Annotated in this window: 92 protein-coding genes and 1 pseudogene; 40 read left to right on the plus strand and 53 right to left on the minus strand. The window is 41.1% G+C overall.

The window, feature by feature from the left end; translation table 11 throughout:
• Both V7K62_RS13070 and V7K62_RS13075 read left to right on the plus strand, forming a co-directional pair.
• Positions 1-279 (plus strand): tetratricopeptide repeat protein (locus V7K62_RS13070; protein WP_334864519.1); only part of this gene is annotated, 279 nt, incomplete at its 5' end.
• Positions 280-677: 398 nt separating this feature from the next.
• Positions 678-2,441, plus strand: a complete 1,764-nt coding sequence (locus V7K62_RS13075) for a tetratricopeptide repeat protein (protein ID WP_334864521.1) — start codon at positions 678-680, stop codon at positions 2,439-2,441.
• A 74-nt stretch (positions 2,442-2,515) separates the two neighbouring features.
• Here V7K62_RS13075 and V7K62_RS13080 read toward each other — a convergent pair whose 3' ends face one another.
• The gene (locus tag V7K62_RS13080; protein WP_334864523.1) at positions 2,516-3,013 is read right to left on the minus strand and encodes a pentapeptide repeat-containing protein; all 498 of its coding nucleotides are present in this window, start codon (positions 3,011-3,013) and stop codon (positions 2,516-2,518) included.
• 221 nt (positions 3,014-3,234) lie between these two features.
• Between V7K62_RS13080 and gcvT the strand changes: the two genes are divergently transcribed.
• From gcvT to gcvP, 3 genes are all read left to right on the plus strand, one after another.
• Entirely contained in the window at positions 3,235-4,371 is a 1,137-nt protein-coding gene (gene gcvT / locus V7K62_RS13085) for a glycine cleavage system aminomethyltransferase GcvT (RefSeq protein ID WP_334864525.1), read from the plus strand.
• Between the two features lie 293 nt (positions 4,372-4,664).
• Positions 4,665-5,054: a glycine cleavage system protein GcvH gene (gene gcvH, locus V7K62_RS13090; RefSeq protein WP_334864527.1), complete on the plus strand. Its 390-nt coding sequence runs from the start codon at positions 4,665-4,667 to the stop codon at positions 5,052-5,054.
• Between the two features lie 167 nt (positions 5,055-5,221).
• A complete protein-coding gene (gene gcvP / locus V7K62_RS13095) occupies positions 5,222-8,134 on the plus strand; it encodes an aminomethyl-transferring glycine dehydrogenase (RefSeq protein WP_334864529.1) in 2,913 nt (970 codons plus the stop codon).
• A 145-nt stretch (positions 8,135-8,279) separates the two neighbouring features.
• On the opposite strand, the gene V7K62_RS13100 is transcribed toward gcvP, so the two are convergent.
• The 4 genes from V7K62_RS13100 to V7K62_RS13115 form a co-directional block, all read right to left on the minus strand.
• Positions 8,280-9,866 (minus strand): alkaline phosphatase D family protein, encoded by a 1,587-nt coding sequence (locus V7K62_RS13100; RefSeq protein ID WP_334864531.1) that lies wholly within the window; start codon positions 9,864-9,866, stop codon positions 8,280-8,282.
• A gap of 227 nt (positions 9,867-10,093) precedes the next feature.
• Entirely contained in the window at positions 10,094-10,663 is a 570-nt protein-coding gene (locus tag V7K62_RS13105; protein ID WP_334864533.1) for a PEP-CTERM sorting domain-containing protein, read from the minus strand.
• 1,153 nt (positions 10,664-11,816) lie between these two features.
• A complete protein-coding gene (locus V7K62_RS13110) occupies positions 11,817-12,689 on the minus strand; it encodes an SDR family oxidoreductase (RefSeq protein ID WP_334864535.1) in 873 nt (290 codons plus the stop codon).
• 78 nt (positions 12,690-12,767) lie between these two features.
• Positions 12,768-13,511 (minus strand): tetratricopeptide repeat protein, encoded by a 744-nt coding sequence (locus V7K62_RS13115; RefSeq protein WP_334864537.1) that lies wholly within the window; start codon positions 13,509-13,511, stop codon positions 12,768-12,770.
• A gap of 656 nt (positions 13,512-14,167) precedes the next feature.
• Between V7K62_RS13115 and V7K62_RS13120 the strand changes: the two genes are divergently transcribed.
• Positions 14,168-15,925, plus strand: a complete 1,758-nt coding sequence (locus V7K62_RS13120; protein ID WP_334864539.1) for a trypsin-like serine protease — start codon at positions 14,168-14,170, stop codon at positions 15,923-15,925.
• A gap of 424 nt (positions 15,926-16,349) precedes the next feature.
• On the opposite strand, the gene crtO is transcribed toward V7K62_RS13120, so the two are convergent.
• Together crtO and V7K62_RS13130 are read right to left on the minus strand one after the other, a co-directional pair.
• Positions 16,350-18,044: a beta-carotene ketolase CrtO gene (gene crtO / locus V7K62_RS13125; protein ID WP_334864541.1), complete on the minus strand. Its 1,695-nt coding sequence runs from the start codon at positions 18,042-18,044 to the stop codon at positions 16,350-16,352.
• A gap of 102 nt (positions 18,045-18,146) precedes the next feature.
• On the minus strand, positions 18,147-18,908 hold the full coding sequence (locus tag V7K62_RS13130) for an LmeA family phospholipid-binding protein (RefSeq protein ID WP_334864543.1): 762 nt from the start codon (positions 18,906-18,908) through the stop codon (positions 18,147-18,149).
• A 468-nt stretch (positions 18,909-19,376) separates the two neighbouring features.
• On the opposite strand from V7K62_RS13130, the gene V7K62_RS13135 reads away from it, so the two are divergent.
• Both V7K62_RS13135 and V7K62_RS13140 read left to right on the plus strand, forming a co-directional pair.
• Positions 19,377-21,590 carry a phosphoketolase gene (locus V7K62_RS13135; RefSeq protein ID WP_334864545.1) on the plus strand — a complete coding sequence of 738 codons (2,214 nt, stop codon included), beginning with the start codon at positions 19,377-19,379 and terminating at the stop codon, positions 21,588-21,590.
• Positions 21,591-21,744: 154 nt separating this feature from the next.
• Complete coding sequence (locus V7K62_RS13140) at positions 21,745-23,064, plus strand: GIY-YIG nuclease family protein (RefSeq protein ID WP_334864547.1); 1,320 nt, start codon at positions 21,745-21,747, stop codon at positions 23,062-23,064.
• A 33-nt stretch (positions 23,065-23,097) separates the two neighbouring features.
• Here the strand turns inward: V7K62_RS13140 and V7K62_RS13145 are convergent, their stop codons facing one another.
• Positions 23,098-23,307 carry a DUF2281 domain-containing protein gene (locus V7K62_RS13145; protein ID WP_334864549.1) on the minus strand — a complete coding sequence of 70 codons (210 nt, stop codon included), beginning with the start codon at positions 23,305-23,307 and terminating at the stop codon, positions 23,098-23,100.
• 230 nt (positions 23,308-23,537) lie between these two features.
• On the opposite strand from V7K62_RS13145, the gene V7K62_RS13150 reads away from it, so the two are divergent.
• Positions 23,538-23,798 (plus strand): DUF2281 domain-containing protein, encoded by a 261-nt coding sequence (locus tag V7K62_RS13150; protein ID WP_334864551.1) that lies wholly within the window; start codon positions 23,538-23,540, stop codon positions 23,796-23,798.
• A complete protein-coding gene (locus V7K62_RS13155; protein WP_334864553.1) occupies positions 23,785-24,198 on the plus strand; it encodes a type II toxin-antitoxin system VapC family toxin in 414 nt (137 codons plus the stop codon). The genes V7K62_RS13150 and V7K62_RS13155 overlap by 14 nt, the downstream gene beginning before the upstream one ends.
• A 60-nt stretch (positions 24,199-24,258) precedes the next feature.
• Here V7K62_RS13155 and V7K62_RS13160 read toward each other — a convergent pair whose 3' ends face one another.
• Positions 24,259-24,456, minus strand: coding sequence for a DUF4926 domain-containing protein (locus V7K62_RS13160; RefSeq protein ID WP_334864555.1), 198 nt, complete (start codon positions 24,454-24,456; stop codon positions 24,259-24,261).
• A 92-nt stretch (positions 24,457-24,548) separates the two neighbouring features.
• On the opposite strand from V7K62_RS13160, the gene V7K62_RS13165 reads away from it, so the two are divergent.
• From V7K62_RS13165 to V7K62_RS13175, 3 genes are all read left to right on the plus strand, one after another.
• The gene (locus V7K62_RS13165) at positions 24,549-24,767 is read left to right on the plus strand and encodes a type II toxin-antitoxin system HicB family antitoxin (protein WP_334864557.1); all 219 of its coding nucleotides are present in this window, start codon (positions 24,549-24,551) and stop codon (positions 24,765-24,767) included.
• Between the two features lie 199 nt (positions 24,768-24,966).
• Entirely contained in the window at positions 24,967-25,560 is a 594-nt protein-coding gene (locus tag V7K62_RS13170) for a Uma2 family endonuclease (RefSeq protein ID WP_334864559.1), read from the plus strand.
• 24 nt (positions 25,561-25,584) lie between these two features.
• A complete protein-coding gene (locus V7K62_RS13175) occupies positions 25,585-25,902 on the plus strand; it encodes a hypothetical protein (RefSeq protein WP_334864561.1) in 318 nt (105 codons plus the stop codon).
• A 52-nt stretch (positions 25,903-25,954) separates the two neighbouring features.
• Here the strand turns inward: V7K62_RS13175 and aroH are convergent, their stop codons facing one another.
• From aroH to V7K62_RS13190, 3 genes are all read right to left on the minus strand, one after another.
• A complete protein-coding gene (gene aroH, locus V7K62_RS13180) occupies positions 25,955-26,368 on the minus strand; it encodes a chorismate mutase (protein ID WP_334864564.1) in 414 nt (137 codons plus the stop codon).
• Positions 26,369-26,499: 131 nt separating this feature from the next.
• The gene (gene sppA, locus V7K62_RS13185) at positions 26,500-27,321 is read right to left on the minus strand and encodes a signal peptide peptidase SppA (protein ID WP_334864566.1); all 822 of its coding nucleotides are present in this window, start codon (positions 27,319-27,321) and stop codon (positions 26,500-26,502) included.
• A 542-nt stretch (positions 27,322-27,863) separates the two neighbouring features.
• On the minus strand, positions 27,864-28,160 hold the full coding sequence (locus tag V7K62_RS13190; RefSeq protein WP_334864568.1) for a hypothetical protein: 297 nt from the start codon (positions 28,158-28,160) through the stop codon (positions 27,864-27,866).
• 497 nt (positions 28,161-28,657) lie between these two features.
• On the opposite strand from V7K62_RS13190, the gene V7K62_RS13195 reads away from it, so the two are divergent.
• The 4 genes from V7K62_RS13195 (at position 28,658) to plsY (ending at position 32,143) form a co-directional block, all read left to right on the plus strand.
• Positions 28,658-29,452: an MlaE family lipid ABC transporter permease subunit gene (locus V7K62_RS13195; RefSeq protein ID WP_334864570.1), complete on the plus strand. Its 795-nt coding sequence runs from the start codon at positions 28,658-28,660 to the stop codon at positions 29,450-29,452.
• A gap of 61 nt (positions 29,453-29,513) precedes the next feature.
• Positions 29,514-29,930 carry a DUF3119 family protein gene (locus V7K62_RS13200; RefSeq protein WP_334864572.1) on the plus strand — a complete coding sequence of 139 codons (417 nt, stop codon included), beginning with the start codon at positions 29,514-29,516 and terminating at the stop codon, positions 29,928-29,930.
• A gap of 136 nt (positions 29,931-30,066) precedes the next feature.
• Positions 30,067-31,341, plus strand: coding sequence for a DUF3086 domain-containing protein (locus V7K62_RS13205; RefSeq protein ID WP_334864574.1), 1,275 nt, complete (start codon positions 30,067-30,069; stop codon positions 31,339-31,341).
• A 121-nt stretch (positions 31,342-31,462) separates the two neighbouring features.
• Positions 31,463-32,143 carry a glycerol-3-phosphate 1-O-acyltransferase PlsY gene (gene plsY, locus V7K62_RS13210; RefSeq protein WP_334864575.1) on the plus strand — a complete coding sequence of 227 codons (681 nt, stop codon included), beginning with the start codon at positions 31,463-31,465 and terminating at the stop codon, positions 32,141-32,143.
• A 97-nt stretch (positions 32,144-32,240) separates the two neighbouring features.
• Here the strand turns inward: plsY and V7K62_RS13215 are convergent, their stop codons facing one another.
• The 12 genes from V7K62_RS13215 to V7K62_RS13270 form a co-directional block, all read right to left on the minus strand.
• Positions 32,241-32,498 carry a hypothetical protein gene (locus V7K62_RS13215; protein WP_334864577.1) on the minus strand — a complete coding sequence of 86 codons (258 nt, stop codon included), beginning with the start codon at positions 32,496-32,498 and terminating at the stop codon, positions 32,241-32,243.
• 78 nt (positions 32,499-32,576) lie between these two features.
• Positions 32,577-32,801: a hypothetical protein gene (locus tag V7K62_RS13220; protein ID WP_334864580.1), complete on the minus strand. Its 225-nt coding sequence runs from the start codon at positions 32,799-32,801 to the stop codon at positions 32,577-32,579.
• Positions 32,802-33,057: 256 nt separating this feature from the next.
• Entirely contained in the window at positions 33,058-33,630 is a 573-nt protein-coding gene (locus V7K62_RS13225; protein WP_334864582.1) for a hypothetical protein, read from the minus strand.
• Positions 33,631-33,667: 37 nt separating this feature from the next.
• Positions 33,668-35,260 (minus strand): hypothetical protein, encoded by a 1,593-nt coding sequence (locus V7K62_RS13230; protein ID WP_334864584.1) that lies wholly within the window; start codon positions 35,258-35,260, stop codon positions 33,668-33,670.
• Positions 35,257-35,961: a hypothetical protein gene (locus V7K62_RS13235; protein ID WP_334864586.1), complete on the minus strand. Its 705-nt coding sequence runs from the start codon at positions 35,959-35,961 to the stop codon at positions 35,257-35,259. Before V7K62_RS13235 ends, V7K62_RS13230 begins: the two co-directional genes overlap by 4 nt.
• 50 nt (positions 35,962-36,011) lie before the next feature.
• Positions 36,012-36,836, minus strand: a complete 825-nt coding sequence (locus V7K62_RS13240; RefSeq protein WP_334864588.1) for a hypothetical protein — start codon at positions 36,834-36,836, stop codon at positions 36,012-36,014.
• A 101-nt stretch (positions 36,837-36,937) separates the two neighbouring features.
• Positions 36,938-37,987 (minus strand): hypothetical protein, encoded by a 1,050-nt coding sequence (locus tag V7K62_RS13245; protein WP_334864590.1) that lies wholly within the window; start codon positions 37,985-37,987, stop codon positions 36,938-36,940.
• A gap of 379 nt (positions 37,988-38,366) precedes the next feature.
• Positions 38,367-39,227: a hypothetical protein gene (locus V7K62_RS13250; protein WP_334864592.1), complete on the minus strand. Its 861-nt coding sequence runs from the start codon at positions 39,225-39,227 to the stop codon at positions 38,367-38,369.
• 265 nt (positions 39,228-39,492) lie between these two features.
• The gene (locus tag V7K62_RS13255) at positions 39,493-42,240 is read right to left on the minus strand and encodes a hypothetical protein (protein ID WP_334864594.1); all 2,748 of its coding nucleotides are present in this window, start codon (positions 42,238-42,240) and stop codon (positions 39,493-39,495) included.
• Positions 42,194-42,565 carry a hypothetical protein gene (locus V7K62_RS13260; RefSeq protein WP_334864596.1) on the minus strand — a complete coding sequence of 124 codons (372 nt, stop codon included), beginning with the start codon at positions 42,563-42,565 and terminating at the stop codon, positions 42,194-42,196. The genes V7K62_RS13255 and V7K62_RS13260 overlap by 47 nt, the downstream gene beginning before the upstream one ends.
• Before the next feature lie 14 nt (positions 42,566-42,579).
• Positions 42,580-43,200, minus strand: coding sequence for a hypothetical protein (locus tag V7K62_RS13265; RefSeq protein ID WP_334864597.1), 621 nt, complete (start codon positions 43,198-43,200; stop codon positions 42,580-42,582).
• Between the two features lie 564 nt (positions 43,201-43,764).
• On the minus strand, positions 43,765-44,955 hold the full coding sequence (locus V7K62_RS13270) for a choice-of-anchor tandem repeat GloVer-containing protein (RefSeq protein ID WP_334864598.1): 1,191 nt from the start codon (positions 44,953-44,955) through the stop codon (positions 43,765-43,767).
• A 95-nt stretch (positions 44,956-45,050) separates the two neighbouring features.
• On the opposite strand from V7K62_RS13270, the gene V7K62_RS13275 reads away from it, so the two are divergent.
• The 4 genes from V7K62_RS13275 to V7K62_RS13290 all read left to right on the plus strand — a co-directional run bounded on the left by V7K62_RS13275 (position 45,051) and on the right by V7K62_RS13290 (position 49,971).
• Positions 45,051-45,185: a hypothetical protein gene (locus V7K62_RS13275; RefSeq protein ID WP_334864600.1), complete on the plus strand. Its 135-nt coding sequence runs from the start codon at positions 45,051-45,053 to the stop codon at positions 45,183-45,185.
• A 1,381-nt stretch (positions 45,186-46,566) separates the two neighbouring features.
• Positions 46,567-47,982 (plus strand): substrate-binding domain-containing protein, encoded by a 1,416-nt coding sequence (locus V7K62_RS13280; protein ID WP_334864602.1) that lies wholly within the window; start codon positions 46,567-46,569, stop codon positions 47,980-47,982.
• A gap of 1,124 nt (positions 47,983-49,106) precedes the next feature.
• Positions 49,107-49,535, plus strand: coding sequence for a hypothetical protein (locus V7K62_RS13285; RefSeq protein WP_334864604.1), 429 nt, complete (start codon positions 49,107-49,109; stop codon positions 49,533-49,535).
• Between the two features lie 202 nt (positions 49,536-49,737).
• Positions 49,738-49,971, plus strand: a complete 234-nt coding sequence (locus tag V7K62_RS13290) for a DUF3134 domain-containing protein (RefSeq protein WP_094350689.1) — start codon at positions 49,738-49,740, stop codon at positions 49,969-49,971.
• Between the two features lie 174 nt (positions 49,972-50,145).
• Here V7K62_RS13290 and mltA read toward each other — a convergent pair whose 3' ends face one another.
• Both mltA and V7K62_RS13300 read right to left on the minus strand, forming a co-directional pair.
• Positions 50,146-51,438, minus strand: a complete 1,293-nt coding sequence (mltA, locus tag V7K62_RS13295; protein ID WP_334864606.1) for a murein transglycosylase A — start codon at positions 51,436-51,438, stop codon at positions 50,146-50,148.
• 111 nt (positions 51,439-51,549) lie between these two features.
• On the minus strand, positions 51,550-52,896 hold the full coding sequence (locus V7K62_RS13300; RefSeq protein ID WP_334864608.1) for a proton extrusion protein PcxA: 1,347 nt from the start codon (positions 52,894-52,896) through the stop codon (positions 51,550-51,552).
• Between the two features lie 87 nt (positions 52,897-52,983).
• Here V7K62_RS13300 and V7K62_RS13305 point away from each other — a divergent pair, with 87 nt between their 5' ends.
• Both V7K62_RS13305 and V7K62_RS13310 read left to right on the plus strand, forming a co-directional pair.
• Positions 52,984-55,155, plus strand: a complete 2,172-nt coding sequence (locus V7K62_RS13305; RefSeq protein ID WP_334864610.1) for a recombinase family protein — start codon at positions 52,984-52,986, stop codon at positions 55,153-55,155.
• Between the two features lie 237 nt (positions 55,156-55,392).
• Positions 55,393-57,792 (plus strand): variant leucine-rich repeat-containing protein, encoded by a 2,400-nt coding sequence (locus V7K62_RS13310; RefSeq protein ID WP_334864612.1) that lies wholly within the window; start codon positions 55,393-55,395, stop codon positions 57,790-57,792.
• Positions 57,793-57,859: 67 nt separating this feature from the next.
• Here the strand turns inward: V7K62_RS13310 and V7K62_RS13315 are convergent, their stop codons facing one another.
• A complete protein-coding gene (locus V7K62_RS13315) occupies positions 57,860-58,372 on the minus strand; it encodes a YidH family protein (protein WP_334864614.1) in 513 nt (170 codons plus the stop codon).
• Between the two features lie 168 nt (positions 58,373-58,540).
• On the opposite strand from V7K62_RS13315, the gene msrA reads away from it, so the two are divergent.
• Complete coding sequence (gene msrA, locus V7K62_RS13320; RefSeq protein WP_334864616.1) at positions 58,541-59,209, plus strand: peptide-methionine (S)-S-oxide reductase MsrA; 669 nt, start codon at positions 58,541-58,543, stop codon at positions 59,207-59,209.
• Between the two features lie 760 nt (positions 59,210-59,969).
• Here msrA and pgmB read toward each other — a convergent pair.
• From pgmB to V7K62_RS13335, 3 genes are all read right to left on the minus strand, one after another.
• Complete coding sequence (pgmB, locus tag V7K62_RS13325; protein WP_334864618.1) at positions 59,970-62,990, minus strand: beta-phosphoglucomutase; 3,021 nt, start codon at positions 62,988-62,990, stop codon at positions 59,970-59,972.
• A 77-nt stretch (positions 62,991-63,067) separates the two neighbouring features.
• On the minus strand, positions 63,068-63,349 hold the full coding sequence (locus V7K62_RS13330; protein WP_334864620.1) for a hypothetical protein: 282 nt from the start codon (positions 63,347-63,349) through the stop codon (positions 63,068-63,070).
• Between the two features lie 29 nt (positions 63,350-63,378).
• On the minus strand, positions 63,379-65,790 hold the full coding sequence (locus V7K62_RS13335; RefSeq protein WP_334864623.1) for a sucrose synthase: 2,412 nt from the start codon (positions 65,788-65,790) through the stop codon (positions 63,379-63,381).
• 1,346 nt (positions 65,791-67,136) lie between these two features.
• Here V7K62_RS13335 and V7K62_RS13340 point away from each other — a divergent pair.
• Positions 67,137-67,388 carry a hypothetical protein gene (locus V7K62_RS13340; RefSeq protein ID WP_334864625.1) on the plus strand — a complete coding sequence of 84 codons (252 nt, stop codon included), beginning with the start codon at positions 67,137-67,139 and terminating at the stop codon, positions 67,386-67,388.
• 626 nt (positions 67,389-68,014) lie between these two features.
• On the opposite strand, the gene V7K62_RS13345 is transcribed toward V7K62_RS13340, so the two are convergent.
• A complete protein-coding gene (locus V7K62_RS13345) occupies positions 68,015-68,248 on the minus strand; it encodes a DUF4327 family protein (RefSeq protein ID WP_334864626.1) in 234 nt (77 codons plus the stop codon).
• 397 nt (positions 68,249-68,645) lie between these two features.
• Between V7K62_RS13345 and V7K62_RS13350 the strand changes: the two genes are divergently transcribed.
• Positions 68,646-69,878: a cysteine desulfurase-like protein gene (locus tag V7K62_RS13350; protein WP_334864627.1), complete on the plus strand. Its 1,233-nt coding sequence runs from the start codon at positions 68,646-68,648 to the stop codon at positions 69,876-69,878.
• Here V7K62_RS13350 and V7K62_RS13355 read toward each other — a convergent pair.
• Together V7K62_RS13355 and V7K62_RS13360 are read right to left on the minus strand one after the other, a co-directional pair.
• Positions 69,875-71,140: a molybdopterin molybdotransferase MoeA gene (locus tag V7K62_RS13355; RefSeq protein ID WP_334864696.1), complete on the minus strand. Its 1,266-nt coding sequence runs from the start codon at positions 71,138-71,140 to the stop codon at positions 69,875-69,877. The genes V7K62_RS13350 and V7K62_RS13355 overlap by 4 nt on opposite strands.
• Before the next feature lie 61 nt (positions 71,141-71,201).
• Positions 71,202-71,831 carry a hypothetical protein gene (locus V7K62_RS13360; RefSeq protein ID WP_334864629.1) on the minus strand — a complete coding sequence of 210 codons (630 nt, stop codon included), beginning with the start codon at positions 71,829-71,831 and terminating at the stop codon, positions 71,202-71,204.
• Between the two features lie 317 nt (positions 71,832-72,148).
• On the opposite strand from V7K62_RS13360, the gene V7K62_RS13365 reads away from it, so the two are divergent.
• The 7 genes from V7K62_RS13365 (at position 72,149) to V7K62_RS13395 (ending at position 77,223) form a co-directional block, all read left to right on the plus strand.
• Positions 72,149-72,706: an RDD family protein gene (locus tag V7K62_RS13365; protein WP_334864631.1), complete on the plus strand. Its 558-nt coding sequence runs from the start codon at positions 72,149-72,151 to the stop codon at positions 72,704-72,706.
• 43 nt (positions 72,707-72,749) lie between these two features.
• Positions 72,750-72,944, plus strand: a complete 195-nt coding sequence (gene rpmG, locus V7K62_RS13370; protein WP_094333178.1) for a 50S ribosomal protein L33 — start codon at positions 72,750-72,752, stop codon at positions 72,942-72,944.
• A 2-nt stretch (positions 72,945-72,946) separates the two neighbouring features.
• Entirely contained in the window at positions 72,947-73,162 is a 216-nt protein-coding gene (rpsR, locus tag V7K62_RS13375; RefSeq protein ID WP_012411240.1) for a 30S ribosomal protein S18, read from the plus strand.
• Positions 73,163-73,380: 218 nt separating this feature from the next.
• Positions 73,381-75,441, plus strand: coding sequence for a ribonuclease catalytic domain-containing protein (locus tag V7K62_RS13380; RefSeq protein ID WP_334864634.1), 2,061 nt, complete (start codon positions 73,381-73,383; stop codon positions 75,439-75,441).
• Positions 75,442-75,497: 56 nt separating this feature from the next.
• Positions 75,498-75,782, plus strand: a complete 285-nt coding sequence (locus V7K62_RS13385; RefSeq protein WP_334864636.1) for a type II toxin-antitoxin system ParD family antitoxin — start codon at positions 75,498-75,500, stop codon at positions 75,780-75,782.
• Positions 75,782-76,087, plus strand: coding sequence for a type II toxin-antitoxin system RelE/ParE family toxin (locus V7K62_RS13390; protein ID WP_334864638.1), 306 nt, complete (start codon positions 75,782-75,784; stop codon positions 76,085-76,087). The genes V7K62_RS13385 and V7K62_RS13390 overlap by 1 nt, the downstream gene beginning before the upstream one ends.
• 47 nt (positions 76,088-76,134) lie before the next feature.
• Positions 76,135-77,223 (plus strand): hypothetical protein, encoded by a 1,089-nt coding sequence (locus tag V7K62_RS13395; RefSeq protein ID WP_334864640.1) that lies wholly within the window; start codon positions 76,135-76,137, stop codon positions 77,221-77,223.
• Between the two features lie 236 nt (positions 77,224-77,459).
• Here V7K62_RS13395 and V7K62_RS13400 read toward each other — a convergent pair whose 3' ends face one another.
• The 5 genes from V7K62_RS13400 to V7K62_RS13420 all read right to left on the minus strand — a co-directional run bounded on the left by V7K62_RS13400 (position 77,460) and on the right by V7K62_RS13420 (position 83,584).
• A complete protein-coding gene (locus tag V7K62_RS13400) occupies positions 77,460-79,058 on the minus strand; it encodes a B12-binding domain-containing radical SAM protein (RefSeq protein ID WP_334864642.1) in 1,599 nt (532 codons plus the stop codon).
• 270 nt (positions 79,059-79,328) lie between these two features.
• Positions 79,329-79,847: a hypothetical protein gene (locus tag V7K62_RS13405; RefSeq protein ID WP_334864644.1), complete on the minus strand. Its 519-nt coding sequence runs from the start codon at positions 79,845-79,847 to the stop codon at positions 79,329-79,331.
• Positions 79,848-79,929: 82 nt separating this feature from the next.
• A complete protein-coding gene (locus V7K62_RS13410) occupies positions 79,930-80,880 on the minus strand; it encodes an NAD-dependent epimerase/dehydratase family protein (protein WP_334864646.1) in 951 nt (316 codons plus the stop codon).
• Positions 80,881-81,159: 279 nt separating this feature from the next.
• Positions 81,160-82,221 (minus strand): uroporphyrinogen decarboxylase, encoded by a 1,062-nt coding sequence (gene hemE / locus V7K62_RS13415; protein ID WP_334864648.1) that lies wholly within the window; start codon positions 82,219-82,221, stop codon positions 81,160-81,162.
• Positions 82,222-82,900: 679 nt separating this feature from the next.
• Positions 82,901-83,584, minus strand: coding sequence for an Npun_F0296 family exosortase-dependent surface protein (locus V7K62_RS13420; protein WP_334864650.1), 684 nt, complete (start codon positions 83,582-83,584; stop codon positions 82,901-82,903).
• A 652-nt stretch (positions 83,585-84,236) separates the two neighbouring features.
• Here V7K62_RS13420 and V7K62_RS13425 point away from each other — a divergent pair.
• Together V7K62_RS13425 and V7K62_RS13430 are read left to right on the plus strand one after the other, a co-directional pair.
• Positions 84,237-84,974, plus strand: a complete 738-nt coding sequence (locus V7K62_RS13425) for a hypothetical protein (RefSeq protein ID WP_334864652.1) — start codon at positions 84,237-84,239, stop codon at positions 84,972-84,974.
• 33 nt (positions 84,975-85,007) lie between these two features.
• Positions 85,008-85,631 carry a hypothetical protein gene (locus tag V7K62_RS13430; RefSeq protein ID WP_334864655.1) on the plus strand — a complete coding sequence of 208 codons (624 nt, stop codon included), beginning with the start codon at positions 85,008-85,010 and terminating at the stop codon, positions 85,629-85,631.
• Between the two features lie 38 nt (positions 85,632-85,669).
• Here V7K62_RS13430 and V7K62_RS13435 read toward each other — a convergent pair whose 3' ends face one another.
• From V7K62_RS13435 to V7K62_RS13455, 5 genes and pseudogenes are all read right to left on the minus strand, one after another.
• A complete protein-coding gene (locus V7K62_RS13435) occupies positions 85,670-86,989 on the minus strand; it encodes an ABC transporter substrate-binding protein (protein WP_334864657.1) in 1,320 nt (439 codons plus the stop codon).
• Between the two features lie 46 nt (positions 86,990-87,035).
• Positions 87,036-88,202 carry a glycosyltransferase gene (locus V7K62_RS13440; protein WP_334864660.1) on the minus strand — a complete coding sequence of 389 codons (1,167 nt, stop codon included), beginning with the start codon at positions 88,200-88,202 and terminating at the stop codon, positions 87,036-87,038.
• 283 nt (positions 88,203-88,485) lie between these two features.
• Positions 88,486-89,139 carry a glycosyltransferase family 2 protein gene (locus V7K62_RS13445; protein WP_334864662.1) on the minus strand — a complete coding sequence of 218 codons (654 nt, stop codon included), beginning with the start codon at positions 89,137-89,139 and terminating at the stop codon, positions 88,486-88,488.
• A gap of 112 nt (positions 89,140-89,251) precedes the next feature.
• Positions 89,252-90,181, minus strand: a complete 930-nt coding sequence (locus V7K62_RS13450; protein ID WP_334864664.1) for a class I SAM-dependent methyltransferase — start codon at positions 90,179-90,181, stop codon at positions 89,252-89,254.
• Positions 90,182-90,270: 89 nt separating this feature from the next.
• Positions 90,271-90,435, minus strand: a pseudogene (locus tag V7K62_RS13455) (LD-carboxypeptidase); the annotation flags it as partial.
• Positions 90,436-90,596: 161 nt separating this feature from the next.
• Between V7K62_RS13455 and V7K62_RS13460 the strand changes: the two are divergent.
• Positions 90,597-91,373 (plus strand): class I SAM-dependent methyltransferase, encoded by a 777-nt coding sequence (locus V7K62_RS13460; protein ID WP_334864666.1) that lies wholly within the window; start codon positions 90,597-90,599, stop codon positions 91,371-91,373.
• A gap of 102 nt (positions 91,374-91,475) precedes the next feature.
• On the opposite strand, the gene V7K62_RS13465 is transcribed toward V7K62_RS13460, so the two are convergent.
• Positions 91,476-92,378 (minus strand): S66 peptidase family protein, encoded by a 903-nt coding sequence (locus V7K62_RS13465; protein ID WP_334864668.1) that lies wholly within the window; start codon positions 92,376-92,378, stop codon positions 91,476-91,478.
• Positions 92,379-92,407: 29 nt separating this feature from the next.
• Positions 92,408-93,880, minus strand: a complete 1,473-nt coding sequence (dacB, locus tag V7K62_RS13470; protein ID WP_334864670.1) for a D-alanyl-D-alanine carboxypeptidase/D-alanyl-D-alanine endopeptidase — start codon at positions 93,878-93,880, stop codon at positions 92,408-92,410.
• Between the two features lie 234 nt (positions 93,881-94,114).
• On the opposite strand from dacB, the gene V7K62_RS13475 reads away from it, so the two are divergent.
• Positions 94,115-94,714, plus strand: coding sequence for a hypothetical protein (locus V7K62_RS13475; RefSeq protein ID WP_334864698.1), 600 nt, complete (start codon positions 94,115-94,117; stop codon positions 94,712-94,714).
• Between the two features lie 160 nt (positions 94,715-94,874).
• On the opposite strand, the gene V7K62_RS13480 is transcribed toward V7K62_RS13475, so the two are convergent.
• Positions 94,875-95,348, minus strand: coding sequence for a tellurite resistance TerB family protein (locus tag V7K62_RS13480; RefSeq protein WP_334864672.1), 474 nt, complete (start codon positions 95,346-95,348; stop codon positions 94,875-94,877).
• Between the two features lie 409 nt (positions 95,349-95,757).
• On the opposite strand from V7K62_RS13480, the gene V7K62_RS13485 reads away from it, so the two are divergent.
• Entirely contained in the window at positions 95,758-96,096 is a 339-nt protein-coding gene (locus tag V7K62_RS13485; RefSeq protein ID WP_334864674.1) for an endonuclease domain-containing protein, read from the plus strand.
• A gap of 318 nt (positions 96,097-96,414) precedes the next feature.
• Here the strand turns inward: V7K62_RS13485 and ilvB are convergent, their stop codons facing one another.
• The 7 genes from ilvB to V7K62_RS13520 all read right to left on the minus strand — a co-directional run bounded on the left by ilvB (position 96,415) and on the right by V7K62_RS13520 (position 103,826).
• Entirely contained in the window at positions 96,415-98,328 is a 1,914-nt protein-coding gene (gene ilvB, locus V7K62_RS13490; protein ID WP_334864676.1) for a biosynthetic-type acetolactate synthase large subunit, read from the minus strand.
• 132 nt (positions 98,329-98,460) lie between these two features.
• Positions 98,461-99,738 (minus strand): MFS transporter, encoded by a 1,278-nt coding sequence (locus V7K62_RS13495; protein WP_334864678.1) that lies wholly within the window; start codon positions 99,736-99,738, stop codon positions 98,461-98,463.
• Positions 99,739-99,856: 118 nt separating this feature from the next.
• Positions 99,857-100,429 carry a hypothetical protein gene (locus V7K62_RS13500; RefSeq protein WP_334864681.1) on the minus strand — a complete coding sequence of 191 codons (573 nt, stop codon included), beginning with the start codon at positions 100,427-100,429 and terminating at the stop codon, positions 99,857-99,859.
• Positions 100,430-100,822: 393 nt separating this feature from the next.
• A complete protein-coding gene (locus V7K62_RS13505) occupies positions 100,823-100,951 on the minus strand; it encodes a hypothetical protein (RefSeq protein ID WP_334864683.1) in 129 nt (42 codons plus the stop codon).
• Positions 100,952-100,978: 27 nt separating this feature from the next.
• The gene (locus V7K62_RS13510; protein ID WP_334864685.1) at positions 100,979-102,061 is read right to left on the minus strand and encodes a glycosyl transferase; all 1,083 of its coding nucleotides are present in this window, start codon (positions 102,059-102,061) and stop codon (positions 100,979-100,981) included.
• Between the two features lie 104 nt (positions 102,062-102,165).
• A complete protein-coding gene (locus tag V7K62_RS13515) occupies positions 102,166-102,483 on the minus strand; it encodes a hypothetical protein (protein WP_334864687.1) in 318 nt (105 codons plus the stop codon).
• A gap of 149 nt (positions 102,484-102,632) precedes the next feature.
• Positions 102,633-103,826, minus strand: a complete 1,194-nt coding sequence (locus V7K62_RS13520) for an aminotransferase class V-fold PLP-dependent enzyme (protein ID WP_334864689.1) — start codon at positions 103,824-103,826, stop codon at positions 102,633-102,635.
• 188 nt (positions 103,827-104,014) lie between these two features.
• Between V7K62_RS13520 and V7K62_RS13525 the strand changes: the two genes are divergently transcribed.
• Together V7K62_RS13525 and V7K62_RS13530 are read left to right on the plus strand one after the other, a co-directional pair.
• Positions 104,015-104,203, plus strand: a complete 189-nt coding sequence (locus V7K62_RS13525) for a hypothetical protein (RefSeq protein WP_334864691.1) — start codon at positions 104,015-104,017, stop codon at positions 104,201-104,203.
• Positions 104,204-104,453: 250 nt separating this feature from the next.
• The gene (locus V7K62_RS13530; RefSeq protein WP_334864693.1) at positions 104,454-105,914 is read left to right on the plus strand and encodes a TM0106 family RecB-like putative nuclease; all 1,461 of its coding nucleotides are present in this window, start codon (positions 104,454-104,456) and stop codon (positions 105,912-105,914) included.
• The last annotated feature ends 170 nt before the right edge of the window (positions 105,915-106,084 follow it).

A 106,084-nucleotide genomic window follows, 5' to 3' on the forward strand; every position in this document is an offset into this window, starting at 1 on the left:
GGACTCTACGAATCTACAGGACGCTACAGCGAAGCCGAACCTTTGTATCAGCAAGCTTTGGCACTGAGAAAACGTTTACTGGGAGACAACCATCCCGATGTTGCCAATAGCTTGAACAATCTTGCAGGACTCTATAAATCTACAAGACGCTACAGTGAAGCCGAACCCCTCTATCAGCAAGCTTTGGCAATTTGTGAGCAGACTTTAGGTGTAGGTCATCCCGATACAATAATGGTTCGGGGAAATTATGCAATCTTTTTAAGAGAAGCATATCGCTAACGATCGCACCTTTCAAACAAATCACACCAAATTGATGCTACACAACAGTTGTAGTTCAAATTTTAACAGCGATCGCACATCAATTCTAACTTCAAATAGCGATCGCTCCCTCTTAATTTCTTCCTCGGTGTCCTCTGCGCCTCTGCGGTTCGATTCTCATGCCCCCACATATCGAAAGTACAGTACAGAATAGAGCGTATGCGTAGCCCGTCGTAGACATCGCCTAGCCATTTTGAGTACGAAACTCGAAACTTGAACTTCACAGGCTCAAGTAGCAATACCTAAAGGCAAGCCACTGCTTTTAAATTATTTCTATCCAAATGGTATTTCTATCCCAAAGAGAGAAGATTTCCCAATGGAGACAAAGCTAGAATAAAAATAAATTTTATAACCTGTTTATGCAATGGGCTAATTTTCTAGCCAAAGAAGCTGCTACGAATGGCTTATCTCTAGAGCAAACGGCAGCCTTTGCAAAATATCTTAAGACAGAAAACTTAGGTAAAAATAAAGCTAAACTTGCCAGCGAATTAAACGTTGATATTGCTGCTTTCACAAAATGGCTGGGTGAGGTATATGACAAGTTTGCCCAGAATTATCCTGAGTTAACGACTTTTAACAATCGAGACAAACTAGAAAAGTTACAAGTTTACCTGAGCGCAAAATATAATAGCGAATTGGATGTCCTCAAACCATTGGCGGCGATGAAATTATTCAAATCGCTGGTGGTTCGGAAACGACTGCAACAAGAAGCTTGGATTGCGAGAAGAATTTGTAAATTTTTGGGATATTTACCTTTAGCGTTAGAGTTAGTGGGGCGATACCTGGATAAAATGCCAGATTTGTCTCTGGAAACACTGCTGAAGCGGCTAGAGAAGAAACGAGTGGAACATAAACCAGTAGTCAATGCTAACTCATTGATGCCTGATGAATACGGTATAGTTGAAGCTTTTGAATTGAGTTGGGAACAGTTGGATGAAAATGCCCAAAGCTTTGGCTGTTTGCTAAGTTTGTGTGCTTTAGCTGACATTCCCCTATCTGTTGAGACAATAGAAGATGATAAAAAACAACTCAACGAGAAAGCCATAGCCGATTTACTAGAATTGCATTTACTACAACAGAAAAGTAAAGGAATTTATCGTCTAAATCCACTGATTCGGCAACTTTTCCAAATGAAGTTGGATAAATCAAGTCAGGCGGATGAAGCAAAAACTAAATTTGCAGCGATGATGTTAGAGATAGCAAAGCTAATTCCGCAACAGCTTAACTCTGAAGATATTCTCAACCTGACTCCACATATCCCCCACATTACAGAAGTTGCAAGCCACCTATCCGAATATTTAGGCGATGAAAATATAATTACTCTGTTTACTAAATTAGCCTGGTTTTATCAAAATCAAGGACTTTATCAGCAAGCAGAACCTTGGTTGCAACGGTGTGTAGAACTAACTCAAAATCGTCTGGGTTTAGAACATTCTGATGTCGCCACTAGTCTGAACAATTTAGCATTACTCTACGAATCTACAGGACGCTACAGCGAAGCCGAACCCTTACTTGAGCAAGCTTTAGAACTGAGAAAACGCCTAGTGGGAGAAGAACATACCGATGTCGCCACTAGCCTGAGCTATTTAGCATTAATCTACGAATCTACAGGACGCTATAGCGAAGCCGAACCTTTGTATCAGCAAGCTTTAGAACTGTGGAAACGCCTAGTGGGAGAAGAACATCCATTAGTTGCCACGAGTCTGAACAATTTAGCAGCATTGTACTGTTATACAAAACGCTACAGCGAAGCCGAACCCTTATTTGAGAAAGCTTTAAAACTGAGAAAACGCCTTCTGGGAGAACAACATATCGATGTTGCCACTAGCCTAAACAATTTAGCACAACTCTACGAATCTACAGGACGCTACAACCAAGCCGAACCCTTGTATCAGCAAGCTTTAGAACTGAGTAAACGCTTGCTGGGAGACAACCATCCCGATGTCGCCATTAGCCTGAACAATCTAGCAGCACTCTACCGTTATACAAGACGCTACCGGAAAGCCAAACCCTTGTTTGAAAAAGCTTTGAGAATTTGTGAACGGACTTTAGGTATAAGTCATCCGACTACGATGACGGTTCGGGCAAATTATGCCAGCTTTTTAAGAGAAGCATATCACTAGCGATCGCTCTCTGCGTCCTCGAACAGTTTAAAATAATATCCCCCTCTTCATCAGCGAAGAAGAGGGGTGAGACTCTACTTACATCCTAAAGACTTGCGAGTATCCACACCAGTTTTAGAATTCACACCACTTGCTTTAACACAAAGCTTTTTCACTTGTATCCCATCTAAAATTGCATTGGTAAAATCAGTACCTGTGACATCCACGCCATCAAAAGTAGAACGTAGCATCATTGCATCGGTCAACACAGCATCACTTAAATTAGCATCCTTAAACCTTGTTAGATAGGCTATACCTTCACTAAAATCAGCACCATGCAGATTTACTCCCTCCAATACGCTACCGTTAAACACGCCACCACGTAAGTCAGCATTGCTAAAATTAGCATTCTCTAATTTGAGATTGGTAAACTCAGTACCAATTAAACTTTGACCAGAGTAATCCTTGCCCTTAAGTTCATCATTCCCCACAGAACGGGTAATACTGGAAGAACTAGCAGCTTGTGCCGATAGGGGAAACAAAAAAAGAACCATAGCTAAGACAAAGCTAGCTAACAGTTGCAAATATTTCATAATGTCTTCTTAATAAATCTCAACACTTGCACCATTAACTATTAAACCTTACAGAAGGGGATAAGGGAGTGAAGAAGGGAATAGGGTACAGGTGTTACAGGGTAGAGATTATTCCCTATCACCTGTCACCTGTCACCTCTTCCCTAATCTCTCGTAGGATGATAGATGTTGAGGTGCGATGCCTAACGGCAAGTTGCTCCGCATCTACGCAATAATTACCTGTGGCTAATCAAGAAGACAACGCCCAATCTCTGGCGCGAACCCCTTTATATGAATTGGGTGTAGAACTCAAAGCACGCCTTACCAGCTTTGGCGGCTGGGAAATGCCTGTGCAATTTAGTGGAATTAGCCGCGAACACGAGGCTGTAAGAAATACAGCCGGAATGTTCGATATTTCCCACATGGGCAAATTTATCCTCCAAGGTAAAAACCTAATTTCCCAACTCCAGCCACTAGTGCCTTCCGACTTGAGTCGTTTGCTAGCTGGTCAAGCACAATACACCGTCTTGTTAAATCCCCAAGCCGGAATTATTGACGACATCATTGTTTATTATCAAGGTGAAGACGCCGTTGGTATACAGAAGGCATTCATCATAGTCAATGCGGCAACATCCAGTAAAGATAAAGCATGGCTATTGCAACACCTTGACTTGGATAAGGTGCAATTCCAAGACCTTTCACCAGATAAAGTCTTAATTGCCGTGCAAGGGCCAAAAGCGACTAAATATCTCCAGCCATTAGTGCAAGAAGACTTACAACCAATCAAAGCCTTTGGACATTTAGAAGCAACCCTACTAGGTAAACCTGCCTTCCTAGCCCGCACGGGTTACACCGGAGAAGATGGCTTTGAGGTGATGGTAGACCCGGATGTGGGGGTAGAATTATGGCGAACTCTCCATAAAGCTGGTGTTGTCTCCTGTGGACTCGGTGCCAGAGATACCCTGCGGCTAGAAGCGGCGATGGCACTTTACGGACAAGATATCGATGATACCACCACACCCTTAGAAGCAGGTTTGGGGTGGCTAGTTCACTTAGATAATAAAGGCGATTTTATTGGTCGGGAAGTTTTAGCACAACAAAAAGCCACTGGAGTGCAACGCCGATTGGTAGGTTTGCAAACCCAAGGACGTAACATTGCCCGTCACGGCTATCAAGTGTTATCCGCAGGTAAAGTTGTGGGAGAAGTTACTAGTGGCACCCTGTCACCCACACTTGGTTATCCCGTTGCCTTAGCCTACGTTCCCACCCAGCTAGCAACTATCGGTCAGCAGCTAGAAGTCGAAATTCGTGGCAAAGCTTACCCAGCAGTGGTAGTTAAACGTCCCTTTTATCGGTCAAAAAATCGTGTTGCCAACTAACAAGCGCCAAGGTTTTTGCGGAATAATGTGTTGTGAGTTATTCAATCTATCTACACTAACAGGATGTTTGAAAAGTATTTGGCTGTGATTTTAGGCACTTTGATCCCCCCTAACCCCCCTTAAAAAGGGGGGAACCGGAATCAAAGTCCCCCTTTATAAGGGGGATTTAGGGGGATCTAAAATGTTTTGATACCGACAAGAGGACTTTTCAAACAACCTCTAAGGTTCATTACCAGATATGGCTTGGATGACTGTTAGGGAAATAATTTTTTTGATAAGGGAGAGGAAGTGATATGTCTTTTGAATATCCTCAAGATTTCAGATACCTGGATTCTCATGAATACGTGCGAATCGATGGTGAAATTGCCACCATTGGCATTACTGAGTTTGCCGTACATGAATTGGGTGATATCGTCTTTTTGGAACTGCCAGAAATTGGCGATGCTCTTACCAGGGGAGAAAACTTTGGCACAATTGAATCAGTGAAAGCCGTTGAAGAACTGAATTCACCAGTGACAGGCACTGTTATAGAACGCAATGAAGCCTTAATTAATTCTCCCGAAGAAGTGTCAGAAGACCCCTACGGAGAAGGATGGTTTTTGAAAGTGCGCGTCAATGACCCTGACGAAGTTGAGGATGCCTTGACAGCGGATGAGTATCGCGCCCAAGTAGAAGGGGAATAGGAAAGAGGCAGAGCGGAAAGACTTGCAGCAAATTCCCCTCTGCTCCCCTGTCGGTTTCCACCACACCTGAAGATAAGTCATGAAATTTAGATGAACTGAAAAGTTACACTTACTTCTCATGAGTATTTATTGCAAAATATGAAATAGTACTATCTGGAGAGTAATTTGTGGTATTAAACGCCCCTATTCTCAAGTCTAATGAGCAGCAAGCGCTGGACAAAAAAAGTCAAAAGTTAAGTAGTTTTGCGCCAAGACACATTGGCCCCAACTCCGATGACATCCAGCTGATGCTTAAGGTTTTGGGGTTTCCCAGCCTAGATGCCCTAATTGACCAAACAGTTCCACAGACAATTCGGCTGAAGCAACCGTTAAAGTTACCAGAACCAGAAAGTGAGTACGCCGCACTGGCATCGTTAAAAAAAGTTGCTGCCAAAAATCAGGTTTTCCGTTCATACATCGGTATGGGATATTATGACACTATTACCCCACCAGTGATTGGGCGTAACATCCTAGAAAACCCCGGTTGGTATACTGCCTATACTCCTTATCAGCCAGAAATTGCTCAAGGGCGACTAGAAGCGTTGCTGAATTTTCAAACCCTGATTATCGACCTCACAGGTTTAGAAATTGCCAATGCTTCGTTACTTGATGAAGCCACAGCCGCCGCTGAAGCGATGAGCCTAAGCTATGGTGTCTCCAAAAATCAGGCAAATGCCTATTTTGTCTCTAGTGATTGCCATCCCCAAAGCATTGATGTGTTGCAAACACGTGCTAAACCATTAGGGATTAAGATCATTGTTGGCGATCATCAAACATTTGATTTTGATCAAGCAATTTTTGGGGCTGTTCTGCAATACCCTGCAAGTGATGGCACCATTTACGACTACCGCGCTTTTATAGAAAAAGCCCATGCTAAGGGTGCATTGGTGACGGTAGCAGCAGATCCTTTAAGTTTAACTTTGCTAACCCCTCCTGGAGAATTTGGCGCTGATATTGCTGTCGGTAGCACGCAGCGGTTCGGTATTCCTTTGGGATTTGGGGGGCCTCACGCGGCATACTTTGCGACGAAGGAAGAGTATAAACGGCTGGTTCCAGGGCGAATTGTAGGAGTATCAAAAGATGCCCAGGGGAAACCTGCATTACGTCTCGCCTTGCAAACCCGCGAACAGCACATTCGCCGCGAAAAAGCTACTAGTAATATTTGTACCGCACAGGTGTTACTGGCAGTAATGGCGAGTATGTACGCGGTCTATCATGGGCCTGCTGGACTGAAGCAAATTGCCGAAAATATCCACTCTTTGACAGTGTTGCTGGCACAAGGACTGAAGCGTTTAGGTTACAGCATCAGTTCCAAAGATTTCTTTGATACGCTGCGAGTAGAACTGGGAAGACGCAATTTAGAAGATATTCTCGCAGCTAGCGAACAGCTTCAAATTAACCTGCGGGTTTTTGATGCAAATGCTGTTGGTATCTCGCTGGATGAGACAACTACACCAGAAGACTTAATCGACCTCTGGCAGATTTTCGCTGGTACAGATGATTTACCCTTCACTTTTGAAGAATTAACTTCTTCCTCATCCTCCCATCTCCCTCTCTCCCGTACAAGTACCTATCTCACTCACCCAGTTTTTAACCGCTATCACTCAGAAACTGAGTTATTGCGCTATCTGCACAAGCTAGAAAGCAAGGACTTGTCGCTAACTACATCGATGATTCCCTTGGGTTCTTGCACAATGAAGTTGAATGCGACTGCTGAAATGATTCCGGTTACTTGGGAGGAATTTGGCAAGATTCATCCATTTGCACCCGCATCCCAAACGCAAGGTTATCAAATCCTGTTTGAGCAACTTGAGGCATGGTTAGCTGAAATTACCGGGTTTGCCGGAATTTCTCTACAACCAAATGCTGGTTCTCAGGGCGAATACGCTGGACTTTTGGTGATTCGTCAGTATCACGAAAATCGTGGTGAAGGACACCGTAATGTTTGTTTGATTCCCACTTCCGCACACGGGACAAATCCTGCAAGTGCGGTGATGTGTGGGATGAAGGTGGTGGCTGTCGCCTGTGACTCACAAGGTAATATTGACGTTGATGACCTGAAGAGGAAGGCAGAAAAACACAGCAATGAATTAGCCGCCTTGATGGTGACATATCCCTCAACTCACGGTGTCTTTGAGGAACCAATTCAGGAAATCTGCGCTGTTGTCCATAGTCACGGTGGACAAGTTTACATGGATGGGGCAAATATGAACGCCCAAGTGGGAATTTGCCGTCCTGGAGATATTGGCGCGGATGTCTGCCATTTAAACTTGCACAAAACCTTCTGTATTCCGCATGGTGGTGGCGGCCCTGGTATGGGGCCCATTGGTGTTGCTGCTCATCTTGTACCGTTTTTGCCCGGACACCCTGTTGTCACTATCGATAAGTCAACTCAGCACTCAAATATTGGTGCTGTGGCGGCTGCGCCTTGGGGTAGTGCGAGTATTTTGGTGATTTCTTGGATGTACATCGCCATGATGGGTGCAGATGGTTTAACCCAAGCTACTAAGGTGGCGATTCTCAACGCTAACTATATCGCCAAGAAACTGGAATCGTACTATCCGGTTTTGTATCAAGGGAAAAATGGTCTAGTTGCCCATGAATGTATTTTAGATTTGCGATCGCTCAAAAAATCAGCTGCGATCGAAATCGATGATGTCGCCAAGCGTCTCATAGATTATGGTTTCCATGCGCCAACTGTCTCCTGGCCTGTAGGGGGTACAATCATGGTGGAACCTACAGAAAGTGAATCTAAGCAAGAGTTGGATCGTTTTTGTGATGCGTTGATTTCTATTCGCCAAGAAATTGCCAAAATAGAGATTGGCAAGGTGGATGCCCAAGATAATGTTTTGAAGAACGCACCCCACACTGCCGAAAGCCTCATCGCTGGAGAATGGCAGCATCCTTATTCTCGTGAACAAGCTGCCTATCCTGCACCTTGGACTCGTGAGTATAAATTCTGGCCTGCTGTCGGTCGCATTGATGCAGCCTTTGGCGATCGGAATTTTGTTTGTTCTTGTCTGCCAATCGATGCTTATTAAACTCAAGGGAAGAGTTAAGAGTTAAGAGTTTTAACTCCTAACTCCTCTTTATGAAAATGAAAACACAGATAGAAACAGATAAAAACTGATGATTTACCTGTTTCTGTCTGTGATTATCTAGTTGTGATACCTGGGAATTAGACGATTAGGCTTGTTGTATTTCTGGACGACCATCTTCAACCACAAATGAAGCCCGCTTACTAATCGTGCCAAATTGGGTTGTAACGTTTGATAAAACTAGATAATCTGACTTCCAGGTTGTGGGAGTCAGGGCACAGCGAACATATCCCCGTTGACCGTTGAAGAACTTAATGTGTGGGTTATCGGGTAAGTAAGCTTCAACTGCGGGGCTAGTGTCTGAACCATCTCCACCGGAGGTTATGGAGGTACAGACGAATTCACTCCCGACCGTAGCAGATTCTGGGTTATTAAAGTCAGCCTTTAAATTTATTGCCCAGTTGGAATGAATATCGCCTGATAAGACTACTGGATTAGATGGTTTGCGCTGTTCTAAGAAACGCATGAGGCGATCGCGGGAAGCCACATAACCATCCCACTTATCCATGCTGTAGGTTTCGCCTTCCCCTGCTTTTGTGTCTATCTGACCAACTACAACTTGTTGAGCTAAAACGTTCCACTTAGCCTGTGAGCTATTTAAACCATCATATAGCCAATCTTCCTGACGCTTGCCAGTAATGGTTCCATTAGGATCTTCTCCACAAGGACGTTGTTTAGTACCATCACCACAGGGCTGATCGGTGCGATACTGGCGGGTATCTAGGACATGGAAGGTGGCTAAGTTACCAAAGGAGAGCCGACGGTAAAGTTGCATATCGGGGCCAACTGGACGCGAGAAGGGGCGCAGTGGCATGTGTTCGTAATAAGCTTGATAAGCAACAGCTCGCCGTTGGAGGAAAATTGCCCGATCCTGATCTGGTTCAGTATCAATTTCTGAGATGTTATTGGCGTAGTTGTTTTCTACCTCATGGTCATCCCAGGTGACAATCCACGGAAACGCTTCATGAGCAGCTTGCAGATTGGTATCGGTTTTATAAAGGGCGTGACGGTTGCGGTAATCTTCTAAAGTCACAATTTCTGCACTGTTGTGCTGTCTGGGGCCATTATTTGAGATTCCCCCTTCATAGATGTAATCGCCAACATGCACTACTAAATCGAGGTCTTCCTGTGCTAGATATTTGTAGGCGGTATAGAATCCCTGCTGATAGTTTTGGCAAGAGACAAGGCCAAAGTTAAATTTACTTAAGTAGCTATTTGCTAAAGGCGCTGTACGAGTGCGACCAATGGGGCTAGCGTCTTGCCCGACCAGAAAGCGATACCAGTACCAAGTATCAGATTGCAGTCCTTCTACCACAACTCGAACTGAATGAGCTAGTTCTGGGGTTGCCAGTACCGTACCTCTAGAGACAATACGCCTCATATTACAATCAGTTGCAACTTCCCAGCGAATTGGCACATTCACAGGTGGCATTCCACCTCCGTTTAAGGGTTCAGGAGCGAGACGAGTCCAAACCACTACGCTGGTAGGATAGGGTTCACCCGACGCTACACCCAAAGTAAAAGGATAATTGGAAAATCTGCTGGTGGCAATCGCTCTTTGAGGAGAAAATTGGTTAGCGATCGCTAAACCAGACAATGCTCCTGCCCCAATAATTAAGTTGCGTCGTTTGATTCGACTGTGCAGGAACTTTTCAAAATTCCGGTAATCTACCATTCTCTACTCCTGGCTAACAGGTAAGTTAAAGTACAACAACAGCTAACACAAAGAAGGCAGGGTAATTGTAGGGAAATTCCGTAACTAATTTCCTTACCAAAATCAGATTTTAATTCCCAATTTTTTCTGCTGCTATCAATGTGTTAGATGTGTTTTTGCCACATAAAAGCTTACTAATAAGAGATTAATCCTTGGCAAAGAAAGCGTTAATATCAACTTAACCAAGGTTAGACTTTAACCTTTTTCATTGATGCTACCTTTTTCTTCATCATCGAGCCAAGGCTACAAGCAAAAAGAGCGCCAACTAAAGGTGTAGGTTCAGGTACTTGTCTATAAGAAACTGTACCTGATATAAGTTCAGCGTCTGGAGAAGTTTTAGAGAAAATTGTAAAATCCTCACCAATAATTTCATAACTGATAGAACTGGAAGGATTAGCTTTATCATTGAACTGATAATCTAAGGCAAAATATGTTTTTCCGGTTAAGGATGTGCTTGCAAAGATCAGAGGAAAATCTGGGTAGTTGGCATCATCTTGTTCAGTGTAAACGGTAGAGTCTCCATCAAATTTGAAAGAGAGTGACTTAATGGCAGCTTCGGGATTATAGTCATTGCTGAAGGTTGAGTCATCAAAGCTAAAAAAGCCATTTCCCTTAGTTACTGGGCTATCAACTGTGAAAGCGTAATTAAGAATTGCAGCCGATGCAGATTTGGCATCTACGGTAGCAAAACCTAAAGTAAGAGTAGCAGCAGCAACCAATAATTTTGTCACCAATTTCATCTCAGTTTTCCTCACCATAAATTTCTTTCAGCAATGCAACTACAAGCTATAAAAATGGCTTGTTTATAACTTACTTATTTTTCAAATTGATATTCATAACTGGTTAGAACAGTGATGAAATCAATGACTTCTTTCTTTTTCAAGAAAAAGAAAGAAGTCTCCAATTATTTTGAGACACCCTATTTTAGAATTATGAGTTTAAGCAGACTTTAATTAAAGGTAAAAATAAAAATTAAGTTTGCCAATGAAAAGTTAGCCGATAAGCACAGGGCAAACGCATCTAAATCAGGACTTACGCAAACAATAACCAAAACCCTAATTTTCAGATAGGGGCAATTCATGAATTGCCCCTACTACTACAAGGCGGAATTAAAAATTAAAAATGAATAGAGCGTAAGCGTTTCATTGATTTGGAATGGGTGCTTTATTTGCGCCGTGTTGTACTACAGTGTTGAGATCGGGGTTAAATTATCAATTACATTAGTAAATTCTCAATAAAGCTAGATTTTTCCGTTGCGTTAGAGGATGTTTGAAAAGTGTTTGACTGTGATTTTAATTGCGTTGTTACCCCCCTTAGTCCCCCCTTGTAAAGGGGGGAAACAAGAAAAATCCGGTTCCCTCCCCAATACATACGGGGAGGGTTAGGGAGGGGTAAAAATATTTGATACATCAATCACGACTTTTAAAACATCCTCTTAGAGGTTGTTTGAAAAGTGGTGACTGAGGTATCCAAAACTTTAGATCCTCCTAAATCCTCCGATAAATTGGAGGACTTTGAGAACGTTATTCCCTCCTTTTTAAGGGGGGCTAGAGACTGTTTTCAAACTCGAAGATCCCCCCTAACCCCCCTTAAAAAGGGGGGAAAAGAAACTCTAAAAGCCCCCCTTTTTAAGGGGGGTTGGGGGGATCTCCAAAGACTCAGGTGCTTCAAGAAAGGTTTGAAAACACGCCCTAGGGGGGATCTAGATACAAGCGTAGACTTTTCAAATATCCTCTTAGCGTACCGGAGGTAATCGCATCCTCAAATAGCCTGAGTTTTAATACTTAGGAACGTGGATTAAATAAAATGCAAAACCTCACCCTCAATCCCTCTCCTTTATAAGGAGAGGGATTGAGGGTGAGGTAAGCCAGGGACATAAATTGTATGTTATTTAATTCTTATTCCTTAGTCTTAACTGAATTGTATTGCCTCTAATTCTTCCCTTACAGATAAAGGCTGATACCCCAATGCAAAAGCTTTAGAACTATCTAAAGAAACATCTACTGGTCTAGGTGCTGCCATTTTCACATCTTGTTGTCGGCAAGATTTAAGACCGGTGGCGGGAAGTTGAAATACTTCCACTAATATCTGTCCAAAATCATAACGCGAAATCCGCTCTTTGCCACCTAAGTGAATGATGCCGTTAACTTTTTCTAATGCTAATAAAAGTCCTTTGGCGGCAGTTGTTCCACTTACTGGTGTGCGAAATTCGTCTATAAATAAACTTAGTTCTTTTTCTGCTTGTAAAGTTTGAATAAATGGCTGAATAAAGCTTTTAGCTGTGGGTGTTGCTGCACCAAACATCAACGGCATTCGACACACTGCGGTCATGGGATATCTTTCTAGCATATCTGCTTCTGCGATCGCTTTTTGCTCACCGTAAAGATTGACAGGACACACGGCATCTGTTTCTTGATAGGGAGCATTTAAGCCATCAAAAACTAAGTCGGTTGAAGTAAAAGCACAAGGAATAGAATTATCCGCGCAAAGTCCGGCAATATTACAGGATGCTATAACATTAATTGCGTGCGATTCTTTGGGGTTGGTTTGACAAAAATTTGGTTGGGAGTGTGCAGCAGTATGAATAACTGCTTCTGGGTTGACATCATTAAAGATACGTTTCAATTCCTGAAAATTTGTTAAGTTCGCTTTTAAAATTTTCATGCCAGGAATCTCTAAAGGATGGGATAAATAAGTGCCATAAATCTCCCATTCTTGTGTTGCAAGCTGGCAAAGATGCCATCCTAAAAAACCACTTGCCCCGGTGATTAACAATTTTTTCATGTCTAATCGTAAACCGCTCAAGAAAAAATACTTTCTACAGCAGGTTTATATTCTACACTGAGTGGTGGTGATAAAATACTATTGTATTAATTCCTGAAACTGCTTTTCACTACGCACTTTGCTAAAGTCTGGGTCAGTTTTTGCTAATTTCTTATATTTATCAGGAACAAGCTTGATTGCTTTGTCTAGGTTCTCAATTGCTAATTCCAGATTGCTTTGTAAAGCATAAGAGCAAGCTTTATTGTAATATGCTTGGTGCAAATCTTGCTTGATGGCGATCGCTCTATTATAAGATGCGATCGCATCTTGGTAGCGGTGCAGCTTTGTCAGAGCTATGCCTCGGTTAATTAAGGCTTCATATTTGTCTGGTTTGATGGCGATCGCTCTATTATAAGATGCGATCGCATCTTTGTAGCGCTGCAACGATGTTAGGGCTATGCCACGATTATACCAAGCTTCATATTTGTCGGGTTTGATCGCGATCGCTCGATCATAGGATGCAAGAGCGTCTTGGTAGCGTTGCAACGATGTTAAGGCTATGCCACGGTTAATCCAAGCTTCAGGATTCTCAACTTTGATGGCGATCGCTTTATCATAAGCTTTTATGGCATCTTCATAATGTTGTCCATCTAATAAATTATTACCTTGATGAAAGGAATCTTCTGCTTTTTGCGTAGCCTTCGCTTCTATGAAAAGTTGGGTTACATTGCTTTCTTGGACAACCTGTGTAGTATTTTCTGCCGATGAGTTTGCCCCACCACTACAGCCAAATGTGAAGAAAGCTATCAAGCCAGATGCAACGAAGCAGTGCCGAAAAACCATGCTGTACCTACAAGAATTATTAGATGATGTTAAAATTTGTTAGTTTTTTGAGTATTATCAAAATACACTAGTTTTTACCCATTAATTTACTTATATTTTCAGAAACAGCTTTGTTGACGACGCATAAATTATTATTCAAATCAAGCGTACATAACATTATCATATTAAATACACATAAAGCAATTGCTTAGAACCTCTTTTAGTCAAAAAATGATTATTTGTGTTGCTATATACGTTGTATAGGCGTAGCTCGTCCTAGACATCGCACTCGTGTAGTAATTCACCTTTATGAAAAGCCTCTTCAACCCGCCAATGCCGACGAGATAAATCAGCTACTATCATCGGGAGGTAATATCACAGGATCGAGAACAGAAGTAATATCAGAATACCTAGTTTTTCCAACCTTCATCTCGATTAATTACTTTTATTTCCCTTCTTAAAAAGAATAATTTAAGTTAACTTTACATTCTTGATAGACCACATAAATAATTGGTATTAAATATACAGCATTATTACAGCTTTACGATTCCTTAAAACTTTGGTGAAAAAAAACCATTAATATAAATTGCTAATGAATTTCCTAATGCCATGAGATAAGTTTTGGGCATTAATTTGTATATTGTGTATTCATCATTTTCTATTAAGGATCTAAAACTATGTCTGTTTTCTCTCCTGATGGTCGGACAAAAGTTAGCAACACGACAAGTTTTCCGTTTAGTGCTGTAGGAAAGATGAGAATACGTTGGAAAGGCCCAGATGGCGTTATTAATACTGCTGATGATATTATCGTTAACGCTTCTGGTGCGATGATTGATCCCTACCACTTTTTAACAGCAGGACACTGTGTGTATGAGACAAAATATGGGGGCTGGGCAGATAAAATTGAGGTGATGCTTGGTTCTAAAGGAAATATCATTGCTGGTACAAACCGGGCTGACTACGAGTACTATGGTGAAGCCAAATCTGTTTATACACGTTCTTTTGAAGGATGGACTCAAGGAGATCAAACTAAAAGCGAAACTTTTCAATACGATATAGGACTGGTTACTCTTGACCGCAATATTGGAAACTTCACTGGCTGGTTTAACTATGGATATGACGATAATCTCAGCAGTGGAACTTTAATGAATGTCACTGGATACCCTTCTGATAAGTTTGATTCCAACAGCGATGGAAGATCGGACAACTATGATATGTGGACTCAGAGTGGAAAAATCACAAGTACAACTGACTTGACTTTGCGTAGTACTGAGCTAGATATTATACCGGGAGATAGTGGAGGCCCTCTCTGGCTTTATAAGTCCAACACAAATGAACCAACTATTTATGGAGTAGTTTCAAATGAGACAAGCAGCAACAGAACTCCGCTTTACAACGAGTTCGCCCGAATTACAAGCACTCGATATAACGATATTAAAAACTGGATTAACGAAGATACTGCCACGCGCCAACCCACTGACAAAGCTGATTTAGTAGATTCTGACGTGTGGTTTAACACAACTCTGGGAAGTTTTAGTAACAATAATATCAAAAATGGGGAAAATTTCAGCATCACAGTCTATCCTCGCAACAATGGTACAGCCGCGACAGGCACTTTCTCGGTTTCTTTTTACGCTTCCACTGATGCCGATGTCACTAATAGTATTGGTTCTCATTACCTAATTGCTAATATAACTATTTCTTCGATTAACCCATTCAATTCGGGAACAGCGACTTGGAACGGTGCGTTTCCCAATATCCCGATTGGAAATTACTACGTTGTTTCATTTCTCGATCCAACTAATTCAATCCCAGAATTTGATGAGAGTATAACCAGCAACCAAAAGGTATTTAGAACTTTACTCACTGTTGCCAATAGTGCGCCCACTTCGATATCACCTCTGACTACTTCATCAAGCGTTAGCTACACTTTAGCAGCCAATGAAGAAAACCTCACCTTAACAGATACAGACAATATTAATGGGACTGATAACTTGCCTAAACCTGTTATTACTGGTAATCAGGAGCTAAATGGTGGAAATGGCAATGACATGCTTATAGGGGGAAGTGGTAACGATACTTTAGTTGGAGGTTTAGGTAATGATACCCTAACGGGAGGAACTGGATCTGATGTTTTTACTATTAATACCCCTTCTGAGCGTATGGATAACATTACAGATTTTTCGTCCTTAGATGACACGATCTATGTTTCTAAAATAGGGTTTGGAGGTGGACTTAGCGAGGGTATACTTCAAGCCACCCAATTTGTTATCGGTTCAGTAGCAAAAGATAGCTGCGATCGCTTTATCTACAACAATAATACAGGGGGTTTCTTCTTTGATGCTGATGGTACAGGCTTATCCGGTCAAATCCAAATTGCTCAACTAGCAATAGGTCTAGCTATGACTAATACCGATATTTTCGTGATTACCTAAATAATTTCGGACTTACAGCAGATTGCAACTTGCTTAGAGGATGTTTTAAAAGTATTTGGCTGTGATTTTAGGCACTTTGATCCCCCCTAACCCCCCTTTTTAAGGGGGGAACCGGAATCAAAGTCCCCCAATTTATCGGGGGATTTAGGGGGATCTAAAATGTTTTGATACCGACAAGAGGACTTTTAAAACATCCTCTTAGGTACAGATAATCGTAGGGGCACAACATGTTGTGCCCCTACCCGTGTACTTCATTTACCTGAAATATGCTGTTCCACATTAGCTTCAATTTGGTAGTAGCGTGGCAAAGCGAAAATAGTGCATTACAAACATCTCAAATATTGACATTTGAGAAACATAACCTAATTTTTCTATTGCACATATTTAGGCTTGCCACGCCACTACAAAACTGACTGTGCAACGCTTAATTAATGCCAAACACTGACTCAACAGTTGACTTAATCGAATCCCGCGCATCCTTCAAAGTTTGGCTAATGGGATGTTTTGCCTGCAAAAACACACGCGCACAATTGCGTCCCGGCATTCCCGAAATTGAACCACCTGGATGAGTCCCTGCACCAGTCAAAAATAGATTATCAATTGGCGTTTTGTAGTTGGCTATTTCTGGTAAGGGACGGAAAAATATCATCTGATCTAGGGTCATGTCAACATGGTAATAATTCCCTTTGTACGCACCTAATCTTTCTCCTAGTTCTGCTGGACTTTCTACACGACGGGCGATAGTTGCATTCTTGACATTGGGTGCATAGTCTGCCAACTTATCAATCACCCGATCTGCAACTTTGTTTTTCAATTCATCTGTCCAACCAGTACCTTTTAAACCAGTACCTTCTGCACCGGCAATTTGATAAGGGGCAAAAAACTCAATCCATAGAGTGTGCTTGCCTGGTGGTGCTAATGTGGGATCTAAATAACTAGGCATCACCAAATACATTGATGGGTCAGCATCAGGAATCTCTCCCAAAGTGCATTTACTATGAGCCTGTTCTACATGAGCCACAGAATCTGCAATCAAGATAGAACCGACGAGATATTCGTCTTTGTGGGCGTGGTGTGGAAAGCACAGTGGTTCATCTAAAGCCAAATCTATTTTGAGGATGGTTTCGTTGTTGTTAACGATGCGGCGTTCTAATCTTTCCCATAAATCTGGGTCGGCTGCATTAACATCGCTTTTATCAGTCATTTGTAAGAACAACCGCTTGGCATCAATATTAGAAATAACCCCATGTTTAGCGCGATATTCTTTACCACCACCAACCCGCACACCTACAGCTTTTCCATCATCAATTAAAACTTTTTCAACATGCTGATCTGTGAGAATAACGCCACCTTTACTTGTGACTAAATTCACCAAAGCTTGCACAAGTGCGCCAGTTCCGCCGCGAGGTCTGGCCATCCCCGGATTATGACGCATTGCCATCATAATTGCACCAATGGCAAGGGTTTTTTGTGATGGCGGCGCACCAAGTTCTGATGCTAGTCTGGCTAGTGGCGCTTTCAGAAATTCCTCATCAAACCACTCGTTAAGTAAATCTTCAGCGCTGGTTAACATCGTGCGAATGAAGTCCAGCGTTTTGTTAGGGGAACCAATAACTGAAACTAAATCTTTCAGTTTTGTGATGTCGTAGTTACCAAGAATGTCTATAATTGACTTTGGCGGTGCGTTAAACATAGGAATCATTGCACCTAGCGATCGCTGCCAAAAGTCTACAAATTCTGCGTATTTTTTGGCATCACGTTCATTGTAACGAGCGATTTCTGCACAAGTCTTTTCCACTGACTTATGTCCTAAGAAATACTTACCATCAGGATGAGGACAGAAAACAACTGGATCGCACTCTAAATAATGCAAGCCGTATTTTTCTAATTCTAATTCTTCAACAACTGGCCCTAAGTGAATAAATTCATGGTCAATAGCACACAAATTGAATTTAAATCCGGGGGCTTCTTGCGGTAAGCATTCTTCAGTTGTTGCTGCACCCCCTGGTACAGAACGCTTTTCTAGTAACAGAACGCTATAACCAGCTTTTAGCAAATAAGCGGCACAAACTAGTCCATTATGTCCAGCACCGATCAGGACAACATCATACTCTTGCATAGTTGGAATTTAGAAATAAGTATCTTTCTAAGATATTAGAAAAATTTTCTGACATTTACATCATCCCTCAGTAACAAAAATTATCTCTAACTACTGTCAATACTACTCAGGAGATAATAAACTTAAGGATGAGGGTATTTGGTTTATCTGAGCTTCTAACATAAGTATTAAAGTACCCTTTTGTACTTCTATATCTTTGATAGAAAATGCTATATCCTCCCATTTAAAAGATGGTGTATTCATCAGTTCTTTAGCTTTCTGGATGAATGCTGTAATTAATTCTATTGAAATCCCCTCTCCCTGAGTGCAGTTAAAACCCTCCAGCATCGCGGGTTGGGAATGAGTCCGTGGGCGACCGATCGCAGTGTAAGCTAAAGAGCGAGTATTTCCCATTTCCTTTAACAGTACCTTTCCCCTAAATTCTACTTTGCCATCACCAGGTAAAAATACCTGAATTTCTTCCGGCTCAAAACTCACAATTTCACCATCTACATTCAACTCCAAGTTTTGCATCTGGCTACGAACAAAGTCTGAGGTCAAGGCGCGGTTAATATCTACTTCTGTGAGTATAATTCGAGCAATGGTATTTACTGGCTGATTCAGTTCTATTTGACCAAAAAGAGCGCTGAAGGGATTGATGGCTATACTATCTATTTGCAGTTTTATTTCCTGTACGCGAATGTCTTCTTTAATGACTAATCCTTGACCTGCAACGGAAACTCCATCCGCCTGTCCCTGAAGTATTTTTAACAGATCGGTTTGTACATCTATTTCTATTTGTTCTACTTCATCTAGCTGATTGGATATTCTTTTTTCAGCTTCTTGGGATAGAAATTGTTCTTCCAGCCGATGCTCATCAGGCATGAATTAGTAATTCTCCTAAATGTCCTCTTACTAATTAATGTAAAGGCTAATTCTGAAGAGTAAATCTATATTGGGGTATATGTAATTTGTGATTTATAAATAGGACTGCGATCCTTAAGCAGCGATTGCAAAGCTTTTTAATTAGTTATCCATTAGGTTTAAAATCTATCTAAATATATATAGCGCTTCTCGTTTGGATGTAATATATTTTCACCTCACTCGTTTTAGGAGAGAGGCTTTGAATCTTGTTTATCTCTCCTCTTAGCAGCTACGGTGTACACACAAGTCCTAAAAACCTAGCTTGATGGCGCTTGACTCGTTCCCAGGCTCTACAGTTAAGTGACCATTTAAAGTACTTATTCTAACGTTCCAAAAAAGCAATAAACTGTTACAACCTCGAAGATGTAAAATTTTTGTTAAATTCAACGAGCATCTACAGTTTCACCTCATCGTCAAAAGGTACTCAGCATGACTGCAATCTCCCCAAAGGCATCTTCAGCACTTCCCAATTTTTCTGAAGGGATTCAATATTTTGGTGAACTGTTACCAGATTTTGAAACTTATGGTGCAACACCTGCTATAGAGTCGGGAAAAATCGCGATCGCATCTCCCACAGACAAAGCAGCTGTATATCAAACTTTACTGGCTGCCGATGCCCTGCGCTACCTGACTTTACAAGTTACCGCTAGTAAGGCTTCTGGGCATCCCGGCGGATTTGCCAGCCAAGCAGAAGCTTACGCATCTCTTGTCATGCTGGGATACAAGAACATTATTACTGAAGTCGGACACCACGCCCCCGGATTTTATAGTGCCATGTTCTTGGATCGATCGCTAGAGGATATGGGAATTTTTACAGTTCAACAATTGCGCGATCGCTTCCGAGAAAAGCACGGACTTTTAGGACATCTTTCTGGTTTCATTCCCGGTATTCTCGCACCTGCGGGGCCTTTGGGACAAGGGCAACACTTTGCAATGGCGGCTGCACTGTTACACAAAGATAAATTATTCCCCTTTACAGTTGGCGATGGAGGATTGGGTGAGCCTTATATTGTAAGTGCGATCGCGCATTTCCATACTGCTTATCCTGCTGTCACCAACTTTTTACCGATATTAGTGTGGAACGGTTACAGCCAAGAACATCACAGCATGGTTTCCCTGAAAACCAATGAACAGATGCAAGCATATTGGCAAGGTAATGGTTTTGATGAAGTGGTGTTAGTGGATGCCAAAGATTTCGACGATCAAAATCAGCCAGGGGATTACGTTGATAGTACCGCCTTTTCTTTTGAGAAACGCCTCGCATTTACGCAAGCAGTACTTTCGGGTGTAGATAAAGCCGCGCGATCGGCATTAGGCGGAAAACTTACCGTCTTCATTATTAAACAACTCAAAGGTGCAGGAGTTCACGCGCGGGGTGCAAAATCTCACAACTTGTATCCTAAAGATACGTTGGATGCGCCGCATATTATTAGTGCATTGCAAACCCGTGCTTTGTCTGCGGAAGCTTGGCAATTAGTTAGAACAAATGCCGAACGCGCCGGTGGAGGCCCAGCAGCGAAAACTGTAGTAACAGAATTTGAATTCCCATTAGCAGAACTAGGCGAATTACCTTTAGAAGAATATGCAGTTGGAGGTGAAGCCAAAGTTTCCACAACCGCAATGGGACGATTGGTAGGAATAGTTGGAAATAAAGATCGGAATTTTCTTGTCACCAACGCTGATGGTAACGAAGCATCAGGAATTGCCAACATCAACCAAGCATTAAAGATTATCCACCCCACAACCGACGACTTATATTATCAAGCACCAAATGGACAAGTTTATGAACCATTGAGTGAAGATGCTTGTGCCGGTTTAGCTGCGGGTTTAGCGTTAATGGGTGCGAGAACCTTGTGGTGTTCCTACGAATCTTTTGCCATCAACGGATTACCAATTTGGCAAACTGTAACCCAATCAATGGCAGAATTGCGCCGTCAAACTCCCTCGACTATTACTTTATTCACAGCAGGGGCATTAGAGCAAGGGCGTAACGGTTGGACTCACCAACGCCCAGAAATTGAAGCTTACTTTGCTTCGTTGATGCGAAATGGAAATGTTTTCCCATTATTTCCCCCCGATGCTAATAGTATTCAAGCTTGTTATGATTGGGCGTTGAAAACTAAGAATAAGGGAATTGTGATTACTGCAAGTAAAACGCCGTTGCCAATTCGCACCACTTTAGAACAAACTCGTCAAGGGTTGCGCGATGGTGCAGTGCTATTGCATGAAGTCGCTGGTGATAAACAAGTTGTATTTGCTGTAATTGGCGATTTAACATTAATGCCAGTATTTGAAGCTGCTGCTTTCTTAGAAACTGAAGGTATTGGCGTGAAGATAGTTACTGTTATCAATCCTCGGCAATTGTACCGTAGCCATGATACTGCATGGGAAACTTGTTCTGAAGCCGAAGGCGGTTTTTTGGATGATGCGAAATTTGCCGAATTATTTGATGGTGATGCGCTAATTGCTGTTACTGGTGGCGCTGCGGCGATGCTAGAACCAGTTTTGTTAAGGAGTCAGGCGAAGCGCGATACTTTCGCGTGGAAGCGTGGGGAGACTACAGCGAGTGCTGGCGAGTTGATGGCATTTAATGGATTGACTGCTGAAGCGTTAACGAAACGTGCGATCGCATTAGTGCATTAAGGCTAGAATTGTCTTTTATTTTATCGCAAATATACGTATACAAACGCTGAAAAATTGCGTTGTGATGCGTATATTTGCGGTTTTTATTAGAAAGATTTTAATGTTTATATAAAAAATAAGTTCAAATTATATATCTTCTATTTATAGTCATCCCATGTTATTAGAAAATATCAATTTATCTGGATTACCATCAGTTTATTTACTAGACAAACATCGTCTTCCTAATTGTGCAGCCATCTACTTTGTATCTGACAGTAAAGGTCAAATTATTTATATAGGTAGAACTATCAACTTAGTTGAGCGATGGAAAGCCCATCATAGATTTAATCAGCTAAAAAGATTTAATAGAAAAAATAGTCTCAATATTAGTTGGATTAGTTGTAACCGTGATGTAGAGACTCTCTCCAAGCTAGAAAATGAGTTCATTAATTTATACAAGCCACCACTTAATTGGTCTAAAGTAGTAGCACCAATTAGAAAAATCACTCCTGCTGAAACTGCACTACAGAAAAGTCTTGAACATCTAGCCAAGTTGAACACTATGATATTTGGGTTTGATCCAATATTAGATAAAGAACTGCCAACAATATACTTGGTTTATCCCGTCTATGGTATGAAAGGAGTATCTGGCAGTATTAGAACTGCATTAAAAAATTTTAATAAAAAGGCTAGTTTTCTGAAGTGGAAAGAATACCAAACTCAGCCTAAGCGCTCAGGTAAATTCGGGTATTGGACTACTGAATACAAAGATTTACGAATAGATATATCTCCCGCTCAAGGCTTAGTTGACTTTATGCATAATTCAATTCGTAGGACTATAGCTGGAGTAGAGTTTATGGCTTTTAGCCGCGAACAACTAGAAACAATATTAGAAAATGAGGACAATATATCAGGTTTAGGTGCTTTAGAGGATGATCCTATTCCTATAGAGCTTGTTGATAAGCATGAAGCTATAAAGGGAAAAAAGAAAGGCGTTATTGAATTTGAATCTTGGGAGGAATTAGAACCAATGTCTGAAGGTGAAGCTAGAGTAATGAATCGTAAATTTGTGTATGTGAATGATGTAGAAATAGAAGTATGTGTTAACGATAATGGAAAGTATTTTGTTAGACACAATCTTTACTTGTGGATAATGTACCAAAAGAAAAATTCTGATGTTCCAAATGATATTACAATAAAACGCTTCCAAGATGAAATAGATAGACTACCTACTATTAGATGGTCTGGCTATAGGTTTAGATATGAAACGATTAGATTTAGTGAAGATGATGCAGAAGTTGATAGTTTACTAGTTCCATTAGCTATGTTTGAAGACTTAATGAAAGAGAATTATGGCGTTCATAATACCAATCTTATAGAAGAAATCAAAAAGGGTGAGTACATATCAAAGCCAAATGATAGTGAAAGGATAAAATTATTCGCATGGCTTCAATCAAATTCTTTCTCTTCACTGCTTCAAACTAATAACAGCTAAACAAATACAGTCATTACAGGAATCATTTGGTTTTTATTCCATAGACAAATCACTTGCTACTTCCACACAAACAATGTATTCTTGAGCTAGAGTCAAAGCCGAAACCCCTGAATTTTTATCTTGAGAAGATAACTCTTGCTTTTGCATTTTCGCAAGTAAAAATTCGACAAAATCTAACACCTCTTGTTGCTTATCAGGAGGTAATATTCTTACCTTGTCTATAATAATTTCTTCAATGCTCATTTTCTCTAGCATCTTGTATCAACTAATATATTTTAAACTTTAAAGCATTATTTGCCTGTATACCTTTCGCCGTGACTTCAATTGTTAGGCACTCAAGAGGATAAATTTAGGAAGTATACATCCCATTGTTCACATTAATTTATCAGGCGCGATCGCGTCACCTCACTCAGGTTTAAAATTAGTCTATAATAGGGTAATGCCGAAAATTTTCCTCAATCTAGAAGTTAATTATGGTTATAAAATTTGAAGAAATGTATAGAGATATTGATACTTTACCAGAAGAAGCTCAAATCCTACTACTTGATTTTATTCAGTTACTCAAAAAGCGTTATCCTCAACCAGAATCAGAAAATCATAGTCAGGAAAAAAGTCTCTATGAAAAGTTTGATGAAATTGGATTAATTGGTTCTTGTTCTGTTGACGAAAATTTATCAACAACTTATAAAGAAGTTTTAGATAATACATTAACAACTAAATATGATCATCGTTGATCCAGGATTTTGGTTGGCTCTTATTGATAAAAAAGATACCTACCACCAAAGCGCAAAACAAGCTTTAAAAAAATATAATGAACCTTTAATTACAACATGGTGTGTTGTCACAGAAACCTGTTATCTTTTACTAATTCGCAAGGGAATTGACGCTGAAATTAATTTTATAAATAGTCTGCAACAAGAATTATTTACGATTTTTAATTTAGAACCTCACCATACTCCTCGAATTATTGAATTAATGAAAAAATATGCTGATCTGCCAATGGATTTGGCTGATGCTTCCCTAGTGATTTTAGCAGAACATTTAGGGCATGGATGCATTTTTTCAGTAGATAAACGTGACTTTAACACCTATCGTTGGAAGCAAAGTTATCCTTTTGAAAATCTCCTATTTTGAGCTAATTAGAAACAACGTAACCCACCATTATCTGAGATTGATCACGCGCGATCGCGCAATTTATCTTCTACCAATGGGACGTACTTGTATGCTGTGAAGTGAAACAATTGCTACAGTCTCACCATCCAATGTGACAAATTCAACCTCATATCCTTTACCACCCTGATGTACTAAAACGACTGTACCTATATCACCCTCTTCTAAACTATATTCTGGGATATCACTAGTCAGAATAACTCTATCAAGTTCTTGAATCATTCTTCTCTCCGTTTCAGTGGATATGAAATAACAAACTTAAGATTTGAAGGTTATATGTATTCTAGACCTCGACTATACAAGATTAATTTATTATGAAATTTCAAGTAATTTTTACCTTTGATTCAGAATATGAAGGCTATGTTGCTGAAGTTCCTGAACTTCCAGGCTGCGTGAGTCAAGGCAAAACACTAGATGAGCCAATTGAAAATATTAAGGATGCCATTACGGGATATCTCCATGTTCAAGCTAAACATGGCAAACCTTATATTGTTAAGGAATCGCAAGTGTTTATTGGGGAAGTTGTAGTATAAATGGGACGTTTATCAAATATCTCCGGTAAAGAAGCTGTCAAGATTTTTGAAAACGCATTTCTAATTTACAGTTGGAAAACTGGATTTCACCTTAAAAATATTATGTAAAATAGAAATGACTACACAAGAGAAAAATCAACGTATTCAAATAAATTTAGATTTATCATAGGACTTGATTTTACTCGACACTGATACCTATATGACTCCACAAACCCTAGACAAAATCACTACCCTCCAAGAACAGCGTTTTCTCTTACCTGGTCATTACACTTGGGAAGAATTTGAGAAACTTGAAGCCTTAACAGCAAATGCGCCAGGTTTGCGGATAACTTATCTTGATGGGTGTGTGGAATTCATGACTCTTGGTGAACAACACGAAGCTATTAAAAGTGTGATTGCTATATTTTTAGCGCTTTACTTCTTTGAAAAGGGTATAAATTTTATCCCTGTAGGTAGCGCTACTCGTCGCGCTAAAGAAAAGGGAGCTTCCTTTGAACCTGATGAATCTTATTATTTAGGGGAAAAGAAAGAAAATCCTGATTTAGCAATTGAAGTAAATATTACTAGTGGTAGTATAGATAAACTAGAAAAATATCAGCGTTTTAACATTACTGAAGTCTGGTTTTGGGAAAATAATCAGATATCTGTATATCACCTAACTAATGATAATTATGAGCAAATTGCTCAAAGCAAATTACTGCCAGACTTAGATATAAATTTGTTAGTGCGTTGTGTTTTAATGCCTTCAATAATTGAAGCAAGGACAGAGTTTATCAAAGGAATTCGGCAGTAATATTTTCATGCAAAAATTTGAAAAATGACTGCACAAGGAAAAAAGCAACGAATTCAAATAAATTTAGATTTATTGCCAGAACTTGATGAGACACTAAATAATCTGGCGCAACACATTAATGGAGATAATGCTGATCTCCTGTTAAAAGCGATCGCCCCATTACCTGAGAGTAAATATATTGCACTCATCGGATTAATCTATTACCCGCGATCGCGCAATTTATCTTATACCAATTTGATTCGACAAGTAGGAATTACAGTTGATCAATTCCTCGAACACAAATTAACTCAGAGAAAAGCACTGACATTACCTACATCGGCAATCATAAATGCTGACTGCTGAGAAAGTTCAAACCTAAGTTTCTCTACTTTTTCGGTGATCCGATCTAAGTATTTTACACTTTTGACTTAACTGCTTGCTGCGATGCTTGTAAAGTCTGAGGCAAACTCCAGTCGGGACGCAAGCTAGCGGCGTTGCCTAAATAAATATGATGAATTGAGGCGGAGGTTGGCAGATAGGCGTGGATTAAGAAGCGAATACAGCGCTGTAAGCTGCCTTCGACGTGCATTTGCTGCACATCCAACATAGCCACATTATCCCAACCAGGACGCGCTCTAGCGATCGCAGCTGGAAAAACTGCATCCAAATCGCGTGTCACTGAGAAAGTCACACTAATGATGTCTCTCGGCTGGAATTGATTCCGGTTGTCCAGTTCATCTAGTAATTCTGTCACCACTTCTCGGATTGTCTCAACAGTATTTTCTGAAGCGGTTGTTGCTCCGCGAATAGCCCGCATTTGCCAGTCCACGCCAAAATCCTCCTTAAAACACAAAGGTGAGGAGTTAGGAGTTGAGAATGAGAAGTTAAAATTTTTAATTCATAACTTCTCACTCATAACCGGAGCAACGGAAACGTCTCCGGCTCCGCTCCTAACTCATATTAGGGTCGATATAACCACAGAGGTAAACCACTAGTAGACATTTCAAATTCGAGCCAATCAATACCGGCCCCAATTCCTGATGAAAATTGACGACTCCCTGGTAGAAAGCGGCTCAATAAAGGTTTACGCTCTTCTAGGGTATAGCAGAGAGTTTTTTCTGGATCAAGTCCAACGAGTTCTGCTGTCCAGCGACGGGCATCTTCTTCTGTGCCCAGGCGGTCTACAACACCCAAGGCTAGGGCTTGCTGTCCAGTAAAAATCCGGCCATCGGCGAAACTTTTCACAGTTTCTACCGTTAAAGAACGGCCATCAGCTACCGTTTGGACAAACTGCTGATAACTTGTGTCAATCAACTCTTGCAGGATGTTTGTTTCTGGTTGAGTCAGTTGCCGGTCGAAAGCTAAAATGTCTTTGTAAGGGCCAGACTTAATTACCTGGAAGGAAACACCGATTTTTTCTAGCAAGCGTTCTAAGTTATTCCCACGCAGAATCACGCCAATACTACCCGTAATCGTACCTGGATTGGCTACAATGTGTTCGGCTCCCATACCGATGTAGACTCCTCCAGAAGCCGAAATATTGCCAAAGCTAGCGACGATTTTGATTTTTTCGCGCAAACGCTTCAGGGCACTGTAGATTTCTTGAGAATCTCCGACTGTACCGCCAGGACTATCGATACGTAGCAATAATGCCGGAAACTTTTTTTCTTCTACAGTTTTCAGGGCTTCTAGGACGCGTTTGCGAGTAGCACTGGCGATCGCACCAGTAATTTCAATCCGCGCAATTTGTTTTCTAAACTTGGGCTTAAACGGCCAAACCATGAGCTGTCAACATACCTCGTAATAAATTCAATATAAGATGCCCAACGGTCAGACGACCTGCTTTCCTCTGTTAAGAAACATGAGCAGGCATTATGCTCATCAGGATTTTAAGGAAATTTTTATATTTTTCAGTGAGTTTTATTTGATATTCTTGATGAGTGCTAATCAAATCCTTAAATATTGCACCTAACACAAAATGCCAAACTCTAGTTTAGCGTTAACGTGATGATTTAGAAAGACTATTTTAGTTATTTTGCGGAATTCAAAATTAAAAATCCCAAGGAATCTTAAATTTTTGAATATTTGAGGATTGTTTTACTACGAGCGCACACCTCTACTAGTTATCAGTAATTAATAACTAATGAATAATAAATAATAAATATTTAATCAATCACTTCGACACTCAAATTTAATTAATAAAAATTCATTCAGCAATACTAATCTCTATTTAAGTTAAGACCAGTAGTACTTTCATTTTTGAAAATATCACTTTTTCCTGTCTTCTACAGCCCATAATCCCTTGACGATGCTATTTCTACTATTTAGGAACCTATTCGTAAAATTTGATACTTGTAATAAACATACATATCAAACAGTGCGCCGACGAAACTACAGGTTAAGCTAATCACAAATAATCCGCGTAGGGGAGTTCCACTGCCAAATGTGGCGAGAAAATCCATAATCTGAGTAGCGATCGCCTCAGTTAACTCTTGTAAGCCAGGGAAATGACCCATCAGGGATAGAAGGAGCAATCCGCCGCCAACCAAAAACATGGGAGCGACAAAACTAAAAATGATTGTGAGTAGCAGGGAGCGGAGAAAGTTAGTAAAAATAGTCATTTCAGACAAACTCCGTGAGTAGAGATGACAAGAGCAAGATAGCGGTTTGTCATTTTCTACAATACGTGCGATCGCTCCAGAGCAGACAATCTGTCAAGAATCTTAAGTTTTAATTAAAATAAACGGCTAGTAGTTACAGCACGTGCTGGGGATATAAAAAACGATTTAAATCTACAAACCCCTTGCATAATCAAGGTTATAGCCAAGGTTAGCACCTATTTATTGCTTTGCAGCACGTTTAAGAACAGCTTCATTTTCTGAGAACATCTTTAATCTAAGTTAATGTTTAGCCTTATTAGGGAAGTGGGAAGTGGTGGGATGTAGCTTTAGCTTCCCGCAGGGTGGGAGATGAGAGAGACAAGCAAAATAACCAATGCCCAATGCCCCATTCCCCATTCCCCATTCCCCATTCCCCATTCCCCATTCCCCATTCCCCATTCCCCATTCCCCATGACTTCCGCTATTCTTAAGGCAGTTACCTAGTTAGCTACAGAACATTGAACCAGACTACATCCAAATCCAGTTTAGGGGAATGGAGTCAGCGGCTGCTGGCGGCGATATTTCTGGGTGGACAAGTACTAGTTCACCTATTGAGGGGCAAAATCCATCGGCGCAACACCTTAGAACAAATGGCAGCAGTTGGGCCAGATTCCTTATTTATTGCCCTATTGACAGCTATTTTCGTTGGTGCGGTGTTTACCATTCAGGTAGCGCGGGAATTTATCAATTTTGGCGCAGGAAACATTATCGGCGGAGTGCTTTCTCTAGCGTTGACACGAGAACTCGCTCCCGTGTTGACAGCAGTGGTTTTGGCGGGGCGAGTCGGTTCTGCCTTTGCAGCAGAAATCGGTACGATGCGAGTCTCAGAACAAATCGATGCCATGTTGATGTTAAAAACAGATCCAATCGATTACCTGGTTATCCCCCGCGTTCTTGCTTGCTGTTTAATGCTACCAATTTTAACCCTTCTGTCTTTGGTGACAGGGATGTTCGGAGGATTCATAATTGCGACAAATATCTACAATCTATCTGATACGGTATTTCTAGACTCAGCCCGTAACTTTCTTGGGATCTGGGATATTTTTAGCGCCATGATTAAAGCATGTTGTTTTGGCATTTTAATCGCTGTAATTGGTTGCAGTTGGGGGTTGACGACAACAGGAGGTGCAAAAGGTGTAGGACAGTCAACCACAACTGCTGTTGTGACTGCCTTGCTGATTATATTTGTGAGCAACTTCTTTCTTTCTTGGTTAATGTTTCAGGGAACTGGCAGTGCATTCATAGGCCTATAAAAATGATCAGTTAGGAGTGAGGAATTTTAACTCTTAACTCCTAACTCCTAAAATAGGAGAGATGCCTACTAACAAAGCAGGATTTAAGACTGTGACCAGTTCATTTGCTCCTAACTCCACATCAACTGTGGAACTCAAGCCTAGTTACAATATACCTATAGTGTTGGTGATTACCGCGATTCCACTACTGTTGGTACAACCGTGGGTAGGCTCCGTTTTCACACTATTTGGTTTGTTTTTCATGTTTCAGGCGTTAACGCTGCGTTTGCAATTTACCGCTACCGACTTAGATATTTACAGAGGCGAAAAATTGATTGGGCGCTTTCCCTACCAGGAATGGCAAAACTGGCAGATATTTTGGAATAGAGTCCCCATTCTGTTTTACTTTAAAGAAATTAAAAGTATTCACTTTTTGCCGATTTTATTTGACCCCAACACCTTGAAAACTTGCTTAGAACAACGTTGTCCGCGTATTTAGTGCTGAGTCGCATCTGTGCTGAGTCGTTTTAATATAGACTCAGAACTCAGCACTCATGCTCAGGACTTTTATGGCAGGTCAATTGTAATATTTCTGAAAGCTATTTATTCGCGTCATCGGAATTACACTATTGTTTATGAACCCAGAGGCATCTCAAACCCCAGAACCAATTGATGAGCGGTTGGCAGAAAAACCAGAAGAGAACAATGCAGTTGAATATCCAGTAAATCCATCAGTTGAGTCAGTAGTAGAAACAGAAGCCATTAGCTCATCAGAAGACTACACAACTTTTGAGCCACTTATTTCCAATGCAGAAGTGGTAGATTTTACAGTAGAGCTAACAGAAAATTCAAATGGCGAGTTTGTCGCCCAGTTAGAAGCGGAAAATCTCGCCTTGGGGTCTGAAATAGAATCAGAAAATCATTCATTATATGCAAAAGCAGAGCAGCGAATGGCAGAGTTGCAGAGTGCTGAAGCAGCTCTCAAGTCAGAAATAGCCAAGCTGCAAGCTTCTTACGAAAAGCTTCAGACACAGGTGAGTGAAACTCAAACCTCGCTGGGGCGACTCGTGCAAGAGTCGCTGGTGCAGTTAGAACAACGCAAACAAACCCTGCAAATTTCTGTAGAACAACTAGAACGCCGTCAAGAACGTATCCGCAACGAGATGCGAACCACTTTTGCGGGTGCATCCCAAGACTTGGCAATTCGGGTGCAGGGTTTTAAAGACTATCTCACGGGTAGTTTACAAGATTTGGCTGTTGCCGCTGAACAGTTGCAACTGACCCCAAGTGTGGTAGAACGAGAAAAACCAGCTGTAAAAGAGGCTAAACCAGTTGAATCCCAGCCTGGAATACCCCAATTTGCCCAACAGCAGTTTCAAGATACTACCAAGCAAATTCGCCGCCTAATTGACCAATACCGCAATAAACCAGATTATTACGGCCCACCGTGGCAACTGCGTCGCACTTTTGAACCAATCCACGCTGAACGAGTCTCGAACTGGTTTTTTACCCAAGGGGGACGGGGTGGTTTGCGGACAATGGGTAGCCGCTTGCAGAATATCCTAATTGCCTCAGCTGCAATTTCGATATTACACAAGCTGTATGGCGATCGCGTCCGTACTTTAGTCTTAGCTAATACACCAGAGCGATTAGGTGAATGGCGGCGCGGCTTGCAAGACTGTCTGGGAATCGGTCGCCCAGATTTCGGCCCCGACCGGGGTGTGGTATTATTTGAGGCATCTGATGCTCTCGCTCAAAAAGCAGACCGATTGACGAAAGCCAATCAACTGCCCTTAATTATCATTGACGATTCAGAAGAGCAAATCAGTTTGTCACTGCTGCAATTTCCCCTGTGGTTAGCCTTTGCTCCTGACCCCAAAACAGTGAGAAACTACGATGATGACTTTTAAATGAGTCATTAGTCATTGGTCAAGAGGTATTACTCTTGACTTTTTTAAATTTTGTTAGCGCAGCGTTAGCGAGTCCTCGTTCGCGCAGCGTCTCGTAGAGAGCGTCATTTTGAATTGTATTATGGCTATTTGGTTAACTCTGTGCGGGACAATTGTCGTCATAGCTTACCTGCTGGGTTCTTTTCCCACTGGCTACATTGCTGTGAAGCAGTTAAAGGGTATTGATATTCGGGCAGTTGGTTCCGGTTCCACTGGCGCAACTAATGTACTAAGAACCTTGGGGAAAGGGCCAGGAGCATTGGTTTTAGTACTTGATTCCTTAAAGGGAGTATTAGCGATCGCTCTAGTTTATTGGTTGTTCAATTTTGACTCAATTCAAAATTATATCCCTCCAACGGTAGATGTACAACTGTGGCAACCGTGTATAGTAACTTTAGCTGGGTTAGCTGCGATCCTGGGACATAGTAAATCAATTTTTTTGGGCTTTACCGGTGGTAAATCCGTTGCTATCAGCTTGGGGATTTTATTGGCAATGAGTTGGCAGGTAGGTTTAGCAACAGCCGGTGTGTTTGCTATCGTTGTGGCGATATCGCGGATTGTCTCTTTGAGTTCAATTGCAGGTGCGATCGCAGTTTCCATTTTCATGGTACTTTTGCATCAACCTTTACCCTATATTCTGTTTGGGATTGCCGGTGGATTGTATGTGATTTTGCGCCATCGCACTAATATCGAACGACTGTTTGCGGGAACGGAGCCAAAAATTGGTCAACCTGTAGCGACAGAACCCGAACAAACTGCATGATATGTAAGCGGAAGCCAAACTCAAAACTCTCCTTTCAGAAGCAAAGAGGGTTAGGAGAGATTGCTTCTTCCAGAATTACTGTATTGCTGTTTTAGGCTTACGAACGAACGTTGCCTTTAATTAAACGGTGGAAAAGGCGACAAGGCCACAAAAAAGCTCCACAAATACTGACTGAGGCGATAGCAGCCACAACTCGCCAACTCGAACTAGTCCCAGTGGCAGACTCTGAAGGATGAGCTTGTGTGTTTTTAGCTAGTTCTGGCATTGAATGAGATAGCTGACTGGCTGTACTCACCCCTTCAATCGCTGCTCCAATTAGATAAGCTACTAGGGCAATTACTAGCCAGTGATTCATAATATTGCACTGTTTGAACTCTGAGCGGATGCTTGGCAGTGAGCAATCATTTGATTTTTCGTACTAATGATTGCCGCCTTACCCTAAAGATAATCGACCTTCAGCCGTATCACGAATTAGGGGCAGTTTAGATTTTATGTAAGTATTGAGAGTGTTATCTACCTGAGAATCAAGCCCCTGTTTAGCTTTTAATTGCTGGAGAAGCAATTGTACTAAAGCAGCATCGTCAAACTGGAGCAGGGTGCTGACCTGGGTAGACTCGATTACAGCCCAAAGCTGTTGCATCATTTTGGCACTGACCATGAGTCTGTAACCTCTTAAGCTTTTCTTTATATTTACACGATTTTGGAATTTGTGGTTAGTTTTTATCTGAAGATTTATAAAGATATCGGCTGAAAACGTCTGAGTAAGGCAATACGGTTAAGCTATGGCGTTTTTCAATTGATTGAAATAAAACCCTCTCTACTCCCTTGAAAAGCCACAATGCAGAGATACGTAGGCATCAACGCTTTTTGTGGAAGTGAAACTTCTGTGGCGATCGGGTACTTTTGCTAGAAGTTTATTGTGAAACTCTCGCACAAGCGCCTTCCTGACCAGAAGGATCGGGAAAAATGGCTAAAGTGTGATATTCAGGGTTATCTATTTTATACATCACTCGAAAAGTATACAACTTGTTTTTACCTTGTGCTTCGGTAACAACTGTTAAAAGTGTATTGCTAGTGTTAGGAAGTCCAGGAATGTCCAGTTTTGAAATTCGTCTGAGTTGAATTACATTTGCTGCGGAGTTTTTACAATCTCCTGAACTAGTATTAGGTTCTTTACCAAACTGCATACATACTGGCCCATCAAAATCCATAGTTACTTGTGATGGATCATTTAACCAAACTTTTTTAATTACTTCTCCAGCCGGAATAAAGCTTAAGTTTGTTCCTTGTTGATACCAAACATCGATCGTAGGTATTAGTCCGCCTAAACCTTGTGCTTGGCAGGAAAATATGGAACGCAGAACGGCGTTATTAGCGCCAGCGCGACCTACCAACAACAACATAGCAACCGAGAAAATTAAGGAAGCTATAGGTAGGAAATAAGAATGTTTTGGGGTATTTCCTGACAAGTTAATATTTTTTTTCATAGTTGCAAATATCTAAAATTGGTATAAATCCTACCTCCTAAAATTGGGTTGGTTGATTAACATATATTTCAATATTTGTGCCTGCTGGCAAAAACCAAACATTAGTTTGTTGTGACATTTGGGCGATCGCCTGTTGATTACGTTGGGCAATTTGGGGTACTACAGAGTTCAAACCACCTTCCACAACCCCGGCTGCAAGGTTGCGTCTGTTCTTAGTCACAGTAGCAAATTGGCTGCTGCTGCTGGTAGTGCCGTCGGCGTTGGTAACTTGTGAAACAAGTGGTTGGTATTCAGTATCACTACGATTTACCAACTCTGCGGCTTTACTAAGACCTCCCAAAACGAATAATCCTGCATCCATCGATGCTATGGACGAACTTTGACTGGGAAATTTATTTGCAATTAAAGGTTTACCTTGGGTAGCGCGAAGAATAATCGCATTGTTCGGTAAGCTTCGTTCTGTAAGGTTGCCATTATTTTTCGAGATGACTTTAACTACGTTCATCTGCAAAAGACCTTGTTCGGAAAGCGAACCAACTTCAGCTAGAAATTCGGTGTTTGCAGGTAGAGCGATCGCACCATCGGTAGATTTTAAGGGTTCTTGCAATCGGATCACAAATACGTTTTTCCCTTCATCTGCCTCACCACCACCGCCTGACTTATTAGTAGTTTCTCCAAATATTGCTGTCGCCAATACAGCTTTGGCACTACTCCCAACTGCTACAGATTTCTGTCCCTGCGGTTGGGCTTGACTGACCACAGGAGTTTCCGGTTGTGGGGTTTGGTCAGGATCGGGGTTTGGTGTCTGTTGCTGCGGCTGCGTACTGTTTGCAGGTTCCAAAGTAGCTATATTACTAGTAGGTTGATTACTAGGATTGACTTGACCGTAGCTGCCTAACTTTGCTAACCTTGCCCACTCTTCAAATGGGCTTGGTGGAGATGGTGGAGTTATATTAACTATCGGTTGAGTATTTGGGTTCACAACTGGTGGCTGGGCTGATAGCGAAGGTTGATAAGCAGGTACTCTAATGATGCGCTCAACTGTCACTGTCCGAGGCACGTAAACTGTTGGTGCGGGTGTTGGGATCACTTTCTGTCTAACTGACGGTTGTTGTAAGGCTACTGTCGGCGTTGATTTGGCAATTCTAAGCTGTTGTTGGGCAGCTTTCACCATCTGTGCTTGTTCAGTCAGGGCTAATTTCGTTTTGAGAGTATCTACTTGGCCTTCCATCTGTTGAGATATGGATTCATTTGTGGGCTGCTCTTGCACTGGTGGAGAAACAATATTTTTTGGCTTTTGATTACTCGTACTCATCAACTTGGACAAAAATACACCACCTACCAAAACGAGCACTAAGGTAGCAGCCCCTACCAAGCCTAACTTTGCAAAGGGATTAGATGAGAGTGCTTGCTTAGTCTGAACTTCTTGTGGAAGAGATAGCGACTCTGGCGGCGTTCCAGAGTCTTCTGATCCTTGGGTATCGGTAGAAGCAGATTCTTCTTCAAAGCCGACCAACCTTGACATTCGCGATTCCCAATCTAAAGATTCTACTTCTGGTTGGCGATCGTCGGTGCTGAGAGTAAATCCATTTTGGGGAGGTGTTTGGGCAGGAATTGAGTATCGAGTCATGGTAGAGCTTGGTTTGGTTTTCCAGAACAATTATTATCTTTAATTTCACATATATTATAAATTTCTAGTCTGGCTTCACCAAGGCGGTAAGCTGCGAACTGCGACGGTAGTGCTGCATTTGGTAGTGAAGTTGCAGGTTCATTGATTGCTCTAACTAAAATTTGTCTATTAAAGGAAACTGATTTTCCCAACTTATCATAACTGTTAAAAATTAATTGATTGGCAAGCATCTCCACTTTCCACTTTCCATTACCTATTTCTGTAGGTTGAGAAACTTTTTGGATTACTAATACATTCTCCGCTCCTCTATTAACATTTTCAAATTGGCTATCTGGATTTAAAGTAGTAATTTTTGACTTAAGTTTTTCTTTAAAATCATCGGCTACCAGTTGGGAGGTAATTTCCCAGACTTGTGTTGGCGGCTGTTGCTGTGACCAGGTAAGCATTAAACTCATAGTTTCACCTACAAAGCGCCGAATAGCCTCTGGCTGTCGCTCTAAATTTGGTTGGGCGTCTACAGTTATAGTGCGACCATCAACAAGTTGCACTAAAGTTTGAGGTGTGAGTTGCCGACCTAACTGTTGTAACATAGACCCGTGAAATATTAATAGCAGCAAAGTGAATAGATGTAAACCAAACGTTCCTACTGCCAACAGGGGTAAGGGGCTATTTTTCTTATTTTCTGGTTTGAGTAATTGCATTAATCATTGATTATATAAATTTAACTATTTTTAGGTGAAGTAGAAATTGATTATCTGATAAAACTATCAGATGTTTGTCCAGTTCCGCATTGTTTTGATTTATCTTCGTTCAGGTTGTTGTAGTCATCTAGCAAACATAAGTTACGAATTTCATAAATTTCTAGTCTATCAGCGCGGACACTATAAATTGCTTTTTGCAAGTCGGTGCTATTGTCGGCTTGGGGATTAGCGAAATAATCTGCTGTACGTACAAGGAAATCTTTATTAAAAGGAGTTATAAGTTTTGCACCACCAACTCGGTTTTTTTGAATTAAGTCGGCTACCATACCCACTTGCCACTTACCTGGTGCAATTTGTCTTGGTGGATAAACTCTCTTAATTACTAGTTGTGATGTCATCGCTTGGTTAGGATTTTCAGAGAAAACTTCTGGCGGTGTCATTTCTGCAACTGTGCTTAAGAAACCTTTGCGAAAGTCTTCTGATAAGGCAAAACTAGCTACCCAACTGCTAGTACTAATTTTTTGGCTACCACCTTGAGGTGTGTTAATAAGTATTCCTAAATCTGATTTGGGGCTTGCAACTTCTTCAATAGTTTGTGGTGGTAAGGTTCCAGACCAGCTAAACATTGATATCATCGTCTTGCTGATAAATCGGCGAATTACTTCTGGTTCTCTTGCTAAATCATCAATATTAGCTACTGGTTTTCCATCGATTAATTGCACAAAGTTGGGAGGTTTTCTCAGACTGAGTTGGCGAATATTTAGCCCTTGTAATAAGAATAAAAATAAAACTAATATATGTAAACTGAAGGTTGCGATCGCAAAAAATGTCAAAACACTTCCCGTTCTTTGTCTTTTTTCTAGTAAACGCACCATTTCCTCACCTCCTCTGCAAAAAACTTCAGCTATTATATATGATGTTTTGCATATACTTACTAGTTACAACACTTGCAAAAATTTTATTCATTTTGAATTTTCTATATCCTCTCTTTCACTAAAGAAGCTGTATTGCTGATCGCGCTGAAGACTGCAAAACCGCCAGCAGCAGCCACAAGTAAAGATAAAATTGGTGCTAAAATTCCTAAGAAAATTATGAACCACATTAAATCTGGATCAACATTAGCATTTTGACCTGGGCCATTGACAATAACTGCGGCAGTCAGTACAGCAATAATATTGAATGAAATTTTGGCGATTCCAATAGATAGAAATCCAGTCAGCCATGCAAAAATGGGTTTGCCAGCTACAGGTAGTAAAGATCCACCTACAGCCAGTGGCCCTAAAGCTGCTATTAACAACATAGTCGCTTCTATCAAATTCTGGAAGGCATATTGTAAGGAAACTAAAAAGTTTTTGATACTTGTTTGGACTGTAGAACCTAACAAAGAATTAAAAGAGGTTTCTGATACAATGCCAGTGCCATATCTGATATTATCTACCTTTGTTTGTAGTCTAATTATCCAGCTTTTATTACCATAAGTATCTCTATATTTTTGCCAGAGAACATTGACTTTTTCCGCAGCTTTGACAAAGCATTCACTTTGTTGTTCGCCAGTAAGTGATTGGCAAGGACGTAGAAAAGAACCAGCTACTTCTTCAGCAACACTCATATTCAGTGCTTGCTGGTATATTTTATCTGCATCTGCTGATACCACTACTTGCTGATTCACAGTGTTTAAAAAATTCCGCACTCCCAGCGTCAGATTAGAAAGTATACTTCCATTGCCGGAATTACTTAAGAGTACTACCACAATAAAAGGCCAAATTAAAGCTGATATTGGACGCGTGTATTCGTAGGATATTAAGTCTTTGAGGAATTGTATCATAAAAAATAACAGGGTTCCTACAGCAAAAAAAATACCCAGATTTGTCAGCGCTCCATACAAGTTATTACTGGTGTTATTTTGTAATAAATCCAGCCATTGTTTGTCCCAACCTTCAGCAATACTTTGGGAAGTTGCGGCACCATTATCGATAGTCTGGGTAATGCCTACTTGGGCAAAAATTAGTTGAATAGCAAGTTGCATTTTGAGTTTATAGGTTGTTTTTTATATTTAGTAGAGTGTGTTAAGAGGATGTTTGAAAAGTCATGATTGATGTATCAAATATTTTTTACCCCACCCTAACCCTCCCCGATATATTGCTACGGTGTACACACAAGTCTGAAATAGCTGATTAACCAGCGTTTTACCCCACCCTAACCCTCCCCTTATAAAGGGGAGGGAACTAGATTTCCGGTCTCCCCCCTTTATAAGGGGGGATTAAGGGGGGTAATAATTCGATTAAAATCACAACATACCACTTTTCAAACATCCTCTAATAACGTAACGCAACCTACTCAACTTTTTTTTTAGATTTTTTGTTGGTTTCTCAGAAGTTTAAAGATTTGAAAAATTGTCTGGAAAATTAGAGTTTTTTTATCTTAAAATCCTGCTTATTAACTTTTCTGCCAAACAAATCTAGTTGAGAAGTCGCTCGTAAGAGTCGCGCCGCTTCTGTAGATGTTTCTACTCTCCGAGCGCGATTCCCTTCTTCTATCTGTTGAGAAATGTTTGCCAAATTTAAGTTAGAGTATTGCAAAGACTGATTAATTTGTATTGTCTGAGCAAATATTTCAGCTATAATTTTTACTTGTTCCTGTTGGATTTTAGTGGTTTCTTGGTTAGCCGTTAGCAAAGTTGATAAACCTGGAATACTACTCGCAGCAGCAGTTGCAGCAGCATTTGCAGCAGCATTTGCAGCAGTACTTGCAGCAGCACCAACACTAGTAGAATTAATGGATAAGTTGTTAACTTTATCAGTAAATCCTGCAATATCTCTCAGACTTTCTTCAGTATTTTCTAACTTCGTTTTTGTCCGAATTTGTCCATTTGTACCGAGAACACTTTCTGCTACTCCACGGGTAATTACACGATTGAGTTCATTACTAACTAAATTTCCCTGCACTGCTGAATTATTCTCAAAGCGGTTTGCTCTAGAGTCGGAATTAGAAGAGTAAAGAATCAAATTCTCACGAGCTTTTTGTCCCGCAGTAACAGGATTCGGTATATTCAATTCTCCCTTGGAATTAGTCAGAGCATTTTGACTTTGTACTTCTAAAGGCTTTAAGTTGTCGCTCAGATTATATTGCAGGTAGTTTTGCAAATCTGTGGAATATGATTGAAAATCAGTCCAAACCTGGCCTAATGCACCCGTCTGGATTTGTGCGATCGCTGGTAGTATTGCCAGGGATAGCAAGGTAAAAGTAAAAATGGTAGTTTTTCGCATACATCTGTGCCTGAAAAAGGTAGATTACATTATATAGTGAGGTAAAAATTTAGCTTTTGAACCGTGCTAATTTTGGATAATAGAATGGAATTAGTTTTTCGATTCCCCTCCCTGTTGCAATGCGCTGTAAATTTAAAATCCCTAAGCTGCAACCCAAAAGTGGCTACAGTCAATCTAAAAGACGCTCATAACTCGCTAACGCTACACTATCGTAAATCTCAAGTCAAAAGTTGTTTGACTCACTGTTAACTAATAAAGAACCGGATTAACTACTACGCAGAGTCGCTACTAACTGACGTGCAAACGCAGAAATTGCTTCATATTTATCACTGTGAAGTTGCATCATTTTACTCCGTGCAGTTTGCTCATAAGGGTTATTAGCAACTGCTGCCAATTGTTCATAACCTGGATAGTAACGGCAGAATGTATAACTACCGTTATCATCTAATAGCCATTGACTATAAACACCTTCTTTGCGGGGAAAAAAGCTTTCTGAAGCATTACGAGAAATAACTTGGCGGGGATATTTCAAGATGTCTGCAAAACTATCGACTGCAACTGGTTGAATGCGTCCAATCAATCGTGTTGTCAGGTTTTGCAAAATTTTAGATGCAGCTTTAGATTTGGCAATTGTGTCAGGATCTTGTCCTGATAAGATGACTCTAATACCAGCTTTAGCACCGTTAGCACAAATTCTACCAACTAAGTCAGAAATTTGCTCAAATTCAAATAGAATTGGTGCTTCGTCGATAAAGAATATGGAAGCTGGACTACTTAATGCGCGTCGGAGTGCGGCTGAATAGGCACTCAAGGATAGTACGGCTGCATCTTCGCTATCTGATAGGTTTCTGAGAGCAAAAACTAAAAGTTGTGCATCGGTAGGAAAGCTGGATGGTGCAGAAATGGCTTGTCCCACGCGGCTAGAAAGCCAAAACCGTAAGCGCAGCTGAATTTGACTCAGGGCATCTTCTACTCTGCCAGTTAAAGAACTTAGCTGCAAGTGTTCTGGTGAGCAGAAAAAGAGAAAATCTTTTAAAGTAGGGGTTTTCTGCCAAGCAAGAGTGCCAAATCCTCCCGCCATTGCCTGTTTATATCGCTCTTTGATGCCCTCATCTCTAAAGAAGGCTTCTAAAGCTAAGTTGAGCAGCGATCGCACGGTTTGCGATAAAATTTGACTTTCAGTGGATGATCCTAAAACCATTGTCATTAACGCTGATTCCAGGAAGGCGGTATAATCGTTAAAGCGATCGCGCTGTTGTTCTGCTTCTAGCGATCGTAAATCTGGCTGTTCAAATAAGTTATTCGATTGTTTGGAAATATCAAAATAGGCTCCATTCCCCTCCATAAACTCTGTGTAGTCAGTGAAAGTAGATGTCCCATCAGGTTTCGGGAAATCTAACGCTACAACCGGAATCCCATGCGCTAAAGCCTGAGTTAAAATCCCTGATACCAACACCGATTTACCAGCACGAGTTGTAGCAAACAAAGCTAAATTTTTGTGCTGATTAAATAAATCTAAATGTATGGGTGTTCCGCCTTCTTCAGCAATCAACTCAAAGCCTTGTTTGTCACCTTTTTTGGTTAAAACTAGAGGCATTAATCCTGGAACTTCGCTTGTTAAATATAGCTGGCGACGGTTGAAGGGTGTTGCTAACAAACCTTCCCAAACTATCGGTAGAGTTTGCAGCCAAATTTTCCAGGCATATTCAGTTTCCCTAATTACCCTGGCTGGACGTTGAAAACAGTTTTCAATATATCTTGTCGCCTCATCTAATTTTTCTACAGTGGGACGATGCACCAAAATGACGACACTCGTATAAATCGGGACTGCACCTTCATATAATTGTTCTTGCGCTGCTACCGATTTCTTCAACTTTAATTGAGCGTTGACATCAATAGTTTTACTTTTTTCTTGAGCCATAATCGTTGTCATGTTTGACTGCTTTAGCACTCGTTGCAGAGTAGTTTTTACCACTGCGGGATTTGCGGCAGTCAACTCACAAAAAATTTCTGTATCTACTACTGTTTCTCTAGCCAATAGTTCCCATAAATAGCGCAGTTGAGCCGATTTACTAGTCCAACCGCCGGGTTTTTCGAGAAATGACAGTGCGCCAATATAACGATTGTTAACATTAACCCAGCGGCGATCGGCACAAGGTACACTAGATTCCATCAGCAAAGTTGTGCCGTGGATATTGTCTAGAAGCAATTTAGTACTAGCTAAATCGGAATTAACTTGTTCGTGCAGTCCTTGTTCATCTAAAGTCATTAACTGGGGAATATCTATTGGCTGCGTATCATTAAACCTTTTCCAGATGTCCCCCCAAAGTTCATCAGCAGTCAAAGGCTTGACATCCAATCCCATTTTGTTAGATAAGATTTGTTCCCAGCGGAGAAAACCCTGGTTGTAAGCATTTGTAATCAGGGTTTCAATGCGTTGATTTTCTACTTCTGAGAGATCACCTTTGAATTTCAACCACCAGGATTCAGCTTTAACTAAAAGCTTTTCTATCCAATCATCTGCATGTTGCGAGTTAGATTCAATGGTGTAAGTGACATAAATCCGCAAAAATTTGGGTTTACGAATCCCAGAAATAGTCAGTTCTTTAACTCTGGCTCTCTCCGCCATCAACAAATATTTGATGTCTCGCGATGGCGTATTTCTGATTAATGTTGCTAATTCTTTTTGGCGCTCTTTGTCTGAACTAAAAGAACCCAAGTGCAGCGTCATCCTTTCACCGCTAGGAATGTCTTTTAATCCGGCTTCAATGTTATTAAAAAGTGTATCAATTTGTTCAGGTCTTAAGGTGGTATGAATTCCCTTACAATCAAAACCAAAAACAAAGCAGAACCGATCTTTTTGAGTGCCTTTTGTTAAAAGATAAGCGCCAATATCACGCCCATTCATTGCGATACGCAGCATTGTCGCCAAGTGCAAGGCATCTTCAAATGGTGTTAATCTACTTTCATTTCCGGCGATGCCGACGCTTTGTTTTCCGATTTTTTGCTTCATGGTTAACTTCCAGTAAGCTTTGATAACGAGCAAAGCCTCTTGTCCAAGCGGGAACACCGATAAATTTACTTAAAAAACTCCAACTCCTACCACCAGTTAAGATCCACCAAGTTCCTATTCCCCAACCGGCAATTAGTACTGTCCACAACCATTTTTGAAACTCTTCTTCAAAAAGACCCCCAAAAATTCCATTGATTATAAAATAGGAGGCTAGGGCAATTACTGTCCAAGGAAGAATTTGATCGGCAGGAATTGGCCCTAATGAAGGTTGGCTTCCCAGAACCTGATTGACTGGACGAAATTCTTGTTCCCGCTCTTGATACATTTGAAATATCTGAATTATTTACTGCTATCGCCAATTACAAAGCGTGTGAGTACATCAGCAATGGTAACAGCAACAACCACTAATAGGGGAGTTCTGGCGATGCTTTGCCAATCTTCATCTTTACGCACTGCATTAATCACACCAACTAGGGAGATTGCAATATAAAGTAAGTAAATCGCCCGCAACACATTAAATATCAAACTTACTGGTGTGTCGCTACCACTAGCATTGGTTCCTGAACCACTTTGTAAGGTTTTTTTGAAAAACTTTTCAGCTTCGCCAAAAAACTGGGCTTGTGCGGGGGCTGCAAACCAGTCTAACCAATATAAACTCAGAACGATCGCTGCTGCTAAAATTTGTAATAATATTAGCGATCGCCTTGGTAAATTCACTTGCTGCCCAATTTGCTGGGTGATAACTGCAATTAAACTACCAACGAGTAAACAAAAGAGCAGGATAGGACTTTTTAGGCTGATAACGGTAACGAATACAGCACAAGCAATCAAAAAAGGTACAGATTCAAGCAAAATAGTCAGACAGGATTTAAATGCCAGTCTTAACTTGTGAGATTCTTTCGCCGCACTACCAGTTAAAGCTTTGAAAAAGTTTCTCTCGTGAGAACTTTGTCTAAACATTTGCTAATTTTCCTATGGTGTACTATAATTACCCGTTGTATCAAATTTTACAGCTACTACAATTTAACATGCTTTAACATCATTATTAATCAAATTATAAACCTGTAGTAAAGTTCTACATTCTACATCAGTATTAGTAAGTTAAGTTAACATAATATTAAGATTTATCTAAAACTAAATTTCTTTGATTTGAGAAGTTGGATTGCAAATATCGAGATTGAACTGCTAGAGTCCTCTCGACTTTGAGAATTTTCTCAATCTTCTCATACAGATAGCCTTGATAAACCAACTTCAAAGCCTTGACTTTTTTTAGCTCACAGGTATCTGAGCGAAGTTTCAGGCTTGTATGTACACCGTAGGCTTGCTCTTAGGGGAGAGGAAGCGTAGCTTTGGCTCTTTGGGGTGATTCGGGTTTAATAAGTAATCAAGCAAACATGATATGAAATAGTACTGAGTCACCGAGATTCAAATGCCTGTCTTGAAAAGTTTAGACCGATTGTAGAAAAATGGTAGACGTTCAAATTTACGTTTTACCATTTTTCTACAAGCCGATTAGATTTGGAACTAGATTACAAACTTAAACACAGTTCCTAGATTAGAAGTACCGCCAAAAGAAGCGGTACCGTAAAAAGCACCATTTGAGAGCTGGATTAGCGTGGACTCTGGCGTTGCCCCATTAGTGCCATTAAAACTAATTAGGCCGATGATGGTTGCCCCAGTCAGCTGATAGATAACTCCTTTGTTATTTGCCCCACCAACAGAAGCTGTGCCATAGAAGTTACCATTGCTTGCTTTTATGAGTGCAGCCGTTGGGTTGGCCCCATTGGTGCCATTAAAACTGGCAACTAAAACGGGTGTACCGCCACCGACTGGAACCTTGAATATAGCTCCTTTATTGTTGACTCCACCCAGTTTAGCGGTGCCGTAGAGGAATCCACTAGATTCAATTAATCCAGACTGCGGATTTGCCCCATTGACGCCACTAAAGCTATATGAAGTCAGTATTCCTGTGGGAGTTAACTTGAACACAACTCCTTTAGCACTTGCTCCACCGGCAGAGGCACTGCCGTAGTAGTTTCCATCGGTAGCCAGTTGCAATCTTGCTAATGGAGTTGCGCCGTTACTATCGCTGAAGCTTCTGATGGTGGTGAGTGCGCCGGTAGTGGGCGAAATCTTGAATATAGATCCTTTATTATTGGCCCCACCTGTAGAGCTTGTCCCCCACAAATTGCCATCACTGCCCGTAATCAATCGGCCTGCTGGGCTGGCCCCATTAGCGCCTGTGAAATTCACAAGAGTTGTCAGGGTTGTAAAAGCTGTTTTTGCCAACTTAAACACGGTGCCGAGGTTACTTGTACCACCTGTAAAGGTTGCCCCATATAAATTGCCATCGGCTGCTTGGAATAATCTAGCGACTGGATTAGTCCCTTTGTTGATTCCAGATGTTCCGGTAAAGTTGACCAGTGTGGTCAGAGTAGTGAAAGCAGTAGGAGTTAACTTAAATGCAGTTCCTTGACCAGAAGTGCCACCAGCAGAAGTAGTTCCATAAAGATTGCCATCAGTACCGTTACCCTTAAGTACACCAGCTCTTGGCGTAGCTCCGTTGGTGCCGTTGAAATTTACAACAGTAGTCAATGTTGCAGCAAAGGCTTGTTGGAAGGGTAGTACCAATGAAGAAGCCAAAACAGTCAGAGAAGTTAAAATCAATACTCTATTTTTGCTCTGGCGTTGTTTGTACAGATTAATCTTGTTCATTGAATACCTCAAAAAAATTTAGTGAAGACGGAATCGTAGCTAGTTCTAACGGATTTTTTGATGGCTGCTACTCATGACTAATACCAATTTGAAAAATGATCGCTACACATGTAGGTTGGAAAGTCACTGCCGTCGAAGGCTTTCCCGGCTTTTCTGCCTCTAAGCAAGCTACCCGCAGCGTCTCCCCTTCTCCCAAAGGGAGAAGCAAGTGGCGTGCAAGTGGCGTTTGAAGGACGAAACCCAACGCCCCAAAATCTTGTATGTGTTGGGTTTTACTCCGTAACCTACGAGATATTGCTACGACTCAATCTACGTGTTGAGCGCATTTTATCTAAAATTGGTATAACTTAGTGCCTTATATACTAGGGATAAAATGCCTTAAATGTTGGTATAGCCCTATTTGAAAAGGACTCAGAAAGTAATGGCACTAAGAAAAGATATAGCCCTTGCCCTGACTGGTTAAGAGCCTGGAGGCTCTTAACCAGTCAGGGAGGCTCCGCCTCCAGTAGCTTGACGGGAGGCAGAGCCTATGAGAATACATTCCCAGCCTAGAGGCTGGGAACGAGGCGACACATGCCTTTAGGCTTTTCTTAGTGCCATTCGACTCAGAAAGCCTGTTTTTACCTACACCACAAAACCCCTACTAGCACTGAGCCAATAACGTGAATGGCACAATTAATGATTTCGTTAGGTAGCATAAACCACTATTTATTCTTTTTGATGTCGTGAAAAACACAAAAAATCGTGAAAAATCCACAATTTTGACAGAAATAGTCATAAACTCTAGATTCAAAAAAAGTTTAAATATTGTGCAGTTTGTCAAGCAATTAGTAACCTTTATTAAATACTGATTAAAACCTCTAAAAAAATCTTAATCAGCAAAACCACATATTAAGTGAAAGATTCCGATTTTTCTCTGGTGAAAGTAATAAAAATCGCCATGAAAACTACTTTTCAAACACCTCTAAATCCCCAAAATATATTTAAGCTTTTTAATCATTCCATAATGTAATCATGACTTGAGCTTTACCTTAGCATTATACTGTTGATTTCGTTGGCAAAATTTAACAGCTATTATCTATAGCAGTTCTAAAAGATTCGTGAAATTCTGACTTTCTTTACTTCGTACTTAGCGGTAGTTTGTATCAAGCTGCTGCATATTTACATGAAAGAAAGTAATTTTCATAATTCCGATTAAATTGCCATGCCAAATAAGTAAGTTAGTAAAATTAAACATGGCTTTATAAAAGGGAATAAGAGGCTGAAAATGGGAATTGATGCATGACTCATAGTACCTAGTAACCACTCCCTTATACTAAAGCTACTGAATGTTTATTTATACAAATTTACATTGAAAATGTAGAGCTTCTAACTAGCAAATGATTATGTCATAGGGTAGACCAGCAATAGCTTAACACCCTCTGCATCTTTAAAATCTTGCCTTTAATTAGCTCTAAAATCTGAAGATTTTTGTGCAAATTTATAATTTATAAATAAACCTTTTTATACACATTTATTGTGCGTTTACAAGGTTATTTATAATCGCTAATTTGACACTTGACTATGATTTGATATGGTGTTGAACCGGAAATTAATTTGAAGGAGTATGACATGGTTTTTTATTGCGATCGTCAATTGAATAAATTAGCAAGTTCAATTACTGTACTTGCCATAGCAACTGGTTTAGTAGTAGGTCAATCTGCTACTCAGAAATCTCTAGCTCAGACCTCCACCACTCCTCCCCCAGCTGGAGTAACCTCGATAAATGGTGCAGGGGCAAGCACTGTAAATACTTTGTTTGTCGGTACAGGAACTTCCTATCCTCTTGCTCCGAAAGACTCATGGTTTAACGCTTACGGCGTTGGAAATGCTCCATCCCTGAATAACAATGTACCTCCAGCCCTAGCCGGATTCCCAAACGGAACTTATGGCCCTGTGAATTCGAGCATTACATTCAGATATGCTTCAGTTGGTAGCGGCACAGGTCTAACAGCTTTTTTCAATCAAACCGTACCACCAGTACCACCTAATACTGCGACTATCTTAGCCCCAGTATCTTTTGCCGCTACTGATGACCCCGTATCAGGAGCAGAAAGAGTTATTGGCAGTCCCAACAACGTTCCCACCCCCGCAGGCACCCCCCAAAACCCTGTTCCATACATCCAAGTGCCTGTGATTAGCGTCGGAATCGCGTTAGCTTACAACCCCGCTGGTCTAACTGTCCCAGCAGGTGGAATTAAGCTTTCACGAGCTACTTACCTTGGTATTCTTAACGGCACCATCACAAATTGGAATGCTCCCCAAATTAAAACAGATAACGGCGGTGCAGTAATTTCAGTAAATAAGCCCATCGTTGTAGTACGTCGTAGTGACGATAGTGGTACTACTTTTGCTTTAAGCAGTCATCTGAAAGCGGCATTTGGTGCTACATGGAACAGAGGAGTTGGTAAAAAAAGTATTGCTCAACCTGGCAGTGGTATACCCAATCCACTACCAGCCGATACAGTCGTTTGGCCAGCCAGTTTCCAATTTGCTTCCGGAGGTGGAGGTGTAGCCACTAAGATCAAAACTACTGCTGGTGCAATTGGTTATGTGGATAGTGCTGCGCGGTTAGCTAATAGTCTGGAAGCTGCTGTCTTAAAGAACAAGGCAGGTACTTACAATGCCATCTCATCAACTTCAATTTCAAATGCTTTTGTCGGTGCGACTGACCAAGATACAAATGCTCGGCGGATTAAACTCGTAGTTACCGATCCAGCAGCTGCAAATGCTTATCCGATTGTTACCGCAACTTACGTGCTATTTTATGACAAATACGCAAACGTTAACGTAGCAAATGGTATTAAAGGATTTATCAACTGGGCTTTAGGAGTACCACCTGTTCCAGCACCAGGAACAGATGTGACAATCGACCCGAACAAAATAGCTATAGCTAGGGGATATGCCCCTCTTCCTGATGGGATTAAAACTCTATCTAGAGGTGTTGTCAATACTTACGTGAATACTGTTTTTAATCCCGCTCCATAATTGCGTGAATACCGTTTTTAGTAGACTTCTTGCATAAATCAAAAAAAGAACCCCACCCCGCCTTTGACTTACGTCAAAGTCTCCCCTCCCGAAGAGCGGGGAGGGGTGTTAGGGGACTTTTGCAAGAGGTCTAGTGTTAGCCGCCCTTGCCTCTTTTAGATTTATACAGCAGATTTCAATTTTTCTACGAACGCGAACAGCGTGTCAAAGACAGAGGCTACGCCAACCTGAGGTAGAGAAATACCCCACCCCACGCCTCCCCGAACTCGCGGGGAGTGGCGGCAATGCCCGACTTGTTCGCTTTTAGCATTCCCGCTATGAAAGCAAGTGGTGTGAGGCTTGGGAAGGAGTGTACCTCATGTAGTTGCAAAACGCTGTAAATATCTTGGTAAGGATATGAAGATTATGCCCCAGAATTATATTTATAATTCTGGGGTTTTATTTAGGCGATGATTTATGTCAATCACTCATGAATATCTTTACAAGTTGATGGGTATAAATAAATATTCAGATAGTTGGTGATTGCGATCGCTTTTGGACATTTACCGATTGTCCCAGGTGAAGCGATCGCAAGGTTTGGCATCAACGTATGTTATAATCGTATATGTTGAGAAATATTTTCGGTCATGTGACTGACTATATAGACGCCTCTCCGAATCTAAATCTCTACACCCTTTGATTCTGAAGGTGTTTAATGTCAGTTGATATTGCTAATCTATACCAATGAGATTGAAGATGACGACCAAAAACGGGTTTTATCAAAGTATGGATAAAGAGTTTTGGTGTCTCCCAACTAAAAAAGTGGTGAAAAGAGAGGATTTGCCGTTGTAGAAATGGAAACAGACGCCGAAGAAGTAACCGCTATTCAGCCCTTGACAGATATCAAAGAGATAGAGTCATAGTCTCAAATCTAATAGAGCGAATGGCACTAAGAAAAGCCCAAAGGCTTGTGTCACATACTTCCCAGTGTTCAGGATTCCAAAAATTGAAATTTGAGTTAGCCGAACTGTATTGCAATACCTAGCGTGACACTGATACATCCAAGTGTCAAAAAATATGCTAAGAAGAACGGACAAGTCTAGTGTGTCACACACGCAGACAACATACGGATACTACTTGAACTTATGCCCACGGATATAATTACTCGTCCTGAGTCCCTCACAGAAGATTGCTTTTTTACTTACGCCCTTGGGACTGATTTGCATGATACTAATTCGACAGCCAAATATTTACGCCGAATCAGAAAAGAAGATAAACCATATATCGACATAGCTGTTTCTCCCAGACCTGGTTATCGGTTTGAGGTTTGCCTTATCCCTGTTGAAGGGTTCGCTCAAGAGACAATATTGACAAAAGACGGGTTCGCCAAAGCTTTAGCGATTATTTGTGCTGTATCTAATAAAGCTAGGAAAAGATTCCCTTCAGGAAATGGGCAAGATATAGTCCGGTGTCAATTTAGTAACTTAGCTGATGCAGTCGCTGTAGCGAATAGACTGTCTGCATTGCCCTCTGATATGTATGAAACTCTCGTCAAGCTACCAAATGCTTTGTAATATTGTATCCGCTGGAATATTTATGATTAAAACTGACGCGGAGACATTTTAATGGTAAGTAGCTAGATGGACTTGAGATTAAAACCTCAATTGGTCATATTTCGTCTGTTAAGAAAAGGCTTGTCATACAAGACCTTTTAACCTTAATGTACAATTTTGATGTTTTTGTACGCTAACCTGTAATTCAAAGTGAGTTTTTTTTATGCCTATAAGTCCTTTGCGTGAAGAACCTCGTAACCAGCGAGCGCCTGTAATTCGTACAAGTAATGAGTTTATTCTCTTGGAATGGCTAAAGTCAACTGGTCGTCTAATCGAGCGTGAACATCAAGAATCTGAGTATCTAACTGAAGTAGAAGAAATTTCAGAAATGATAGACCTTGATGATATTCCTTACGATCATGACGATGACGATGCTGAGATGGATTTAGAAGCCTAGTAGCGTAATTTGTAATGACGCTCCTACGTCGCTAACGCTGCGCTAACGTAATTCGTAATTCGTATACTGTAAGCGTTTCATTGATTTGGAATGGGTGCTTCATTTACCCCGAAAGGCTAAAATTCCTGACTTATCTAAAAAGTCGGGAATTTTAGTATTAAAATGCGAGTGTGTTTAATTTTTAGACTTGAGTAATAGATAAAATAATTGGCCATTGCTGACTGTAACACCAGCGCGATCGCCTGCGATTTTCCCAGTACCTAAAAAATAATCTACTCTACCTGCACCTTTAATTGCACCTCCGGTATCTTGGTCAAGAACATAGCGACTAACGATGCGTTCCTCCATTTTTCCGGTAGGATTAACAAAAGGAATCGAAGCGTGAATCAACGCTAAAGCACCAGGAGGCATGAGAGATTTATCTGTAGCAATAGAACGCTCTGCTGTTAATGGTACGTTGATAGAACCTTCGGCTGGCTCACCGTGATTTTCTTGAAAAAAAACAAAGCTGCGATCGCGCGGAATATAAATATTTAATTCTTGGGGATGCTTTTGGAAATAGTTGAGAATAATTGGCAGAGTTATACCTTCTAGCGGTAATTTGCCATCATCCACTAATTCTCGGCCAATGCTTTTGTAATTATAAGCGGTATTACCGGCATAACCGATTGTTGTTTGAGTCCCATCGGGAAGCTGAAGTTTCGCCGAACCTTCAATTTGAGTTAGATATGGTTCGAGGCGATCGTGAAACCAAAACAACTGTAATCCTCGCAATTTCCCTTTTGCACTTTGTAAACCATCTGCTCCTTCTAACTCCTCCCGTGTAGGATGAGGCTTAGGCCAGGAGTCGAAATCAGGAGGTAATCGATAAACAGGATAGCGATATTCTGTTGTGGGGACGCGACTGGCTGCGTAAAGTGGCTCATAATAGGCGGTGAATAAAACGGAACCTTTGTTATCTTTACCAACTGACTGGTAAAGAACAAATTCCCGCTGGATGGCGTGATGTAATTCTGTTGCAGAATTAGTTTTTAATAGGAGTTCGCGGAATCTTTTCAAGCTTTTTAAGACGCGATCGCGCGTAATCCCAGCTACCGGATAGTTTTGATAAGCAGCCGCAGCATTAACCGTTTGCAGGTATTGGAGACTGCGTGCGATCGCACTCATCAGTGCCTTTTTGTCTGGTATTTGTCCATAGAGAACTTCATCCAAACAAGATGTATCACCTTGACAACAAGTAACTGGTAGTCTTGGAATTAATGGTGCTTTTTGCTTTTGTGAAAATGTATCTTGATTTTCAGCAGTTAAGGATACTGGCATATCCCACTTTTTCACCTGACATTCTGGCGAAATGAGTTCCCGATCAGCTAAAGATTGCATTCGCACCAGCAAAATCGACAAAACCACAGGTAAGCTGATGGCGATAATTTTATTAAACTTTCCTAACCAAGCAAGCGTTTTTTTCATCAAAATTCAAAATTTTTGAGATTATCCAACCTCGCTCAAATTCCAAAATCAAACATCAAAAATCATTTAATTTTTTCACAACAGAAAAAGTTTTTCCCAATCCCCAATCCCCTATTCATTCATATTACGGTAAGTCGCAACTGCCGAAGGTGATATCCGGTTTAAATATCGGAATATCCAATACTTAAAAATGGTATCTAAAATCACCGGAAATGTGGCAATAAATAAGAAGATAAAATCTCTATTTGCTGGTAATCCCCAATGGCGTGATACACCTTCTAAAAGTACTTCCCAGCCATGAGGAGAGTGGAATCCTACAAAGATATCGGTAAACAAAATGATGATAAACGCCTTGGCACTATCACTAAGTCCATAGACAATATTATCAAAGAAATCTTTAAGCACAGCAATAGAAGACTTGCTGACTACCAAAAGCCAGATAAAAGCAACCACCGAAAAAATATCTGCAAAAACATTTTTGATAGCACCAGAGCTTTCGTGACGAAATTCTTCAGCAAGCTCTAGAGCCTTCTTTTTCATTTCAGTCTCCATCTGCTCTGGCAAAAGTGGAGGGGCTTTGATAATGAGATTTTCAAACTTGAGCTTTTCTTCAAATCTTTGTAATTCTACAAGGGCTTCCTCTTCCATTTCGGAATTGATAAATATCTGCATTTGCTGAGTGCTTCTAAAGCGCTCAATAATTGGGCCGACTACGAAAGCTTTTGCTATTTGATGCGTCAAAAGTGGTACGATAATTAATAGTAAAATAAACCTGAGAGATATTATTGTTCTTCTTTGAGTTTGACGAAAACTCTGAATTACCTCTCGTTCCGAATTAGGGTCTAATTCAACTTGCAGACGACTGATAGTACTTAAAATAGAACGGGGTAAAACACCTATCGTATCGGTTTTACGCTTGATTTTTGATTTATTATCCGAGTCTTGAGTTGGTATTTTTGGGGGTAATGTTGGAGTATTGACGAGCAGCGATTTGTCGTCAGATATCACAGAGTTAACTGGTAGATTTGGAGGTTGTACTACTAAAGCTTTGGAAGTTGTTTGATCGGAAACTGTTGTGTATTTGGATATAACTTGATCGATAAAGTTTAGCTTTTCCAAAACTAAAGAAGGACTTAGATATTCTATACCTGTTTTCTGAGCAGCTTTTTGATTCTCTTCATTTAGAACCCAACGGCTTGCTCTAAACTCCGTCAGCCGCATTCTGGCAATTTTTAATAGCTTGTTGAGGTCTGACTCAAAATAATCCATCACGCTGTTACTGTACATGGCTGAGTCAATGTCTATTTTATTACCATTGAAATGCTTATTTTCTATTTCCTGAATCTTTAATGCTGCATCGTAAGCCTCATGTAAAGAACGTTCAGGAGTCTGTAAGTACCGTCGATAAGCAGCAAGTAAGAAAGAATAGATTTTTTGGCTAAAAACAGAATTTTTCATTGCAGACAATCATCCAGCATTATTTGGTGATTCTTAACCTTAAGTTAACGCACGAGGTATACTAGCAAATCTACAAGGAGAAAGTTTGTGGTTTCTCATTCGGTTTGGATTGTTGGCAGTAGCCGCAGTGGTAAGACAGCTCGCTTGGTAGAGCAATTTTGTAATTGGGTAAAATCGGAAAAGCAATATCATGAATTATTTTATACTAAAAAACAAGGACGTAAAAAAGCTGGTCATATACCCGAATTTTTAGATATTAAACAAACAGAGCCAGGAGTTTTAGTCTTAGCTGCCAATGATGATAATCGTCGAGAATTAGGAGATACAATTGTTACATCTACGTTGGGTAAATATCCGGTTCGTGCCAAGACACCGCTAGGTTTTTTCCAGGATGAAGTTATTTTATTTTGGCCGTTGCTAATTAACTCGTTGAACTTGAAGGCACAGTTTCCGGTACGGTTGCGGCCAGAAACAGAGCAAGAGTTAGCAACCAAACTCTGGCGTTCCCAATTAGACGAAGAAATTTTACGTCTTGCGGGAGTGAATGAATCTCGTATGGTGCGTCGCATCCTAGACTTATTGCAATTAGCAGCTTACAGTGGTATACCTTGCGAAGATATTGCCCAGATTTTGGCCAGGGGTCTGGGGGAAAATACCACAACTTTAGAGCCGGAATTTTTGGCATCTTTGCTGCTAGATTGGCGTAACTGGTGTTTAGAGAGGGGGTTACTGACTTATGGGATTATCACCGAACTTTACAGTCAGCATTTGTTAAGCGATCGCAATTACCAGCAACACCTAGCTAAACGCTATCAGGCGGTACTAGCGGATGATGTTGATGACTATCCTAGCGTAGCGCGTCTTTTGTTTGAGTTGCTGTTAGATCAAGGCGCAGTCGGGGCGTTTAGCTACAATCCCGATGGTGCAGTGCGATTGGGATTGGGAGCAGATCCCAACTATGTAGAAGGGTTAGCAGGGCGTTGTCGGGTAGAAATTTTAACCGGGCCGCCTCCAGAGTCTCTGGGTGAGCAACTCACTAAACAGATGGTGGAATTAGTCACAGAACCGATGGTACTGTTGAGTTTACCTGAGATTGTGCATTCAATTGAAACCACCTCCCGCGCCCAATTATTGCGGCAAACAGCAGAGGAAATTGCTAATGCTATCCAGTCACAGCAAGTGGAAGCAGAAGAAGTGGCGATTATTGCACCAGGTTTAGATGCGATCGCTCGTTATACTCTAGTAGAAATCCTCGTTAAGCAAAACATCCAGGTACAATCGCTGAATGACCAACGTCCCTTAATTAGTTCACCGATCATTCGCGCATTGCTTACCATGCTGGCACTAGTTTATCCCGGCTTGGGACGCCTCGTAGAACGGGATGCCGTGGCAGAAATGCTGGTTGTATTGAGCAGGAAACAACAAATACCAGAAAACTCCTCACTCCTCACTCCTAACTCACTCAGCGCTGATATTGATCCGGTACGTGCTGGTTTGATTGCAGATTACTGCTTTTTACCCCATCCCGATCGCCCCAACTTGCTACCAGTGTCAGCCTTCGAGCGCTGGGATCGAATTGGCTATGCAGCGACTACAGCCTATAATGAGATATTAGAGTGGTTAGAACAGCAGCGATCACAACAAGAATTGCGTTTAATTCCCAGTCCGATTTCCCTTTTAGACAGAGCAATTCAGCGTTTTTTGTGGAATGGTAGTAATCTTCCCTACGAACAACTAGCAGCACTGCGGGAATTATTAGAAACCGCCCAACACTACTGGGAAATTGACACCAGACTACGACAAATTGCCCCAGTTGAGACAACGCCTTACACAACTATTATTGAATTTATTCAACTACTGCGACGTGGTACAATTACCGCCAATCCTTATCCTCTGCGCCCCATTGGTGGAGTCAGAAAGGCTGTCACATTAGCAACTATATTTCAATATCGATCTAGTAGGCGATCGCACCGTTGGCATTTTTGGCTGGATGCTGGTTCACCACTATGGGCGAAAGGTGGCGCGGCGACTTTGTTCGGTGCGCCGTTTTTCCTGCGAGACAGGTTAGGCGAACCTTGGACAGCAGAAGATGAGAAATTGGCAGAAGAACAAAGACTGCGAAGGATTTTGGCAGATTTACTGTCTCGTGTATCCGAGAGAGTTTATTTGTGTCACAGCGATTTAGCAGTGAATGGACAAGAGCAATTAGGGCCGTTATTACCTTTAGTGAATGCCTGTGTAACGCATTCGGTTATGTAGCGGTTTTTGTTTGGATGCAATAACTTTCACCTCTCTCCAAACCTCTCTCCTAAAAGGAGAGAGGCTTTGAATCTTACTCCCCTTCCCTTGCAGGGAAGGGGCTGGGGGTTAGGTTTTTATTGCACTCAACAGAGAAGCGCTATAAATTGTTATCCGATACTAAATCAACCTAGCACTTACTAAAATATCCGATTAAAAATGATATTCCTGAAATAGTAAAAGAGAGTTGTTAAGTTAATGTCACTCGATTCGCTTAAGCAAGAAGCAAGCAATCATAACACTTCACCACAAAGATTACGAGAATTAGCTGCAATTAATTATGAGCTAACGAGATTAGTTGCTGCCAATCCTCATGCCGATAGTGGTTTATTAGGAGAACTTGCCATAAAAGCCAGAACTAACAAAGATGTAGAAATGCAAAGAGCGATCGCAAGTAATCCTAATACACCAACACAATGGTTAATCCGACTAGCGCATCTATTTCCTGAAGATTTCTTTAGCAATCCGGCTTATGATTTATCAATTGTGCAAAATATCAAAAGCAATACGGCTTATGATTTATCAACTCTACAAAAAGTCAACTTTAACTTACTATTAAAGTCTCACTTACTATTAAAGCTTGTTTGTGCATCTAATGTACCAACATCTTTTCTAGAATTTGCTGCTGGCATTTGTGAGACTAATATTAAGCGTATTCGCAATGATAAATATTTTGGACATTTTTCCCTAGAACAGCAATATGGCATTAAGTCTCTTCGGATGGAGATAGGGTATACAAGTACATTCTCTTTTGAAGATTTTTGGAGATGTAGAGAAATTTTAATTGTTATAGCTAGTCATCAGAATACTTCTAGAAAAAAACTATTGGAGTTATCAACATCTGGCGAAGATATTGTTGCAGAAGTTGCTCAGTTACGTCTTGATTGTCCCAATGATGACATGAATTTCTGGGATCAGGTGGCTTTAAATAAGAAACCCAATCTCATTTTTTTTATTCCCCGTAGGCTGATGTTTAAACTGGCTCAATTGCCAGAAATATCCACAAATTTTATAAAAGCAGCATCGCAGCTAGAAACATTTTCAGGAATTCTCAATATTATTGCAAATCATCCAAAAATACCCAAAGAAGTACTCGATAAGCTAGCAAAAAATAGCCTTCCTTTTATTGCTGAAGCAGCAAAACTACATATTAATTATGCTGGAGAATTGGAAACTGGATGGCGCGATTTAGCGGAAAGCAAAATTGATAGAGCGCAACTGTCTATTTCAACTGATAATGAAGAAGCAATTGAACTACGATTGTGGTATATAGGAGCAATTAATGAAAGCACTTTACCTTATTTAAATCAAAAGTCAGTACACGAATATCCAAGTACTTTATTAAAGATTGTTTGTTCTGCTAACACACCTCGACCAATTTTAAATAATCTTGAAAACCACCCCAGAGTTTCTAAATTAATCACTGAATGTATTACTTCCTTAAAACAACGAGAAACAATAGTTTTCGATTTACTTCCGCGAATGCTGCCAATAGATAATACTAAATTACCAACTCGTTTTGACAATCAAATTAACTCTGTAGTTACCGATTTAGACACTTTATTTACGAACTTAAAAGATAGAGCTTGGTGGAAACAAGTAATATGTATATCTATAAAATCAACAAACATTTCCGTATATTTAGTTGATTTGATACAGAAAATAAGGGAAAATAGGAAGATAATATACTACCTACCAGATATGCTTATTGATTTTGAAAAAGGTAGATATAAAGATCATAATTCAATATTTATTAGACTTTATAATCTAGAATACTATGGCGTAATTCTAGCAAGCGCTCCTAGCACTTCACCGCAAATACTATCAAAATTAGTGGAGCATCCAATCCAAGGAGTGAGAGTTTTGGTAGCTACTCATCACAATATTACTCAAAACTCTTTAGATAAGTTAATTGACGATCGCAATCCAGAAGTTAGAGCAGCTGCTTTGGCAAATCCTAAACTTGATTCGATGCTTAGAGAACAATTAGCAAGCTTGGAAAATCCAAATTTATCTTCACTAGATTTACGAGAACTAGCAAATAGTGAGCATACTGCTGTCAAAACTAAAGTTACCCGACATCCTAACGTTGATGCTTCAATTCTGGCAAAACTAGCTGACGATAAGTTAAGCGTCAGATTAGCTGTAGCTAAACATCCGAAAACTCCAGCCGAGATTCTAACTAGATTTACCGAGCATCCAGATCGAAGATTACCTCTAGCAGTTGCTCAAAACCCTGGTGCGCCGAAAGATTTACTAATTCAGTTAGCGACTCAACCCGCAGTCCGTGGGGGATTTTACTTTAATCCACTCAATTTAGCTGCTGTTAAAAGTTTACTGACTCAAGAACCAGAAGCGGCGATTCCTTTTTTGGATCGATGTCTAAAATTTCCCGATCGCCCATCATTTTCTCGCTTTTTGGTTCTGATGAATCCTCGTATACCGAGTTCGTTTCTGGCAAGATACTATAAATCTTGGTTTTGGCCAGAAAGATATGCGATCGCTCAAAACCCGAATACTCACCGCGACATTTGCCAACAACTAACGCAAGACCCCAATAGCATTGTTCGTGCAGCAGCACGGGATACCTTAAAATAGCGTATTCTCACTTAGTCTTTTTCAAAAATAAAATTATATTAATACTTATTAACCATTATTTAATGAGCTATTTAAAAAACAAAAATATTTGTTTGTATAGAGTAGTAATTGTCCCCTTTTTAACATTGAGGTTTGGGGTTGATCTTTGGAAATTTCGGGACTGTGGTTGAGTTGGAACAGAATAATGAGAAGGTATTTTATCACGCCATAGGATTAAAGGAATACAAAAAACTCCCAAAATAATTACTACTCCAGTCATTATCCAAACCATTAACCGGCTTGGTCTATAGTCCCCTTGTTCAATTTGCCAGAAAACTTGATTGTATCGCCACGCAGCTAACACAATTGTGAAAATTCCAGAAATTATCAAAGCAAGACCCAAATTTTCGGAATTAGATAATGGATTTACATGAGGTTCTTGTTGAGTAATGGATAGATTAAGCTGGCGTAAAAATATACCAAATCTGGCGATCGCAATTCCAAAGCTAATCAATGCAATAGAAGTGCGTAGCCAAGCCAGAAAAGTACGTTCGTTCGCTTGATGCTCCCTTTGACGGTCAATTTTCGGTATTTTATCCATGAATATTTTTTGATGCTAAGTTTCCCTTGCTTGATGAATAAGAACAAACACTCAAAGGCATCTGTAAAGAGCAACATAGTCCAATGAGGATTCTTAGAAAACCCCAAGCGATCGCTAGAATCTTTACAATAGTAAATAAGGTAAAGATGTATATCAGAGTCAAAATCAATGGCACTATTTGGATTTGGCAAAAAGGAAGTTATACCCACTGCTGACGAAGCTTTGTCAGGAAGGGCACAATCTATGTCAGTACCGGCGGCTCATTATGTCAACAAGAATCCCCTGAAGCCTCCTTATCCCGATGGATTAGAGAAGGCAATTTTTGGCTTGGGCTGTTTTTGGGGTGCAGAACGCAAATTCTGGCAACTTAAAGGAGTTTACACTACCGCAGTCGGTTATGCTGCTGGGTTGACACCCAATCCCACTTATGAAGAGGTATGTAGTGGACGAACCGGCCACAATGAAGTGGTGTTGGTTGTGTTTGATCCCAAAGTGATTAGTTATACCGAACTGCTCAAAGTTTTTTGGGAAAGCCACAATCCCACCCAAGGAATGCGCCAAGGTAATGATGCTGGTACTCAATACCGTTCGGGAATTTATGTATATTCCGAAAGTCAAAAGCAGCTAGCAGAAGCATCGCGGGAAGTTTATCAGCAAGCTCTTAACGGTGCAGGTTATGGCAAGATTACCACGGAAATCTTAGATGCGCCTGAATTCTACTACGCTGAAGCTTATCATCAGCAATACTTGGCTAAAAATCCCAATGGGTATTGTGGTTTAGGAGGGACAAATGTATCTTGTCCCGTGGGTGTAGTTGAATCGCAAGTTAGTAGTTAGAAATGGAGTTGATGGGGTAGTCAAATTAATGTGAGTTTGACGAACCTCTCCCTGCCTTGAACTAAAGTTCAAGTCTGTCCCTCTCCGACTCGGAGAGGGATATTGACTAGACCTTGATACCCTCCTATAGCTCTAATTAATAGTCTAAGAGGATGTTTTAAAAGTGTTGTGCTGTAATTGTAGGCACTTCTAGATCCCCCCTAACCCCCCTTATAAAGTGGGGAACCGGAATCAAAGTTCCCCAATTTATCGGGGGATTTAGGGGGATCTAAAACGTTTTGCTACCGACCAGAGAACTTTTAAAACATCCTCTAAATATTTCCATAAAAAAAGTTGGTTTTCCTTGCGATAATTAGAGTAGCTATTCCAGCAAATGCTCCTCCAAAAAAACATACTGCTATTATTATTATGAGAAGTATTATAGCGTTTCCTAATCACATGAGGTACGTCATAGCCCCCTCTCGAAGAGCGGGGAGGGGGTTGGGGGTGGGGTTCTTGTATCTCACTCAACTGAGAACCGCTATAAGAGCGATTCATTGTCTGGCTGCCACATAATATTAAATTCTTACTTGAGACAAAATTTTTCCACTTCAAAATATTATTGATTATCTAGAGCTAAACAATTTAATAATAAATCGCTTGGCGATGGCAAAAATCCTCCCAAGCGAATACCAGTAAGTGCTAAGGGATTAATCACAATTGCTCCAGATATTGATGCTCCTTTACCTGATGATATACTGGCTAGTTTTGAAGGATGAGATTACTGTTTTTGTCTGGAAATATTACTCAATTGATCTCGAAGGTCTGCCCATTTAATACCTGCTAGGCTGGGCAAAACAATATGAGCGGCTCCAACTCGTTCAACGGGGCCAAGTCCTACTGCCCACATACCAGCGGCTAGAGCGGCTTCAACACCTGCTGCGGCATCTTCTACAACTACAGATTGCTCTGGTTCGATTCCTAGCTGCTTGGCTGCGTACAGAAATAGGTTGGGTGCTGGCTTGGGTTGCTGGACACTATAACCGTCAGCGATCGCATCTACTTTATCCACAATGCCCAATCGCTCTAACACTGGGCGGGCATTTTTGCTTGCTGAACCAATACCGATCTTAATACCAGCTTGCCGCAGTTCATCCAACAAGGCGATCGCACCTGGTAACAAATCTTTGGGTGTCATATTTTTGATCAAATCCACATAATAGCGATTCTTACGCTCCATCATCTCCTCGATTTGTGCTTCCGAATACGGTCTATCCCCAAGAATTAGCATCAGAGAAGCACGACGAGATACACCCCGCAGCCCTTCGTTCGCTTGCCGATTAAACGGTATACCCTCTTGATCTGCTAGCTTCTGCCAAGCTAGATAGTGAAGTTCTGCTGTATCTGTTAGCACACCATCTAAATCGAAGATGAATCCTTGGATGTTGGGGTTGTAAGTTGCAGGGAGTGGGGAGGATGAAGGGGCTGGCGAGGCAGGGGGAGTAGGGAGAGGAGGAATATTTGGGGCCTCAACGAAGTCGGGATTTTGGGAGAGGGAAAGTTGAAGAAATTCTAGTTGACGAGTTATGTCTTGGGCAACTTCTGCCCGATGTAGATCGAAGTCGTGCCATTTCCCGCGCCAGTGCAGTTTAAACTTTAGGCGCGTCCAGCCCGGTGGGAGGTGGGGGTTGGCTACAGGGCCATTTTCAGTTAGTTGGATACCACCGAATCCAAAAATTACAGCTTGCCAAATGCCACCAGCACTAGCGCCGTGAATTCCGTCGTTGGTGTTACCTCGGTTATCTTCAAGATCAACCATTAACGCCCGCATAAACTGTTCATAAGCTGCGGTTGATTTGCCCAAATCGGAAGCTAAAATAGCTTGAACTGCTGGGCCAAGGGACGAACCATAAGTAATATCTGTGCGGGGTGCGTAGTAGTCCCAGTTTGTCTGCAATGCTTTTTCGTTGTAAGGAAAATCTGCTGATTCCCGCATTAAATATAAAAGCATTAATACGTCTGGCTGCTTGAGTACTTGACATTTGTTGGTTTTCTCAATACCCAAGATCGGTTGCATGGAGCGATCGCGTGGTTCATAATCTGCTAAGTTGATATCTTCCAATTGGAAAAATCCCTCAAACTGCTCGATTAGTTCTGTTACTGGGTCATGGAAAAACAATATTTTGGCAATGATATCTTGCCAGTGCAATCGCTCCTCTGGGGTCAGCTTTAGTTTCTCTTCTAGTTCGGTGGCTCGTTCGGGGAATTTGTCAGCCAACCAATCATAGACTGCGATCGCTTTCTCTAGATGCCATTGCGCCATCCGGTTTGTAAAGGCGTTGTTGTGGACTAATTCATGGTATTCATCCGCTCCAATTACTCCCCGAATTTCATACCGTTCCTGCTCAGAATTGAATTCCACCCGGCTACCCCAAAAAATGGCGGCATCCAAGATCACTTCTGCACCACACTTTTGCATCCAGTCATCATCACCAGTCGCTTGCCAGTAGTTCCAAATGGCGTAGGGGATATCTGCATTAATGTGAATTTCGCGATCGCGGCACCAAATCCGCACATCTTCACCATAAAAATCACTGCCGATAGACCAACGTGGAGTCACTTCATCTCCGGTATCAGCACTTTCCCAGGCAAACATTGCCCCTCTATACCCGTAATGGGCTGCCTTGCGTCTAGCTCCTGGTAAGGTGTGCCAACGGTAAGTGAGTAAGTTGCGGGCGATCGCTGGTTGAGTAAACAGAAATAGGGGCTGCATAAAAATTTCTGTATCCCAAAAGACATGACCGCGATAGCCAAACCCCGAAAGGGTTTTAGCAGGAATGCTCACCCTGTCATCATGGCGTGGGGCAGCAATCAGCAGCTGAAACAAATTGTAGCGAACAGCAAAAGTAGCTGTGCTATCCCCCTCAATCAGGATGTCACTTTGCTGCCAAACCTCATCCCATGCCTGTTCATGAGCTTTTAGTAATGTTGCGTAGTCTGGCAGGTGTGCGAGTTTTTCTTGAGCTGCTAGAACTGGTGTTTCAATCTCCCGCGAGGTAAAAACTGTCACGAGTTTTTCCACCGTCACGGTCTGCTGCGCTTTAGCCAAGAAGGTCGTACTCAAAGTAGGATAACCAGGTGCGGTATTGACTTGCAAAGATGCTTCAGTGCCTAATATTCTCACTTTAGCTGCCATACCGAGTTCAATTCGAGAGTTGCGCGTGCGGCGTTGCAACCAGATTCCTTGTTTAGTCTTGCCCTGGTCTAATTCTTCCCAGTGATTGAAACCCTGATTTTCTGGATAGCCATTGATGCTAGCTTGAACTTCAATTAATCCATCAAAATCTATTGGTGTTAAATGGCAGCGTAGCGCCAACACGTGAGGATCTGCAAGACTAGCAAAGCGTTCAAAGCTGATGTCTATAGTGTGCCCACTGGGAGAGCGCCAACGCAAGGCACGGAAAATTAGTCCATGACGCAGATCGAGTTGCCGATCGTAGCGCAATATCTCACCTTGATCGAGACGGAAGCGATCGCCATTCACAATCACTACCAAGGGTAGCCAGTCCGGGCAATTTACCAGTTCAGTGTACACTACTGGCACATCATCAAAGACACCGTGGATAAAAGTAGCTGGCAATGCATGAGGATAACCTTCCTCAAAACTACCTCTTGTTCCCAGGTATCCATTGCCGATTGTAAAGACGGTTTCTTTGGAGTGCAATTGCTCAGGGTCAAACTGGGTTTCGATTAATATCCAATCTGTGTAAATAAAGTGGCGAGAACGACCTTTTGTTTGCATAAGTTGGGAGTGGGGATTGGGGATTGGGGATTGGGGATTTTGAGCTAGATGAATCAGTCTTTTGTAATTGAACTCCGTTAATAAGTCTTTGAGGTGGATGAACGGAGTTCTGAGGTGGATGAACGGAGTTCTGAGGTGGATGAACGGAGTTCCGAGGTGGATGAACGGAGTTCTGAGGTGGATGAACGGAGTTCCGAGGTGGATGAACGGAGTTCCGAGGTGGATGAACGGAGTTCCGAGGTGGATGAACGGAGTTCTGAGGTGGATGAACGGAGTTCTGAGGTGGATGAACGGAGTTCTGAGGTGGATGAACGAGTATCTAATTCTCCTTGTCTCCTTTGTCTCCCTTGTCCCCTCATCTCCTTGTCACCTCACACTCCCCACTCCCTCATCCCCCCTTATGCTTTTCCAAAATCTTTTCGGCTCTGGGTTTATAAATGAGATGAAATAAGGCTTCCATGTAACGATCTCTGGCTTCATTATTTTCGGGAGCAACAAAGTTCCAAAAACTAAACATTTTAGTAAGCAGTAGTAATTGGTTGCTATGTAAATGCCAATTATATTTGTGATGAATTCGCTGACTCATCCATTCTGAAACTTCGTGCCAGTATTCAGCACGAGTATCGCATTGGTCAAAGAAGTCTAAAATTTTCGTTGCTGTTCCTTCTAAGTCTGTAGGATTAATATTAAAGTCATTTTCTTGATTCTCGATAATTTCTAAAGAACCGCCAAATTGAGTTGCAAAAGTTGGCAAGCCGGAAATCATCGCTTCCAAAATACTCCGACCGAAGGATTCAAAACGGGCAAAATGGACATAAATCCCCTGAGAATCTGCAACTACTCGGTAGGCTTCGCCGATCTCGCTGCTAGGGATACGCATCCCCACCCAGCGAATCTTGCCATCAAGATGATATTGATCAATAATGTCGTGGAGTTTTTGAATTTCTTCTGCTTCCTCTGGGTTTATAGCTTCATGTAGATGCAATTTAGTAGTTAAGAGAATCAAGTTACAACGCTCTTGCAACGCCTGATTTTTACCAAAGCATTCAGCTAAACCAGTGAAGTTTTTGCTTGAAGTTATGCTATCAAGGGCAAAGATTGGTCGCTTATTGGGGTGATCTAAATGACCAAGAATTTGGGTATCTTCGCGGCTAAATAGTAAGTCGTGGACTTGTGTGCGAAGGTTAGAATCTCGGTTTTCTTTTTGGCTGTAGGGAAAGAAAATATTTTCATTTACTCCCGGTGGCACTAAGTTAAATTTAGGACTAAACAAATCAATTCCATCAACCACATGATACAGCTGCGGCATCGTAAACCACTTGTACGACTCGTATTGACCTATGGTATCGGGCGTGCCAACAATTTCTTGATAAGACGATGTGATAATGAAGTCGGCTGCATTCATGCTAATCAAATCGGCGGTGAATTGTGCCGAAAAATGATATTTATCTTCTAAATCTTGCCAATATAAATTGCTAAATAGATGCTTCGGCTTTTCCAAAGAATGGGCAATGTTACACTGGGTAACTTTCATCCGGCGAGATAGGATAAAGGCCACTAAATTCCCGTCGCTGTAGTTGCCGACGATGAGATTAGGTTTGCCTTTAAATTGAGCTAGTAATTCTTTTTCCGCATCTAGAGCAAATTGTTCTAAATAAGGCCAAATCTCAAATTTAGAAATCCAATTGTTAGTAACTTCTGGGTTAAATTCACCAAAAGGAACGCGCAATATCCAAGCATTTTCAGTATCTCGGACTTTTTCTAAGCGCAGGTTACAAAATGTTCCTTCACAGTTAGGGATTAGTCTGGTGAGAATAATTACATGGGGTTTAATGCCGATCTGATCGAGGCCAGCAAGTTTGATTTGTTCACGCAGTTCGTTTTCTAAGCTGCGGGCTTGTTCGAGGACGTAGATAACTTGACCGAGTGTTTCATCTCTTCCTAAAACATCTTCTTGTGCAACCCAACCGTGGACGGAAACGAGGACGACGCGAAAGACCGCAGGGACGCGGGCCACAAATGTTTCTAAAATGCCAGGTTCTGGGGAGTAAATGAGTCGGTCGAGGAGTTCTAGGGTTTCGGAGACTCGCGCCGCAGTGTTACCCCAACCAGGCTCAAAGCCTAGTTCTTGGAGGTCAAAGCTAAATTTTTCATAAGGTTCATGAGGCGATCGCTCACTCAGGAATTTGAGCGCTGGCTTAATTTGTTTAGCTAACTGAATACCGGAGGAAATGCGATCGCTCAACAATAGGCGAATACCATTGCATTGCAGCCCATGTAATGCTTTAAATAACATTTCTACCCAATATTCGGGGTCAGTCAACAATTGATTGCACAGATAACGGTTGAGGAAGGCTAAACCTTGACCTATATTTCTAGCGTCGTCAATTCTGGGAGAACTCTCATAGAAGGGGTGGAGGTCGATTTCGAGGATGTGGGGTTGGTAACGGTTGACAAGGCGATCTCTCACATCTAACAACGCTTCAGGCGTCATCTGCTCGAACCTGCTAAAGTCGGCTGTCAGTTGCCAAACTTCTTGATTAGCAATCCTCGGTCGAATCACGAACCAAGTACTTTCCTCTTCCAGAATTATTTCGTGGGTGTATTGTATTAGTTTGCCAACAGAAGAAGAGTAGTAAAAATAGGCTGGCTTTTGGGATTGATGACAGTAGTCAGCAAAGAAGAGCAAAATCTCATTTCTTAGGAAGTAACGCTTACCTGAATCACTCAACGCACAAATAAACTGATGTAGAGCAGTTTTTTCATCACCGTTGGAGATAGCTTGAACTAGTTCATACATGATGACGAATTCCAGAAAATTAGCTAGGTAACAACCTCATTTTTCTTTCTAGTCTTCGGTTTTTTGAGGTACATTTCCCCCGAAATCATAAATTACTATGAAAATTTTCGCGTCTAGCTCTGGGATGAAAGGCTGTGAGAACTTTAAATCTATAGGAGGAGGGAGTACAGGGGAGAATTATTGAACAAGTTTCCTTCTCAATCCGGCATAAAAATCTAAAAATGCAATTAGATTTCTCAAAAAATCAGTATATTTCTAATTTATCTCTTCCCTGTTCCCTATCTCTACGAGTAATTTTAAAATTCAAATACTAGTCCTATATCAAGCCTAAACTAATAACTTTTTGCAGTGCTTTTTCAAATGCTATGCCCTGTTTGAGGGTGATATATAGGACTAGTATTTGATTTTTGAAATGCACGTAGTGGACTGTCTAGGCTTTAATAGTGCATTAGACGTAGACTTTTGTTGGGTGGAGGCTTTGCGTAACCCAACATATATCAGGATGTTGGGTTGCGCTCCGCTCCACCCAACCTACAGCCATGACAGTTCACTACAAGACTACCGAGATTTTTTCACAAATCAAATATGATTCCTATACAACAATACGTATTGCAACTGAACGAATTGAATTATCACAATGTATCAGAGCCGATTTGGGTAATTCAGTGATGGTCTGATATATCTGCATCGTATCTTGATAATTTATGTCTTCAGATTTAGTTGGGAGATATAACATAGTACAATCCCAAAAGCTCAGTATTCTCCTGTTCATTAGCCAGCAAGCCTGTTTCGTCGGGCAAACGTAGGTTCAGTACAGACTTATAACCCAATACGGTTCAGTTAAGCATTTTTTTCTTCTCTTTGTTTCCTCTGCTCCTCTGCGGAAAGCCGCTCCGCGTCTACGTTAAAAAAATTGAGTTTGACATCTAGATGAAGAAACTGGAAATGAATATTTTCTGACTCATTAAGACAATAGTTTCGACTACAAAACTATTAGGTTTAATCTTTAATGGAGAATAATTAATAACATTATTTAAGCTAAGTAACTTAAGCAGTTGATCATTAAATACTATGGTTAATTTGTTAATTCTAATGATCTTCCTAGAATTTATCTGAAGATAATTTGAGGAGCTTTTGACAAAATAGCTAAATAAACCTAAAACTATTACTTAAGAAATACTTAAGAAATTTTGCTAATTTATTAAGTATTTTAACTTTCCTGAGAATTTTCTCATATTTAAAGACTATAGTCAAAACATAGACAGTTTGTTTTAAATATCTACGGGCTTGTCAAGTGGCTGTCCTGATTTGCAATAACACTTTTATTAACAGGATTTGAGAAAAATATGAATTACTGTCCTTGCTGTTCAAGTTTAGTTTTAGAACATATACGCGGTGCAGAAACTTACTGGTTTTGTCGCCACTGCTGGCAGGAAATGCCTATTTATAATTGGAACGAATCCAGTTCACTCAGCGAAGTTGTAATGCGAAAACTATCTAGAAAACCTCAAAAAGAAAAACGTAGGAGTACTACTATTTATGCAAGCCAATGGCAATCAATTACCGAATGGATTGGGCTAGAAGAGTTATCTACCTAATACAATTGACTGGAATAGGTTATAGCGTTTCCTAATCATATAAGGTACATTATAGTCCCCTCATCGCTTGCTCTTAGGGGGTTGGGGGTGGGGTTCTTGTATCTCACTCAAGCGAGAACCGCTATAGTATAATTATTTTTTCTTGATTTCAGGAATAAATTGCCATAAAATGCGAGGCTGTAGCCCAACCATAAAATATTAGCTGACACAGCTAGAAAAAGAAAACAGGGAATTTTATAAAACAAACAGCCAAAGAGGTGAAATTGCTTCTGAACTTAGGCTATGTCTGACTGGAGGCAAGAACCCTAAGAGGTTGTTTGAAAAGTCTAATTTATTACTTGCCTCGGCGATTGGAAATCGCGGCTACACGAGACTTAACCTGCCTCCGCAGGTTAAATAAAAACCCTTGTTTTGTATTAATCCACCTCCGTGGACTAAGTTTTGTGTAGTAGCGAATTCTATTCGTCCAATACTTTTCAAACATCCTCTAAGCCATCCATAAAGATTTATTGCTTACTTTCATAATCTCTTGCTTATAACCCCCGATTAATTCGAGGGTTTTTAATATTGAAAAATGAATTTTTAATTTTGATTTTATTGGGATGCAGCTAATGGTGGTTCAGCTTCTAAATGCTACCTAAATCGTCTTCCCACGATTCATGATTCAGTAGGTCGATAATTCTATCTCTGAGTAGAAATTCATTTTTTTCTAACTCAAGTTCAAAATTAACCCATTCACGATGAGGAATATATTTACAGAGGGTATAAATTGGATGCTGACGGTTAAGAAGTCCCTTTTTAACAAGTTGAAGCGCTTCTTCCTTGATAACCTCAATGTCGTATTTAACGATAGTGTTCATAAGTCGTTCCTTTATTTTCAATCAAGGAATTAAGAATCAAAACAATACTTGCTTTAACTCTCCCTTAAACTTATCAAATAAAATTGGCGGAAATTGTGAAGAATCAAGACATTAACCCTTGTTGGAAGCTAGGTATGTCAGTAAGATACTCTTCGTGGGTCTAAGTATACCCTCTCTAGATAGATTCTTGCAGAGGATATCTCCAGAAATTAAATATGCATTGTCTAGAACCCTTGTAGAGACGTAGCAGTGCTAGGTCTGTCTACATTTTCACCAGAATCTAGAGAAAGAAGGCTGGCACAACAACCTGTAAACTCCAAAATAGCATGTAGATGCTCTCTGGGCGACTTGCCAAAAGGTAGGCTAGGGTAAAGAACATTCCTAGAGGACTTATACTATGCTCTTGAATCTTGATAAAGTTCGTCAATATTTTCCCGCTCTAGCTGGTGAATGGACTTTTTTTGATAATGCTGGCGGGTCACAAACCCTGAAAAAGGTAGTAGATAGAATTAGCGAATTTCTCCTGAGTTCTGATGTCCAGTTGGGAGCTTCTTATGGGGTTTCTCAACTTGCAGGAGAACGATTAACTCTAGCAACTAGGGGAATGGCTACTTTGATTAATGCCAATTCTTCTAAAGAAGTGGTCATGGGCCCATCGACTACAATGATGTTAAAGGTTCTCTCAATTTGCCTGGGTCAAACCTTCACACCTGGTGATGAGGTTATTGTTACTAATTGTGACCATGAGGCCAATATTGGTGCTTGGGTAGCTCTTGAAAAACAAGGAATGAAGGTAAAAGTGTGGCAAGTTCGTCCAGATACTTTGGAACTTCATTTAGCAGATTTAGAACCATTGATGAGTCAACGGACAAAACTGGTAGCCTTGACTCATGCTTCTAATGTTCTGGGAACTATCAACCCAATCAAAGAAATTGCTACATTTGTACACGATCGCAACGCCATGATTTGTGTGGATGGTGTAGCTTATGCACCCCACAGATTAGTTGATGTGCAAGATTTAGATGTTGATTTCTATACTTTGAGTTGTTATAAAGTCTATGGGCCGCATCATGCCTTACTTTATGGTAAAGAAGAACATTTATTAAGATTGCCTGGTCTTAACCATTATTTTATTGAACAGACAGATATACCTTATAAATTTCAGTTAGGGAATGTCAATTTTGAATTAAGTTATGGAATGTTAGGTTTATGTGATTATTTAAGTGAATTAGCACAACTGCACTACGGTAATGAGACTGCACCTGATTTGAGAAATCAAATGGTACAGGCGTTTGATTTAATTAGCATACATGAAGAAAAGATTAGCGATCGCCTCCTAAATTACCTCAACAGTAAACCGAATGTGCGAGTGATTGGTCAATTAAAGGCTGACCGCCAATCCCGTGTACCAACTATATCTTTTGTGGTAAATGGAATAAATAGCTCAACTATTCCCGCAAAAGCTGACCAGCATTATATTGGGATTCGCTATGGGGACTTTTATGCTAAACGGCTGATTGAATATCTGGGGTTAGGATCTCAAGGTGGAATAGTCCGGGTGAGTATGGTGCATTACAACACCCTTGAGGAAGTTAACAGCTTGATTGAGGCTTTTGAGCAGATATTTTAACTATTACTAAGCTGCAAAACTTGCACCTCTTCTTGTGGCAAAATTAATGTTTTACCCACAGGTAGAACAGCTAAGGCATTGGTTTGAGCTAAATTAATTAAATTGCCAGAACTGTGACTACCACCAGCTTTGTGAAATTCGTAAACACCATCAATTAAATGCAATTTACCCCAAAGGTAAGTTTCGCGTTTGCCGTCCGATCGCAATTCATTACGCGATCGCACTTTCAAAAATAATGGTTCCCAACCTTCAGTAATTCCCGAAAGTTTCTTGATTGCTGGTAGCACAAACCGCCAAAATGTCACCAACACAGCAGCAGGGTTCCCTGGTAAACCAAAGTATAGTGCTGTTAGCGGATAGCTAGGGTTTAGCCCGTTCTGAGTTGGGAAAGTGGCCACAGTGAGGGGTTTTCCTGGACTCATCTGTACAGCCCGAATGTGGATTTTTGCTTTTAGTGACTCTAGAATTTTGTCAACATAGTCATAATCTCCCACAGAGACACCACCAGACGAGATAACTATATCAGCGATCGCAATGGCGTGCTTAATAACTTTCTCCAGAGCAACTGGATCATCTTTCACAATGCCTAAAATTAACGGTTCTGCGCCACTTTGTCTCACCAAAGCTGCGATCGCATACTGATTAGAATCCACAATTTGCCCTGGTTGCAACGGTTGATCAACTGTCACCAACTCATCACCAGTGGAAAAAATTGCCACGCGCGGACGGCGGTAAACACTTAATTGCGGACACTGTGCTGCTGCTAGTACGGCAATTTCTGAGGCATTTAACTTAATTCCGGCTGGTAGTAGTTGTGTTCCAGCTTGATAAAAAGATGCTTTGTGTCTGACAAATCCTTGTGGTTTTGGTGCATCCAGGATAAATACACGGTTTTCCTCTTGGCGTGTCTTCTCTTGGATGACTACAGTATCTGCACCTGCTGGGATCAGGGCACCTGTGAAAATCCGTGCGGCTTGTCCTGGTTGAATCGTAGACTTGGGCTGATACCCAGCCGGAATATCTTCAACAATTTCTAAAATAGCTGGTTGTTCAGCGCTAGAGTGCTGTACATCTTCGTACCGAACTGCATAGCCATCCATTGCCGAATTATCCCAATGGGGAAAATTTAGCGGACTGGTGACAGGCGTTGCCAAAATACGACTATCGGCTGCCAATAAATCGACAACTTCTGTATCCCGTTGCTCATCCAACGGTTGTACTAAATTTAAAATAATTGCTTGTGCATCGCTGACTGATAACATAGCGATCGCCTCCGACTTTTTATCCTGATTCCTGTAAAGTAACACTGACCAATTGTAGATTTTAAATTTTGGATTTTGGATTGAATTTCTGCTTAAGGCTAGCTCCCAAACTACACACTGCTAGTAAACCTATAATTATGCTTCCTTCGGGGACTTTGGATATCTGAACCGAATTATTGCTTAAATCTAGTATTTGCTTTGTGCCTGCTGCATCTCTGTTGTAAAAACCAAATTCTTTAGCTACAACTTCATCACTCGAATCTTCATCTATGAGTGCGAGATTATTATTGAGCCACGTGTCACCAGGAAGATCATTATCCTTGCCAACATCAAAGGGGCCAAAGATTTGCTCTTTAGTGCTATCAAAGTTGAATCTCAAAAAGCTGTAGTTAGATAGACCGCTAAGTACGGGAGTGAAACTATTTATGAGATTACTCAAGGGATCAAAGAAGGAAATTGAGAGGGATTGCAAGTTTTTCGTAGCTCCCAAACCTGTTTCAGAAATGACGCTGGGAGCAGTTGTTGTATCGTAGTTAAATGAACCTTGAGCTAAATAACCAGTGTCTCCTTTCCAGTTAAATTTGAACTCAGCAGCATGAGCTAGGTTGTTAGTGGTTATGGCGATCGCTAACCCTAAAGTAGTAGTCGTTACCAGACTAATAGCTGTTTTAGCAAACAGATGCATCATCATACAACTTCCAAATTAGTTAAAATTAAGTTTCTACAAAAATACAAGATTTCCTAAAAACAGACTCTTGTCGTGTGGATAGTGTTCGACTGACTTGTACTGAGCCTTGTCGTTGGCGCAGCCTCTGCCTGCGACACCCTGTTCGCGTTCGTAGAGTCTTTGCACCAAGCTTGTCGAAGTGTCACGCCAAAATCTTAGCCGCCCTAATTATGGAACTTTTATGTGTAACAGTTTAAACGCCAAACCCAAGTCATCATCTTAATATAAAAAACAGGAGTAATCATTATTCCCCAACCCCTAAATAAAAATACCTATTTTGTATGACTATCGAACGACTTCCCCAAAAACACTATCCCAAGGCTGAAATTGGGCGACGAGGTATGGCATTGGGGCTTGATTTCCTTGGTGTCTGGTTAGTCAGTTCTCTACTGGGCGGCGGCGATATCGGGATTCAATTTGTGCAAATCCTAGTTTTTGTCATATTTTGGCTGGTTTTGCGGGTGCTGGTGGTATACAACAATCAAGGGCAAAGTTTAGGGCGTTGGGCGTTCGATTTAAAAGTCTTAGAAGTCGAAGACGGGGAAGTAGTGGGCAGAATTCCAGATTTGCTCTCACTCGTGAAGCGAGAGGCGATTATCGGCTTAGGTGCTTTATTAGTGTCAATTGCCCTGAGCAATATTAGAGCCAATCCCACTGCTATACTGCTAGTACTTCCCCTAGCAATTGATTGTGGGACTGCCTTCTCTGATACCCAGATGCGGCAGGCTTTACACGATCGCTATTGTGGAACTTTCATCGTTTCGTCGCGTCGTGGCTACTCGCTTGATATAAAAATTAAAAGATTAGTTGAAAATATGCGGCGGAATGTGAGAAGATAGTCATTTGTGTTAATTCTCTTCAGGCTTCACTGTTTGTAAGATTATGGCTAAGAGTAAAGGTGCCCGCATTATTGTCACACTAGAGTGTACCGAGTGTCGGACAAATTCAGATAAGCGTTCTGCTGGTGTTTCACGTTATACCAGTACCAAGAATCGCCGCAACACCACCAACCGGCTAGAACTGAAAAAGTTCTGCACCCACTGCAACAAACATACTGTTCACAAGGAAATTAAGTAAAGATGAGTTATTTCCGTCGTCGCCTTTCTCCGATCAAGCCAGGAGAACCAATCGATTATAAAGATGTTGATTTATTGCGTAAGTTTGTCACCGAGCGGGGAAAGATACTGCCACGTCGGATTACCGGCCTGACATCTCAGCAACAGCGAGAGTTGACATTAGCAATTAAACGTTCGCGGATTGTGGCTTTGTTGCCATTTATCAATGCGGAAGGCTAAAACAATTTTGGATTTGGAATTTTAGATTTTGGATTATAAAGAGAAGCTGCATTCAAATAAATATCTGGCTTTGTCTTTCTGAGTCCAAAATCTCAAATCTGAATCAGAGGGTGTAAAATAAATTGCTGAATGAAAAACGGTTGGATTTAGGAGTTAACACCAGTTATGAAATCCAAAATCCAAAATCCAAAATCTAAAATTATTAGAGTGCGAGAGTTGTGGAGAAGGGGACGCTAGTTGAATTTAGGGTTCAAGGCGATCGCCGTCTGGGGATCGTAGAACGTCCAGACGGTAAAACCCGCTGGTTTGTGGTAGACGAACGTGGTCAATCCCACAGCCTCGCGCCTAGACAAATAACTTATACAGTTACCGGACAGACTTACAAGCCCTCTGAGATTGCCAGCTTTTTGGAGCAGATCAAGCCTTATTTAGACCCATCTAGCTTAGAAGTAGCTTGGGAATTACTAGTTGAAGATGGCGAAACAGTTACCCCAAGCCTGATGGCGAATCTGCTATTTTCGGAATCAGCCGCACCTCCTTGTTATGCCGCCTATTGCTTGTTATCAGACGACAAACTTTATTTCAAGCAGAAAGGAGACGCTTACGAGCCAAGAACTGCTGCTCAAGTGGCAGAACGCCAGCACCAACTGGAAGTAGAGGCGCTAAAAGCTAAAGGACAGCAGGAATTTTTAGCTCGTGTAGAGCAGGCACTCCAAGGTGAAGCAGTAGAGTGGGGGCGTCACGATCGCCAGCGCTTAGAAGGACTAGAAAAATACGCAGCGCTGATAGCTGACACGGTGCGGACGGGGGTTAATTATGACTCCTTAGCTCGCGCTTATCCGCCCAGCGCTCCAGTATTAGAAACTATGACCATGCTGGGACGACCCACAACACCCCAAGGAGCCTTTCAACTATTGGTAGATTTGGGTCACTGGAGTCCTTATGAAAACTTGTTCCTGCGTCGTTCTTCAATTCCGATTCAATTTCCTCATAAGGTATTAGAAGTGGCGCAACAGCGTTTGGATTTCCCGCCGATTGACTCAGATACAAACCGCCTTGATCTGACTCATCTGAAGGTTTACACCATTGATGATGAAACTACCACAGAGATCGACGATGGTCTAAGTTGGGAAGTACTGCCCGATGGACGGGAACGCCTGTGGGTGCATATCGCCGATCCCACTAGATGGTTAGTACCGGAAGATGAATTAGATTTGGAAGCCAGAAAGCGCGGTAGTACAGTCTATTTACCGACGGGAATGATTCCCATGTTTCCAGAAGTGTTGGCAACCGGGCCAATGAGTCTGATCCAGGGAAAGGTTTGTTGCGCCCTGAGTTTCGGGATTATTTTAGGTACAACTGGAGGAGTAGAAGATTACAGTATTCATACCAGCTTGATTAAGCCGACTTATCGCCTCACCTACGAAGATGTAGATGAAATGCTGCAATTACGGGTACAAGCAGAACCGGAAATTGCTGCGATCGCAACTTGGGCACAGCGGCGCAAAGCTTGGCGTTACGCCCAAGGAGCAATTAGCATCACCATGCCGGAAGCGACGATCAAAGTCAAAGGTGAGGAGATCCACATTGATATTTTGGACGATTCCCCATCGCGGCAACTGGTAGCAGAAATGATGATTGTTGCCGGTGAAGTTGCGGCTCGTTATGGTAAAACTCATAACATACCTTTGCCCTTTCGCGGTCAACCGCAACCAGAATTACCTCCAGATGAGGAATTGCTTCTACTTCCAGCCGGATTCGTTCGGGCTTGCGCCATGCGTCGTTGTATGCCCAAGAGTGAAATGAGCATTACGCCTTTGCGTCATGCTGGTTTGGGCTTGGATACTTACACTCAAGCAACCTCTCCCATCCGCCGCTACAGTGACTTACTCACCCACTTTCAAATTAAAGCCCATTTGCGGGGTGAAGTTCTGCCATTTTCCGCAGATCAACTTAAAGAAGTGATGATGACTGTCACCAGCATTACCCAAGAGGTGACGATGGTGGAACGACAAACTAATAGATATTATGCTCTAGAATATTTACGCCGTCATCCAGAGGAAACTTGGGATGTGACAGTGTTGATGTGGCTGCGAGAAGACAGCAACTTGGCGCTAATTTTGTTAGAAGATTTGGGCTTGCAGTTGCCAATGGTTTTCAAACGTTCTGTGAACTTAGGCGAACAGATAGTGGTGAAAGTTAGCCACGCCGATCCACAAAAAGATATGATTCAGTTCCAAGAAATAATTTATCAAGAAGCTCAAACAGCAGCGAATTAACTTTGCTCAAACTCCTTTCGGTTAGGATATAGAGTAAATGGAATGAGGTAATAATTGTGAATGTATCTTTGACCCCAGAATTGGAGCAGTTGGTTAAGGATAAAGTTAATAGTGGTCGATATCACTCAGTGAGTGAGGTGATGGGCGAAGCATTGAGATTGCTAGATGAACGCGATCGCGTTCAAGAACAACGTTTAGCAGAATTGAAAGCTAAAATCCAAGTTGGTATCGAAGAACTCGAACGTGGTGAAGGAATTGATGGTGAAGAGGTATTTGCAGAAATAGAGGAAGACATTCGACGCGCCCAAGCCCAAATGCAACAAGCTGAGGCTGCTAAATAATGAGTAGGTGTATTTTAGCGCCTTCAACTAGATTAGATTTGAAAGAAATTAGCAGCTATATTGCCCGCTTTAATCCTGATGCGGCCCTAAGACTCAACAAAAAAATTATACAGCAGTGTAAACTGTTGGCCGATTTTCCTAATATGGGGCAAAGTTGCGATACTTTTGCCAGTGGTTTACGGAGTTTTCCACTAGAAGATTACTTAATATTTTATCGTCCCATTGATGGCGGTGTAGAAGTTGTACGTATTGTCAGCGGTTATCGAGATTTAGATACAGTTTTCTTAAGTGAGGATATTCCTTAAGATTGTATTTGAAAAAAGAGGATAGCATATTAGTTTTAAGAAACAGTATGCAAAAGCAAGACTTTTATCGTGCCGATCCTGTAGCCCGTTGGTTAATTGACAAATGCAAATTGACACCTGTCAGTTTAGGAATGCTCTCAATCGTCATTACATCTGGTCTTTATTTAATAGCTGCTACGGTAAGTAATACGTTGATATTACATGAAAAACACTTAGGATTGCTACAGGATTGGTTCGCCTGGGTGTGGATCTGCCTGCTCAATCCAGTCATTTTTGGCTATTACCTGTGGTCATTTAAGGCAATCTATCAGCTAATTGAATACCTTGAACAATCGGATATTGTTGACACTACCGAAGCAGAAATTAATTTGGTATTATTGCCTTACCAAAAGTCGTGGCGTCAATTTTTTGGATTAGTAACAGCGATCGCTTTTGGGATCTGGTATTTCTCCGTACAGCAAGATGTTTATAACTGGACAGGATCTGATGGAGGAATTCCTGCCCTTACGGGTGCAATTAACGCTGTTGCAATATTTTACGCAGGAAGTGTATTAGTGTTGAACCTAACAACAAATGTTTGGTTACTGCATGAACTTTTGGGTAAGGATAATAAGCAACTTAAAATTAATCCACTCCACCCCGATCGCTGTGGCGGTTTGAGTCCGTTGAGCCGATATTCATTAAAGACAGCTTACCTCGCAGCTATATTTGGTACAATGATCACATTGAGTAAGTATCAATTTATTAGTCAAGGAATCGCGCAGGAATATTGGTATTTTAATTTCACAATCCTACTCTATATTCCCATATCCTTAGTGTGTTTTTTTGGCCCTCTCCTTACCGCCCGCAGAGGTATGAAAAAAGCTAAAGAAGAATTATTAGGTGAGATTGCCAAGCAGTTTCAAATCGATTATAAACGCATTCATACAAGCTTGAGTAGCGATGGAGAAACTTTGAAGAAAGAAGCTGTTAAACTTCAAGAGTTGCGTTCTCTCTACACATTGACTAATGAATTTCCTGTGTGGCCTTTTGATGTTACAACCTTGCGTCAATACTTGCTTTCTGTAGTTACACCACTTCTCCCCCTGCTAATTAAGTTAGGAGAATACTATTTTAAGCGCATGGTTGTAAAGTAATTTAAACTCAAATATTGCATTTGTATAGTTTTAATTGAGAACGGGTAAGAGGATGTCTGAAATTTTTTTTGTATACACCGAATGCTTAGAGATCCCCCTAAATCCCCCTTAAAAAGGGGGACTTTGACGTTCTTATTCCCCCTTTTTTTAAGGGGGTTAGGGGGGATCAATAAATATTTGATACTTCTCAGACATCCTCTAATAAGTAATTTATTTACTATTACCCATTACCAACCTTAACTAACTACTGCTTCCGCTTTTTCCTCAGCTTTTTTCTTAACTAGCACATAAGGCGTTTCTGCACCTTGCGCTAGATATTCTGCTAGCTGACTTTCAATTTGATCGCGTACTATTTGGCGATACTCTAGAAAATGCTCGTTGTGGGCGCAAGCAGAGATGTAATGCTCAATAACTCCAGGGTTACGCTTGAGAATGCTGAACAAATGATGCCAGAATTTCCAGCGGGTTTCCCGTTTGATTCCTTGTCGCCAAATCACAATCAGCAACGCTTTTACAACTATCCACTCTGGCATTTTCGCTGGGGCTTTCCAACTCGGCAAACCCATCATCAAGAAGCAGCGATAGGTGCGATCTAAATACTGTACTGGGTCGTATAAAGTACAGAATGCTTCAATATATTCTCGCGCAAGTTCTTCCAAAGGACGGGTGGGAAGGAAGTTCATCAATGTTGTCTGGTTGATGTTCCCATCTTGGTTTTCCCGCAGTCGTCCTTCTTTTTTCAGGCGATGCCAAAGTGCAGTGTTAGGTAACGCTTGTAACATGGCAAAAGTCGTTGAGGGAATTGCTGCTTGTTCTGCAAACCGGACAATGCGATCGCCTGCACCTGCTTTTTCGCCATCAAACCCAATAATAAACCCAGCCATTGGGCGCAATCCCGCTTTGGTGATGGTTTCTACTGCCTCAGTTAGAGAACTGCGAGTATTTTGAAACTTCTTAGTCATTTGCAAACTATCCTCATCCGGCGTTTCGATCCCTAAAAACACCGCCGAGAAACCACACTCAACCATCAACTCCAACATTTCAGCATCTTGTGCTAAGTCAATTGAAGCTTCAGTGTCAAATCGGAAGGGATACTTATGTTCTGCCATCCAGACTTTTAACTCTTTCAGCAACAATTTTACATTTCGCTTGTTGCCAATAAAGTTGTCATCCACCATGAACACACCCCGCCGCCAACCCAATTCATAGAGATAATCTAACTCTGCTAATAGTTGGGCTGGGGCTTTGGTGCGCGGTTTGCGTCCGTAGAGAACAATAATGTCGCAAAATTCGCACTGGAAGGGACACCCGCGCGAAAACTGCACCGACATCATGTCATAAGCATCCAATTCTAATAAATCAAAGCGGGGTATTGGTGTGCTTGTGACATCAGGTTTTTCTGTGGCGCGGAAAGTGCCAGATGTATCTCCCCGTTGAATTGCCTCAATAAACATGGGTAGCGTGATTTCCCCTTCATCCAGAATTAGAAAATCTGCGCCAACATTTTCAACTTCGTGAGGTACAGAGGTGGGGTAGGGGCCGCCAACTGCGACTAGCTTGCCACGTTTTTTTGCTTCCTGGATTTGCTCGAGTAAATCTTGTTTCTGGACAATCATCGCCGAGAGAATCACCACATCTGCCCATGCCCATTCTGCTTCCGTTGCTGGGCGGATGTTGCGATCTACTAGCTTGAATTCCCATTCTTGGGGCAGAATCGCGGCTACTGTTACTAAACCTAGAGGTGGTAATAAAACCTTGCGATCGACTAACTCCAAGATTTTTTCATAAGACCAAAAGGTTTTGGGAAATATTGGATACACTAACAAGATTCGCATGTAGTATCAATCCTCACACTTTGATTGTTATCCCACTCTAACGAAAATAAAGAGTTATTGACTTTTTATTAAAGTTGTTTTATTTTACCATTGATATTTTTCCCTCAAATGGGCAACTATAGCAGTTCTCGTTTGGATGCAACAGATGGTAGGGGCACAGCAATGCTGTGCCCTTACGAGTGGTCTGTATTAAAACCTCGTTTCCAAGTTCTACCTGGAAATGCTCCTCATTGCGTCTGCTGCAAGTCAAAAAATTAGTACCAATCTAATTTATGTACCATTCAACATACTACCTCGCTCGTTAAGGATTTTAAGTATATCAAAACCATCTGAAATCCAAAATTTCTCGCTAGATGGAAATACGTCTTCGTTGTAGGTATTAGCAAAGTCTACAAACTCTCCAATCCACCCATCTGGAACATACCTCTCTATCCCAGGACCTTCAAAATAAAATGCACCAACCCGATTTTTATCAAAATCAACAAATACTGTCGGGAATAGATCGGAAACATCCCACCATGATTTTGCATTTGTATAACGGGTAAGCAATTCGGTGTGCAAATTATTCTTAGATATCTCGAATATCAAAACTGCTGATAGAAATCTTTCCGCAGTCTCTTGGTTAACTACAGTAATTCCAAATCTTTCAGAAACATCTAGCTCTGGAACCTCATAACCAGCATTTAAAAATTCATCCCGCCACTTGTTCCAGTCAAGTATCCAGATATCTATATCAGACCGAAACCAACGAATGTTGTTTCTAGATCGCACAACAGTAACGATCATCACATTACCTAATAAGTTACTCGTAAGTCAATGCTCATTATTTTTTCGCCTCATCAAACCAGGAAGGCATAAACTCCCTTACTGGCTAACGTTCAACGCCACTAATTTTTAAAACATCACTCATGGTTGCACAATAATTTGGCAAGCCGAAACTATCGGGATTGATGAAATTTTCATAGGTGAAATGCCGATAGTTCATGCAAAACCGATCCCAAGCGGCCATCTGAATGCGGAACAGAATAATAATCAAATTAGCCAATGCTAAAGATATAGGAATGCTAAAGTAAATTTTTTTGCCCAGATAAGTACAAACTTCTTCTATTGCTTGATTAGCAGTTAACGGTGCTTGACCTAAAACCAACCGACGTGGTTGATCATTTTTGGGAGGATGATCAATTAAATATCGCACAACAGTGGCAATGTCTTGTCCGTGAATAAAGTGAAAACTGCCGTCTGCTTCCAAAAAGCGAATCAAATTAATATATTTCGTCACTTCGGGAATGCCAGATGTGAGATGAGAATAGGGTTTATTGGGATCACCGCCCAATACTAAAGTGGGAAATACTGTGGTAATTTTGGGTGCGATCGCTAATTTTTCTTTTTTATCTAAGCACTCATATTTAGAACGGATGTAATCTGTCCCAATTTCCCCGGCTTCTTTTAATGGTTGATTGTAGCGATCCAAAACGCTAGCTGTCGAAAAATAAATTACCTGCTGGCAACGTTCTGGATCTAGCAGTTCGAGCAACTCTATAGTCTTGACGACATTAATATCAAATGTCTGATCACCACCCCAAGCTGTGGCTGTGAGTACCGCCGTATCAATTGTAGATAGCAAATCGGCAAACTGGCGAATATTTTGCATATCACCTTGCAAAACGTTGATGCCTGAACGTGCCTTGGTATCAACTTGCAGTTTGTTTGGGTTCCTAACTAGTAGATACAGTTCGTGATCTGTTTCCTTAATTAAGGCTTCTGTTAAATAATGACCTATACAACCACTTGCACCAGTCACTAAAATCCGTTTCTGGCTCATAGAGAATTTTTCAAACGTTAGGAGTTAAAACTAAAGAGTTAAGAATAAAGTTAAAAGTTCCGAATCAGGAGTTATTAATAAAGTTAGGAGTTAAGAATAAAAGATAACTTTGCACCTCGCAACTGATCACTTTATATTTTATATAGCGGTTCTCGGTTGAGTCAGGTACAAGAACCCCACCCCCAACCCCCTCCCCGCAAGCGAGGAGGTGGCTCTGATCTACTTCATGGGATTGGGAAACGCTATAACTCCTAACTCCTAACTCATAACTCCTGACTCTCAAGCCTTAACTCCTGCAAGATTCAGTTCCTTTGCCGTTTCAAAGAAGAAAGCGACATTTTCTTCGGGAGTTTCTGGGAGGACACCATGACCGAGATTAAGAATATGACCCCAATTACCAGCTTTGCGAACGGTATCAAGAATGCGATCGCGGATAAACTGTTTAGAGCCGAATAGCACGCCTGGGTCAAGATTTCCTTGAACTTTGACTTGCTTGCCCAATCTGGCTCGTGCGTCTGCCATATCTACTGCCCAGTCTACACTGACAATATCAGCGCCAGATTGTGCCATTCTTTCCAATACACCGGCACTACCGCTAACTAGCAAAATCAAAGGTGTGTCAGGATGGGTTTGCTTAACCTGCTGGAAAACTCTCTGCTGATAGGGGAGAGCAAAGGTATCATAATCTTGAGGACTCAATTGACCTGCCCAAGAATCGAACATTTGCACAACTTGAGCGCCAGAGTCAATTTGGTAGCGGGCATAGATCGCGATCGCATCTGCTAATTTAGCTAACAGTTGATGCAATATCGTCGGATCTGAGAATGCCATGTTTTTGATGATGGAGTAGGTTTTAGAACCTTTTCCTTCCACTGCATAAGCTGCTAACGTCCACGGCGCACCCACAAAGCCCAACACTGTTGACTTATCGCCTACTTCCGAGCGCAGCGCTTGCAAAATTGTCTTGATAAATGGTAGAGCTGCTTCTGGTTCTAAAGGACGCAAACCATCAATTTGTTCTTGAGTGCGGAGGGGCGAGTGAATGATTGGCCCTTTACCTTCGGCGATGTCCATATCAATCCCCAAACCAGGTAATGGGGTGACAATATCAGAAAATAAAATTACTCCATCTGGTTGGAAGGCTTTCCACGGTTGCAAGGAAACTTCAATTGCTACATCTGGAATTTCGGAGCGATCGCGAAACGAAGGATACTTTTCTCTTAAGTCTCGATATGCTTTCATATATCGTCCCGCTTGTCGCATCATCCATACAGGGGGACGATCTACTACTTCACCACGAGCAGCCCGTAAGAGATGAGGAGTCGTTGAATAAACACCCATTTATTACTTCATCCTATTTATGCCACTGTTTAGCTTATCATTCTGGGATTACGCTTTTCCAGCAGGTTTTCAGGAAAAGGTGAATAGCAGGGCATAATAGTAATATTTTATAATATTTTGATTATTGGATATGAGCGCTCGGTTGGCTTGACTACAGTATTAATGCCAGCAAGCGCTAATTTCTTGTTTTTTTAGCTTAATAAGCAGAAGCCTCTCACCTACCCAAAGGGAGGTGATGAGATGAATGCGTGTGAGTTGAGTTGCGTAGCCTGAATTGTATTTGAGCGTAGCGAAAATAAAGTTGGCTACAGCGACGAAACGAACTGTTAGATTGATTTTATGTTATTATCAAAGAGTGGGTGTAATTAAATTAAATGCAGAAATGCAGCCTACAAAACAAAAAACAAATCTTAAAATCAAAGAACCGTGGGGCGCACGGTCTTAAAGCTCAGTCAATGTCTTCAAAGAAGAGTCGCTGAGAAGCCCACACTCACTTCAAAGGGAGTGTGTGGAGTACGTCACCTTATCCCATGAAATTATTGCTTTGAGTTCCACGTAGAAATACACCTCTCACTTTTGCATCGAGGGAACGCATGAGGAAAACTGCATAACAAAATGTGTCTCTACGCATGGCATAGAGACACATCCTTAAGGGTTTTCAACAGGGATCTGGATAAATTTATCCTTTCACTGCCACTTTCTGTTGTGAGCGTTTGAAGAGCGACATCATACCACAAGCACCTATTGCTACCACACCTAACATTGCACTAGGTTCAGGAACGCTGGCTAGTCTATAGGCGTGGTTATCTGTTTCAAAGGCAATACCATTTGAGCGCATCACAACTCGGTCAAATGTTTCTCCTGTATCAGCTACAAGATTGATAAACATATTAGCTTCAGAGCTAGTCCAACTACCATTAGCTATAGCATTTGGCACATCTGCACCACTAAAAGTCTTTAACAACTGATCGCCTTTGTAAATGTCAACAAAGTTGTAATCATCTAATGAACCTCCATAAAAACCGAAGTAATTAACAGCTTCTTTGAACTTAATATTGACCAAACCACTGTCGCCTGCAACATTACTACCTACTGGAGCAATTGTTAGAAATTTGGTGTTATCCCCATAAGGTGAGGCGTATTGACTAGATACGCTACCTTGAACAATGTTACTAGTAATATTAGAGTAAGTAACAAATCCATTAGGATCATTTGCTGTGCCATCGTCAAAGGTGATAGTTTTGGCATCAGCGTAGCTAGAAAACGGGCCACTATTGACTTGCAGAGTTATTGCACTAGCTGGATTCGCACTCATGATCACAGCAGTCATTCCGAGTAAAGCCAAAGAGATTTTTTGCAGCATTCTAATAATAAACCTTGAAGAACACAAAGATAATTAAGACTGAAATTTTCTTGAAACCTAGCTATGAAAGGCTGGTTTCATTACTCCAACAACTTAGAAAAAAATCACAAAGATTGTTAGGTCTTTATCTATGACTGTTGTTGGGTAAAACAAGCTCGAAGATGTAAGTTTATCTTGATGCTTTGTAATCCTATTTTGATTTTTATAACTCGCAAAAGATACGGTGTATATACTAAAATCTCTTTAAAGATTAAGTGAAGGTTATTGTGCAATTGTAGTGGGCAGGACAAACGCATCTAAATTACTCTTGATCGCAACCAAGCTTAAGAACCGATAAAAAATCACTATTTATCGTTTGGTTTAGTTTCCTAGACTCTAGACTCAAAGGGATGTCTACGATGGGCTACTCCTAAATCTTTAGCAAGAAGAATAGGTTAATGAAATTCTATTGAGAATAGACTGTTATTATTGACATAATATTCTCGCCTTGAGGAAGTGGCGAGTGGCGAGTGGGGAATGGAAAATAGGGACTGGTGATTGAGAAATAGAGTAAAACAAGAATCAATATTTAATTGAGGATTGGGCATTGGTTATTCTCCCTCTGCTCCCCTATCTCCGTGATCTCACTATTCCCTCACTCCCCTAACTTCTTATGCAAACTGACTCTAATAATCCCGATCATCTTGCATCTACTAATAATGAGCCTAACCCAGGAAAGTTTTTGATTCCGCGATCGCAGCGACAGAGGTTCTTTATTCAGTTTACCTTAATGACCCTCATCGGATGGGTTGTCGGTGGTGTTGCCAGTATCGCCTTAGAGAAAATTATTCTCCAAAGTCTCTCATCTAGCGTTTCTATCCAACCACAAACATGGAGCATTTTGGTCAGAAGTCTCAGTAATGTTGTATTTGCCGTGATTTTCGCCGCTGACCAGAGCCTTGTCCTTTACCGATATTTACCTGGTTGGCAGTGGCTATTTGCTACTAGCGTTGGTTGGCTGATTGCCAATGGTGTTTCTACAGCCTGGATTAACTACATTTCAAGCATTGCCTCATCATCTTCTGAAGATACTTTGATTTTGGGATTTTTGTCTGCGATCGCTTATATTATTTCTGGTATTTGGCTAGGAATTTGCCAATGGCTGGTATTGAGGCGATATACAGTAGACATTTGGTGGTGGAATTTTTTACCCTCAATCTCTTTCTTCTCGATCGCTATTTTGGTTTGGTTGCTTTTTATTATGCAAAATTTGATTCCAGAAACCTACCGTACTCCCATACTATATTGGAGTGGACAAGGACTGACAGCAGCAATTCTAGGAGCCATACCAGCAATTGGTTTGTGTACATTGAAAAGAAATTTACACCCCAAAACTGGAGTTTATTCCTGACTTTTATCGATATATTCTATAACCTTAATATTTATGACTCGCCCGCGCATTCTCCAACTTGGTGAAAGTTATACATTTAGTAAGTATTTTGAATTACCATATACCCCAGCAGATATCTTAGCAGAACTAGGATGTAGTTACGAACGTGCATCGATACAACTACCACAATATTCAGGTGTAATTGACTATTTAGAATTTTTACAGCGTTACTTACGGCGTAATATCATGCGCGTAAATCCTATCAGTGAAGCTGCAAAACGTGAAGTTTTAATTGCTCCTATTTTGTTGGAAATTTGCGACCAAACGCAAACTCAACTAAACATTGAGTACCCCATTAATGTTAGCGAACAACTCAAAGTAAGTTTTGATTACTATATTTCATCTTCCAATTCACTGTTAGTAGTTGAAGCCAAGCAATCCGATTTAAGCAGGGGGTTTACTCAACTTGCAATTGAATTGATAGCACTCGACCAATGGACAGATTCGCAAACACCAACTTTGTATGGTGCTGTAACAAATGGAGAAGATTGGCGATTTGGAATATTTTATCGGCAAGATAAACGGGTCATGCAAGATATCAAACTTTATCGCGTTCCAGAAGGTTTGGAAGAATTAGTGCGAGTACTTGTAGGAATTCTTACCAATGCTAGTAGTTAATTACAGTAATTTATTTTACATGAACTACTAGTTCTAATTTATTTGTCATCCCAAATCAAATCTAAACGCTCTTGTGCTGTCTTGAGGGCTTTTTCAGCAGACTCACCTAGCAATGTCGCTTCTATAGCTCGACCAAGACTGTCAGAAAGACGGCTATATCCAGCAATAATCGGTTGAGAACGTGCCACAGGTAGTTGGTCAAAAAATACTTTTAGCAATGGTTTTTCAGTGAGAAATTGCTGATAAGCTTTGCTTTGAGCCGACTTGAGCGTAACTGGTAAAAAACCCGTTCCCATACTCCATTCTATTTGGAATTCCTCGCTCAAAACATACTCCAAAAATTTGAATGCTGCTTGCTCTCTTGCTGGTGTGGTCTTCATCACAAAAAAATTTCCAGTACCTGTAACTGTAGCAGCTTTGACACTTGCGGGTATGGGTAATAGTTGATGATCAACCTCAGATTTCATGATTAACGTCCAAGGGCCTGTAATCTGCATCGCAACACGACCTGTAAGAAAAGCTTCCTCTTCATAACCTCGTTCTGGGGCAGAAAGCATGACTGAACCATCTTTGATCAAGTCTTCCCAAAATTTTAAGGCCGCGATCGCACCTACATTCGTTAAATTCGGGCGATTATTGGTTACAATCTCACCTTCAGCACTATATAAAAACGGCAACCAACTAATCACCGTCCATCCGCCTTTTCCTAAAGGCAGTAACATACCATACTGTTCGGGGCGGCCATCGTCATTCCGGTCTATAGTTAATTTTTTGGCAACTTGTCTCAACTCATCCCAAGTTTTGGGTATTTCTGTAATTCCCGCTGCTTCAAAAAGTTTAGGACGGTAAAAAATCCCAAGATTACTGGTGTGCATTGGCACTGACCAAATGTGACCATCTAACTGCATCTCTTCCAATAAGTTAGGTCTAATGTCTGACTTAAAAGGCGATTTGTCCAACCAATCTTCTAAAGGTCGGATTGCCCCTAATTCCATAAATTGACCTGTAAATTCAGGGTGGAATGACAGGATATCTGGAGGTACATTCGCAACGACTGATGTTAATATTTTTGGTAAATTAGGTTCTGGTTCAAAAATAGACTCAACCTGAATATCAGGATGAATTTGATTAAATTTATCTACTAATTTTTCAAAAATCTCTCGATGTGAAGGTGGATTAATCGCTTGCCAAAGTGTCAGATGAATTACTCCGTCGTCTTTTTGTCTAATTCCCTGACAACTAGATAAAAATATCAGAGACAAACTCAGAATAATTCCGAGAATCGAAAGCTGTCCAGCCGAATTGCTCAAATAACGCCAAAAATCTCTAATTTTGGAATCTATAAAATTAATATTCATATAAAGTCTTTAGAAACAAAGATAGGTCATCTAGCACAAATCACAGTCATTGATAAACAACTTGCTGTATTAAACCTTCTAACTGGTTAGCACAGCTAGTTTCACTAAAGAATTGTGCAATCTGCTCAGAGCGATCAATCTTCTGCTGAGGAGTTTTTACATGGTCAATGATAGCTTCTGCTAAGGCATCAACATCACTTGGTGGTACTATTGTTCCACATTTCAGGACTTCAAAAATATCACGGGGGCCAACTGGACAATCACTGGCAATAAACGTTACTCCACTGGCTACAGCTTCTACAAGAACCAGTGGTAAGCCTTCAAAATGGGAAGCAAGTATAACCGCCCTAGATTGTGAAAAGTAAGCTCTAGGATTGCTTACAGAACCAGTAAAGAGGACAATATTATTAATAGTTAAAGAAGTTGCCAGAGCTTGTATTTCTGTCTCTAATTCACCGTCTCCTAGTAAAATCAGCCGGATATTTAAGTGATTTTCACTAACTTTAGCAAATGCGTTGAGTAAGGTTTTATGGTCTTTTTGATGATGAAATCTAGAAGCACATACAAAGGTAATTAACTGCGAATTGTCAAACCAAGATTTGGCTGTAGGATGAAGAGGCTGGTTATTTATATCATCTATAGCTGGATTGTAGGATATCAATATTCGACGGTGCTTAAAGCCAATATTTGCAAATCTTTGATAAAGAGCTTTGCAGACAAAAACTAGTCCGCCAGCTTGCTGAAGCGCCTGCATATCAATCCGGCTAGTAATACTTATAGATAAGTTTTGAATCAATGCACTGATGGGGTTTGTTTTGCGTTCAGTCTGTGATTCAGAAATATAATCACTATGAATATAACTAATATAGGGAATAGATAAACTTCCAGGGATAAGCTGAGATAAATAAAATAGCTTAGTGATAAATGCACTGTGACAAATAATAATATCTGGTTTATGTTCAGCAATAATCCTATTTAATTGGATCGCTACCCATATTTGATGTATTGCTCCGCCAATATACAATAAAGTGCCTGCAATTTTCATCACAATGACTATTTGGGCTGCCTTAAAAGATACCTTCCATCGTGGATCTAAAATAGTAAGTACCACGGTAGAAACTTTATAGCCAGATTTTACCTGAGAAGAAATTAGCGAATCAGCAACTTTTGGCGCTCCACCAAGGTTGTTCAAAACTATATGACAAATATGCATACTTACAGTTATATTTTACTCATTTTAGCAAAATAGACAAACTCAAATTTACTACTGAACAATGGCAAAAATAATTATCTGACTTTTCACGGTATTTGGAAAACCTCACTTCTATTTCTCTCTCCTAAAAGGAGAGAGACTTTGAATTTTGTGCCCTGAAAGCGTCTAGGGGATTAGGTTTCTCGTGGGCTTTTCTACATAACGTGAAAAGTTAGAAATAATTATACATTCAGCAGAGAAGAGAAGCAGCAACTTCTGACTTATCTTCTCTATTTGCCTGATTTTATAAATGCTGTTCTAAAACACTTTTGGTAACACTAGTTTCCGCTCGTGTGTAAAGATATGTTTCTGGGACAGTGACTTTTTGCGTTTTAAAAATTTTTGCTGCCCGATGCCAAAAGTCTGTATCCTCCCCATAGTGGATGTTTTCAAAGCCCCCTAAGTCAAAAAAGACTTTTCTCTTGGCAAAAATTGTCGGGCCTAAAACACATTCTCGCAAATTAATTGTTTTACCTGGCTGAAAATAATCTGCCACAAAAATCTCTTCTTCACTGGCAAATCCACCTTCAATTAAATCAATTTCTGGATGATTTTTCATATATTCAAGTCGTGATTCTAGATGGTTGGGTTTGTAAGCATCATCACTATCGAGAAGTGTAATATATTTGCCAAAAGATGCCTGAATACCAGCATTTTTAGCGTATGCTTGTTTTTTATTTTGATGTTTGAGATATCGGATATTGGAGAATTTCTGGACATAAGGATTGACAATTTCAAAGGTATTGTCTTGGCTGCCATCATCAACTATAATTAGCTCCCAATCTTTAAAGGTTTGATTGATAACACTATTAATGCCATTATCTAAATATTTGGCGCGATCGTAAGTACAGATGACAACTGATATTTCTGGAATTGGATCAAATTTGATCGGACTCATAATGGATTGCCATTAAAATTAAGTATTAGTACTGAAAAAAAAATTGTTAGCATAACCGCTCAAAGAAGCACGAGCGAATCAATCTACCAAAGCAAGGTTCACACCTGACTTATCAATTTAAATCAGATTTTTGACCATCTAATTTGCGGAACTGCACGTATAGACTGTGACCAGTTACAAGATTTCTTAATCCAGCTTTTAAAAAGTATCCATACAAAGGAATTGTATACTGATTAAAAATGATTTTCCCTAAAGGTGAAATACTGCAAATATGATTACCGTATGAATGCAAATAAGTATCCACATGATAATAATGTAAAGGCTCTTTAATTACTTTTTCTAGCTTGACAGCAAATATATTTTCTAGTGCTTTAAATGTTGAAGCTTTCCATTGTGTCATGTGGTGGGGTGGCATATCTAGTAAATCATATTGATATTGTAAAAAGCTTTCAGCATTGGGAACACAGAAAATTAATTTTCCTCCTGGTTTCAAAGTCCGAAGACACAATTCAATGAAGTTTTTAGGTTGAGGAATATGTTCAAGCACCTGGAAGCTACAAATTGCATCTTGAGACAAAGGGTAGGTTTCTGCAAATTCCTGTAAATCGATACTTTCAACAGGAAGATTATTTTTTTTAGCTACTTCAACTGCGGATGAATTCAATTCAATTCCTTGCGCGTTAAGACCTAGTTTTAAAGCTGATTCAACAAAAGAACCAAATGCACAACCTATTTCTAAAATATCATTGCAGTTTGATAAATTCCTTAAAGCAACCTTATGTTCCCACTTGTCAGGCGTATAAAACCAATCAATTTTTTGCAATTGTTCATAAAGTTTTTCAGAACCAGCTATATCAAATGGGAAGAAAAATTTAAGTTTAGTTTTGTTACACTGATAGAGATGAATTTCTTTATATTCACGAAGTTCTGAGCTAATATTAATCTTAAAAGTCTGATTCCAATCGTTAATTAGTGTATCGGCTGCGATGGTTTTTAGCCAAGTGATATCGGTTTTACCTGTCAAAGGGCTTTGAATATTCATACTAAAAAAAGATAAACTAAATTATTCATTTGGATGATCCGCAAGTAATAAAAGCGTTTTTCAAAACATTAGTTTTGTTGCCAATGCTAATCTTCCAAGATGCGGGTGCTGCCAAAATTACCTCTGGCACAGATAATACCACGGTAATCGGAAACTTGCCATGCTGATGCTAGGTGGTGGCAGCGGTTTTCGTCTGTTCGTGCTAGATAACCATGCGATCGCTTACACCCCGTGCGTAAATGCCTAGGGGTAATTACCCTAAAGGTGGTGGGATCATCTTCCCTTGAGGATTGGATCAATTCTGAAAACTATGATTTTTTATCAGTATTAACTATTCAACCATAATATGGTAGTGTATTGGGTTGGGAAAGCTGACAAAATTCGTAGATAACAAATTCTTTAGAGAAGAACAGATATGACTGAAACTAATGAAATTATTAAAAATGTCTCATTGTCAACTTGGGATTATATTTCACCCGGATTTGAGATAATTTATCCTGATTCCTCTTTTCCCAATATGATCGTTGCAGATCCCAAGAGTTCTTATTGGCCTTATTTACGTGCAGAGATTCCTCATAGCTGGTACGTGGATAAAAAAGAGCCATTTATAGGGTTTCTGAATCGAGATGAAGCACATATTTTATATAATACAGCACTCAAATTTGCCGGCAAAAAAGCTTTAGAAATTGGTTGTTGGCGAGGTTGGTCTGCCTGCCATCTGGCATTAGCAGGAGTGGAATTAGATGTAATTGATCCTGTTTTAGCCAAAGAAGATGTTTATGAAAGTGTAACTACTTCCCTGCGACTTGCTAATGTTCTCGGCTCAGTTAATCTAATAGACGGTTATAGCCCACAAAAGGTAGAGGAATTAGCTAAACAATTGCAACGTAAGTGGTCATTGATTTTTATTGATGGCGATCATGAAGCACCAGCACCTCTCAATGATACGATTATCTGTGAACAATTGGCTGAGGCGGATGCTTTAATTTTATTCCATGATTTAAATTCTCCTGATGTCACACAAGGCTTAGATTACTTAAAGCAAAAAGGTTGGAATACAATCATTTACCAAACTATGCAAATTATGGGCGCTGCTTGGCGCGGAAATGTTGAACCAGTAAAACATCAGCCAGATCCGAAAATTAATTGGAATTTACCAGAGCATTTAGTAGATTATTCTGTGAGTGGATGATCCCATCAAGCAGCAGAATTTTCAGAAGCTACCATAAATGGGATTGAGTTACGAACAAAAATATCCCCGACTTCTTAAAGAAGTCGGGGATCTGATTTTAACTTAATGTGGATGCGCGATCGCTAATATTCCCGCGTCCCCATCTAAAGTTACCTCTACACCCACTGGTAATGCCGCATTGGGACTATCATGACCAAAAGGTAAATCGGAGACAATAGGAATACCCAAATCACCCAAGCGATCGCGCAATACTTCTTCTACACTAAAACTAGATATAGTTGGTGGCGCTTGACAGCGAGTAAAACCACCCAAAGCAATACCGCAGACTTGAGACAAAGCACCACTCAAGCGCCACTGCGTCAGCATCCTATCAATCCGATAAGGTGCTTCCGTAACATCTTCCAACGCTAGAATTACACCATCAAGATGTGGCAGGATTGGCGTACCCAAAAGGTGAGTAGCCACTGTGAGATTACCTGGTAACAAACTGCCAGTAACCACACCACCACCCCAACCGCAACCTTTGAGAGGGGTAAAAGAATTACCTTCTACCCAATCGAATAATCGCTCAATTGACCAATCTGACTCATCTGCGAAAGTTGTCATAACAGGGCCGTGAACGCCAGAAATTCCTGCTGTATAAAGGCTCCATAATAAAGCTGTGATATCAGAAAAGCCTATGAGCCACTTGGGAGGCGCTGAGTTTGGCCAATTCCAATCTTCTAAGATGCGGGTGCTGCCAAAACCGCCTCTGGCACAGAGAATACCACGACAATCAGGATCTTGCCATGCTGCTGCTAGCTGTTGACGGCGATTTTCGTCTGTCCCAGCTAGATAACCCCATTTGTCATCTATCTGGGGACTGACTTGTAATTGATAACCACGCGATCGCCAAATTTCTATACTCTGTTCAAATGCCTCAAATTCTCGCAAAGCACCACTAGGGGCAATTATTCGTAGTAAGTCTCCAGGTTTTAGGGGCGGTGGTAAGATTTTGGCTGGCATGAAAAAAGTTAGAAGTGGAAAGTCTAATATTAACAACGCTGCAACTGTGTTAACAACACAACAACTTCATCAATTGCCTGCCGCACAACTGTTGCAGACTGATCAGACTGATTCACGATAATACTAAAAACCAGCGGCTCATACTTCGACGCATTCATATATCCAGATAGAGAAACTACACCCGTTAAGGTACCTGTTTTTGCTTGCACAATGCCCTCAGCAGGTGTACCTTGAAAACGGCCCTTCAGAGTTCCACTTTTACCAGCCATAGGTAAAGATGCGCGATATATATATGCTGTTGGTGTTTTTGCCATTCCCCGCAAAGTTTGTACAAAAGCTTCTGGTGTCACTAAGTTACGACGTGATAAACCCGAACCATCCACTAAAATATAATTTGCTCGATCAACCCCCAATTTAGTTAAACTCGCTTTGACAACTTCCAAACCAACATCAGCGCTAGTCTGATTTTTCACTCTGGTTTTTTTCACAGCTAACGCTCTCAGCAGTGCTTCAGCATAAAGATTATTACTATTCTGAAGAGTTTCCATTAATAATTCAGCTAAAGGTGGCGACTCTACAAATGCGATTTCCTCTTGATTCACACCACCATTTACTACTAATGTTTGCCCCAAGGTAATTTTTTCTGTTGCCAAAGCAGTACGGAAGCGCCGTAAGAAGTAATAATTAGGGTCAACTACAGGCAAATCTATTAAAGATGGTTCAGAATTCGTTGTCAGTTGTCCTTGAATTCGTAATACTGTTCCTGATAATTCGCGGGTAACATTTACATAGCTTGGTTGATTTTGAGGAACGGTTACTGACTGATTAATTATCCGCCACTGTTTCGTTTCGCTAGGATCAATCCACACAACTTGTAAAGATTTACCTACAGCCTGTGGTACAAGTTTAAAGCTAAAAATATTTTGATTCAGAATAAAACTGCTGACTGGTGCGCCATCACTTGACTGCACATCTTCCCATTGCCAGGTTGGATTAACAATATCACCTTGAATATAACTATCATCAGCTATCAATCGCTGAATTTGAGTAATACCTTTCTGTTTTAGCTGCTGTGCCAATTTTTGTAGTTGAGTATCACTTAAGCTAGGATCTCCCCTACCAACTACACGTAAAACACCATTGCCATTCTGATAAATAGAGGTGCGAATCCGAAAATTAGCACCCAATTCCTGCAATGCAGCTGCTGTTGTCAGCAATTTCAGGTTAGAGGCGGGAGTAAAATATTTTTGAGCATCTCGACTGTAAAGAGTTGGCCCCGTTGACAGGGGTTGTACCAAAATTCCCCAGCGCACCCGACTAAATAAGGGACGATTGATTACAGCATCTATAGCTGTTCCCAGTTGGGTAGAGCAAATTGATTTTGTGCTAGTTGTTGGTGCAACTGTGGTTTGTGCTTTCGCAACTCTAGAATTAAATCCTATCTGGCTAGTCAAAAATATTAACAAAACACCCAGTGGTTGATTTAAAATCTTAAGTCTCACCAATTCTCCTTATCCCAAAGATAGATATTTTTACTTTGCGAACAACTTCTTTCCGGAGAGAGAAGACTTGGCTCAGTAAAGTTACTTAATTAGTATAGGGAAGATGTTCACATGTTTCATAGATAGGCGATGTCTACGACGGGCTGCGCCTACGCGCAAACATAATTTATGGCACTAGAAAATAGAAACGTAAGTCAACCCGCATATACAGAAATACGAAATAGAGGCAACGGTGTGAGTACATTTTTATCTGGTGTAGCTGTATTACTCTCTACTTTGGCTTTGGGATGTAGCGGCTATGTAGCTTATGAAGTTTTCACGTTGCGGGAGACACTAAATGCTACTAATACAGTCAGTAAGACCATTCCCACTCAAGTGCCAAGTCCTACAGCTACAACTTCTCCACAAGCAACGGCCTCACCATCCCCAGCTAGTGCTACAACTTCAGCAATTAGCCCTGGTCAGTTTGTGCAGCCTGCTTTTGGCAAAAAGGCAGAAGTTGAGTTACTTTCAGCAAAACGAATTAAAGATCCAGAAACTGGAAACCGTGATGTCGTAAATGTGCAAATGCGTATTCGTCGCCTTGCCACAGATGGAGTTGCTGGTAGCGATATTATCTCGGTTGCTAGTACAACAGCCCGCAATCCTGAGACTAGCGTAACCTACAAAGGAGTTGCTCTTAATCGTTCAACAGGAAGCGTTTCTTTGTTCCAAGTACGTCCACAAGCCTCCGCAGATGCTTATATCTGGCTAAGAGTTCCCGATGGTATCAATAATTTGGACATTTTTGTGCCAGATACAGCCGCATTTAAAAATGTACCAATTCCTAATTAGTACTTGATCGAATTAATTTTGATAACGTGCAAGATTCCCAACTTCTTGATGAAGAAGTTGGGAATCTGAATAACTTAACTCAAACAAAATTATTTCATACTCTAAATTAGCAACCCCAAATTAAAGATGGTAGATGACTGAGGTTGCTATTCAAAAAAGATTACTCCTCCTCTTCCTCTTCTTCTTCCTCTTCTTCCTCTCCGAACACTCCGTCTATAAGTTCTTGTGCGCGTTCGTCTGAAATCTTTAAGGCTTGCTGAAGTTCAGAGATATAATCTTGTTCAGCTTCGGGTACTTCTTCGTCAATCCCTACTACTAAGATAGCTGTGATGTATGCAGTTTCGCGATAATTTTTATTGGGTAAGGATTCGATGGACTGGGCGATTAAATCTTCTGCTTCTTCTTCTTCAATCAAGCTGACGACTTTTTCGGTCAATTCTTCAAAGTCTTCTTCAGAGTAATCTTCAAATAAGTCAACCCGACCGAGAAATTCACTTAAAGCATATTCTTCTGTGGAAGAAATACCTTCACCATCAGCCGCAGCGGAAAACAACCCAAGAATTGCGATCGCAACTTCTGGTTCTAGAGCAACTGAACTAACACTACGGCCTTTGGGCAACTTGCGTTTAGACATAATTATCCTCTAAAAGTTACGTGATATTTCAGGAAGTAATACCTTGTGGTCTATAATGCTTCCTCGATTTATGATTCCCAAAAGAATGCAGAAATATACATTGGGATGAATCTTTTTTTCATAAAAAATACGCAGAAAATATATTCATCTGCGTATAAAAACGGTTAAGTTGTCTGGAACGATCGAGGTTTTTAGTACTTGTGTACGCCACCAATGAGGGGTAAAAAGTTTTAGATCCTCCTTAAAAAGGCTACGGTTGTACACGCAAGTTATTGAATTACCCCTCCCTAACCCTCCCCGTATGTATTGGGGAGGGAACTAGATTTTCCAATTTCCCCCCTTTATAAGGGGGGATTAAGGGGGGTAATCCAGGGAATTATAAGCACAGTCCAGGAATATGAATACGCTGATGACAAAACTGTATAACCAAACTTCAGAAAAGCAAAAACGGCAAACTCTCAGAAACAATATGCCGCCATGTGAAAAAATAGTTTGGGCAAAACTTAGAAATCAACAAATTGAAAGCTGTAAATTTCGCAGACAATACAGTATTGACAGATTTGTAGTGGATTTTTATTTTTCAGAATTGAGACTTGCCATAGAAATTGATGGTGATAGTCACTATCAAGATGGAGTTCCAGAATATGACCGCGATCGCCAAGCATTTTTGTCATCAAAAGGTACGAGAATTTTGAGATTTACGAATCAAGAAGTTTATCAAGATATTGATATAGCGGTTCTCGCTTAAGTGAGGTACAAGAACCCCACCCCCAACCCCCTCCCCGCAAGCGATGAGGGGACTATGATGTATCTCATGTGATCAGTAAACGCTATAGTGTGGTGGATAAGATTAGGGAAGTTATTTGTAGGTTGAGGGAAGTTACCCCACCCTAACCCTCCCCTCATAAAGGGGAGGGAACTAGATTTATTTTTTCCTCAACCTAATCAGGAAGATTAAGCGATCGCATCCGCAAGAGTAAAGGGGGCAGGAATTAGGGGAAATTCCATCATCTTTTTCCCCTTCTCCCTACTCCCCTACCTCTCTGGTCAAAATTATCAAAAAGCGTTACAGCTTCGTCCCACACTCAGCACAGAAGTTGTGGGTAGGAGCATTTTTGGCATTGCAATTACTACAATACACTGGCTCGGCTGCCGCTTTCGGCGCTTGCTTCTGCAAGCCGACCATTTGAGCGTTGCTCTTACCAGGGACTACCATTGGATAGCAGTTTTCATCTCTGGTGACGTGGACATTTAAGATTACTGGCCCTTTGTGTGCCAGCATTTCGGCGATCGCATCTTTTAATTCACTGCGATCGCGGATTATCATGCCTTTAATCCCATAAGCTTTTGCCAATAACTCTACGTCTGGCATCCCTACTTCCATGTTGGAGCATGAGTAACGCTCACCATAAAAGGCTTGCTGCCACTGACGCACCATCCCTTGCCAGCCGTTATTGATAATTATTGTCTTGACATTTATCCCATATTGTGCAAGTGTTCCTAGTTCCTGCAAACACATTTGGAAACTGGCATCACCGCTGATACAGATGACTTCTTCATCAGGAAACGCTACTTTCGCGCCCATTGCCGCAGGTAAGCCAAAACCCATCGTTCCCAAACCAGCGCTAGAAATCCAGCGCCTTGGGCCATTCTTCAGGAATTGTGCTGCCCACATTTGATGTTGTCCGACATCTGTGGTGTAGAAAGCGTGGGGTGCTTGGTGACTAACTTCTACAATCACTTCTTGGGGTGAAATGCTGTCGGGATGGTGCGGCACTATCAGAGGATACTCTTCGCGCCAACGGTTAACTAAATTTAACCACTCTTGGTTTTGATTCGGTGTAGCCTTGACCCCTGCTTCTTTGCATCGACGCAACAAGTCTACTAACACGTTCCGGACATCGCCGACGATGGGCACTTCGGGAATTCGGTTTTTGCCGACTTCTGCCGGATCGATGTCGATGTGAATTACTTTGGCATGGGAGGCGAATTCGTCTAACTTGCCTGTAACGCGATCGTCAAATCTAGCGCCAACGCAAATCAGCAAATCACAATCACTAACGGCGAAGTTGGCGTAAGCAGTGCCGTGCATCCCCAACATTCCCAAAGCTAAGGGATGATGTTCGTCAAATGCACCGATCCCCATTAAGGTTGTAGTGACAGGGATATTGAATAATTCAGCTAGTTGTTTGATTTCTTCATGGGCACCAGCTGCGATCGCGCCACCACCGACATACAATAGCGGACGGCGACTTTCAGTAATCAACTGGATCGCGGCATTAATCTGCCGGGGATTTCCCTTCACGGTGGGACGATAACCGCGTAACTTAACTGAACCTGGTTTTACAGGTACATAGTCAAATTCTTCTAAAGCTACATCTTTGGGGACATCAATCAAAACTGGCCCCGGACGCCCAGTGCTAGCAATGTGGAATGCTTCGGCGACAATTCGCGCCATATCTTTGGGGTCACGCACCACATAAGAGTGCTTGACGATTGGTAGGGTAATCCCGTAAATATCAGTTTCCTGAAACGCATCTGTACCAATCGACGGACGTGCTACCTGTCCTGTAACCACAACCATCGGGATTGAATCCATGTAGGCTGTAGCGATGCCTGTTACCAAGTTAGTTGCTCCTGGGCCCGAAGTACCAAAGCATACTCCTACTTTCCCTGTGGCACGGGCATAACCATCAGCGGCGTGGGCTGCGCCTTGCTCGTGTCTCACGAGAATGTGCTTCATAGCACCAGTTGCTTCCACCTTATATAGGTCGTCGTAAATTGGTAGAATTGCCCCACCAGGATAACCAAAAATATAATCAACGCCGTGGCGATGAAGGCTGTCAAGCAGAGCAAAACCGCCAGATGCCCGTTTGGACACCACTGGCTGACTAGAAGTACGAGACTGTTTGTGATTCTCGGTTTGTGGGAGACTAATTTGGGAAAGCGATTCTCCTGCGGAGACACTTTGTGAACGCACGGTCAAACCTCAGACTATAGCTAAAGTTAATGCTGAATTATGTAGTTAAGACTTCATTTTAATTGAAAAGTTCAATCAAATTCTGATTAATTTTTAGATTAAATATAAAGCTAGATTATTAGCCTACATTAGTTAGATTACGTCTTGCAAGACATTGCGGGTATTTTTCCAAGCCCAAACACCGACGACTGCAACCACAAGACTCATTCCTACAAGTACAATTCGCAAGCCAAACTCTTGATTTAACCAGCCTGTAATCGCCAGTGGTGCGGAAAGGGCGATGTTAACGGCATGATTTTGAAAGCCAAAGACCTTACCATGCATAATCGCTGGAGTCTGCTGTTGAATGAGAGTTTGCATTGGTACACCAATTAGAGAACCGCTCAGACCGAGTAAAATACACGATCCGAGTGCTAGTACTTGACTATTGGTAAAGGGAATCAAAGCCAAAATGAGCGCCATACCCAAAAAGCCCATCAAGGGTAAAGGTTTGTGATGTGTTTTCTCGCCCAAATGACCTAAAATGCCCGCACCTATGACTATACCGATTCCGACTGCGGCGATAAAGCGTCCAGATTGTTTTCCTTGTAAACCAAACTTTTCTGCTAAGGGAAGCGCAAGTACCATCAACGCTGCAAAGACGCAATATAAAACTGTCGTTTGCAGCATCGCATTTAACACCAAACGATTTTTCTTGAGGTAGCGTAAGCCTTCTTTAAAGTCAGCCCAAAGATCGATGCGATCGCTGACAATTTCGCTCGGCGATTTTTTTTCCCGAAAATGAATCGGTAACATAACTACAGCCGACAACAGGTATAGTAACGCCACCACTAATTCGGGCCCATACTTTTTAGATATACCAGTTTCAGCCAAACTCAGCAGCGGATCTCCCAACAAAAAACCGACAATTAAAGCACCCATCATTGTGCTAGTAAACAGCGCATTGGCTGCTATTAAACTCTCTCGCCGCACCAGTAAAGGAATCGCAGCTTGTTCGGCTGGGGCAAAAAATTGGGTAACGGTAGAAACCCCAAAGGTGATGAGAAGAAGTATATGAAAATCTCTTGGTAAAAAGGCAAGTCCGATGATTAATAACCCGCGTAAAATATCAGAGCCTACCATAATCAGCTTTTTCGGTAAGCGATCGACAAATACACCCCCTGCTGAACCAAATAAAACCGCCGGTATAGTAAACGCCACCATCAAAATGGGGTACATCGATTCTTTTGCTACTCCCAAAGGAGGAAAGTAGCTACTGTTTTTGTCTACTACCAGATCAACCAGCATTAAAAAGAAGACCTTATCTGCTAACTGGGACACCAGTTGCCCAATCCACAGGAACATAAAACCACGGTTTTTTAGCAGTGCGCCAAACCCGTTATTAACAGCAGCCGGTTCAGTTGGAAACATTAGATACTTTCTTTGGGTAGATGGGGTATGGGGCATTGGGCAGAGGGGAGAATAAATGCTGACTCCTAACTCCTAACTCCTCACTCCTAACTCCTGTTTACTTACTCCATTGTCCGGATTAATTTGCTTCATAACGCTTTAACAGCATAAGCAAAAATTCAGCTGCTGTCAGACGACCTTTGGGTGGAATAATTTCAATGGAATAATCTACCCAGCAGCCTTGTACAATTTGGGGCGATCGCCAGATGGACAAATGATCAACTGCGGGATATGCATAAAAGTTATTTTGCCCACTACCAAGCAAACAGGAACTCCAATGGGTGAAATAATCATGACTCATCCGATGAATAGGGAAATTACCCTGTAGTGGTACTCCCCATCCATCTATAGCAATAAAAGCTTTGACACGACCACCTAAAAGTTGCCACAAATGCGCTGCCCCTATTGCCCCAACTACGCCAGCACTAAAGCTAATGAATACAATTGGTGATTTTAGCTGATAGCTCAAGCTAACGCGCAAAAACTGCAAAATATGAAATGCTGATAAAACCAAAAAATCTTTACCCGGATAAATCAGTATATTTGCGTAATTAGGGGCGATCGCGCTATCAGAAACTAAATCTAATAATCCCGATTTAAAACTTTCAGTTAAATCTGGATCATGAATTCCAGGGCAAATAATTATACTCATCTGTCTATTCGGTCACGAAAAGGATAATTTAAGCGTCTAACACACCCTAACTTTTGATTTAAGTAGAGCGGCGTGAATAATTCAAGGTTTGTAGTAAGGACTTTAGTCCTAATTTGAGGGCTGTTCGCGAAGCGTTATCGCAGGGGTAGCCCTCTCTACGAACTCATCTCCAGATTTTTTACATTACTTAATCTACTTTGATTTATTCTCACTTACTTACTTACTTTATAAATAGTCTCTAAGAGGTTGTTTGAAAAGTGTTTCGCTGTGACTTTAGGCACTTTTAGATCCCCCCTAACCCCCCTTAAAAATGGGGGAACCGGAATCAAAGTCCCCCAATTTATCGGAGGATTTAGGGGGATCTAAAATTTTTGATCCCGACAAGAGGACTTTTCAAACATGTTCTAAGATGTTCATCTGAATGATTAAAACTTCAGGTTCTTCCTTTTGTTTTTCAATCACTCGCCGCATATATTGGGCAGCTACTTCTAAAGCTTCTTTATCTATAGTTGGAGATTCCATTATTAATTGATATTGTTTTGAATAACTTTATTTCGTCTGTAAATAATTGAGAACAGCTTTAGCGATCGCTTCATTACCATCCTTAGCAATTGGTTGAGGTTGCTTTGGTGGTTGGGGTAACTCATGGAGAAAATCCCAAGTCCCTTGAAAAAACTCAGATGGGGTGATGATTTGATGCTGGTTATAATTAGTTATGCCTTCTACTATAAAAGTTGCTTCGGCAAAATCATCACGCGGTATGGTAACAATCGGTAATCCTAGTATTGTGGCTTCAGAAAAAGTGCTGTAACCAGGTTTAGAGACGACTCGCCCACAAATAGGCATAAAATCTACAGGGCGGTATTTGCGGTCATCAATTTTTACTAAATTAGGTAAATCAGGGGCAAATTGATCAAAGACGATAAATTGCCAATCTGGGAATCGCCGCAGGTTATCGTAGGGAATTTGCTGTAAACCCAAGCCGCCAAAGGTCAACAAAATAGTTTTTTCAACTGGTGCAGTTATTCCCCAAATAGAACGTAAATTATCAGCAGAGTAACGGGGGGAACCACCTGTTAAGCCGACATCTGTGATATTGTTAAAAGTTTGCATTGGTTCATGGAAAGGAAGACGAAACAGGCGATCGCACTTTGAGTACCAATCACTAATCCAATCTGCAACTGCGGTAAATTCACCTCCCCAATCGCGGTAGATAAAGTCCCAGCCAAAGTTACTCATCATCCAGCAGGGAATATTTGCAGCTTTGGCAAACCCAGGAGCGAGGAAGGGAATATCTGCCAAGATGAGATTAACGCGATTTTGGCGAATAAAATTAACTTCTGAGGCAATCAGCGAATTCTGATGTTTCTTAATATCGAGCAACTTTTCTAAGGTTGCTACTTTATCCATTGTCAAGCTATCTGTTTGCACCACACCCAAATCAAATGCACGAGGACGATAGATAAAATCGCCTTCTATATAACATTCTAGCAACCAGCGTGGGGCAGTACTTACCAGAATTAGCAGAACTTCTGGACATAATTTTTGAATTGTCGCAGCTACAGAAGCCGTGCGGGTAGCATGACCAAAGCCGTGGTTAGTTATAGCTAAGTATAAGATTGGGCGTTCCATTTTCAAATTAGGAGTTAGGAGGTAGAAGTTATCTAATCACTGCTTTAGGTTATGTGAAACAGCGCAAGTAAGCATTTTAGTATTTTCTAGGGATTGAGATGTTCTCACCAATTTTTTTCCAACTTCAAACTTCCATACAAAATAGTAATTTGAAAAATATCTGTATGAAAGAGTGCAGGTTGCAAGTAATTTTCCTTACCTAATAAAAAATCAATTATATCTGCTTCTGCGTCACAGGCATCTTCGGGAAAAAGCAAATTCCATTTAATTTCTTGGCAATCGTAAAAAACAAAACGATAAGGCAAACGCTCATCAGGGTCATACACACAATCAATAAATACTTCCTTACCCCACAAGGCGACTTGGACGTTTGTAATTAAAGAAGTAGAATCTCTGAAACCGAGTAAAGCAAAGTCATCCATAATGTAACTCTTAGAGGATGTTTTAAAAGTCCCCTTATGGGTATCAAAACGTTCTAGATCCCTCTAAATCCCCCTTAAAAAGGGGGGACTTTGATTCCGGTTCCCCCCTTTTTAAGGGGGGTTAGGGGGGATCTAGTAACTCCTAATTTCTAATTAATTTTGCAATAACTTTGAATCGTCTCAACCAATAAGTCAATTTCGGATTCTAAAGTAAAGTAATGAACCGTGGCGCGTATACAGCTAGGATTGGCAATTGTCCGAGTTAATATCCTTTGTGATTCTAAAAATTGTACTAACTTGAGATTAGCTTGGGGCTGACTATTTGCAAGTTGGAAGGAGACTACACCGCTTTCAGGTGGAGAAGTTCGCAAACATTTAACATCGGGTAACGCCGTCAATTGTCGCCAAAGATACTCACTATTTTGGCAAATTTGCTCATAACGTTCCTGTGAGGTTCCCCATTGCTGATGAATTGCGATCGCTTCCTTTAACCCAACATACAACGGATAAGCTAATGTAGACACTTCGTATCGTCGCCCATCTGGAAGCCAATCCACAGGCTGAGATTGACTATCCACAACAATGCCACTAAAGCCAATAAACGTAGGTTTCAGGCTTTCTCGTGCTTCTGGTCGAACATACAAACCACCAGCACCCGCAGGGCCACAGAACCATTTATGACCAGTGAAAGCATAAAAATCTACTCCCAATTCTGTCAAGTTTAAAGGCAATAAACCAGCAGATTGAGCAGCATCTATTAATAGTGCAGAAGGATTATTTCTACATAATTCGGCAATTTTGTCAAGCGGTAAAACTTGACCAGTATTCCAGAAAACATGACTCAATATGACTAGGCGGGTGTTGGGGCGCAAGTGCTGGGCAATGACTTTTACGGGGTCGCCCTCATTTAAAGTCGCCTTCAGGGGACAGGTAGTAACTTCCACAGCAAATCTCCGCGCGATTTCCTGCGTTGTCGCAATTACACCTGGATGTTCGCAATCTGAGAGCAGCAGATGGTCGCCAGCCCGCCATTCGATCCCCCAGATGGCAATATTACAGCCAACAGTGACATTCTGGGTAAGAGTAATTGTTTCGCTTGGTGCATGTAACTCCGAAGCGATCGCAACTCTTGCGGCTTGAGTCTGCGGTGCTATCCAGCGATATGCCTCATTACCAAAGGGGCCTATTTGCTGAATATGAGCTTCCGTTTGGGTCATAGCATCCATTGCCCTTTGGGGCATCGGCCCTTGTCCCCCATAATTAAAATAAGCCTTATTAGCTAAAGCGGGAAATTGCTCTCGATGGCTATGCAACCTGGTTTGGGCGACAGAAATACTAGTCATAATTTACAAGGGATATCTGCTGTTTATCGGTTATTTATACTTAGTAGCAACGCTAAAAATAGGGATAAGCTTAATTTAAGCGATCGCTGCCAAATATTATCTCGTAATCAGTAACGATAAATGCTCTCTGACTTTTTGTCCTAGATTCTGTGCTGTTTGAGGAGTAATCAGATGGTGCTTGAATTCTGATGCATGAAGCCACGGGATACCTTGGCGATCGGGATCAGACTCGTAGCGTGGGATGGGAAGAGATGCCAATCACAAAGATTGAATGCTGGAATTCCTGGATGAATGTAAGGATTTTGACTGCTTCTCCAGAGTGTGACACGCTCACAGATGAGGCATGGCTGATGTTGTTCTGTCATCTACCCTTGTAACGTGATTTTGTTATTCTCCCTTATCTGTCACTTAAGAGAAACGCAAACGCCTATCTGTCTTACGTCACTAGCTAGCTGTTGACAGTATAGAATAAACGGCAAATTAGGTGTAGAGGTGTTGGCGTAGCCCACCGTTCGCGTCGCGTCTGTCTACGACACGCTGCGCGAACGCAGAGAAGGTATCGCCACTTCAAAACTTTAATTGTCCGAGTTACTCCCAGAGTGTACTAATTCTTGTTAACTTAAAAGGATGCTAATTAATGCTGAACTCCTACTGCAATACCAACGCTGTAAACGCCGGCCTTTTCTAGATACCCACGGTGACAAAAGTCAGCGCGATGCTCCCAATGAATTGCTACGGAAACTGCAACAGGATAAAATCGCTCATCAGCTGAGTATTTTGGCAAAGGTGACTTATCATCAACCAGATTATTCTTATGGAAACTGGGAAAAGGCAGCGAAGGCAACTTTAGAATTGATGCAGGGTGGGGTTGAGTACATCTATAAGGGAGTACTGTTAGCAACTTATTCTGAAAAATATACCCTGCTAAGTCGTCCAGATTTACTTGTGAAACAACCAGGACAATCCGATTTTGGAGATTGGATCTACGTCCCGGCTAGTATTGAATTGGGTAAGCGCCCTAAGCAAGAATATCAGGTTGTCGCTGCATTTCATGTCCAAGTATTGGCAACAGTGCAGGGAGTTGCACCTGAAACAGCTTCACTCATATTGCGAACCAAAAACACAAGTTATGCAGTGGATCTGTTTAAATGGATGCCACGGATGCAGCAGATTCTGGAGGAGTTTATTCAAGTTTTAGAGTTACCGAATCCGCCAGAGGTGTTTATTTCTCGCCAAAAGTGCAATCTTTGCCATTGGTATAGTGAATGTTATGCGATCGCTCAATCTGAAAAACATCTCTCACTAGTACCAGGTGTAACACCCATTCGCTACACTCAACTCCAAGCCTTGGCCATCACTACACTAGAATCTCTCGCTAGCACCAGTCCCAGCAGCTTAGAAAACCTACTTGGTTTTGACAGCGAAGTAGCGCCCAAGTTAGTAGTGCAAGCTCAATCTGCACTAGAAAAACGACCGTTAATCTTACCCTACCCGCTAGCAACAGAAGATATTACATTCACAGCGCCCATAGAGCTTTATTTTGATATTGAAGCCCAGCCAGACTTAGATTTAGATTATCTCTTAGGGGTTTTGGTCGTTAATAGACAAGCTAATACAGAACAGTTTTATTCGTTTTTAGCAGATAAACCAGAAGACGAAGAATTAGTTTGGCAGCAATTTTTGGATTTAGTTTGGCAATATCCCGAAGCGCCAATTTATCATTTTTGTGTCTACGAATTTGATACAGTCAAACGGTTGGCAAAACTTTATGGCACTCCATACTCTTCAGTCCGCCCTGTGCTGAATCGATTTGTGGATGTGTATGAACAATTAACTCAAAGTGTAGCATTGCCCGTAGAAAGCTATGCCTTGAAAGCGATCGCCCGTTGGATAGGATTTGAGTGGCGTGACACAGAAGCCAGTGGTGCCAAGTGTATTTACTGGTACGATCAATGGTTAGAAACAGGCGATCGCACCTTACTAGAAATTATCCAACGCTACAACGAAGATGATTGCCGCGCTACCCATAAAGTGAAAGATTGGCTTGTCAACTTTTTTCAAGATGAATATGGTTTACGACTAGCTTAAGTAATTTCGTATTTTCTAAAGGTTTTCAATTGGTTGAAATACATATTATTTGTAGTGGCGCACAGATGTGTACTCCTAAGAGGTTGTTTGAAAAGTGGTGACTGAGGTATCCAAAACTTTAGATCCTCCTAAATCCTCCGATAAATTGGAGGACTTTGAGAACGTTATTC

The organism is Nostoc sp., from assembly GCF_036917935.1.
GTDB lineage: Bacteria > Cyanobacteriota > Cyanobacteriia > Cyanobacteriales > Nostocaceae > Nostoc.

Excerpts from the sequence above, each read along its gene's own strand:
- V7K62_RS13075 (WP_334864521.1), top strand. The coding sequence starts at position 678 with ATGCAATGGGCTAATTTTCTAGCCAAAGAAGCTGCTACGAATGGCTTA.
- V7K62_RS13080 (WP_334864523.1), bottom strand. The coding sequence starts at position 3,013 with ATGAAATATTTGCAACTGTTAGCTAGCTTTGTCTTAGCTATGGTTCTT.
- gcvH (WP_334864527.1), top strand. The coding sequence starts at position 4,665 with ATGTCTTTTGAATATCCTCAAGATTTCAGATACCTGGATTCTCATGAA.
- V7K62_RS13100 (WP_334864531.1), bottom strand. The coding sequence starts at position 9,866 with ATGGTAGATTACCGGAATTTTGAAAAGTTCCTGCACAGTCGAATCAAA.
- V7K62_RS13105 (WP_334864533.1), bottom strand. The coding sequence starts at position 10,663 with ATGGTGAGGAAAACTGAGATGAAATTGGTGACAAAATTATTGGTTGCT.
- V7K62_RS13110 (WP_334864535.1), bottom strand. The coding sequence starts at position 12,689 with ATGAAAAAATTGTTAATCACCGGGGCAAGTGGTTTTTTAGGATGGCAT.
- V7K62_RS13115 (WP_334864537.1), bottom strand. The coding sequence starts at position 13,511 with ATGGTTTTTCGGCACTGCTTCGTTGCATCTGGCTTGATAGCTTTCTTC.
- V7K62_RS13120 (WP_334864539.1), top strand. The coding sequence starts at position 14,168 with ATGTCTGTTTTCTCTCCTGATGGTCGGACAAAAGTTAGCAACACGACA.
- crtO (WP_334864541.1), bottom strand. The coding sequence starts at position 18,044 with ATGCAAGAGTATGATGTTGTCCTGATCGGTGCTGGACATAATGGACTA.
- V7K62_RS13130 (WP_334864543.1), bottom strand. The coding sequence starts at position 18,908 with ATGCCTGATGAGCATCGGCTGGAAGAACAATTTCTATCCCAAGAAGCT.
- V7K62_RS13135 (WP_334864545.1), top strand. The coding sequence starts at position 19,377 with ATGACTGCAATCTCCCCAAAGGCATCTTCAGCACTTCCCAATTTTTCT.
- V7K62_RS13140 (WP_334864547.1), top strand. The coding sequence starts at position 21,745 with ATGTTATTAGAAAATATCAATTTATCTGGATTACCATCAGTTTATTTA.
- V7K62_RS13145 (WP_334864549.1), bottom strand. The coding sequence starts at position 23,307 with ATGAGCATTGAAGAAATTATTATAGACAAGGTAAGAATATTACCTCCT.
- V7K62_RS13150 (WP_334864551.1), top strand. The coding sequence starts at position 23,538 with ATGGTTATAAAATTTGAAGAAATGTATAGAGATATTGATACTTTACCA.
- V7K62_RS13155 (WP_334864553.1), top strand. The coding sequence starts at position 23,785 with ATGATCATCGTTGATCCAGGATTTTGGTTGGCTCTTATTGATAAAAAA.
- V7K62_RS13160 (WP_334864555.1), bottom strand. The coding sequence starts at position 24,456 with ATGATTCAAGAACTTGATAGAGTTATTCTGACTAGTGATATCCCAGAA.
- V7K62_RS13165 (WP_334864557.1), top strand. The coding sequence starts at position 24,549 with ATGAAATTTCAAGTAATTTTTACCTTTGATTCAGAATATGAAGGCTAT.
- V7K62_RS13170 (WP_334864559.1), top strand. The coding sequence starts at position 24,967 with ATGACTCCACAAACCCTAGACAAAATCACTACCCTCCAAGAACAGCGT.
- V7K62_RS13175 (WP_334864561.1), top strand. The coding sequence starts at position 25,585 with ATGACTGCACAAGGAAAAAAGCAACGAATTCAAATAAATTTAGATTTA.
- sppA (WP_334864566.1), bottom strand. The coding sequence starts at position 27,321 with ATGGTTTGGCCGTTTAAGCCCAAGTTTAGAAAACAAATTGCGCGGATT.
- V7K62_RS13190 (WP_334864568.1), bottom strand. The coding sequence starts at position 28,160 with ATGACTATTTTTACTAACTTTCTCCGCTCCCTGCTACTCACAATCATT.
- V7K62_RS13200 (WP_334864572.1), top strand. The coding sequence starts at position 29,514 with ATGCCTACTAACAAAGCAGGATTTAAGACTGTGACCAGTTCATTTGCT.
- V7K62_RS13205 (WP_334864574.1), top strand. The coding sequence starts at position 30,067 with ATGAACCCAGAGGCATCTCAAACCCCAGAACCAATTGATGAGCGGTTG.
- plsY (WP_334864575.1), top strand. The coding sequence starts at position 31,463 with ATGGCTATTTGGTTAACTCTGTGCGGGACAATTGTCGTCATAGCTTAC.
- V7K62_RS13215 (WP_334864577.1), bottom strand. The coding sequence starts at position 32,498 with ATGAATCACTGGCTAGTAATTGCCCTAGTAGCTTATCTAATTGGAGCA.
- V7K62_RS13220 (WP_334864580.1), bottom strand. The coding sequence starts at position 32,801 with ATGGTCAGTGCCAAAATGATGCAACAGCTTTGGGCTGTAATCGAGTCT.
- V7K62_RS13225 (WP_334864582.1), bottom strand. The coding sequence starts at position 33,630 with ATGAAAAAAAATATTAACTTGTCAGGAAATACCCCAAAACATTCTTAT.
- V7K62_RS13230 (WP_334864584.1), bottom strand. The coding sequence starts at position 35,260 with ATGACTCGATACTCAATTCCTGCCCAAACACCTCCCCAAAATGGATTT.
- V7K62_RS13235 (WP_334864586.1), bottom strand. The coding sequence starts at position 35,961 with ATGCAATTACTCAAACCAGAAAATAAGAAAAATAGCCCCTTACCCCTG.
- V7K62_RS13240 (WP_334864588.1), bottom strand. The coding sequence starts at position 36,836 with ATGGTGCGTTTACTAGAAAAAAGACAAAGAACGGGAAGTGTTTTGACA.
- V7K62_RS13245 (WP_334864590.1), bottom strand. The coding sequence starts at position 37,987 with ATGCAACTTGCTATTCAACTAATTTTTGCCCAAGTAGGCATTACCCAG.
- V7K62_RS13250 (WP_334864592.1), bottom strand. The coding sequence starts at position 39,227 with ATGCGAAAAACTACCATTTTTACTTTTACCTTGCTATCCCTGGCAATA.
- V7K62_RS13255 (WP_334864594.1), bottom strand. The coding sequence starts at position 42,240 with ATGAAGCAAAAAATCGGAAAACAAAGCGTCGGCATCGCCGGAAATGAA.
- V7K62_RS13260 (WP_334864596.1), bottom strand. The coding sequence starts at position 42,565 with ATGTATCAAGAGCGGGAACAAGAATTTCGTCCAGTCAATCAGGTTCTG.
- V7K62_RS13265 (WP_334864597.1), bottom strand. The coding sequence starts at position 43,200 with ATGTTTAGACAAAGTTCTCACGAGAGAAACTTTTTCAAAGCTTTAACT.
- V7K62_RS13270 (WP_334864598.1), bottom strand. The coding sequence starts at position 44,955 with ATGAACAAGATTAATCTGTACAAACAACGCCAGAGCAAAAATAGAGTA.
- V7K62_RS13275 (WP_334864600.1), top strand. The coding sequence starts at position 45,051 with ATGATCGCTACACATGTAGGTTGGAAAGTCACTGCCGTCGAAGGCTTT.
- V7K62_RS13280 (WP_334864602.1), top strand. The coding sequence starts at position 46,567 with ATGGTTTTTTATTGCGATCGTCAATTGAATAAATTAGCAAGTTCAATT.
- V7K62_RS13285 (WP_334864604.1), top strand. The coding sequence starts at position 49,107 with ATGCCCACGGATATAATTACTCGTCCTGAGTCCCTCACAGAAGATTGC.
- V7K62_RS13290 (WP_094350689.1), top strand. The coding sequence starts at position 49,738 with ATGCCTATAAGTCCTTTGCGTGAAGAACCTCGTAACCAGCGAGCGCCT.
- mltA (WP_334864606.1), bottom strand. The coding sequence starts at position 51,438 with ATGAAAAAAACGCTTGCTTGGTTAGGAAAGTTTAATAAAATTATCGCC.
- V7K62_RS13300 (WP_334864608.1), bottom strand. The coding sequence starts at position 52,896 with ATGAAAAATTCTGTTTTTAGCCAAAAAATCTATTCTTTCTTACTTGCT.
- V7K62_RS13310 (WP_334864612.1), top strand. The coding sequence starts at position 55,393 with ATGTCACTCGATTCGCTTAAGCAAGAAGCAAGCAATCATAACACTTCA.
- V7K62_RS13315 (WP_334864614.1), bottom strand. The coding sequence starts at position 58,372 with ATGGATAAAATACCGAAAATTGACCGTCAAAGGGAGCATCAAGCGAAC.
- msrA (WP_334864616.1), top strand. The coding sequence starts at position 58,541 with ATGGCACTATTTGGATTTGGCAAAAAGGAAGTTATACCCACTGCTGAC.
- pgmB (WP_334864618.1), bottom strand. The coding sequence starts at position 62,990 with ATGCAAACAAAAGGTCGTTCTCGCCACTTTATTTACACAGATTGGATA.
- V7K62_RS13330 (WP_334864620.1), bottom strand. The coding sequence starts at position 63,349 with ATGAGGGGACAAGGGAGACAAAGGAGACAAGGAGAATTAGATACTCGT.
- V7K62_RS13335 (WP_334864623.1), bottom strand. The coding sequence starts at position 65,790 with ATGTATGAACTAGTTCAAGCTATCTCCAACGGTGATGAAAAAACTGCT.
- V7K62_RS13340 (WP_334864625.1), top strand. The coding sequence starts at position 67,137 with ATGAATTACTGTCCTTGCTGTTCAAGTTTAGTTTTAGAACATATACGC.
- V7K62_RS13345 (WP_334864626.1), bottom strand. The coding sequence starts at position 68,248 with ATGAACACTATCGTTAAATACGACATTGAGGTTATCAAGGAAGAAGCG.
- V7K62_RS13350 (WP_334864627.1), top strand. The coding sequence starts at position 68,646 with ATGCTCTTGAATCTTGATAAAGTTCGTCAATATTTTCCCGCTCTAGCT.
- V7K62_RS13355 (WP_334864696.1), bottom strand. The coding sequence starts at position 71,140 with ATGTTATCAGTCAGCGATGCACAAGCAATTATTTTAAATTTAGTACAA.
- V7K62_RS13360 (WP_334864629.1), bottom strand. The coding sequence starts at position 71,831 with ATGATGATGCATCTGTTTGCTAAAACAGCTATTAGTCTGGTAACGACT.
- V7K62_RS13365 (WP_334864631.1), top strand. The coding sequence starts at position 72,149 with ATGACTATCGAACGACTTCCCCAAAAACACTATCCCAAGGCTGAAATT.
- rpmG (WP_094333178.1), top strand. The coding sequence starts at position 72,750 with ATGGCTAAGAGTAAAGGTGCCCGCATTATTGTCACACTAGAGTGTACC.
- rpsR (WP_012411240.1), top strand. The coding sequence starts at position 72,947 with ATGAGTTATTTCCGTCGTCGCCTTTCTCCGATCAAGCCAGGAGAACCA.
- V7K62_RS13390 (WP_334864638.1), top strand. The coding sequence starts at position 75,782 with ATGAGTAGGTGTATTTTAGCGCCTTCAACTAGATTAGATTTGAAAGAA.
- V7K62_RS13395 (WP_334864640.1), top strand. The coding sequence starts at position 76,135 with ATGCAAAAGCAAGACTTTTATCGTGCCGATCCTGTAGCCCGTTGGTTA.
- V7K62_RS13400 (WP_334864642.1), bottom strand. The coding sequence starts at position 79,058 with ATGCGAATCTTGTTAGTGTATCCAATATTTCCCAAAACCTTTTGGTCT.
- V7K62_RS13410 (WP_334864646.1), bottom strand. The coding sequence starts at position 80,880 with ATGAGCCAGAAACGGATTTTAGTGACTGGTGCAAGTGGTTGTATAGGT.
- hemE (WP_334864648.1), bottom strand. The coding sequence starts at position 82,221 with ATGGGTGTTTATTCAACGACTCCTCATCTCTTACGGGCTGCTCGTGGT.
- V7K62_RS13420 (WP_334864650.1), bottom strand. The coding sequence starts at position 83,584 with ATGCTGCAAAAAATCTCTTTGGCTTTACTCGGAATGACTGCTGTGATC.
- V7K62_RS13425 (WP_334864652.1), top strand. The coding sequence starts at position 84,237 with ATGCAAACTGACTCTAATAATCCCGATCATCTTGCATCTACTAATAAT.
- V7K62_RS13430 (WP_334864655.1), top strand. The coding sequence starts at position 85,008 with ATGACTCGCCCGCGCATTCTCCAACTTGGTGAAAGTTATACATTTAGT.
- V7K62_RS13435 (WP_334864657.1), bottom strand. The coding sequence starts at position 86,989 with ATGAATATTAATTTTATAGATTCCAAAATTAGAGATTTTTGGCGTTAT.
- V7K62_RS13440 (WP_334864660.1), bottom strand. The coding sequence starts at position 88,202 with ATGCATATTTGTCATATAGTTTTGAACAACCTTGGTGGAGCGCCAAAA.
- V7K62_RS13445 (WP_334864662.1), bottom strand. The coding sequence starts at position 89,139 with ATGAGTCCGATCAAATTTGATCCAATTCCAGAAATATCAGTTGTCATC.
- V7K62_RS13450 (WP_334864664.1), bottom strand. The coding sequence starts at position 90,181 with ATGAATATTCAAAGCCCTTTGACAGGTAAAACCGATATCACTTGGCTA.
- V7K62_RS13460 (WP_334864666.1), top strand. The coding sequence starts at position 90,597 with ATGACTGAAACTAATGAAATTATTAAAAATGTCTCATTGTCAACTTGG.
- V7K62_RS13465 (WP_334864668.1), bottom strand. The coding sequence starts at position 92,378 with ATGCCAGCCAAAATCTTACCACCGCCCCTAAAACCTGGAGACTTACTA.
- V7K62_RS13480 (WP_334864672.1), bottom strand. The coding sequence starts at position 95,348 with ATGTCTAAACGCAAGTTGCCCAAAGGCCGTAGTGTTAGTTCAGTTGCT.
- V7K62_RS13485 (WP_334864674.1), top strand. The coding sequence starts at position 95,758 with ATGACAAAACTGTATAACCAAACTTCAGAAAAGCAAAAACGGCAAACT.
- V7K62_RS13495 (WP_334864678.1), bottom strand. The coding sequence starts at position 99,738 with ATGTTTCCAACTGAACCGGCTGCTGTTAATAACGGGTTTGGCGCACTG.
- V7K62_RS13500 (WP_334864681.1), bottom strand. The coding sequence starts at position 100,429 with ATGAGTATAATTATTTGCCCTGGAATTCATGATCCAGATTTAACTGAA.
- V7K62_RS13505 (WP_334864683.1), bottom strand. The coding sequence starts at position 100,951 with ATGGAATCTCCAACTATAGATAAAGAAGCTTTAGAAGTAGCTGCCCAA.
- V7K62_RS13510 (WP_334864685.1), bottom strand. The coding sequence starts at position 102,061 with ATGGAACGCCCAATCTTATACTTAGCTATAACTAACCACGGCTTTGGT.
- V7K62_RS13515 (WP_334864687.1), bottom strand. The coding sequence starts at position 102,483 with ATGGATGACTTTGCTTTACTCGGTTTCAGAGATTCTACTTCTTTAATT.
- V7K62_RS13520 (WP_334864689.1), bottom strand. The coding sequence starts at position 103,826 with ATGACTAGTATTTCTGTCGCCCAAACCAGGTTGCATAGCCATCGAGAG.
- V7K62_RS13525 (WP_334864691.1), top strand. The coding sequence starts at position 104,015 with ATGCATGAAGCCACGGGATACCTTGGCGATCGGGATCAGACTCGTAGC.
- V7K62_RS13530 (WP_334864693.1), top strand. The coding sequence starts at position 104,454 with ATGCTAATTAATGCTGAACTCCTACTGCAATACCAACGCTGTAAACGC.